This is a genomic window from Phocaeicola fibrisolvens, from assembly GCF_025567125.1.
In the GTDB taxonomy this organism is placed as follows: Bacteria; Bacteroidota; Bacteroidia; order Bacteroidales; family Bacteroidaceae; genus Phocaeicola; species Phocaeicola fibrisolvens.
Genome location: NZ_JAOQJI010000009.1, coordinates 1 through 84,086, shown reverse-complemented (window position 1 = coordinate 84,086; position 84,086 = coordinate 1). Strand labels below are relative to the sequence as shown.

Annotated in this window: 70 protein-coding genes and 1 pseudogene; 36 read left to right on the top strand and 35 right to left on the bottom strand. The window is 49.1% G+C overall.

Translation table 11 applies throughout. The annotated features are described in order from the left end of the window. The coding region (locus OCV81_RS05910) for an ATP-binding protein (RefSeq protein ID WP_148329227.1) at window positions 1-903 on the bottom strand (903 nt) is incomplete at its 3' end. A gap of 283 nt (window positions 904-1,186) precedes the next feature. Between OCV81_RS05910 and OCV81_RS05905 the strand changes: the two genes are divergently transcribed. Further along, complete coding sequence (locus OCV81_RS05905; RefSeq protein WP_148329194.1) at window positions 1,187-1,828, top strand: hypothetical protein; 642 nt, start codon at window positions 1,187-1,189, stop codon at window positions 1,826-1,828. 51 nt (window positions 1,829-1,879) lie between these two features. Then, window positions 1,880-2,977, top strand: coding sequence for a DUF4932 domain-containing protein (locus tag OCV81_RS05900; protein ID WP_148329192.1), 1,098 nt, complete (start codon window positions 1,880-1,882; stop codon window positions 2,975-2,977). 354 nt (window positions 2,978-3,331) lie between these two features. Here the strand turns inward: OCV81_RS05900 and OCV81_RS05895 are convergent, their stop codons facing one another. Together OCV81_RS05895 and OCV81_RS05890 are read right to left on the bottom strand one after the other, a co-directional pair. Next, a complete protein-coding gene (locus OCV81_RS05895; RefSeq protein WP_148329190.1) occupies window positions 3,332-4,969 on the bottom strand; it encodes a DUF3857 domain-containing protein in 1,638 nt (545 codons plus the stop codon). A gap of 36 nt (window positions 4,970-5,005) precedes the next feature. Continuing rightward, window positions 5,006-6,934: a DUF3857 domain-containing protein gene (locus OCV81_RS05890; protein WP_394802521.1), complete on the bottom strand. Its 1,929-nt coding sequence runs from the start codon at window positions 6,932-6,934 to the stop codon at window positions 5,006-5,008. A gap of 391 nt (window positions 6,935-7,325) precedes the next feature. Here OCV81_RS05890 and OCV81_RS05885 point away from each other — a divergent pair, with 391 nt between their 5' ends. Continuing rightward, window positions 7,326-7,835, top strand: coding sequence for a lipocalin family protein (locus OCV81_RS05885; RefSeq protein ID WP_148329186.1), 510 nt, complete (start codon window positions 7,326-7,328; stop codon window positions 7,833-7,835). 157 nt (window positions 7,836-7,992) lie between these two features. Here the strand turns inward: OCV81_RS05885 and OCV81_RS05880 are convergent, their stop codons facing one another. Beyond that, window positions 7,993-9,927 carry an AAA family ATPase gene (locus OCV81_RS05880; RefSeq protein WP_262640188.1) on the bottom strand — a complete coding sequence of 645 codons (1,935 nt, stop codon included), beginning with the start codon at window positions 9,925-9,927 and terminating at the stop codon, window positions 7,993-7,995. A gap of 534 nt (window positions 9,928-10,461) precedes the next feature. Here OCV81_RS05880 and OCV81_RS05875 point away from each other — a divergent pair. The 5 genes and pseudogenes from OCV81_RS05875 to OCV81_RS05860 all read left to right on the top strand — a co-directional run bounded on the left by OCV81_RS05875 (window position 10,462) and on the right by OCV81_RS05860 (window position 13,775). Beyond that, entirely contained in the window at window positions 10,462-10,857 is a 396-nt protein-coding gene (locus tag OCV81_RS05875) for a DUF1810 domain-containing protein (protein ID WP_148329184.1), read from the top strand. Between the two features lie 18 nt (window positions 10,858-10,875). Further along, complete coding sequence (locus OCV81_RS05870; RefSeq protein ID WP_148329182.1) at window positions 10,876-11,178, top strand: TIGR04076 family protein; 303 nt, start codon at window positions 10,876-10,878, stop codon at window positions 11,176-11,178. 11 nt (window positions 11,179-11,189) lie between these two features. Beyond that, a pseudogene (locus OCV81_RS05865) lies at window positions 11,190-12,224 on the top strand (alcohol dehydrogenase); the annotation flags it as partial. After that, on the top strand, window positions 12,198-13,178 hold the full coding sequence (locus tag OCV81_RS17815; protein ID WP_394802520.1) for a PGN_0703 family putative restriction endonuclease: 981 nt from the start codon (window positions 12,198-12,200) through the stop codon (window positions 13,176-13,178). The pseudogene OCV81_RS05865 and the gene OCV81_RS17815, both read left to right, overlap by 27 nt. 36 nt (window positions 13,179-13,214) lie before the next feature. After that, the gene (locus tag OCV81_RS05860) at window positions 13,215-13,775 is read left to right on the top strand and encodes a flavin reductase family protein (protein ID WP_148329180.1); all 561 of its coding nucleotides are present in this window, start codon (window positions 13,215-13,217) and stop codon (window positions 13,773-13,775) included. Window positions 13,776-13,864: 89 nt separating this feature from the next. On the opposite strand, the gene OCV81_RS05855 is transcribed toward OCV81_RS05860, so the two are convergent. Beyond that, window positions 13,865-15,328, bottom strand: a complete 1,464-nt coding sequence (locus OCV81_RS05855) for an AhpC/TSA family protein (RefSeq protein WP_148329178.1) — start codon at window positions 15,326-15,328, stop codon at window positions 13,865-13,867. Window positions 15,329-15,516: 188 nt separating this feature from the next. Between OCV81_RS05855 and OCV81_RS05850 the strand changes: the two genes are divergently transcribed. Next, window positions 15,517-17,064, top strand: coding sequence for an ATP-binding protein (locus tag OCV81_RS05850; RefSeq protein ID WP_148329176.1), 1,548 nt, complete (start codon window positions 15,517-15,519; stop codon window positions 17,062-17,064). A gap of 166 nt (window positions 17,065-17,230) precedes the next feature. Here the strand turns inward: OCV81_RS05850 and OCV81_RS05845 are convergent, their stop codons facing one another. Then, entirely contained in the window at window positions 17,231-17,869 is a 639-nt protein-coding gene (locus OCV81_RS05845; protein WP_148329174.1) for a DUF1847 domain-containing protein, read from the bottom strand. A 153-nt stretch (window positions 17,870-18,022) separates the two neighbouring features. Here OCV81_RS05845 and OCV81_RS05840 point away from each other — a divergent pair, with 153 nt between their 5' ends. From OCV81_RS05840 to OCV81_RS05830, 3 genes are all read left to right on the top strand, one after another. Next, window positions 18,023-18,628, top strand: coding sequence for a hypothetical protein (locus tag OCV81_RS05840; RefSeq protein ID WP_148329172.1), 606 nt, complete (start codon window positions 18,023-18,025; stop codon window positions 18,626-18,628). A 372-nt stretch (window positions 18,629-19,000) separates the two neighbouring features. Next, the gene (locus OCV81_RS05835; RefSeq protein WP_148329170.1) at window positions 19,001-19,573 is read left to right on the top strand and encodes a flavodoxin; all 573 of its coding nucleotides are present in this window, start codon (window positions 19,001-19,003) and stop codon (window positions 19,571-19,573) included. Window positions 19,574-19,661: 88 nt separating this feature from the next. Next, window positions 19,662-20,477, top strand: a complete 816-nt coding sequence (locus OCV81_RS05830; protein ID WP_148329168.1) for a TrmH family RNA methyltransferase — start codon at window positions 19,662-19,664, stop codon at window positions 20,475-20,477. A gap of 161 nt (window positions 20,478-20,638) precedes the next feature. Here OCV81_RS05830 and OCV81_RS05825 read toward each other — a convergent pair whose 3' ends face one another. The 12 genes from OCV81_RS05825 to OCV81_RS05770 all read right to left on the bottom strand — a co-directional run bounded on the left by OCV81_RS05825 (window position 20,639) and on the right by OCV81_RS05770 (window position 31,261). Next, complete coding sequence (locus OCV81_RS05825; RefSeq protein WP_148329166.1) at window positions 20,639-22,291, bottom strand: AMP-binding protein; 1,653 nt, start codon at window positions 22,289-22,291, stop codon at window positions 20,639-20,641. A gap of 147 nt (window positions 22,292-22,438) precedes the next feature. Further along, the gene (locus tag OCV81_RS05820; RefSeq protein WP_117748390.1) at window positions 22,439-23,446 is read right to left on the bottom strand and encodes an inorganic phosphate transporter; all 1,008 of its coding nucleotides are present in this window, start codon (window positions 23,444-23,446) and stop codon (window positions 22,439-22,441) included. A 14-nt stretch (window positions 23,447-23,460) separates the two neighbouring features. Beyond that, window positions 23,461-24,108 (bottom strand): DUF47 domain-containing protein, encoded by a 648-nt coding sequence (locus OCV81_RS05815; RefSeq protein WP_071150661.1) that lies wholly within the window; start codon window positions 24,106-24,108, stop codon window positions 23,461-23,463. After that, entirely contained in the window at window positions 24,105-24,749 is a 645-nt protein-coding gene (locus tag OCV81_RS05810) for a DedA family protein (protein WP_148329164.1), read from the bottom strand. The genes OCV81_RS05815 and OCV81_RS05810 overlap by 4 nt, the downstream gene beginning before the upstream one ends. Further along, window positions 24,733-25,254: a DUF2207 domain-containing protein gene (locus OCV81_RS05805; RefSeq protein WP_148329162.1), complete on the bottom strand. Its 522-nt coding sequence runs from the start codon at window positions 25,252-25,254 to the stop codon at window positions 24,733-24,735. Before OCV81_RS05805 ends, OCV81_RS05810 begins: the two co-directional genes overlap by 17 nt. Before the next feature lie 36 nt (window positions 25,255-25,290). Then, on the bottom strand, window positions 25,291-26,736 hold the full coding sequence (locus OCV81_RS05800; protein WP_022054406.1) for a tetratricopeptide repeat protein: 1,446 nt from the start codon (window positions 26,734-26,736) through the stop codon (window positions 25,291-25,293). Window positions 26,737-26,751: 15 nt separating this feature from the next. Beyond that, window positions 26,752-27,693 carry a PstS family phosphate ABC transporter substrate-binding protein gene (locus tag OCV81_RS05795; protein WP_022054407.1) on the bottom strand — a complete coding sequence of 314 codons (942 nt, stop codon included), beginning with the start codon at window positions 27,691-27,693 and terminating at the stop codon, window positions 26,752-26,754. A gap of 11 nt (window positions 27,694-27,704) precedes the next feature. Continuing rightward, window positions 27,705-28,523, bottom strand: a complete 819-nt coding sequence (locus OCV81_RS05790) for an energy transducer TonB (RefSeq protein WP_022054408.1) — start codon at window positions 28,521-28,523, stop codon at window positions 27,705-27,707. Between the two features lie 17 nt (window positions 28,524-28,540). Further along, complete coding sequence (locus OCV81_RS05785; protein WP_022054409.1) at window positions 28,541-29,200, bottom strand: ExbD/TolR family protein; 660 nt, start codon at window positions 29,198-29,200, stop codon at window positions 28,541-28,543. Between the two features lie 12 nt (window positions 29,201-29,212). Then, a complete protein-coding gene (locus OCV81_RS05780; protein WP_148329160.1) occupies window positions 29,213-29,818 on the bottom strand; it encodes an ExbD/TolR family protein in 606 nt (201 codons plus the stop codon). 63 nt (window positions 29,819-29,881) lie between these two features. Next, window positions 29,882-30,688 carry a MotA/TolQ/ExbB proton channel family protein gene (locus tag OCV81_RS05775; protein ID WP_022054411.1) on the bottom strand — a complete coding sequence of 269 codons (807 nt, stop codon included), beginning with the start codon at window positions 30,686-30,688 and terminating at the stop codon, window positions 29,882-29,884. A 153-nt stretch (window positions 30,689-30,841) separates the two neighbouring features. After that, the gene (locus OCV81_RS05770) at window positions 30,842-31,261 is read right to left on the bottom strand and encodes a hypothetical protein (RefSeq protein ID WP_148329158.1); all 420 of its coding nucleotides are present in this window, start codon (window positions 31,259-31,261) and stop codon (window positions 30,842-30,844) included. On the opposite strand from OCV81_RS05770, the gene OCV81_RS05765 reads away from it, so the two are divergent. From OCV81_RS05765 to OCV81_RS05745, 5 genes are read left to right on the top strand one after another with little or no spacing between them, the layout of a single operon-like run. Beyond that, a complete protein-coding gene (locus tag OCV81_RS05765) occupies window positions 31,218-32,792 on the top strand; it encodes a Na+/H+ antiporter NhaC family protein (RefSeq protein ID WP_394802519.1) in 1,575 nt (524 codons plus the stop codon). The genes OCV81_RS05770 and OCV81_RS05765 overlap by 44 nt on opposite strands. Window positions 32,793-32,849: 57 nt before the next feature. Next, window positions 32,850-33,155 carry a DUF4286 family protein gene (locus tag OCV81_RS05760; RefSeq protein WP_022054414.1) on the top strand — a complete coding sequence of 102 codons (306 nt, stop codon included), beginning with the start codon at window positions 32,850-32,852 and terminating at the stop codon, window positions 33,153-33,155. Continuing rightward, the gene (gene ruvC, locus OCV81_RS05755) at window positions 33,152-33,721 is read left to right on the top strand and encodes a crossover junction endodeoxyribonuclease RuvC (RefSeq protein ID WP_148329154.1); all 570 of its coding nucleotides are present in this window, start codon (window positions 33,152-33,154) and stop codon (window positions 33,719-33,721) included. The genes OCV81_RS05760 and ruvC overlap by 4 nt, the downstream gene beginning before the upstream one ends. A 12-nt stretch (window positions 33,722-33,733) precedes the next feature. Next, window positions 33,734-35,803, top strand: a complete 2,070-nt coding sequence (pulA, locus tag OCV81_RS05750; RefSeq protein ID WP_148329152.1) for a type I pullulanase — start codon at window positions 33,734-33,736, stop codon at window positions 35,801-35,803. A gap of 42 nt (window positions 35,804-35,845) precedes the next feature. Further along, complete coding sequence (locus OCV81_RS05745; protein ID WP_148329150.1) at window positions 35,846-37,297, top strand: ATP-binding cassette domain-containing protein; 1,452 nt, start codon at window positions 35,846-35,848, stop codon at window positions 37,295-37,297. Window positions 37,298-37,843: 546 nt separating this feature from the next. Here OCV81_RS05745 and OCV81_RS05740 read toward each other — a convergent pair. The 7 genes from OCV81_RS05740 to dnaN are packed head-to-tail and all read right to left on the bottom strand — an operon-like array spanning window position 37,844 to window position 46,120. Continuing rightward, a complete protein-coding gene (locus OCV81_RS05740; RefSeq protein ID WP_148329148.1) occupies window positions 37,844-38,794 on the bottom strand; it encodes an NAD(P)H-dependent flavin oxidoreductase in 951 nt (316 codons plus the stop codon). A gap of 7 nt (window positions 38,795-38,801) precedes the next feature. Beyond that, window positions 38,802-40,502, bottom strand: a complete 1,701-nt coding sequence (locus OCV81_RS05735; protein ID WP_148329224.1) for a tetratricopeptide repeat protein — start codon at window positions 40,500-40,502, stop codon at window positions 38,802-38,804. 28 nt (window positions 40,503-40,530) lie between these two features. Continuing rightward, complete coding sequence (gene rlmB, locus OCV81_RS05730) at window positions 40,531-41,280, bottom strand: 23S rRNA (guanosine(2251)-2'-O)-methyltransferase RlmB (protein WP_148329146.1); 750 nt, start codon at window positions 41,278-41,280, stop codon at window positions 40,531-40,533. Window positions 41,281-41,297: 17 nt separating this feature from the next. Beyond that, window positions 41,298-42,965 (bottom strand): DNA repair protein RecN, encoded by a 1,668-nt coding sequence (gene recN, locus OCV81_RS05725; protein ID WP_148329144.1) that lies wholly within the window; start codon window positions 42,963-42,965, stop codon window positions 41,298-41,300. 6 nt (window positions 42,966-42,971) lie between these two features. Continuing rightward, a complete protein-coding gene (gene coaBC / locus OCV81_RS05720; protein WP_148329142.1) occupies window positions 42,972-44,177 on the bottom strand; it encodes a bifunctional phosphopantothenoylcysteine decarboxylase/phosphopantothenate--cysteine ligase CoaBC in 1,206 nt (401 codons plus the stop codon). Between the two features lie 13 nt (window positions 44,178-44,190). Beyond that, window positions 44,191-44,967 carry a 3'-5' exonuclease gene (locus tag OCV81_RS05715; protein WP_022353648.1) on the bottom strand — a complete coding sequence of 259 codons (777 nt, stop codon included), beginning with the start codon at window positions 44,965-44,967 and terminating at the stop codon, window positions 44,191-44,193. 28 nt (window positions 44,968-44,995) lie between these two features. Then, window positions 44,996-46,120 (bottom strand): DNA polymerase III subunit beta, encoded by a 1,125-nt coding sequence (gene dnaN, locus OCV81_RS05710; protein WP_148329140.1) that lies wholly within the window; start codon window positions 46,118-46,120, stop codon window positions 44,996-44,998. 175 nt (window positions 46,121-46,295) lie between these two features. On the opposite strand from dnaN, the gene OCV81_RS05705 reads away from it, so the two are divergent. Next, window positions 46,296-46,670, top strand: a complete 375-nt coding sequence (locus tag OCV81_RS05705; protein ID WP_148329138.1) for a DUF3127 domain-containing protein — start codon at window positions 46,296-46,298, stop codon at window positions 46,668-46,670. Window positions 46,671-46,749: 79 nt separating this feature from the next. On the opposite strand, the gene rho is transcribed toward OCV81_RS05705, so the two are convergent. After that, the gene (gene rho / locus OCV81_RS05700) at window positions 46,750-48,744 is read right to left on the bottom strand and encodes a transcription termination factor Rho (RefSeq protein ID WP_148329136.1); all 1,995 of its coding nucleotides are present in this window, start codon (window positions 48,742-48,744) and stop codon (window positions 46,750-46,752) included. Window positions 48,745-49,046: 302 nt separating this feature from the next. On the opposite strand from rho, the gene OCV81_RS05695 reads away from it, so the two are divergent. The 6 genes from OCV81_RS05695 (at window position 49,047) to abc-f (ending at window position 54,601) form a co-directional block, all read left to right on the top strand. Then, window positions 49,047-49,424, top strand: a complete 378-nt coding sequence (locus OCV81_RS05695; RefSeq protein WP_148329134.1) for a RidA family protein — start codon at window positions 49,047-49,049, stop codon at window positions 49,422-49,424. Window positions 49,425-49,489: 65 nt separating this feature from the next. Then, entirely contained in the window at window positions 49,490-50,698 is a 1,209-nt protein-coding gene (locus OCV81_RS05690; protein WP_394802518.1) for a hypothetical protein, read from the top strand. A gap of 5 nt (window positions 50,699-50,703) precedes the next feature. Beyond that, window positions 50,704-51,429 carry an MBL fold metallo-hydrolase gene (locus OCV81_RS05685; protein ID WP_148329132.1) on the top strand — a complete coding sequence of 242 codons (726 nt, stop codon included), beginning with the start codon at window positions 50,704-50,706 and terminating at the stop codon, window positions 51,427-51,429. A 31-nt stretch (window positions 51,430-51,460) separates the two neighbouring features. Continuing rightward, the gene (locus OCV81_RS05680; RefSeq protein WP_022353655.1) at window positions 51,461-51,838 is read left to right on the top strand and encodes a VOC family protein; all 378 of its coding nucleotides are present in this window, start codon (window positions 51,461-51,463) and stop codon (window positions 51,836-51,838) included. 39 nt (window positions 51,839-51,877) lie between these two features. Continuing rightward, on the top strand, window positions 51,878-52,702 hold the full coding sequence (locus OCV81_RS05675; RefSeq protein ID WP_148329130.1) for a DUF3805 domain-containing protein: 825 nt from the start codon (window positions 51,878-51,880) through the stop codon (window positions 52,700-52,702). A gap of 33 nt (window positions 52,703-52,735) precedes the next feature. Further along, complete coding sequence (gene abc-f / locus OCV81_RS05670) at window positions 52,736-54,601, top strand: ribosomal protection-like ABC-F family protein (RefSeq protein ID WP_148329128.1); 1,866 nt, start codon at window positions 52,736-52,738, stop codon at window positions 54,599-54,601. Between the two features lie 384 nt (window positions 54,602-54,985). On the opposite strand, the gene OCV81_RS05665 is transcribed toward abc-f, so the two are convergent. The 4 genes from OCV81_RS05665 to OCV81_RS05650 form a co-directional block, all read right to left on the bottom strand. Continuing rightward, window positions 54,986-56,263 (bottom strand): DEAD/DEAH box helicase, encoded by a 1,278-nt coding sequence (locus OCV81_RS05665; protein ID WP_022353658.1) that lies wholly within the window; start codon window positions 56,261-56,263, stop codon window positions 54,986-54,988. 21 nt (window positions 56,264-56,284) lie between these two features. After that, window positions 56,285-57,517 (bottom strand): phosphoserine phosphatase SerB, encoded by a 1,233-nt coding sequence (gene serB, locus OCV81_RS05660; protein WP_148329126.1) that lies wholly within the window; start codon window positions 57,515-57,517, stop codon window positions 56,285-56,287. Window positions 57,518-57,642: 125 nt separating this feature from the next. After that, window positions 57,643-59,694, bottom strand: coding sequence for a molecular chaperone HtpG (gene htpG / locus OCV81_RS05655; RefSeq protein ID WP_148329124.1), 2,052 nt, complete (start codon window positions 59,692-59,694; stop codon window positions 57,643-57,645). Between the two features lie 123 nt (window positions 59,695-59,817). Then, window positions 59,818-62,361 (bottom strand): ATP-dependent Clp protease ATP-binding subunit, encoded by a 2,544-nt coding sequence (locus tag OCV81_RS05650; RefSeq protein ID WP_148329220.1) that lies wholly within the window; start codon window positions 62,359-62,361, stop codon window positions 59,818-59,820. A 244-nt stretch (window positions 62,362-62,605) separates the two neighbouring features. Between OCV81_RS05650 and gyrA the strand changes: the two genes are divergently transcribed. From gyrA to OCV81_RS05630, 4 genes are all read left to right on the top strand, one after another. Continuing rightward, window positions 62,606-65,170 (top strand): DNA gyrase subunit A, encoded by a 2,565-nt coding sequence (gene gyrA / locus OCV81_RS05645; RefSeq protein ID WP_148329122.1) that lies wholly within the window; start codon window positions 62,606-62,608, stop codon window positions 65,168-65,170. A gap of 33 nt (window positions 65,171-65,203) precedes the next feature. Then, window positions 65,204-66,421: a tetratricopeptide repeat protein gene (locus tag OCV81_RS05640; RefSeq protein WP_148329120.1), complete on the top strand. Its 1,218-nt coding sequence runs from the start codon at window positions 65,204-65,206 to the stop codon at window positions 66,419-66,421. A 245-nt stretch (window positions 66,422-66,666) separates the two neighbouring features. Beyond that, window positions 66,667-67,494: an AraC family transcriptional regulator gene (locus OCV81_RS05635; RefSeq protein WP_148329118.1), complete on the top strand. Its 828-nt coding sequence runs from the start codon at window positions 66,667-66,669 to the stop codon at window positions 67,492-67,494. Window positions 67,495-67,587: 93 nt separating this feature from the next. Further along, window positions 67,588-68,667, top strand: coding sequence for an alpha/beta hydrolase (locus tag OCV81_RS05630; protein ID WP_262640182.1), 1,080 nt, complete (start codon window positions 67,588-67,590; stop codon window positions 68,665-68,667). A 410-nt stretch (window positions 68,668-69,077) separates the two neighbouring features. Here OCV81_RS05630 and OCV81_RS05625 read toward each other — a convergent pair whose 3' ends face one another. From OCV81_RS05625 to lon, 3 genes are read right to left on the bottom strand one after another with little or no spacing between them, the layout of a single operon-like run. After that, a complete protein-coding gene (locus tag OCV81_RS05625) occupies window positions 69,078-70,205 on the bottom strand; it encodes an LptF/LptG family permease (RefSeq protein ID WP_148329216.1) in 1,128 nt (375 codons plus the stop codon). 60 nt (window positions 70,206-70,265) lie between these two features. Beyond that, complete coding sequence (tgt, locus tag OCV81_RS05620; protein ID WP_148329116.1) at window positions 70,266-71,396, bottom strand: tRNA guanosine(34) transglycosylase Tgt; 1,131 nt, start codon at window positions 71,394-71,396, stop codon at window positions 70,266-70,268. Then, window positions 71,393-73,882, bottom strand: coding sequence for an endopeptidase La (gene lon, locus OCV81_RS05615; RefSeq protein WP_022353669.1), 2,490 nt, complete (start codon window positions 73,880-73,882; stop codon window positions 71,393-71,395). Before lon ends, tgt begins: the two co-directional genes overlap by 4 nt. A 186-nt stretch (window positions 73,883-74,068) precedes the next feature. On the opposite strand from lon, the gene OCV81_RS05610 reads away from it, so the two are divergent. Continuing rightward, the gene (locus OCV81_RS05610; protein WP_148329114.1) at window positions 74,069-74,785 is read left to right on the top strand and encodes a tRNA1(Val) (adenine(37)-N6)-methyltransferase; all 717 of its coding nucleotides are present in this window, start codon (window positions 74,069-74,071) and stop codon (window positions 74,783-74,785) included. Between the two features lie 2 nt (window positions 74,786-74,787). On the opposite strand, the gene OCV81_RS05605 is transcribed toward OCV81_RS05610, so the two are convergent. After that, window positions 74,788-75,822, bottom strand: coding sequence for a diacylglycerol/lipid kinase family protein (locus tag OCV81_RS05605; protein ID WP_148329111.1), 1,035 nt, complete (start codon window positions 75,820-75,822; stop codon window positions 74,788-74,790). A 223-nt stretch (window positions 75,823-76,045) separates the two neighbouring features. Between OCV81_RS05605 and spt the strand changes: the two genes are divergently transcribed. Both spt and OCV81_RS05595 read left to right on the top strand, forming a co-directional pair. Then, on the top strand, window positions 76,046-77,233 hold the full coding sequence (spt, locus tag OCV81_RS05600) for a serine palmitoyltransferase (protein ID WP_148329109.1): 1,188 nt from the start codon (window positions 76,046-76,048) through the stop codon (window positions 77,231-77,233). Window positions 77,234-77,511: 278 nt separating this feature from the next. Further along, a complete protein-coding gene (locus OCV81_RS05595; RefSeq protein WP_148329107.1) occupies window positions 77,512-78,045 on the top strand; it encodes a ferredoxin domain-containing protein in 534 nt (177 codons plus the stop codon). On the opposite strand, the gene OCV81_RS05590 is transcribed toward OCV81_RS05595, so the two are convergent. Then, complete coding sequence (locus OCV81_RS05590; RefSeq protein WP_148329105.1) at window positions 78,032-78,841, bottom strand: Cof-type HAD-IIB family hydrolase; 810 nt, start codon at window positions 78,839-78,841, stop codon at window positions 78,032-78,034. The genes OCV81_RS05595 and OCV81_RS05590 overlap by 14 nt on opposite strands. A 464-nt stretch (window positions 78,842-79,305) precedes the next feature. Here OCV81_RS05590 and OCV81_RS05585 point away from each other — a divergent pair, with 464 nt between their 5' ends. The 5 genes from OCV81_RS05585 to OCV81_RS05565 are packed head-to-tail and all read left to right on the top strand — an operon-like array spanning window position 79,306 to window position 84,030. After that, window positions 79,306-79,866, top strand: coding sequence for a restriction endonuclease subunit S (locus tag OCV81_RS05585; protein WP_148329103.1), 561 nt, complete (start codon window positions 79,306-79,308; stop codon window positions 79,864-79,866). 7 nt (window positions 79,867-79,873) lie between these two features. Then, complete coding sequence (locus OCV81_RS05580; protein WP_148329101.1) at window positions 79,874-81,403, top strand: type I restriction-modification system subunit M; 1,530 nt, start codon at window positions 79,874-79,876, stop codon at window positions 81,401-81,403. Between the two features lie 12 nt (window positions 81,404-81,415). After that, window positions 81,416-82,726 (top strand): Fic family protein, encoded by a 1,311-nt coding sequence (locus OCV81_RS17810; RefSeq protein WP_148329099.1) that lies wholly within the window; start codon window positions 81,416-81,418, stop codon window positions 82,724-82,726. A 19-nt stretch (window positions 82,727-82,745) separates the two neighbouring features. Then, entirely contained in the window at window positions 82,746-82,937 is a 192-nt protein-coding gene (locus tag OCV81_RS05570; RefSeq protein ID WP_148329097.1) for a hypothetical protein, read from the top strand. After that, a complete protein-coding gene (locus OCV81_RS05565) occupies window positions 82,921-84,030 on the top strand; it encodes a restriction endonuclease subunit S (RefSeq protein ID WP_148329095.1) in 1,110 nt (369 codons plus the stop codon). Before OCV81_RS05570 ends, OCV81_RS05565 begins: the two co-directional genes overlap by 17 nt. The last annotated feature ends 56 nt before the right edge of the window (window positions 84,031-84,086 follow it).

Here is an 84,086-nt window from a genome sequence, read left to right as displayed (position 1 = left end):
CAGCTCGACGAGGTAGGTGGGCGTGCCTGTCTCAAACCAGTAGCTGCCGAACTTTTTCTTCGCAAAGGTATTCAGCAGGCTGAACGGATTGTACATGCCCACGGCATTTTCCGTGAAATGATAGCCGTCGTAATTGGCTTTCAGTTCCGCACACGCTTGCTCGTAACTCATCCCCGTAGCCGTAGCCAGTGCGTGAATATCCTCTTCAAAGTAGGCGTGCACTTCCTTCTCGCTGATGCCGCAGATTTCCACATAGCGGTCGTCCATGGAAATGTCCATCAGGTTGTTCAAATCGCTGAACACGCTGACCTTTCCGAACTTGGTCACTCCCGTCAGCAGGGCGAAGCGGATGCAGCCGTCCATGGACTTCAACGCCCCGTAGAACGCCTTCAGGGTGCTGCGGTACTCGTTCTGCAAGGCTTCGTTGCCGATGGCCTGCAGCATGGGCTTGTCGTATTCATCGATGAGAATCACCACCCGGCGGCCTGTCTGCTCGCATGCACGGCGAATCACTCCCTCAAAACGGGTCGCTACGGAATACTCGTCCGGGTTATAACCATATTCTCCCTCCCATTGTTTCAGGGTCAGTTCCAGCTTGTTTTCCAGACTTGCTTTCGTATCATACTTTTCTGTGTTCAAATCCATGTGCAGCACCGGATACACCGTCCAGTCCCGCTCCAGTTTTTCCAGCGCCAGTCCTTTGAAAAGTTCTTTCTTCCCCTGCGCGTAGGCTTCGAGAGTCGACAGCAGCAGACTCTTGCCGAAACGTCGCGGACGACTCAGGAAATAGTAACTTCCTGTGTTAAACAACTCATAAATCAAGGCAGTTTTATCGACATATTCATAACCGCCCAAAATCACTTTCTCAAAGTTCTGCACTCCTACCGGATATAGCTTGCTCATAACCACTGGATTTTGATTCTACTGCGAATGTAGTGATTTTAGATGAACATTCAAATAAACGGGAAACAGGAAATGGAAAATCTGGCCGGGAATTCTTCCTTTTTGAAGGTCTGCGATTCTCAATGATTCGTTTTTGATAAACGGATGGAACACTGTTCGTTTGAAATAGAAGGGCGACCGTCAGATAGGGGAGGTTTTTTAAAGGGAAAAAGAGGGTTTTTATTCTGAATATTCTATACATTTGTAGAAAAAGAAGAATCATTTTCTTATCACGGGATGCGCCATGAAGAAACAGATACATTCCGGCAAGATAAAGAAAACGGGGCTTTCGGCCATCCTCCAGTACAAGCTGGAGCATAATCCGGTGGTCCACGACTATTATGCAGAGGATACCTATCTCGTCAAGTCGTTCACCAACCGCGGGAACATCCACTATTATGGGGCGATACTGGCGGCCTCGCACACGTTCAACCGGGCGTTTAGTCTGTCGGGCGATATAAGATACAACTATACGTCTGTCCACTCCGTGTGCGAATCCGGTAGCCGTAACTTGACGGGTAACCTTAATGCCAATGTCTATCTGGGGGATTTCAGCCTTTCTCCCTATATCAATTTCAGAAACAAAATCGTCAATACTACTTCGCTGGGTATAGAAGAGACTCCCGTCAACTACGGACTGGAATGTACGTATAGCAAAGGGAATTTCTTTGCGGAAGTCAATCTCGTATCTCCCTTCACCGACCGGAAGTTCAGAAAGACGTTTCAGCATGCACTCTACGCGTACGATTCGGACGAAGATTTCAAGACAAACAGCCGGTACTGTCACATCAAACTGGCCTACACCCTCGACTTCGGCCGCCAGACGAAGAAGGTGAGACAGGAGGTGGACAGGACGGTAAACAGTTCACTGCTGAAGTCTTTTTAAGCAGGAACAGATGCTATTCCCAAGCTTTATGAATAATAAACCATTTACGATATGAAAAAATGTATGATTCTTTTTGCCTTGCTCATGGGCTGTCTTTGGGCAAAGGCGCAGTCGGTCGTTCCGCAGGTCAATGAAAACGTGGAACTGATGAGTATCTTGTCCCGCATGGCAGGATTTCAGGAATATCACATGGATATGGCAGGGCAGTACATAAAAGACATGGACAGCTATTTTAAGGATAATACTGCGCATCCGGCTGTAGGATATATGCAAGCACTTCGGAACAAGTATGGCATCTCTTTCGATGCGGTCATGTCCATGGCTATACATCTGGACAACCGGAACGGTACTCTTTCATTGATAGAGGAAGACGTCCCCACCTTGGACAAAAGATGGATGGAAGTGGATAAAGGTGAATTTCTGTCTCATCTCAACAACTTTTATAAAGAGACAAAATTCAATGCGTTTTTCAAAGCCCATAAAAGCCTTTATGAAAAGGGAATCAAGTCTTATCAAGACAATGTCGTCAACCATTTTGATATAGACTGGTATCCTCGTTTCTATGGTAATGAACCGCAGGAAGTTTTTTCGGTGATCATCGGTTTCTGCAACGGCGGAGGAAACTATGGAGTAAACCGGCAGGTAAAAGGGAAAAAGAAGGAAGTCTTTGCGGTGGTAGGCTATTACGTGGATAAGGAAGATAGGCCTATGTATAGCAAGGAATACCTGCCGACACTGATCCATGAATTTAACCATTCCTTCATCAATCATTATCTGGATGAAAACCAATATCCTGCATACGTAAAAGAACTTGAGCCTGCTGCCGTAGATTTGTTCAAGTCTTCACAATGGAGTATGTCGAGACAGGCATACAATAACTGGAAAACCATGGTCAATGAGTCGCTTGTCCGCGCGGCTGTAATCTGTTATATGCTGGATAAGGCATACAAACCGGAAGAAATAAGGAATGAACTGTTGGAACAGATGCAACGAAACTTCAGGTGGATGCCGGAATTGGTTAATGTGCTGAGAAAATACGAAAAGAAGCAAGCAAAATATAGCAACTTTGAGAATTTCTATCCGAATGTGATAAGTTTCTTTAAGGAATATGCTCAAAAGGAAAATGACAGATTTGAGGCGATAAGATAGAGTCAGCTTTGAGTGGATTATAAGGGGTGTGGCTATTCTTGGGTTCTAAATCAGCCATATCTTAAAGGCCGTATGGGGGTTTCTGAAGTGAAAAAAACAGTATATTTGCAATAGATGGAATAGTAGATGGTGGCTTGTTGTAGAGGAGGACAGCTTTATGGGAAAAATATATTGGAAAGGTGTCAAAAGGAAGATAGACAAACTGATTGAAAGAATCTTTGATTGCATCCTGATTTTTACCAATTGGTTAGGCTGAACATTCTTCGTCCTGACGCATGATGAGGTATCACAAAAAAGGGAGAACCCGGCGCAAAACCGAAGGCTCTCCCTTTTTTGTGAAGATTCTTTCTCAGGTCATTCTGCTGTCTTCTTGACCACCAGTGTGTGGTTGTTGGCATCCCGCCATTCTGCCAGCAGGGCATACAGCTCTTTGTAGTTGGACGGAGTCTGCAGCTGTCGGCTTATCCGGAGGCTGCGGGTCACTTTCACGCCGTCTTTCGTCGGCTGGTAGCTGAAGGTGACTTTTCCGCAGGCGTTGCTGACTTCCATGTCGGCACGCGGGGTGACTTTCATTCCTTCCGGCAGACAGACATGGGTCTCCAGTGTACAATTCATTGTTCTCGGCAGGAGGATGCTTTCAGGAATGGTCGTGTTGGGCGCATACGTATAAAGGGTACGTACGGGTGTCGGGTCGGGCAGGGTGACGATTCCCCAGCCTTCGGCGGGCTGTTGCAATTGGGTTTCGTCTACTTTCAGGGTGTCGGTTTGCTGCATATCTTTGGCACTCAGATAGGCTTCCATCGTCAGAGGTTTTCCTTCCAGGTTGGTCACTGTCAGGAAGGGTTGCAGGCAGGCTTCTTCCGTACCGGTCAGGGCGACCTTCTCGGGCATCAGCTTGCTTTGGGCTACTACCGATACGAGGCCGGACAGTCCCTGATTGTCTTTCGTGGACGGACGCAGGGCGCAGACGGCCACTTCTGCTTCCAGTCCGGCAGCCTGCTGCAAGGTGACATCCAGGTTCACCAGTTCCGCTTGGGTACCGTAGGCTGAGCGGATGACTTCCGAGGCCGGACGCAGGCGGTAGCCGGCTTCTTGCAGGGATACGCCGCAACGTCCCAGCTGATACAGTTCGGTCATGTAGCCGGCGATGGCATTGCGGATGGCCTGCGGATTGCCTTCTATTCCTCGGGTCAGTTCGGCCACCTTGGCTTCAATGACGGAACGGCTGCCGGGCTGGAATTGGGCTTTCAGGCTTTTCAGGGCTTCGTCGTAGCGCGCCCAGGTGGAGGCTATGAAGACGGGCATCATGCCGCTGCTCACTGCCTGTACCTGTCCCATGGCTCCTCTGGCAGAGGGATAGGCGTACGGACGGGGTTTCACATCTTTCAGTGTCCAGGTAAAAGTTTTCATGCCGCTTCCTTGGGTGATGACCGGTTTGGCGGAAGCGTTCAGCAGTTCGTAGTGTACCGCTTTTCCGGCCGGAACGTTCAGACGGAAGGTATATTCCTTGATGGGGGAAAGTTCTTTCACCGGGCAGCATACATCCAGTTCCGGCAGGTAACCGGCTTTACTCACGATGGAATAGTCCAGTACGATGGTGGCCCCCAGTTCAAGTCCGGTGTGCACCACGACCATCTCTTTCAGTCGGTTATAGGCCGGGGCATTGGCGGCTGCCGAGGGGAGTACCTCTACCAAGGCGTTGGCCGGAGTCTGGATGACGGTACCGTCCTTCTGACGGGTGTAGGATTCGTGGATTTCCAATTTCTGGAAGTCCGGGTCGTACACGATAAAGGTTTCTCCATACAAGCTGTTCATGGCGGCATGCGTGAACAGGGTCAGTTCCTTTTGTACCCGTACCTCCTGGCTGCCGTCGGCCCGCAGGGTATAGGTCTTCGAAAGTTTGCGGAACTCCGCTTCCGATGCGGCTTTGGCCGGCAGGACAGCCAGCAAAAGCATTCCTATGATTCCTATGTAAATCGATAATGTTTTCATTGCTTTTCGTTTCATGTTAAGCCCTCGCATAAGGGATTACTTTTTGATTACCATATATTCTCCATATCCTTTGGCGGTGTTCACTGCCTTGCGGAAGCTGTCCCAGTCGGCTGCTTCATAGACACGCTTCTTCAACCGCAGGGAGGTTTTCAACTGCAGCTGGTTACCGCTCTGTTTCAGGCTTCCGGTGAATCCGGCACCCGTACCGTCCATCTGGTCCTGTTTTTCCTTTCCTTGCCATTTGTATCCGGCCGGGAGTTTCAGGTTTTCTTCCATTTCAACCAGACGGGAGCAACCGTCCTTGAAGCCGTAGGCCCGTTTCTCCAGGCTGGTATCAATCCGCAGGTAGGAGAGGACTTGGGTGTAGAGGTTGTTCAGCACGAAGGGCTTGAAGATGAGTTCGCCTTCCTCGCCTTTCAGGGCATACCCTGGAATGGTATAGCGGAACGTAATCCGGATGGGGGCTTTCTGATAGTCTTTCGGCGCACGACCATAGTCCACGCTTTCCAGCCGGGCTTTCGGGGAGACGTTCAGCAGCTGGCGTTCCATAGAATGTTTCCATTCGCTCTGGAAGCCGGTGGTGAAAATGCGCCGGATGTTGCTGTCGCTCTGTCCCTCGGCTTCGATGGTGAAGGAGCCTTTCAGGGCGCCCTTCTCGTCGAGGGTGTTCTGTGCCTTGATGCGCACGTAATGGTTTTCCGGGTCGGAAATCGGAGTCAGGCACAGGTCGGTGCCTTCCGGGGTGCCCGGCAGGTAGTTCTGCTGCTGTTCGGCACTGCTCCACAGTTCCCGGCAGAAAGGTACCCAGGTCGGGTCGAGGGGCATCAGGGTACCGTCACTGAGCTTTACTACGGCCACACAGTGGTTGAAATGGTCGGCAGGGATGGTCTCCACGCGGCTGCCCGCCATGGTCATGGCCGGGAAGGCTTCGAATCCTGCCATCCGCAGGAAGGAAATCAGGGTACCGGCAATGTCCTTGCACACGCCGCAGCGGTCGGTGTAATCCATCTTCAGGTTGTGCAGGGTGAATCCTTCACCTTTCCCCATGGAGATTCCCGCATAACGGATGTTGTCGGCCACCCAGTGGGTCAGCACGGCGATTTTCTCCATCTCGGTCTTCTTGCCGCGAATCAGTTCGTCTACCTTCTTTTGGGCTTCCGGAATGGCAGTAAAGCTGCCGTAGTCTTCATTGACGCCATAGAACCAGCGCGACTTCTCTTTCCAGTCGGCAGTGGTAGACATCATCAGCTTCGGTGCGGCGTCATAGAAATCCACCATGTTCGGTTCGCGGCGGAAGGGCATGATTTCGTTTTTGGCGAAGGTGTAGACTTTCCGTCCGTCCTCGTAGCGCATGGAAGAGGCACAGTCGCCCTGGTAGAACTGGAACTGGATTTCTTTTTCGGCCGGAAGGCTGACGCGGTACACCTTCCGCAGGGTCGGCTCGGTGGCCCAGAAGGGCACGATGTCGTAGAACTGTCCGCGCATTGGGGGAATGAAACGGGAGTCGTTTCCTTCCTGCGGCAGGTCGGCCAGCAAGGCGTAGGTGAATCCTTTCTTGTCGATTTCATAGTCGACGATGTCGCCCGGTTTCAGGGCACCCAGCTCCAGCATAATCTGGCGGGCTCCCCAGTAAATGGCTCTGGCCGGAGCGGCATAATCGCAGGTCTTGCTCACGTCGACCATCGTATATGTTCCGTCGGTATGATAGATGGTCACCCGCTTGAAGGTGGCGGCGGCTGTCAGCGGGTCGTAATCGTATTTCAATACCCGTTGCTGCAAGGCTCCGGCAGGTGTCTGTACCCGCACGGCCCGGCAGACCGCAAACGAACCTTGTCCGGTGGGTTCCACCGTCACACTCGTACTGTCCAATAAGTTCACACAAGGATAGCTGGCATACTGTTTGTCCAGCGTATAGGCCCTGCCGTTTCTCCACGACTGGGCATGCACGACCGTTCCTCCCAACATCAGGATGAAGGTGCCTACAAAAAATAGTTTTGTCTTTCTCATATTCCTTTTAAATAGGTTTCCTGGTTATAAAAACGGTATAAATTTATACATTCTTTGTGTGATGGCCTAATGCTTGTGTGCTTTTATTTTTAAATAGGCTGAATATGTGTCAGAATGACAACTGCTCGGATTCTCCGGAAGAAGGATGATTCGCTGCGGAAAAGACGGTGTGCCTTCGGGATTGTTTGTTTCAGGGACAGATGGAGGTTGGTATTGACTGGCTGGAAACTGGGACTATGGAAAGCGGGTTTTGTCATTCATCGTGAATCGTATTATTTTTCTTGGATTCCTTCAGAATTAAGTTAGTTTTGGTATATTTGTGAGAGATGAACCTTAAAACAATGCAGACATGAAACAGATTCTGATTCTTTTGTGTGCCCTGCTGGGATTGGGCAGCTGCCAGGGCGGGAATTCCACCCAGATAGACAACCGGACGGTGGCGCAGTTCGACGTGTCCCGCTTCATGGGAAAATGGTATGAGATAGCCCGCTACGACCATCGTTTTGAAAAAGGAATGAGCCGTGTGACGGCCACTTACACCTTGCTTCCGAATGGGCGTATCGAGGTGCTGAACGCGGGATACAAGGACGGGAAATACAAGGAAATCACCGGTAAGGCGAAACAGCCCGACCCGAATGACCCCGGCAAACTGAAGGTATCGTTCTTCCTGTGGTTCTATGCCGATTATTACGTGCTCGACATCGACCCGGACTACCGCTATGTGCTGATTGGCAGCAGCAGCGACAAGTATCTCTGGATTATGAGTCGGGAAGAGAAACTGCCCGACGACGTGCTTCAGCAACTTCTTGATGAGCTGCGGAAACGCGGATATGACACAGATAGGTTGGTGTTTAATTGATAGAAGGGTTTCGAGAGCGGAAAGCGCTTGTCACATAAAAAATCTCCTGCTTCGTTTTGGTGAATAGAACGAAAGCAGGAGTTTTTTTGTGGGGTTCAATCGATGAGATTGTCACTTTCATAACCCGGTATTGAGTTATCCTGTTGCGGTTGCTGTCTCAGGCCCGGAAACCGATGCGGCGAGTAGGTTGCGGTTCCAGTTTCAGCATCCGGTTGCCGCAGAAGCGACGGCTGGCAGCTTGTACATCTTCCACTTCGATGGTGCGGAACAGGAGGGTATCATCGGGCAGGGTAGGCAGCGACATGATGCGCCGGGCCATGCTCTTGATGAGACCCTGCTCTATCAGGTTGTGCACCCAGCGCCCGTTGCCGAAATGGGCGTCGTGGTGGTCGGTGGCTCCCACGATGAGGCGGTACAGGGCCTCGTCTGCGGCAGGCGTCAACTGGAAGCTCCGTTTCTCCAGGTAGCGGTGCGCCATCTCCCGTAACTCGTCTGCCGTGTAGTCGTCAAAGTGGAACTGGAGCGGGAAGCGGTCCTGCAAGCCCGGGTTGGTGCGCATCAGCAACTGCATCTTGTCCTCGTAGCCGGCCAGGATGACAATCAGGTCGGGATTGGGTTCCGAGAGCACGGGGAGCAGGGCATGGATGACCTCCTTGCCGAAGTCCTTTGTTTCCTCCCGGGTGGTCACTAGCGTGTGGGCCTCATCGATGAAGAGCACGCCGCCCCGTGCCTCCTGGATGGCTTCTCTGGTCTTCTTTTCCGTCTCTCCGATGAATTCGCCCACGAGGTTCGTGCGGCAGGTCTCCACGGTATGCCCCACGGAAAGCAGTCCCATCTGATGATACATTTGTCCGATGAGCTTAGCCACCGTGGTCTTTCCCGTACCCGGATTACCGAGGAACAGCATGTGGTGACGGTTCTCCGGCGACGTATCAAGTCCCAGTTCCTGCCGTTTCTTCGTGAAGCGGGCCAGCAGCCGTGCTTCCTCCAGGTCCTCTTTCAGGCGCGTCAGTCCCACCATCTCCTGCAAGGCCTGTTCGGCATCCGGTTCCTTGGCGGCAGTATCCTTCGCTGGCAGGTCGTCAGAATTTCCTAACTTGAAGGCTTCGATTCCTTCCGTCGCAAGATTATCGGTTTTCAGCAGTATGTCTTCCTCATCAAACGGCAGGGCAAGCAGGTCGGATGGATTTTCTTCATCCGGGTCGGCATCGGCGGGACGGTCGGGAGTATAAATCGTGTTCTGCTCGGTGAAGAGCCGTTCCATTTCCTCGCTGTAAGTTCGCAGTTGGCAGGTGGCCCCTAGCAGTCCGTAGAAGATGAAGCGGGGACCAGACGAGGCGTTCTGTTCCAGCCACTGTCCCAGCAGGTCGACCAGGAGAGTGTCCTGGTCGGAGTAGGTCAGGTAGGGTACTTCCACCACTACCACCTTTTTTTGGCTGATTTTCTGCTGAAGCTGTGGCCATTTCAGAGAACCGTTCAGCAGTTCCCGTAAAGAGAAACGATAGCAGGATGACGCCCGCTTCTCACAGAAATGGAAGGCCAGCAGACGGATGGCACAGGCATGGGCCTGGTCGCCCGTCACGAGCAAGTGGGGCACGGGAAGCTGACGGCTGTCGAGGGCATGGAACAGCTCGATGAACTGCCGGATGAAGTTGCCGTCGTTTCCTTCCCGTAGCAGTCGGTCGAACAAGGGCAGGAAACAGAATTTCTCGGCAAAGTATCTTTCTTCGGGTCGTCTCTGGAAATCCTCCACCTCGGCCTTGTCCCAGCGTTCGTAGCTGGCATAGAGTTCCAGAAGGGCCCATCCCATCGGACGCCCGTTGCGGTAGACATAGATGCGGTAGAGGCCGACACCCCATACCTCATCAGAACAGATATCGAAGCGGACTTTGCGGAGATTTTTTCTCGGCAGTTCGCGGGCATCGCAACCTAAGAAACGGTATTCGTCGGAGTATACGCGGATGGAAAGTTCCTGCGCATTGGTAAAGCCATCGGGATGAGAGAGTTCCACAGCGAGGTGGTTCTGAGCATATTCAGGTGCATAAAGTTCTTCAGAAAAAGTGCGGGAAACACGTAACATAAGATTTTTCATATACAACAAATGGATTTTAAAGTGAAAAAAATAGATGAATAGAGTTGAAACCTGCAGGCACGAACGGTCTGCGGGAGTAGGTAGAGTCCCTCTCGTTTCCCCATTGAAAGAGAGGTACGCGCTAGTACGTCAAAGAGCACAACCATCCCGGCCTCCTTGTCGGAAGCAATGATTCATTCGATTCCTAAGCTGAGAAAAATCCAATCAGGACCTCAGCGGAACGTAACGAAAACTTGGTGTGACATCTTTAACGATCATTTGTTGTATATAAAATCAAAGTGCGATGCAATCTCCTTTAGGCGGAGATTCGGGACAAAGATAAGCATAACTCTTGAATTAAAGAAGAATAAATGAATAATTAATAATGTATAATGAATAACGGAGTGGAGTGCACACAAAAAATATGTTCTTTTGTTCTTCTGTCCGAAAAAAGAAAACATCCACGGATATAACGGGAAAAAGAATGCAGAAAAAGCGCTTGTGGGATTGGAAGATTATCTCTAATTTTGAGTGACGATAAAAACGAGGAAATATATGGGTCACACGAATTTTAATCTGCAACGGTTTCTAGATGCCCAGGAAGACATATATCCCGTGGCTTTGAAGGAAATCCGCAAGGGCGGCAAGCAGAGCCATTGGATTTGGTATATCTTCCCTCAGGAGAAGGGACTGGGATACAGTTACAATTCACAATTCTACGGATTGGATGGCGAGGAGGAGGCCCGGGCCTATCTGGCGCATCCGGTACTGGGGACGCGTCTGCGGGAAATCACCCGTGCCTTGCTGGCGCATCGCGTGCATTGTACAGTACGGCAACTGATGGGCTCGGAGGTGGACGTGCTGAAACTGCACAGTTCGATGCAGCTGTTCGACAAGGTCTCCCCGGACGATGTGTTTGCCGAGGTGCTGAAAGCGTATTTTTCTAAATAAGATAAGAAGGAGGAAGCCATGAAAGATATCCGAATAACCGTGATGCGCAAGGCGTGCTACCGCGACCTGATGGCGCAGTACGAGAATCCCCTCGAACATCCCTGCGAAATGGAAGAAGGGCAGGTGTTCATCGCCCACGGCTGGGAGAAGCCCGAGGGACTGTGTGAGAGTGCGTGGCAGAGTATGTCGCCTTTCGTGATGGCACTGGCGCATGGGGGAAGCAATTTCTACGACGGCTGGATGAAGAACGAGCGCTCGGCCATGATTTCGTGCAACGACGGTTTCCGTCCGGTAAGTTTCCTGATTGAAGTAATCGATTAATACCGAAGAATATGTTAGCTTATACTTATATGAAACAGGGGCAGTTCGCTTTGCGGGAGAAGCCGAAGCCCGTGCTGAACGGCCCGAAGGATGCCTTGGTGCGCGTCACTTTGGGAAGTATCTGCACTAGCGATTTGCACATCAAGCACGGCTGTGTGCCGCGCGCCGTACCGGGCATTACGGTGGGCCATGAGATGGTGGGCATCGTGGAGCAGGTGGGAGCGGAAGTCACGACCGTGAAGCCGGGCGACCGGGTGACGGTCAATGTGGAGACCTTCTGCGGAGAGTGTTTCTTCTGCCGCCACGGGTATGTGAACAACTGCGAGGACCCCGATGGGGGTTGGGCACTGGGTTGCCGTATCGACGGTGGTCAGGCGGAATACGTGCGGGTACCGCATGCCGACCAGGGACTGAACCGTATTCCCGACGGGGTGACGGACGAGCAGGCGCTTTTCGTGGGCGACATCCTGGCCACTGGTTTCTGGGCCGCGCGCATCTCGGAAATCACGCCCGACGATACGGTGCTGCTGATTGGGGCCGGACCCACGGGAATCTGCACGCTGCTCTGTGCCCGGCTGAAGCATCCGCGCCGCCTCATCGTGTGTGAGAAGTCGGAAGAGCGTATCCGTTTCGTGCAGACGCATTATCCCGAGGTACTGGTCACTACCCCGGAGCAGTGTCAGGCATTCGTGAAAGCCCACAGTGCGCACGGAGGAGCCGACGTGGTTATCGAGGTGGCCGGAGCCGATGACACCTTCCGTCTGGCTTGGGAATGTGCCCGTCCGAATGCCATCGTGACCGTCGTCGCCTTGTACGACCGTCCGCAGGTGCTTCCCTTGCCCGACATGTACGGCAAGAACCTCACCTTCAAGACGGGCGGGGTAGACGGCTGCGACTGTGCCGAAATCCTCCGGCTGATTGCGGAAGGCAAGATTGATACCACACCGCTCATCACGCACCGCTTCCCCCTCAACGAAATAGAAGAGGCCTACCGCATCTTCGAAAACCGTCTGGACGGGGTGATTAAGGTGGCGGTAACTGAAAAAGTCGAGCCTTATGCAGGAGATACGGACTGGCAGCGTATTGCTCGGACTAAACAATCTGATTTCCGTCGGAACTGTTTGCGGGTGGGATGTGAGGCCAATTCATTGAATAGGCAGGATGGTACGAAGAACTATTATGGAAATGTGCTTCAGGAAAAGGATGCCCGGAAAGGGTTGAATTTCTACGAAGGTTTCCGGAAAGAAATTTTGTCTGCCATAGGGGCGTACAGACAGCCGTTATGGGCCAACCTGCTCCGTAGTGAACATATTCCATGGAACCTGTTTTTCCCGATGGGACTTACTTTCCGCGCAAAAGAGGCCTGTGGTGGACTCTTGCGGGAGCTGACGGGACTGGATGTGAAGGAGGTGACCTGTATCCGGATTGAGTATGCTCCTTCTCCGGCAGATGCGACTGATGGGTGGCGCTATTTGAATGACGGTACCTCGTTTGACTGTTACATTGGGTACAAGGATAATTCGGATGCTTTTTGTGGAATCGGCATAGAAGTGAAATACACGGAGATGGCCTATAAGTTGCAGCCGGGTTCGTCTGAATATAAGCATACCCGGGAGAAACTGAGTGAAGAGTATCTGCATGTCACCCTTCAGAGTGGATGCTATCACACGTTTTCTGCTGCCACAGACGAGGAAGCCTTTCCAAAAGTTCTGATAGAAGATGATTACCGTCAGTTGTGGCGCAATCATATACTTGGAATGTCGATGGTACAGCATCATGATATCCGCCGTTTCTTGTCGGTTCATTTATATCCTTCGGGGAACAGGCACTATGAGAAGGTACTTCCTGAATATGAGTGCCTGTTGACAGAGAAAGGCCGGAGCACCTTCCTTCCTCTTACTTATGAGCAGTTGTTTGAAGCAATGGGGCATTATGTGTTTTTCTCTTGCGAGGAAGACAGAAAATGGAAAGAATATTTGCAGGACAGGTATTTGTATTGAGAATCTGAAAGATGTTGTTTTTAAAATATACAGACTATGCGAAAGAATTTTGGAGTAAACACATGGTTGTACCCGATGCCCGTCTTTATCGTGGCTGCGTACGACGAGAATGGAAAACCCAACGCCATGAATGCCGCGTGGGGAGGAGTTTATACGGATGATATGGTGGGCATCTGTCTGGCTGAAGGCCATAAGACGACACAGAACATTCTGGTTACGAAGGCTTTCACCGTGAGCATGGCGACAGCCGGTCAGGTGGTGGCTTGCGACTATGTAGGTCTTGTTTCCGGGAAGAGAGAACCGGACAAGTTTGCCAAGGCGGGCTTTCATGCCGTGAAGTCGGAGTTCGTCAATGCCCCGATTATCGAGGAATTGCCGATGACTTTGGAATGTGAACTGGTTTCATACGACAAAGAGAGCAACCACCTGGTAGGCCGTATTGTCAATGTGTCGGCAGCCGAGGAGATTCTGGACGAGAACGGAAAGATTGACCCAGCCCGTCTGAAACCGATTACTTTTGACCCGATTCATCACCAGTATCTGGTCGTCGGTGAGAAAGTAGGCAATGCCTTCTCCGACGGAAAAGCATTGAAGTAAAATCAGTGAAGTTAAAAAAGGCCGCCACGTGTCTTCAGCAGGATGGTGGCGGCCATTTTATGGACTGGAATCTCAGTAGCAATAGGTTGTTATGCTTCTGCTTGCGATGCCTCTTTCAATTGAACTTTCAGTTTTTCCATATCCTCCGGAGAAGCTGCCGATTTGAACTTGATTTCTCCATCCTTCCCGATAATCACGCAATGAGGAATGGAAAGTGCCCTCTGTTCGTTGCCGAAGGTTGTGTATATTTCATCCTTAAACGCTTCCTGCACGCGTACATGCTCACCCATCAGGTCATAATGTGCCGCCATCTTGCGCCATTTGGCATCCTCTTCCGGGCGGTCGATAGAAAGATACAGCAGTATGATGTCGTTCGCTTTGGCATATTCCTGTAAGGGTTTTACATGGGCGAAAGAGGCACGACAGGGACCACACCAGGTTGCCCATATATCCATGAAGATAACCTTTCCTTTATATAAGTCGATAATGCCTTTGAATGTCTTGGCGTTGTCTATATTAGGGAAGTGGATGTAGTCAGGAATTTTGGCCTGATTGAACGCCTTATTTTGGGCGACAGCCTCATCTATCAGCGGCTGCCATTTGCTTTGTGGATATAATTGCTTGAATCGTTCTTCCAGCGGAAGTATCTCTGGGTCGTATTTTTCCTCGTTTGCGTCCTTCAGGAAGAGTAATGCCATGGCTGATTCCTGTGTCTGCCCCGTAAGACTCTTTTCGATATAATGGAAAATCAACTTATTGGGATTTTTCTTCAAGTTTTCGTCTACCGGTTCTTCTTTGGTGTAGTAGGTAATGCCGGCATTGTTATAGACTACTTCATCGAAAGCGGGCGAGAAAGTGCTGGCTGGGTGATTTACCCGACAGAATTCCATCATCTTTTCCCATTCCTTGAGCCAGCTTTGCTTGGTGGCTTCGGAACAGCTGTAGGTAATGCCGAACAGTTGGTTCTGGAAGGCCCACATTGTCTGTATGCGTGTATTCTGGCAGGCTTTTTCATATAAATCTTTATCTACACCTTTCATCTTTTCATCTAATGCTAAAACCGCATCCTGCAACTTTTGGCTGACTGAAGCAGCTAGGGTGTCTTGGGTAATGCCCCACTTGTCACCTTTTCTTGAAAGTACATCAAACACGTCCTGCCCCAGTTCGTCCATTAGTCTTGACACCTCCATGTTCTTCTCATTCTTTCCCTCCAGAATGGAGATGGGATGTGTGGCTGCGGCATCAATTTGCAGGCGATAGTTTCCGCCGTCGGCAATGAAAGAACCTAAGTAACGCTTTCCCCACAAGAACAGGCGTATCTGTTCGTACCCGTTACTGGGGAGTGTGAGACTGAACGTACTGTCTGCATTCAGCCGTAAAGTATCTTTCGCTTGTGAATTAAACATGCCGTCGACAGATTTCTGATAGATGATTGTACCCCCTTCTAAATTTTTTACGGAACCTGTAATCTTTATTTCGTGTGAGCCGCTACAGGAGTCAAATGTTCCTGCAAGCACACAGAGTGTAATGAATGCGATATTTTGGGTTTTCATATAATATATAGAGTTAAAAGTTTTTATTATCTGTTATATTGTTGGGACCCAAAGGTAAGGACTTTTTTTGTTCGGGCTTATATATTCATTTGGAATTTGCCACCTTCTTGATTTTAGGTTGCCAGATTAGGAATTGCAGCAGATAAATCGTACCTTTGTGTGTACGAAAGGATTAAAACGAAACGGCCATGAACAGACTTTATCCGGTAGGCATACAGAATTTCGAGAAAATCAGAAGAGAAGGATACAGCTATGTCGACAAGACGGCGTTACTCTATCAGTTGGTGAAAACGGGACAGTATTATTTCTTGAGTCGTCCCCGTCGGTTCGGAAAGAGCCTGATGATTTCCACATTGGAGGCTTACTTCCAAGGGAAGCGTGAACTATTTAATGGGCTTGCTATGGAAAGTCTGGAGAAGGATTGGACGGTACATCCGGTGCTGCACATGGATTTGAATACACGGAACTATCATGATTATGAATCTTTGCTGGGTATCCTGAATCAGAACCTGGAGGGATGGGAGAAACTGTATGGCGATGAGAAAAAAGATCGTGTGCCGGAAGAGCGTTTTATGTATGTCATCCAGCGGGCATACGAGCAGACGGGACATCATGTGGTGATTCTGATTGATGAGTACGATAAGCCGATGCTTCAGGCCATTACAAAGCCTGAATTACAGACTGAATTCCGCAATACGCTCAAGGCGTTCTACGGGGCGCTCAAGTCGTGCGACGCTTATATCCGCTTCGCTATGCTGACGGGCGTGACAAAGTTCAGCAAGGTGAGCGTGTTCAGCGACTTGAACAACCTGCGCGACATTTCCATGGTGAATCAGTATGCCGAGATTTGTGGTATCAGTGAGGAGGAGCTTCATCAGTACTTTGAGGAGGATATTCAGACGTTGGCCGATAAAATCGGTTTGGGATTTGAAGAGACCTGCAAGCAGTTGCAGGTGAACTATGACGGCTATCACTTTTGTTACAAGTCAGCTGGCATGTACAATCCTTTCAGTCTGTTGAGTACCTTTGCCAATATGCAGATAGGGAGCTACTGGTTCGAGACGGGCACGCCGACTTACCTGGTGGAACTGATGAAGCTTCACCATTACCGGGTGGACGAAATCGAGCACATCGTGACCAGCGGTCCGGTGCTGGACTCCATCGATGCGGCTTCCACGGACCCGGTGCCGGTCATCTACCAGAGCGGGTACCTGACCATCAAGGATTACAATGCAGAGTTTGAGAACTATACGCTGGGGTTTCCGAACCGGGAGGTGGAGCAGGGCTTCTTCCGCTTCCTGCTGCCTCACTATGCGTCGGTGAGCACCAGCAAGTCGCCTTACGAGATTCAGTGCTTTGTGGGTGAGGTGCGCAAGGGGGATGTGGACGGTTTTCTGAGCCGGTTGCAGACGTTCTTCGACGATACGCCCTACGAGCTGGCCCGCGACCGGGAGGTGCATTACCAGAACATCCTCTATATTGTCTTTAAACTGATGGGTTTCCATACGGAGGTGGAATACCGGACTTCGCGCGGCCGGGTGGACCTGGTGCTGAAGACTTCCGATTACATTTACGTGATGGAGTTCAAGTTGAACGGAACCGCCGAGGAGGCCCTGCAGCAGATAGAGGAGAAAGGCTATTCCTCCGCTTTCGCGGCGGATGGCCGGAAAGTGGTCAAGGTTTGGGTGAACTTCAGTGACGAGACCCGGAGCATCGAGCGGTGGATTGTGGCGTGAATGTGATAAAAGGATACAAGAAATCCTCCTGTCTTTAGTAATGTGTTCGTTAAGGACAGGAGGATTTTATTGGTAAGTGTCCACCTTAAGATTTGTCCGTTTTCCTGCTAGTGGTCACTTGTGAGATTTCTACTTTGAACAGAGAGCTTAAAAGAAGGAAGCTTATTTATTTCCCTCCAAAAAACTTCTTCTTGTAATACGATTCGGCGGTATAGAGTGCCGCCGCCGGATTGTTACCCGTCACACGGTCCTTGGTGACGAGGGTAGTGACATACGCATCCGAGTATTTGTAGAACAGGCTGTCGTGTCCCACGCAGAGACCGATGACCACGTTCAGGTCGGTGTGTGCCTCGTTCAGCAGGCGGGCTTGCAGAATCGGGTTGCACATGGCGGCCCCGATACGCTCACACTGGGCGGGGATGCCCACTGACGTCTTGGGCTGTCCGGCCACCTTGCAGATGACGGAATACGCCTCGAAACCGTTGGCACGGAGGATACGGGCGAAGATGCGTGCCTCGCGGATGAGGCCGATGCAGTTGGCAATGCCGATGCGGTGCGCACCGATTTTCCGGGCAAACTCCATGATTTCCTGTATGCGGGTCCACTGGCAGTAGCCTTCGTATTCCACCTCCGCACTGGCCACCATGATGTCGTGGTTGCGGCCTTCTTCGTAACGCTCCAGCGCCCATTGGCGGTCTTCTTCCTTCAGGTGGGTCGTCAGACAGAAATCAGGATAAGTGCGGTCTTTGAATTTGCAGTTCTGTGTGCCGCAGTCCACACAGGTAGGTGTCGTTTCTTTTTCCATGTGATGGGTGTGATTGGTTTAACTGGGGGCAAATATACGAGATTTCTTTCCAATTGGTAGACAGAAAACCGCATTTGGTGGATTCTATTTTCAGAAATGGGAACAGATGCCTACATTCGCTTCCGATTAGTTTTCATTAAAATTGTGTGTAAGATGAAGAAAATGACGTGGATAGCTTGTGGATTGGTTCTGCTGTGTGCTCCGATGGGCGCCAATGCCACCACCCGCTTTGACACGCCGCAGGAGAAGGTGCAGAAGAAAGAAGTGCCTAATCCGGAAAAGGCGGCACAACGGCGGACCGATGAGATGGACAAGATGCTGGACCTCACGGAGAAGCAGTACAAGAAGATTTACAAGCTCTTTCTGAAGGAAGAGAAGGAAAAAGTGGAAGCTCTGATGGAGCATCAACCCGGAGGAATGAACGGACAGCCTCCCATGGGAGGAAGACCGCCGAGAGGGGAAGGACGCCTTCCCATGGGGGGAGGTATGCCCCCGCAAGGTGGAGGATTCCCTGGAATGGGAGGAGATACGGACGACATGACGCCCGAAGAACGGATGAAGGCGCATGCCGAGGAGATGCAGGAGGAGCAGGAAAAGCGGGAGAAAAAGATCCGCAAGATTCTCACCGACGAACAGTATGAAATCTGGCAGACTCGGAAACCGCAGGTTCTGCCGCCGATGCCGAAGGGCGATCGGCCGGGACCGGGTCCTCGCGAACAGGAAGAAGAGACTCCGTTGCAGGAGGCTCGTGCGGTCTGAACTGACTGTTTTATTGGACGGGAGAGCAAAAGGGGAATAGTCTCTCCCGTCTGTTTTTGTAAGAAATGATAAGAGAGAGTAGGCTATGAAAAGATTGAAGTTGCTTGATTTTTCGAACTAGTTTTTGGTAAGTTAGTTCATCGACGACCGCCAGTGTGTGTATCCCGAGCGCGGGCATACGTTGATTTCTCTCTGTGTGGGCGAGTCGGGACTTAGCGTTCGGTGGTGCTGAAGTTCTCGCGGAGCAGCAGAAGCAGGGGGAATCCTGAGTCGGAAACCGTAAACGGGGTAATTTCCGCAGGAAAAAGGGTTGCGGGGATGTGAGGAAAACAGACTATCTTTGCCTCATCACCGATTAAACGAGGAGGAACTATGAAACAGATTTTTATGGCACTGGCTTTACTTTGCGGCGTGAACCTGACGGCTTGCGCACAGAAACAAAAAACTCAACCAATGACACATGATGTGAAAATCCTGGTGGCGTATTTTTCGGCCACAGGCACTACTGCCGAGGCAGCAGCGAAACTGGCCCGCGTGACGGGCGGGGAATTGTTTGCCGTGACTCCCCGACAGGCTTACACGGCAGCCGACCTGGACTGGCACGACAAGCAGTCGCGGAGTTCGGTAGAGATGAACGACGAGAAGGCGCGTCCGGCCTTGAAGACGAAGAAGACGGATATGGCGGCCTACGACGTGGTGTTCATCGGTTATCCCATCTGGTGGGGCGTGGCACCGAGAATCATCAATACCTTTATCGAGAGTCACGACCTGAAGGGAAAGACGCTCGTGCCTTTTGCTACTTCGGGCGGCAGCGGTATCGGTCCGAGCGTGAAGGCGCTCAAGGCGGCGTATCCGTCACTGCAATGGACGGAAGGGCGCTTGCTCAACCGGGCCAGCGAGGGTGACATCCGCACGTGGGTGGAGAAACTCGGCTGCCTCCGCTGACAGGCGGCACGTGATTTTCCGGCGGGGAGATTCGCGGAATGTGCGGCAGATGTCGTAACTTTGCCGCACATTGAAAACAGACTGTGTTATGCCCGTTATTGAAATTACCTCGCTGACGCATCCCGGAGTGGACGTGTTCAGCACCCTGACCGAAGCCCAGCTGCGCAACCGTCTTGACCCACAGCGGGGCATTTTTATTGCCGAGAGTCCGAAAGTCATCCGGGTGGCCTTGGAGGCCGGATATGAACCTGTGTCGCTGCTCTGCGAGCGGAAGCACCTCACGGGCGATGCGGAGGACCTTGTGCGGCGGATGGCCGACCTGCCTGTCTATACGGGCGACCGGGACTTGCTGGCCCGGCTTACGGGCTATACGTTGACGCGTGGGGTGCTGTGTGCCATGCGGCGTCCGGCTTTTCGCCCGGTGGAGGAGGTCTGCCGCGGGGCCCGCAGGGTGGTGGTTATCCACGGGGTGGTCGATACCACCAACATCGGAGCCATTTTCCGTTCGGCAGCTGCACTGGGCATCGATGCCGTGTTGCTCACACCCGATTCGTGTGACCCGCTGAACCGTCGGGCGGTGCGGGTGTCGATGGGTTCGGTGTTTCTAGTGCCCTGGACGTGGGTCGACCGTCCGTTGGAGCAGTTGAAGGCACTGGGTTTCCGCACGGCAGCCATGGCGCTGACCGACCGTTCCGTGCCGCTGGACTATCCGCCGTTGAAGGAGGAATCGCGCCTGGCTCTGGTGATGGGTACCGAGGGCGACGGACTGCCGGAAGCGGCCATCGAGGGGGCCGACTACGTGGTGCGTATTCCCATGGCCCACGGGGTGGATTCGCTTAATGTGGCGGCGGCTTCGGCGGTAGCTTTTTGGGAGTTAAGAGGAGGAGATAAGAGGAGATTTTAAGCTTTTAGAGGTTTGTGAAAAAACGTCCTTACGTTTACAACAAAACGCTTAGACGTTTCAGGCCGAACGTCGAAGCGTTTTATCTGAAACACCGAAGCGTTTTATCTGAAACGTCTAAGCGTTTTTCATCGAACGCAAAGGCGTTTTTAAGTAAGGTATTTTTATTGGTATAAGAAGCGCTTGATGCTCTTCTTGGCCGTCTTTTCAAATTCTTCCGGATAGAGCTTCACCTGCGTAATCTGCGAGTAAGCCGGAAGCACCTTGTTCAGTTCGATTCGGTTCAACTCCAGCGCTTCCTCCAGCTGTTTCTTGTTCATTCCATGCGAGAATGCGTCTTCATTGTCCGGATAAACCAGTGCCACAAGCTTGTTCTCTTTCAGAATCACCAGCGACTCGTTTACGTAAGGCATGTTGTTCAGGCGGGCCTCAATTTCTTCCGGATAGATGTTCTGTCCGGAAGCGGTAAGCAGCATGTTCTTGCAACGGCCCTTGATGAAGATGTTTCCCTCCGCATCCTTGATGGCCATGTCGCCGGTATGCAGCCAGCCGTCCTTGTCGATGGTCTGTGCGGTGGCATTCTCATTCTTGTAGTATCCCAGCATGACGTTCATACCCCGGCACACCAGTTCCCCCGGAATCCGTTCAGGGTCTTCCGAAATCACCCTGGTCTCCATGTTGGCCACGGTCTTTCCGCATGAAGTGTACAGAATCTCATCCCAGCGGCTGTGGCAGATAAGCGGCGCACATTCCGTCATACCGTATGCGATGGTGTAGGGGAAGTTGATTTTACGCAGGAAGGCTTCCACCTCGGGGTTGAACGGTGCCCCTCCGATTACGATTTCAATGAAGTTTCCGCCGAATACCTCCATGGCCTGCTGACGGATTTGTTCCTTTATTTTATCGCTGATAATCGGCAGTTTCAGCAGCAGTTTTCCGAGTTTGTTGTCCACTTTCGGGAGAATGTTCTTCTTGAAAATCTTTTCCACGATGAGCGGTACGCAGGCAATGACGCGCGGGCGGATGATGGCAAACGATTCCGCAATGATTTTCGGGCTCGGCATACGGGTAAGGAACCACAGATGCGCTCCTCTGGTGATGCCGTAAAGAAAATCGAACACCAGTCCGAAGATATGTCCCAGCGGAAGCATGGAAACGATGCTGTCGCCTGGTTTCAGTCCCACTTTCCGGTCAATGTGCACGATGTTTGAAATGATGCTCCGGTAAGGAAGCATTACTCCTTTTGAATAGCCGGTAGTTCCTGAAGTATAGTTGATGACGGCCAGTTCTTCCGGTTCTTCCCGGCGGTAGGAAACCTGCTCGGCACGGAAGCGGCAGGGATATTTCTTCCCGAATTCCTCGTTCAGGTGTTCGCGTGCATACGTCAGCCTTTCCGAACGTGACACTACCAGGTCGAAGTTCTTCAGTTCGATGATTCCCTCCAGATTGGGCATGGCCGCCTCGTTGAACATCTCCCACACCTGGTCGCCTACAAAAAGCATACGTGCCTCCGAATGGTTGACGATGTGGTGCACGTTGTCGGCCTTGAACTCGTGAAGGATAGGAACGGCTACTGCCCCGTAAGTTACGATGCTCAGGAAAGTGGCTGTCCAGTTGGCACTGTTGCGCCCGCACAGCGCGATTTTGTCCCCTTTCCGGATTCCTGCATGTTCGAACAGGATATGCATTTTCTCTATCTTTCTGGCCACGTCCTTATATTGCAGCGTAGCTCCTTTGTAGTCTGTCAGTGCATCACGGTCCCAGTTGGCGCGGATGCTTTCTTCAACAAGTTGTATAAAACTGTCTTGTATTTCCATTTTCAAATTGCACAATGTTTGACACAATGTGTGCAAAAGTAATAAAAGTTAATAGAATTATCTCTATGAAAGTCCTTTTTTTGCTGGAATCTGATGTTTGTGCTATTTTTTCTTCCTTATTTGTTATTCCTTGAAAAAAGAGATTGGTTACCCGATCAGTGCATAGATGGCTGCTGCCAATGCCGCACTTACCGGGATGGTAAGCACCCAGGCTGTCATCAGGCTTCGGGTAACTCCCCAGCGCACTGCGGACAGGCGACGGGTGGCGCCCACTCCGATGATGGCTCCTGATATGGTGTGGGTGGTGCTGACCGGAATTTTCAGATATTCCGTAAAATAAAGCGTAAATGCACCGGCTGTTTCGGCTATGACACCTTCCAGCGGAGTAACTCTGGTAATCCGGTTTCCCATGGTGCGCACTATTTTCCATCCTCCCGACATGGTTCCCAGTGAGATTGCGGTAAAGCAGGAAAAAGCGACCCAGTCGGGTAAATCGCCTACGTTGTTTACCCCCATGCCAATGCCTTGCGAATGGGCTGCTATCAGGGCAGCTGCAATGATACCCATTACCTTTTGCGAGTCGTTAAGTCCATGCCCGATGCTGAACAGGGCGGATGAGAGCAACTGTAGTCTTTTAAACCATTTCTCTGCGGTGTGGGGATGGGCCTTACGGCACAGATTCAGCACTATCAGAGTGAAGAGGAAGGCTACAAGCATACCTATGACTGGAGCCAGAAAAATGAAAAGCACGATTTTCAGGATAACCGAACTTTGAATGGCACCAAATCCATAAGCAGCAATGGCGGCTCCCGCAAACCCGCCGATAAGTGTATGGGATGAAGAAGAAGGAATTCCTCTCCACCAGGTCCACAGGTTCCAGATGATGGCTGCAATCACTCCAGACAAGATGACTGGCAAAGTAATGTATTGCTCATAGACTGTTTTTGACACAGTGTTGGCAATGCCGAAATCACCGATAAGGTATTTAGCGATGAAAAACGCCAGAAAATTGAAAAAGGCAGCCCAGATTACAGCCTGGAGCGGAGTCAGCACCTTGGTAGAAACAATGGTAGCTATTGCGTTGGCTGCATCATGAAAACCGTTGATATAGTCAAAAATCAGGGCCAGTACAATGATGGTGATGAGTAATTCCATGTGCAATTCTTTTTTCAGGCATATTTTACGATAATGTTTCTCAGGAGCTTTCCTACATGGTCGGCGGCATCTGTCGTCTTTTCCAGTTCCTGCATGATTTCTTTTGTCTTGATCAGTTCAATGCAGTCGGTTTCTTCATTAAACAGTTGCATGATGAAAAGGTCATAGACTTCATCCGCATGGTTTTCTATCTCATGGAGCTTCTGACAGTAATCTTTCAGTCTGGACGGATTTTTGCTGAAGGTTTCCAGCTCATCCATGGCCTTGCAGATGATGGAGGCTCCTTGTTGTATGAGGACAGCCAGCTCTTTTCCGCTGTCTGAAATGGCGTGCGGCTTGTAGATGGCAATCCGCTTCGAGGCACTGTGAATGCGGTCGGTCACGTCATCGATGGAAAAGGCCAGGTCATGTATGTCTTCCCGGTCAAAGGGGGTGATAAAGGTCTGGCCTAGCTCCATGAAAATCTGCTGGGTTATCTGGTCGCCTTTTCTTTCAGCCTCCTTCACTTTGTGATAATACTCCTGCCATGTCTCTGGTGTGTCATGGTTCATGCTGTCAATCAGAAGTTCAGAAGCATTGAGTACGGTTTGTGACAATTGGTTTAATAAAGGAAAGAATTTGCTTTCTTTGGGTACAAATCGGTTTAACAGGGAATTTTTCATACTGTTGTTCGTTTATTTTTTATTCGTATATATTCAATGAGGGCAGGGCAGAGTGAAACCAGTACGATGCCCATCAAAAGTATTTTGAGGTTTTGCTGCACAAAAGGGATGTTTCCAAAGAAATAGCCTGTCATGCAAAAAAGTAAGACCCAGACAGCTGCCCCGACAAGGTTGTAAATCATAAACAAGTAATAATTCATGTGTCCCATTCCGGCGACAAACGGTGCAAAAGTGCGGACAATGGGGACAAAACGGGCAATGATTATGGTTTTTCCGCCATATTTCTGGAAGAAATGATGGGTTTTCTCCAAATGACTTTGCTTGAAGATCTTTGAGTCTGGTTTGGAGAACAGTTTTTTCCCGAAATAATGTCCAATCAGGTAGTTGCAGGAATCACCAAGCGCGGCTGCGATGAAAATAACCATCATCAGCAGGCTTATTTCCAGTGGCATCCCCGGAAGGGATGCCACTGCACCGGAGACAAACAGAAGGGAGTCTCCGGGCAGAAAGGGGGTGACTACAAGTCCGGTTTCACAGAAAATGATTAAAAACAACAAGGCATATGTCCATTCATGGTATTCCTGCACGAGTGTAATCAGATGCTGGTCTATATGTAGGAAAATATCAATGAAGAAATCCATGTGACGTATGCAGGTTTTTCATGAATGTACTGGCTTTTTCTCCTTTCAGGCAGCACAGTTCTGTGACTGGTTTATACAAGAAAGAACTATAGGTCAGCAGTTGAAATGCGGCATATTGGTTGTCTTTTGAGTGAACAATCAGCAAATACAGCTGCGGCTCTTCTCTTGACATGGCAGGCAGGTCACAATAATCTGCCAGGTATTTTTTCAAGCCTTGGAACTGTTCTTTGCTGAATGTCAGGCTTTTTTTGCATACCATGCTGCCTGTTCCTGCATAGGCCTGATAGCGGGCACGGAAAATCAGAAAATAGAATGAAATGACTGCCAGCAAGCTTCCGGCAGCGATTTTCAGGGCATTAATATTGGATTCTGAGGTGCTTTCCGGTAAGAAAAACAGACTGATACCGGCAGCCAGCAAACAAATTGAAAGGCCTATGGTGAGGAAACTGGTGCGTTTCCGTATATCCTGTGTGGGATATGACTGTGATAGATTAAATGTTTCCATGAATTTCTTGTTTTTGTAGTTGAATATTAAAGAGAACTATTGGGTAGCCTGAAGCCCTTGCAGGGCCTGTCTGGCCGTAGCGTTTTCCGGATCAAGTTCCAGAATTTTGTTCCAGTATGCTTTAGACTTTTCATAGTCCTTTTGCAGGAAATAATAGTATCCCAGGTAACTTTCACATTCGATGAGGAGTGATTTGGACGCGTCTGCTTTCTTTTCCAGCAAGGCCAGAGCCGATTCGTAATAAGGCTTGGCCAGTCCTTCCGTACTTTCAGGGTCGGCCATGGCATTGGTGCGGGCTCTCCAGAAATAGCCCAGGTAATTGTCGGGTACACGTTGAGATACTTCTGCAAAGATTTCGTCGGCTTTCTTCAAATAAGCTTCTTTTTCGGTTTCATTGGCGGTACTGCTTCCGGCCGCTATGTAATACAGTCTTCCCATCAAGAACATGTCGCTCACCTCGGCCTTTCCTTTCAGCCCGTCCAGATACACTTGGTACAGGCGGATGGCTTCAGGGTAATTTTGCAATTTTTCGTGGGCGGCAGACGCTTCCTTGGCTATTTCCGGATGCTCATGTGCCGCATCCGCTTCGAGGGCTTTTTCAAACCATTGCATTGCCTCGTCGTTCCTCTGGTCTGCCAATGACAGACGTCCACGGTATAGAAAGTCCAGGTAGACGTAGTCGCTTCCGTCCGGACGGTCAAAAAAAGCGTCAGCAGCTTCAAGCCCTTCTTTATAGGCGGCAATTTCATACAAATCGTACATACGCAGACGTTTCAGGAGATGGTTGTCCTTGTCTGTAGCAAGCCCTTTCTCTACGGCCTTCAGTGATTGCGCATAGTCTTTGTTCAAATATAGCAGCATGGCGTAATACCCGTAGTCTTGCGCATCAGGAGTTCCTTGTTGCATGAATTCGTCGTAAGCAGATTTTGCTTTGCCATAGTACCCTGCCTGATAGTACGCATTGGCTAATTCACGGTTTACTTCCAGCAGTTCAGGATGGTTTGCCTTCAATTTTGTCAGCATGTCAATAGAGAGCTGAGGGTTCACCCCGATGTAGGCACGTGCGTATTTGTAATAGGCATCGTAGCAATCTGCATCGAACAAAATGGCCTGTTCGTAATATCCGCATGCCGTGCCTACATTTTTCTGTGCCAGGGCAATGTCACCTGCCAGCATATATACCGGAGCCGATTTGGAGTCTGTTTTCATGGCACGGTCAGCATAAACTTGTGCTTCAGCCGGGCGGTTATGATCCAGATAGGCGTTGCCTATGGCAACCAGCAAGGAGATGTTTTTCTTGTTTTTCCCCTTTAGTAACTCGCTGAATTCTTTGGCGGCTGTTTCCGGTGTTTCATTGATACCGGAAGCTATCTGTGTAATTAGCCTGTGGGTTTCAGCTGTAAGAGTTTCCTGGGCATAGCAGTATGAGGCAGAAAATATCATTCCGCTGCATACAAAGCATAAAATTTTATTTTTCATCATAAATTGCTCATTAAATTAGAAATCATCTTTTACGTTTACAATCCGGACTGGCTGTGTAGCCGGTATCAGTCCTGACTTGAGGATAATCCGTTGTCCGCGCTCTCCTGTCAGAAACGTCATCAGTCCGGTAGGGAGTGCTCCTTTGGGGTCATTGATAAGGATGTACACCTCATTCGTCAGCGGATATTGTTTTAACGCCAGATAAGCCTGATAAGGTCTGTAACTGTTTTCTGGAGTAGCTTCACTGCTTTCCGAAACCGACATGACCCTGACTCTTTGGTTGAAGGAGAGCCGTGTCGTATCTGCCTTGTTGCCTATCCAGTTGGCACCGATAATGCCAATGGCATCCGGTGTGGCAGCTACATAATCAATTACTTCTTCATTGCTTTTCCGTGCCTTTAATGAGGAAGAAAGAGGTTTCCCTTGGCAGATGGAGTCGATGACATAATGTACGGTTCCTGAGTTCGGATTGTCGAACACTACTTGCATGCGTCCCAGCCTTGACTTTGGGTTTAACTCTTTCCATTCCGTGATTTCTCCGGTGGCGATGCGCCGGAAGTCTTCCACTGTAATGAGTGAGTCGGGATTGCAATGGTGGGTAATCAGTGCGATTCCGCTGGAAGCCATTTGAATGGATTCCGGAAAGAATTTGCGTGTATGAAAAGAAATTAATTCCTTTTCTGTCAGCCGGCGGTTGGTGATTGCCAGACGTACGCTGTCTTTCAGCAACAGGTTGACAGCTTCTACCTCACTGCAATAAACCGGGGTGATTGAAGCCTCGGGAGTCAGTGCCTGATATACTTGCAGCTCTTCTTCCATGATAGGCTTGAACGATTCGTCTACGGCAATGCGGATTTCTCCCGAATACAAGGTTTCCTCTTTACCGTTTTTCCCGGAGGAATTACAAGCCGAGAACGTGAGCATGCACAACAGATATAGCATTAATTTCTTTTTCATACACTTGGTGATTACTGTAATTTAAAAACAATAGGGCAGGTATAATAAACCGGTACGTTACGCCCGTTCTGTTTCCCGGGAATCCATTGTGGCAGCGATTTTACCACGCGTATCGCTTCTTTGTCGCAATAAGGATCCAGTGAACGGAGCACCTTGACATTTTCCACATGGCCTTGTGCATTGACAACAAAACGCAGAATGACTTTTCCTTGTATGCCATTCTCTTGTGCAATGACCGGATACTTCAGGTTTTTGGCTATGTATTTAAGAAGCTCTGCAGGCCCTCCCGGAAATTGTGGCATCTGTTCTACCATCATGTAAGGCTCTTCTTCTTGAGCTTCTGGTGCCTGGGTAATGACTTCCTGCAAGTCGGCAATGTCTTTTCCGTTCAGTTCGTCATTGCCTTTCACGTCGGCGATGGATATTTGTACCTTGGTCTCTGTCAGCTCATCCTGGCTCTTGAGCTCATCGTCATCGTGCACTTCCTCGTCTTTCTTGATGACCGGTGCCGTGAATTTGATGGTACTCTTGAGAGCCGGAGGGGGTGGGGCAATGGGTTCTACCTTTTTCAATGTTTCTTCTTTCACTTCCGGCTCCTCCAGGGCAGAAAGCTGTGTCACTTCCACCATTTCTTCTTTCTGTTCCGGCATAGCCATTTTGACAAGACGGGGTAAGGTGAATCCGGCAAATGCCACAACTGTGACAATAACCAGAGAGGCCGTCTGCCGTCTTCCCAGGTCACGGCGCATTTTATAGGCACCGTAATTTTTATTTCTGTCTTTGAAAATGAGTTCGCACCATTCCAAAGAAGTTAAATCAACCTTTGACATTTTTCCCTTTTTTGAAGTTATACATTCCTATCTGTCGCTTTTTGACTTAACTCACCATGAGAGAGGTAGTTGTCTATCAGGAAACGGTCGCCGTCCGTAATGTCGACAATTACGTATTTCCCTATGCTGCAAATCTGCATTTCGTCCAGCGCATCTATCAGATTCTTATAAGTCGACTTGTCCATTGCCTTAATGATGACGGTAGGAGTGTTTTTTCCCGATTTCACGCTGGCAATTTCCTTCTTACATTCCTCTTCGGTGATTTCAAGCCTTGCTTTCTTATCCTTAAGCTCACGTACTTTCTTGACTGCTTCGTAGTTTTTGCTGAGCAATAGTTTACGCAATCCGCTGGCTTCGTAGGTGGTTTCTTTTAGTGAAGCATAGTTCTTGTAGTCCGGTTCGCCTTCGTAATAATAGAGTTTTCCGTCCTCGCCCAGCAATAAAGTCAGTGCCTGAGAGGCCTTGACTTTATTCTGTTGCTCTTCGGTGATGTTTTTATCATTGGATGGCATGCTGATTTCCATTGTTTGCGGCTTGCTCAATGAAGTACACAGCATGAAAAAAGTAATCAGCAGCATATTCATGTCGACCATGGGAGTGAAATCCACGCGGATATTCATTTTTTTCTGCTTGTTACCTTTCTTTTCTTTATTGTTGTTTTCTTGAATTTCAGCCATATTTCTTTTTCTTTATTCTTCCGGACCCGATTTTAAGGAGGTAATCAGATTGTATCTGTTTTCCTTGAGGTCTTGAAGAGAGTTCATCACTTTTTTTATGACCGCGTAGGGTGTTTGCTGGTCGGCCTTGATGGCAATGCGCAAGTCATGGTTCGTGGCACGTGCATTGCGCACCCATGCTTTGAACTGGTTGTCGATACTGTCACAAGGGATTCCCTGGTTTTTTAAGGTGCGGTCCTGCTGTTCTGTGCTAAGGGCCAGGAAAGATTTCATGTGGCTTATTGGTACTCCGAAAGTCTGGCACAAAGAAAATTTCTTTATTTCTTGCGGGGTAAATGAAAGCCCGTATTCCTTTCCCATTGCTTCTAATGTGGCTGCCATGTCACTTTGCTTGTCAAGACTCATAAAGATTTTTCCATCAGGGCCTACCAGGATGGACATGATGTTTGTTTCGGGTATCTTTATTTCAGAAACTGATGCGGGAGTGACAACCTGCACAGGCTCTTTTTTCACAAAACTGGCTGTCAGCATGAAAAAAGTAAGCAGCAGTACGGTTACATCGCTCATGGCTGTCATGTCGATGAACATGCTTTTCTTCTGAATTTTAGCTCTACTCATAATTGAAAATTTTAAATCAAACTTCTGTTTCTGTCTGCATGAGGAAAACCTCGGCTGGCAGAATTAATGAGTAGCTGCGAAAGTCTGTACAATGGAGAAGCCCACTTCGTCAAGGCTGTACGTCAGCTTGTCTATCTTGTTGGTGTAATAGTTATAGGAAATAACGGCCAGTGCACCGGTCAAGATACCAAATGCGGTGTTAATCAAGGCTTCAGAGATACCTGTAGACAATGCAACTGAGTCAGTACCTCCTCCGGCAGAAAGCGCGGCAAATGAACGGATCATACCGATTACGGTTCCCAGCAATCCCATCAAGGTGCCTAAGGTAGTGATGGTAGCGATGATAGGCAAGTTCTGCTGCATCATGGGAAGCTCAAGTGCGGTGGCTTCTTCCAGCTCTTTTTGTATGGCAAGAATTTTCTGGTCTTTCGCCAGTTCATTGTTCTGCTCCATTTCGCGGTATTTACGGAGAGTGGAGCTCACTACATTGGCCACTGAGCCGCGCTGCTTGTCACATAATTCTTGTGCTTTCTCCATGTCTCCTTTATTCAAGGCATCTTTAATCTGCGCCACGAATTTGGAGAGCTTGCTTCTTCCGAAAGAGGCGCGAAGGGTAAAATAACGTTCTACGCTTAAGGTGAGCACAGTCAACAAAAGAGTTTGGATAACAGGCACAATGATACCTCCTTTATAGATAGTTCCCAACATGTTTCCTGGAAGCGGATGATTGTTAGGGTCATTGTTCATGAAGTTGGCCGGGTTTCCAAACACAAAATGATAAATGCAAATGGCTACGATGAAACATGCGATGATGATTAAACCTGCGGCTTCTATTCCTTTGAAAGATTGTTTTGAGTTATTCGTTTTCATAATTTAATCGTTTTTATAGAGTTTTGTTTTTTTTGAAAAGTTTAGACAATAAGTAACTGGCTTGCGTCAAGCATGTGAAGCAAGAAATCCATATCCACTCCGACACTTTGCAAGGGTGCCGGAGCAGTGAAAAACAACTAACCTATAAAACGGCTAAATAATGATTTTCCTCATGGCAAATACATAGTATTCGCATGAAGGAATCACACAATGAATGTTTGTTGAAGGGTAAAGGCTCTCCTTGTCCTTCAATAAACCTACCTCACGTAGGGAATGATAGAATAATAATAAACGTAAGGAAAACTTGATGTTTTGTTCATCATTGCGCATCACACGTTCATCTAGCAATTTGTTGAATGAATGGTTGTGGGTAAGCGTGCTGAACAAATCATGCGTTTTATCCAGAGTCGCATGGATAAAATGGAAGGTTTCGTCTGCATCCGTCTGGTTTGATACCGCAGATGAGGTCTGGGCATCATGGAACGCATGGTTACATGAAACAGCCCCTGCCATCTCTACTCTCATAAAGATGACCGCCAGTAACAGCATTATTTTAAATATGGTCTGTTTCATATATTCAATTTCTATTTTTACTAAAACTCCGGCAAATATAGATAATATTCTTAATCTGGGCAAAATATTGCTGGAATATTTCCTTTTAGTTTCAAGATTGAGAAGCTTGAATACCTCATGCTTTGCTATAATGACATTTCTTTTTGCTGAAATGTTCGCTGGAATGGAAACTTTCTCGCAAAAAATACTGAAAAATGCGTACCTTTGCAAAAAATACAAGAAAAGAATGAATTTTCAGAAACTGACTCCTATCGTAAACAAACCAAACGCCTGGGCCTTAAGCCCGCTGGTGGTCTTTTTATGTATTTATCTGTTAACTTCTCTTCTCATCAATGATTTCTACAAGATTCCTATCACAGTGGCATTTATGTTTTCTTCGATTTATGCCGTGGCCATTACGAAAGGGCTGAGCCTGAACGACCGTTTGCTACAGTATTCTACAGGGGCGGCCAACAAGAACATCATGCTGATGATTTGGATTTTCATTCTGGCTGGTGCCTTTGCACAGTCGGCACAGGCGATGGGGGCTATTGATGCGACGGTAAATCTGACTTTACAGCTGCTTCCGGGCAATCTGCTGTTGGCTGGAATCTTTCTGGCATCATGTTTCATATCCCTGTCCATCGGTACCTCGGTCGGCACGATTGTAGCACTGACCCCTGTGGCTGTGGGTATTGCGGCCAAGACGGATGTCAGTGTGGTCTTCATGACGGCGATAGTCGTGGGAGGTGCCTTTTTCGGTGATAACTTGTCTTTTATTTCCGATACGACCATTGCAGCGACCCGTACGCAAGGATGTGTGATGCGCGACAAGTTCCGGGTGAATTCATTGATTGCCCTTCCGGCTGCCTTGCTGGTATTCGTGTATTATGTTATATATGGAAGCCATATTGAGGTGGTGCAGGATATTCCCCATGTAGAATGGATGAAAGTCATACCTTATATAATTGTGCTTGGAACGGCAGTGGCTGGTGTCAACGTATTGCTGGTACTGTTGCTGGGTCTGGTTTCTACGGGTATTGTGGGCATGGCATACGGTACATTCGATGTGTTCGGATGGTTTGGGGCTTTGGGTAAAGGGATGACGGGAATGGGTGAACTTATCATCATAACCCTGATGGCCGGAGGAATGCTGGAGCTGATACGTTTTAACGGAGGTGTGGATTATGTGCTGCACCGTCTGACTCAGCATGTAAGAGGAAAACGAGGAGCCGAACTAAGTATCGCCGCACTGGTGAGCCTGGCCAATATCTGTACGGCCAATAATACGATTGCCATTATCACTGTGGGCCCATTGGCAAATGACATTGCCGAACAGTTCCGGGTAGACAAACGGAAGAGTGCCAGTATTCTCGATACCTTTTCGTGTGTGATTCAGGGTATTATCCCTTATGGTGCGCAACTCTTGATTGCGGCCGAGCTTTCGGGTTTATCTCCTATCCACATCATAGGATACCTTTATTATCCCATGGCACTGGGAGTGGCGGCTGTGCTGAGCATTCTGTTGCGTTATCCTCGCCGGTATTCCTGATCAGGTTGTTTTCATCGTATTGTATAATTTTGTAATCGGATTAAAATAAGAAGATATATGCTGATTTATAATACTACTTTTCATGTAGAGATGGGTGATGCCCGTAATTTTGTGATATGGTTGAATGAATTCTACATTCCGGAAGTGGAAAAATCGGGTGAACTGAAAAATCCCCGTATCCTGCGTATCTTGAGCCATAAGGAGCAGGACAGTGAATGCTTTTCACTCCAGTGGGAAGTGGAAGACAGCGCGACGTTGCATCGTTGGCATGTAAAGCAGGGGGCTGCCTTGAATACGGAGATGATGAAAGTGTTCAAGGATAAGGTCATCGGTTTCCCCACATTAATGGAGGTAATAAGGTGATACAGCCGGTTAAGGAAAAAATCATTCTCGGTATCGACCCGGGTACGAACATCATGGGATACGGGGTACTGAAGGTGACGGGTGTCAAACCGGAAGTGATGACACTCGGCGTCATCGACCTGCGTAAATGCGGCGACTCGTATCTGAAGCTGAAACACATTTATGAGCGCGTGCAGGGTATCATTTCTTCGTACCTGCCCGATGAACTGGCCATCGAGGCGCCGTTTTTCGGAAAGAACGTACAGTCCATGCTGAAGCTGGGACGGGCGCAGGGGGTGGCCATCGTGGCAGCCCTGATGCGCGATATTCCGGTGACGGAGTATGCACCGCTGAAAATCAAGATGGCCATCACCGGCAACGGGCAGGCCAGCAAGGAGCAGGTGGCCGACATGCTGAAACGGATGTTGCACATTCCCGATTCGGAGATGGGACCTTTCATGGATGCCACCGATGCTTTGGGAGCAGCTTACTGCCATTACCTGCAGATGGGACGTCCGGAAATGCCGAAAGCGTATTCCAGTTGGAAGGATTTTATTGCCAAGAATCCGGAACGCATAAAAAAATAGGAGAAAAGAAATATGAAACTGAAGCATCTTGTCGTAATGTCAATGATGACAGTGGTAGCAGGATGTACATCCTCGCACCAGGATGCACAGACGACGTTCGACAAATATCCGGTGTACGACGGTGAATGGGAGGAAATGGTGTATGCCCCTTCCGTCACGAAGTTTTCGCTTTGGGCACCTACGGCACAGGAGGTGCGGGTGTTGCTCTATGAGAAAGGGCAGGGAGGCTCGGCCTACCGAATGGTGAAGATGGAGCCGGCATCCGACGGGATGTGGCGGGCCCGGGTGGACGAAGACCTGAAAGGGAAGTTCTATACGTTCAACGTGAAGATTGACGACGTATGGCAGGGAGATACTCCCGGGCTGCTGGCCAAGGCGGTGGGAGTGAACGGCGACCGGGCAGCCATCATCGACTGGGGTGCGACGAACCCGAAGGGGTGGAACGAAGACAAGCGTCCGCCGTTGAAGCGTTTTTCGGATATCATCATTTATGAGCTACATCACCGGGATTTTTCCATCGATACAGTCTCGGGCATTCATAACCGGGGTAAGTTTCTGGCACTCACGGAAGAGGGTACAAAGACTTATCTGGGGGAGAAGACGGGGCTCGACCATCTGAAGGAACTGGGGGTGACTCACGTACAGCTGTTGCCGTCGTTCGACTTTTCGTCGGTGGACGAAACGAAGCTCGATAAGCCGCAGTACAACTGGGGTTATGACCCGAAAAACTATAACGTGCCGGAAGGTTCGTATGCCACCGATCCTTATAAGCCGGATGTGCGTATCCGGGAATTCAAGCAGATGGTGATGGCCCTTCACCGGGCGGGTATCCGGGTGGTGATGGATGTGGTGTACAACCATACCGCGATTATAAAAGGAAGTAACTTCGAACGCACGGTACCTGGGTATTTTTATCGGACGGATGACGAAGGGAAATGGGCGAATGCCTCGGGGTGTGGAAATGAAACGGCTAGCGAACGTCCGATGATGCGGCGTTTCATGATTGAGTCGGTCTGCTATTGGGCCAGGGAATACCATATCGACGGTTTCCGCTTCGACCTGATGGGCATCCATGACATCGAAACGATGAACGAAATTCGCCGGGCACTCGACCGGATTGATCCTACGATTTATATTTATGGAGAAGGCTGGGCAGCCAATCGTCCGCAATTGCCAGACAGCCTGCTGGCCATGAAGAAGAACGCGCCGCAGCTTCCGCATATCGGTATGTTTTGTGACGAGATGCGCGATGCATTGCGTGGTCCTTGGAACGATGAATCCAAAGGTGCGTTTGTCATCGGCCGTATGGGGCATGCGGCGGGTGTGAAGTTCGGATTGGTAGGAGGCACTGCCCATCCGCAGCTGTCGGTAAAGCATGCAGCTGCATCTGTGCAGAGTACAACCCTTGCGGATAGTCTGACGGAAGATTCACTGGCCACGGTAAAGGCGGAGAGGGAGCTTCATTTTTGGGCTACGCAGCCCGACCAGCTCATCAGTTACGTGAGCTGTCACGACGACCTCTGCCTGGCTGATCGATTGAAAACGACCTTGCCGGGACTTTCGGAGCAGGAGATGAATGCACTGGCCAAGCTGGCGGCTACGGCGGTATTCACGTCGCAGGGCATTCCGTTCTGGTATGCAGGGGATGAGATTCTGCGTGACAAGCAGGGAGTGGCCAATTCTTACAAGAGCCCGGATGCCGTCAATGCCATCGACTGGCGGAGAAAGACTTCACATCATGATTTCTTTGATTACGTGCGCGGATTGATTGCCATGCGTAAGGCGCATCCTTCATTCCGTATGGGTGATGCTTCACTGATAGCCAAGCACTTGGAGTTCTTGCCGACACCAGCCAGCAATGTAGTGGCTTTTCGTATTAAGGGAAGTCCGGCGGGTGATTCGTGGCTGAATACGGTGGTGGTGCTTAACGCACGTACGGAACCAGTGCAGGTCAATGTGCCCGAAGGACGTTATTGGATAGCCTGTCGCGACGGACGTGTGGACAATGTGCTGGGACTGGGTACGTTGACGGGCAATGTGCTCACGGTGGCTCCCCGCACGGCCATGATTGTGCATCAATAAACAAAACAACGACATAGGAACAATTAAAAGCTAAAAGAGACAATGCAGAATGTAATTACAATTGAGAACGGAGTGACACGTCATCCGCTCTATCGGATGAAGGAACCTATTAACTTGCAGATTGCTGCGGGAGAGCATGTGGCCATTGTGGGACCGAACGGGGCGGGAAAGAGCCTGTTGGTAGATACCATCACGGGCCGTTATCCGTTGCTGATGAACGAGGTGAAGTATGATTTCTCTCCTTCAGAATCCAAAATGGCTTGTGACAACATCAAATACATCACTTTCCGCGACTCGTATGGGGATGCCGATGGAAATTATTATTACCAGCAGCGATGGAACTCACACGACTTGGACGATACGCCCATCGTGGCCGATTTGCTGCCGGAGTGCAAAGACGAGCAGCTCCGAAAGGCACTCTACGACTTGTTTGGGATAGAGGAGATGCTCAGCAAGCACATTATCCTGCTTTCCAGTGGAGAACTCCGCAAGTTCCAGCTGACTAAGACGTTGCTGAGCGGTCCGCGGGTGTTGATTATGGACAATCCTTTCATCGGTCTGGATGCACGGACACGCGGACTGTTGCATACGTTGCTGGGCAAGCTGACGGAGATGACAGATTTGCAGGTGATTCTGGTCTTGTCGAAGACGGACGATATTCCGACGTTTATTACGCACGTGATACCGGTGGAAGACCGTCACTGTGGACCGAAAATCACGTTGCAGGAATACCTGGCTCACCGGGAACCGGCTCCGGCACATGTGCTGTCTGATGAGAAGCGGCAGCGGATACTGGATTTGCCGTATGCCGAGAACCTGTATCATACGGAGCATATCGTAGACTTGAATAAGGTAAGCATCCGATATGGGGAACGGGTCATCCTGAAAGACCTCGACTGGACGGTGAAGTGCGGAGAGAAATGGGCACTCAGCGGAGAGAACGGGGCCGGAAAGTCTACGTTGCTGAGTTTGATTTGTGCCGATAATCCGCAGAGTTATGCGTGCGACATTGCGTTGTTTGGACGCAAACGGGGCAGTGGCGAGAGTATTTGGGAAATCAAGAAGCATATCGGTTATGTGAGTCCGGAAATGCACCGTGCTTATTTGAAGAACCTTCCGGCCATTGACATCGTGGCCAGCGGTTTGCACGATTCCATCGGTTTGTATCGCAAGACGCAGGAAAAGGATGTGGAGACGTGCGTGTGGTGGATGGACATCTTTGGTATTGCCGATTTGAAAGACCGCAGCTTCCTTCAGCTCTCCAGTGGGGAACAGCGTATGGTGCTTTTGGCTCGTGCGTTTGTCAAAGACCCTGAACTGCTGATTCTGGACGAGCCTTTGCACGGTTTGGATATGCGCAACCGCCGGTTGGTGAAGGATGTCATCGAGGCTTTCTGTGACCGGAAGGATAAGACCTTGATCATGGTGACGCACTATCAGGAGGAACTTCCGTCTACCATTACCAATTCGTTGTTTCTGAAGCGGAATAAGTAGGAAGTGAAATTTTTTTCTGAAGGAGGCTGAGGGTTTCTGCTTCGCGGAAAGCTGAAAGGTTGTACAACGGTGGGATGATTCTTCGAAGTCTCCTAAAGTTTGTTGCGAGGATATCCTTTTTGAAGCCAGCCCGCGAGAAACTTCTTGAATCTCTTCAATAAGGCGTTCTGGCAGGGATTGACCGTGAGGAACCAATGGTAGTTTCCACATAGGGTCTCTCCGAAGGAACGGTCCGGTAGTTAGTCTATAAGTGAGATAATATAAGAATCCCCTTATTTTTCTACTTTTCTTCTTATGAGGGAGAAAGCGAAAAATAAGGGGATTCCTTTGTAAATACATCCTCAAATTCGGAGGCCCTTGAGACCTCTTATGGTTAAGTTATGATGTGTACGTGTTCCCAAGGTATTGCTGTTCCAAGACTTTGATACTTTTTATGGCCGCGTCTTGCGGATTGTATTTCCTTACTATTGGGGGATGGAAACTTTGCATCTATCGGGACAATGGATTTAGGTATGGAGTAAACTCTTTACATTAAAGCATTCCCGTTTACCAGCCCTGCTTGTCCTGTAGTTGACGGAGGGCCTTGCGATAATCTTCCACTAGTTCCGTCATCACTTCATCTACCGTCTGCAACTGGTGAATCTGTGAGGCGGCTTGTCCGATTTCCAGCTCTCCTTCATAGATATCTCCTTCAAAAATACCTTTCTTGGCCCGGCCTTTGCCTAATAAAGCCCTCATTTCATCGACGGAAGCACCCTTTTGTTCGGCTTCTTCCACCTGCTTGTAGAAGTCGTTTTTGACCAGTCGGGTAGGAGAAAGCTGCTTGAGGGTCAGTTGCGTGTCTCCTTCGTTCAGTCGCAGGCACCGGTCCTTGAAGGTGAAGTGGGCCGAACTTTCTTCCGTCAGGGCGAAGCGGGTACCCATTTGTACACCTTCTGCGCCCAAGGCTTCCGCAGCCAGGATGCTTTCTCCCGACACGATGCCTCCTGCAGCAATGAGGGGGACGGTACATACTTTCTTCACTGCCGGAATCAAGCAGAAGGTGGTGGTTTCTTCCCGTCCGTTGTGGCCGCCGGCCTCGAATCCTTCGGCTACAATGGCATCCACTCCGGCTTCTTCACATTTCATGGCGAAACGGCTGGAAGATACCACATGGGCTACCTTGATGCCAGCCTGTTGAAGCTTGGAAGTCCATGTCTTCGGGTTACCCGCAGAGGTAAACACAATTTTCACTTCTTCTTCCTGAATAATGTCCATAAGGGTATCAATCTCAGGATACATCAACGGTACATTGACGCCGAACGGTTTGTCGGTAGCCGCCTTGCACTTGCGGATGTGTTCGCGCAAGGTTTCCGGATGCATGGAGCCAGCTCCCAACAATCCTAGTCCACCTGCGTTGCTGACGGCTGAAGCCAGTCGCCAGCCGCTGCACCACACCATTCCTCCTTGAATGATGGGGTAGCGGATACCGAAAAGGTGACAGACTCTGTTGTTCATAAAATGATTATTTATATTTTTCTATCAGGTTCTTGGCGACGGTGTCTCCCAGTTCCACGGCTTTCTCCAAGTTGGCCAACCCTTCTTTCTTCTTGTTTTGTTGTATCTGGCAATAGCCTAGCATGCGGTAAGCAGCCGCATTCTTTGCATCCAATTCAATGGCTTTATTCAATGCTTCAATAGCTTCTTTCGGCTGGTTGACTCGAAGATGTACACTTCCTTTTTCTACCCAGTAGTCTACGTTTTTGGGTTCCATTTCAATTGCCTGATTGATGTCGTTGATGGCCTGCTGATACATACGACATTGCATTTCAGCCTGTTCACGGATAAAATAGAAATCGGCAGCTACTTGTCCCATCATGGCATCATAGAAGAGGTTGTAGTCGCCTACAGCTTCGCGGAATTGTTTGTCCTCGTCTTTCATGCGAGCACGCTCATAGAGATAGGGAGCTGCATCTTTTCCATAAGGGGGATTGTATTTCGCCACGGCACTGTCCATCAATGCAATGGCTTCTTTCTTGGAAGCACCCTCGATCAGTTCTTTCGTTTTGGCTGCTGCATAGAAAGTGGCAGCCGAAGCCAGCGGGGAGCGGTTCACCTCTTCGTAGCTGGTAAAGGCTTCCGGATATTTCTGCATGGCAAAATAAATATCTCCCTGCAACTGATAGTATAATCCCTGTTTGTCGTTCTCAAGAGCTGTATTGATTTCTTTCAGTGCGCGTTCCAGCGTCCAGTCGCCGTAAGGTTTGGCACCTTGTAACCCCAGTACGTAATTATATAATAGCTTAGAGAGGTTATAATAGGCATCTCCTTTGTTGTCGTTGACTTCCACCATGGTCTGCAAATCCTTTTCAGCCAATGCATAGTGGGCGTCATCACCATATCCGATGTAGCAGGTAGCCCGGCGAGAGTAACCTTCACTGTTTTTAGGATATTGCTGAATGAATTCGTTCAGCAGATTCAAGTATTCATCCCGGGTCAGGTTGGACGAAGCCATGTACACATATACCAGAGCCTGTGACTCATCTTCCGGCAATCCTTTGCGGATACCGATGGCATTCAGGGCGAAGTCGTTGGCCGACAGGGCGCTGATGGAAAGACTCTTGGCATATCCGATGCCGATAGCATAGCTCGAAGTACTTTCTTTGTCACTGTTCTTCTGCACCAATCCCATGACTTCTCCTTCTGCGTTCATCACTGGGCAGCTGACCGTTTTGTCACCTGTTTTCATGTTCAGAGTGTAATAGAAGGAGTTGTGACTGATAGTATCAATTTTGGCAATAGTACCGTGTGTACCAGTTGGTGCTTTCTGTGTAGAATAGGGCAGTACGTATACGGTCTCGTTCACTGTTCCCGGACGGGAAGTGGGCTGTAATGCTTCAATTTTCTTGTCGTAAGCCGTTTTGAACTTTACCACATCGTACATATCATTGGCTCCTAGAATGTATTCTACTGGAAGTTCCTTTCCTTCGGCAGTGACTACGACGGCACGTTCGGCCCCTTTGAATAAGGTATAGTCCGAAACAGCTGTTCCATTTTCGTCGATAAAGAATCCGTTGCCGGTATTGAGAATCTGGTTGTCTTTGTCATACGTGACGACGGAAAATACCGCTTTCCGGGCTTTGTTTGCCCATTTTGGAAGTTCCTGGGCAAACCCCATCTGGAAAGCCATTCCGTAACACGTCAGAATAAGGGTAAATTTTCTCATTTTCATGGTAGTTGTATGTTTTATTGTTTTATTCTTCTCCGAATCCCCTTTGTTTCACGGCTTCATAAATCAGGATACCCGCTGCTACGGATACGTTCAGTGATTCGATGTTTCCGAACAAAGGAATCTTGATCCATTCGTCACAAAGAGCCAAGTGGTCGTAAGGCACACCTGTATCTTCCGCTCCCATGATGATGCAGGTCGGACTCTTGTAGTCGGCCTTGGTATAGTCATAATCACCTTTTTCTGTGGCCGCTACAATCTTGAATCCGCTGTCCTTCAGAAATTTGATAGTGTTTGTCACGTTGCTTTCGCGGCAAACGGGAATCGTGTGCAAGGCTCCTGCCGAAGTCTTGATGGCATCCGCATTCACACTGACACTGTTCTTGGAAGGGATGATAATGGCATCCACTCCGGCACATTCACACGTGCGGGCAATGGCTCCGAAGTTGCGTACATCTGTCAGTCCGTCCAGCAGGATGAGCAGCGGGTTCTTTCCCTGTTCGAACAGGAAGGGCACGATGTCCTCCGTGCGCTGGTAAGTGATGGGCGAGATGAAGGCCACCACGCCTTGGTGGTTCTTCTTGGTGATACGGTTGATGCGTTCCACCGGCACCCGTTGTACGGGAATAAAAGTATCTTTCAATACTGCAAAGAGTTCCTTCGACAAGTCACTCTGGATGTCTTTTTTGATTAACACTTTGTCAATCTCTTTTCCGGCCTGGATAGCCTCGATGACGGCGCGTACGCCGAAAATCATTTCGTTCTTTTCTATCATGGTCTTGTAGTTTCTTGTTATGAGTTAAAGCCTAGCAGGGCACGTGCATTTTGTACGGCAGCCTCAGTAAGTGTACTGCCGCTGAGCATGTGGGCGATTTCCTGCACCCGTTCCTCGTCCGACAACCGTCGGATGTGGCTGTTTGTTCCGGTCTCGGTATCTTCCTTGTACACCTTGTAGTGTGCGATGCCGCGGGCTGCAATTTGAGGAAGATGCGTGATGCTGATGACCTGCCGGTTCTGTCGTCCCATGTCCTGCATGATGAGGGCCATCTTTTCTGCGATGGAGCCCGAAACCCCCGTGTCAATCTCATCGAAGATAATGGTAGGAAGTTTTACGGCCCCTGCAATCATGGCCTTGAGCGAGAGCATCACGCGGGCAATCTCACCTCCCGACGCGATGGAAGCTACATTCTGCAGCGTACCGTTCTTGTTGGCCGAGAAGAGGAAAGTCACGCTGTCCATCCCCTTGCTGTCCGGTTCCTTGCGGGCCGTCAGTTCCACGGCAAACCGTACGTTGGGCATTCCCAGCGGGATAAGCAGAGATTCCATCTGTGATTCGATGTGGCGGGCCGACTGCGTACGGAGTTGGGTCAGCACACCGGCCTGTTTCAGCACTTCTGCGTAGAGCTTTTTCTTTTCTCCTTCCAATTCTGCAATCCGGTCGTCGAAAGAAGTGATGGCATTCAACTGGTTACGGTAGTTTTCCGTCAGTTCCAACAGCTCCTCTACCGTTTGTACGTGATGTTTCTGCTGCAAGGAATAAATCAGGTTCAACCGTTCGTTGACGAAATCCAGTCGCGAAGGATTGAATTCCACTTCTTCTTCCGCATTGTCAATCTCGCGGGCGAGGTCTTTCAGTTCGATGTAGCAGCTGTTCAGTCGTTCCATCCATTCCCGTGCCGGAGCATATACCTGAGTCAGTCCCTGAAGCGTCTGCATACATTCCTTGGTGAGCGATACCGTACCGCCTTCCTCACCGTTAATCAGTTGGCTGGCCTTGTAGAGTCCGGCCTTGATGTCTTCGGCATGGCTCAGCGTTTCCGCCTCCTGTTCCAAGTCCGTCTGTTCGTTTTCTTTCAGTCCGGCCTCCTCTAGTTGCTCCAGTTGGAAACGGATATAGTCTTCATCCTGTCGGCTCTTTTCAGCCTGTGCGATAAAATCCTCCAGTTCCTTTGCTATCTTCTTATACGACTGATAGACGGCCTGATAAGCAGAAAACTGTGTCTCGTCCTGCGCCAGAATGTCCAAGATGTTCAGCTGGAACCCTTCTTTGTTCAGCAACAGGTTCTGATGCTGGCTGTGTACGTCAATCAGTTTTTCGCCCAACACCTTCATCTGTGCAAGCGAGGCAGGAGTATCATTGATGAATGCCCGGCTTTTCCCGTTGGCCGACACTTCACGGCGCAGGATACATTCGTCCGGCTCGTATTCGATGTTGTTTTCTTGGAAAAATGCTTCCATGCCATAGTTGGCAATCCGGAAAGTCGCTTCCACAATGCACTTCGAAGCCCCTTTCTTGATGGCTTTCACATCGGCCCGCTGTCCCAGCAGAAGTCCGATGGCCCCCAAGATGATGGACTTTCCCGCTCCGGTTTCCCCGGTGATGACCGAAAACCCGGAAGTGAAGCTGATGTCCAGTTTGTCAATCAGCGCATAGTTTTGTATGAAAATAGACTGTAGCATGGTGATTTAAGAATGAAACAGACTCGAAAGTTTGTCTACAATGTATTCGGCCACTTCCTTCTTGCTTTTCAGCGGATAGGAAACAGCTTCCGAACGGTCGATAATCGTGATTTTGTTGGTGTCGCAGCGGAATCCGGCCCCTTTGTCGTTCAACGAGTTCAGTACGATGAAATCGAAGTTTTTCCGGGCCAGCTTGTCCTGGGCATGATTTACTTCGTCGCAGGTCTCCAAGGCAAATCCCACCAGCACCTGTCCCGGTCGTTTCTCTTTCCCGAGCGAGGCGGCGATGTCGCATGTTGGCTTCAACCGCAACACGAGGTCGTCTTTTTCCCGCTTGATTTTCTGTGAGGCTACCTGTTCCGGGGTAAAATCGGCCACGGCGGCACAGAGGATTCCGGCATCGGCCTCCTTGAAGGCTTCGGCTGCAGCCTGATGCATTTCCGCCGCACTTTCCACGTCTATGCGGTGAATGTGCGGATGGACGGTATGCAGGGTGACAGGGCCACTTACCAAGGTGACTTCAGCCCCTCGTGTGGCGCAGGCTTCGGCCAGGGCATATCCCATTTTCCCGGAAGAATAATTACCGATAAAGCGTACCGGATCAATCTTCTCGTACGTAGGGCCCGCCGTGATGACAATCTTCCGTCCGGCCAGGTCCTGCTGGCGGGCGAAAAACTCTTCCAATACTTCCACAATCTTCTCCGGTTCTTCCATGCGTCCTTTTCCTACCAAGTGGCTGGCCAGTTCGCCTGAAGCCGGTTCGATGATATGGTTGCCGTAGCTGCGTAGAATGTCCAGATTATGCTGGGTGGAAGGATGGGCAAACATGTCCAGGTCCATGGCCGGCGCCACGAATACCGGTGCTTTCATCGACAGGTAGGTGGTGACCAGCATGTTGTCGGCTATTCCGTGTGCCATCTTGCCGATGGTGGAAGCCGTAGCCGGAGCAATAATCATGGCATCGGCCCACAATCCCAGATCCACGTGACTGTGCCACGTGCCGTCGCGCTGTGAGAAAAACTCGCTGATGACCGGCTTGCTGGTCAGGGCCGAGAGGGTGATAGGCGTGATGAACTCCTTTCCTGCCGGAGTGATGACAATCTGCACCTCCGCCCCCTTCTTGATCAGTGCCCGTGTCAGTACCGCTGCCTTGTAAGCCGCGATGCTGCCCGTGATACCCAGTACGATTTTCTTGCCTTGTAGTGTATTCATGCACAATTTCCTTTTACTTGACCAGTCCTGTTTCGCGCAGGCGAATCTTGGTCAGTACGTTTTTCGTATTCAGTGTGAAATCTCCGTTCATAATCCAGCCGTAGTAGCCCATGTCTTTCTTGAGTACTTCGGCCACGGGAATTCCTTTGTATTTTCCGAAGTTGAAAACCTCCACTCCCTTGTCGTCATAGATGATTCTTCCGGCAAAGTCCACGTTCTTGCTGTAGCTGGAATATTCCGACAGGAAATTGATGTCGTTTTCCAACACATCCGGATAGTGGTCGAGCTGTGCCTTCAGCACTTCATACGTAGCCCGTGTGTCGGCTTCGGCCGTATGCGCATCTTCCAGGTTCTTGCCGCAATAGAACTTATAGGCAGCCGAAAGTGTGCGTTGTTCCAGCTTGTGGTAAATAACCTGCACGTCGATGAACTTCCGTTTGGTCAGGTCGATGTCGATGCCGGCACGCAGAAATTCTTCTACTAGTACGGGCACATCGAAACGGTTGGAATTGAATCCGGCAATGTCGGCCCCTTCAATGTCTTTGGCAATGTCCTTGGCAACCTCCTTGAAGGTAGGGCAGTCGGCCACGTCCTCGTCGTGAATACCGTGGATGGCAGTCGATGCCTCCGGAATGTGCATTTCCGGATTGATACGGAGCGTTTTGGCCTCCTCATTTCCGTTGGGATATACTTTTAGGTAACAGATTTCAACGATACGGTCTGTATTGATATTGGTGCCCGTGGTCTCCAGGTCGAAGAACACGAGCGGATTTTTCAAGTTCAGTTTCATGAGTAAGTTATGTGTACAAATGAATATATTAGTCATTCAGCATCATTGGCATCAGCAACATCAGCAAGTCTTCGTTTTCTTCCTGTTCTTCCGGCACGATGACTCCCGCACGTGACGGGTCAGCCAGTTCGATGATGATGTTTTGTGCGGAAATGTTGTTCAGGATATCAATCAGGAAAGACGATTTGAAGCCGATGCTCATCGGGTTTCCTCCATACTGGCATACAATGGTTTCTTCGGCTGAGGTAGAAAAGTCAATGTCTTGTGCAGAAATCTTCATCTGGTTCTCTGATAGGCTCAACTTGATCAAGCTGCTGGACTGGGAAGAGAACACAGATACACGGCGCAGGGCACTGATGAACATACCACGATCGATGATGGCACGGTGCGGGTTGTTCTGCGGAATTACCGAGTTATAGTTCGGGTAACGTCCCTCAATCAGGCGGCATACCATCTGGTAGTTCTCCAAGGTGAACATCGCGTTGCGGTCATCAAATCCGATTTGTACGTCTCCCTGCTCCTTCGGCAGCAAGCCTTTCAGCAGGTTAGCCGGTTTCTTCGGCAAGATGAAGGCTGCTTTTTCAGCTCCATGAGCCGCATACGTCTTGCAACGCACCAGCTTGTGTCCGTCGCTGGCCACCAGCGTGATGTCTTCCGTACTGATGTCAAAATAAATACCGTTCATCACCGGACGAAGTTCATCGTCGGCTGTGGCAAACAAGCTGCGGTTTACCCCGTTCATCAAGATATCTGCTCCCATGGTTACTTGTACAGCGTTGTTTCCCAGTTCCTGTGCCTGCGGATATTCGTCGGCATTCTGGCCCATCAGGCTGTACTTGCCGTTCTGATATTCCACGGTAATTTCCATGTTACTGGTTTCTATGTGAAAATTCAACGGCTGTTCCGGGATTTCTTTCAATGCTTCCAGCAAAGTCTTGGAAGAAACGGCAAACCGTCCGTCGCTGTCTGATTCATTCACTTCGATGGAAGTCGACAAGGTAGTGTCGTTGTCCGAAGCCGTCATGAAGAGCGTACCGTCTCTCAGTTCAAAAAGGAAACAGTCCAGAATCGGTAGGGAATTTCTTGAGTTAATTACTCGGCTGATAGCCTGCAAGTGGCTGAATAAAGCAGTACTTGAAACGATAAACTTCATAGTTTTTTATATTTATTTTTTGTTTTGTTTTTGTTCTGAAAAAGCATCTTAGGGTGCCTTAAACCAATTGCCAAAGTTACGAAAAGATTACATACAGCCCATAAAAAAGGCCTTAAAAATTAGTTTTCTTCTGTGGAAAGTCGTAATTTCGTCACCGAATTTAAAAATAAGATTTATGGAATTAGCAGGAAGAGTGATTGCAGTTTTGGAGCCGAAAGGCGGTACTTCTCGTAATGGAAATGAATGGAAAGTTCAAGAATATGTCATCGAGACGCACGATCAGTATCCGCGTCGTATGTGCTTTGATGTGTTTGGAGACGACAAGATCAAGCAGTTTAATATTCAGATTGGAGAAGAACTGAATGTGTCTTTTGATATTGATGCCCGTGAATGGCAGGGACGCTGGTTCAACAGTATTCGTGCCTGGAAAGTAGAACGTGTGGGGGCTACTCCTCCTCAGGTGCCTCCAACGGAAGCTCCTTTTCCTCCGGTGAATGCGGCTCCGGCCGATTTCTCAATGACAGATGAGAAAGATGATTTGCCATTCTGAGAAAAAAGAAAAGCAAAAGAAAAACTCCTTTGTACAGCAAACGTGCAAAGGAGTTTTTCTTTTTTTATTTTGTGGAACATCAGGAATTCATGCTCATCAGGAATTCGTCGTTGTCTTTTGTTTTTTCCAATCGTTCTTTCACGAAGTCCATAGCTTCGATAGGATTCATATCCGACAGGTATTTGCGGAGAATCCACATGCGGTCGAGCGTGGTCTTGTCCAACAGCAAATCGTCGCGGCGAGTGCTGGATGCGACAATGTTGACTGCCGGGAAAATACGTTTGTTGCTCAGGTTGCGGTCCAGCTGCAATTCCATATTACCTGTACCCTTGAATTCCTCGAAGATGACTTCATCCATCTTGGAACCCGTATCAATCAAGGCAGTGGCGATGATGGTTAATGAACCTCCACCTTCGATGTTACGTGCAGCACCGAAGAAACGTTTGGGTTTGTGCAGTGCGTTGGCATCCACACCTCCGGAAAGCACCTTGCCGGATGCCGGAGAAACCGTGTTGTAGGCGCGTGCCAGACGGGTAATTGAGTCGAGGAAGATGACTACATCGTGTCCACATTCTACCATTCGTTTGGCTTTCTCCAATACGATGCCTGCAATTTTTACGTGACGTTCAGCCGGCTCGTCGAAAGTAGAAGCAATCACTTCTGCATTGACGCTCCGTGCCATGTCGGTTACTTCCTCCGGACGTTCGTCGATGAGCAGCATAATCATGTACACTTCCGGATGGTTGGCTGCGATGGCATTGGCAATGTCTTTCATCAGGATAGTCTTACCTGTCTTAGGCTGCGCCACAATCAGGGCGCGCTGTCCTTTTCCGATAGGAGCGAACAAATCGACTACACGGGCCGATAAGTTGTCGTTGTAACCTTTGCAGAGTTTGAACTTCTCGTCCGGGAAGAGCGGGGTAAGATGGTCGAATGGAATGCGGTCGCGTACCAGAGTCGGATCGAGTCCGTTGATTTTGGATACCTTGACCAAAGGAAAATATTTTTCACCCTCCTTGGGTGGGCGGATTGTGCCTTCTACCACGTCACCGGTTTTCAGGCCGAGCAATTTGATTTGTGACTGTGATACGTAAATGTCGTCGGGTGAAGAAAGATAATTGTAATCGGAAGAACGGAGGAATCCGTAGCCGTCGGGCATGATTTCCAGTACCCCTGTACCTTGAAGAATATCATCGAAATCGTAGGCTTTTTCTACCGGTTTGGCAGGTGTGGCTGCGTTGGATGCAGTTTCTGTAGAAGTGGCGCCTTGCTGTTCCGCATTCTGTCCGTTGTTTTGCAAGCTATTGTCTTTGCTTGGGTTGCCGGGGCGGTTGTTCCGGTTGTTCTGGCGGGTTTGCCGTTGCTGGAATCTTTGCTTGGGTTCCTTGGCCGGAGCTGTAGGAGCAGGAGTCTCCATTTTGGTCGCTTCAAATTTGCCAAGCAGTTCCGAGGGTATTTCGAATTTTTCTGATGGCAAGTCTTCTATAGGAATAAAATCGTTGTTGTTCAAGTCAAGCGGCGGAAGTTCCATGTCGTCATCAAAAGGAAGTGGAGCCGGTTTGGTCGCTTCAGCAGCTTGTTTCTTTTCAGCTTCTTCAGCTTCTCTTGCCAGTGTTGATTTGTTTTTGGAACCTGGTTTCCGTCCTCGTTTGGATTTTGGCTTTTCTTCTGTTGTGGCGGCAGCCTCTGTGACAGCTGGTTTTTCTTCCGCGGGTGCGCTGAGGGCTGCTTTTTCAGCCGGAGCGTCAATTTCTTTAAATAAAGGAGCGGGGGCTGGCAGGGCAGGTGTGTTGGCTTCTAATTTCTGCGCTTTGTCTTTGGTGGCTGTATACACCTTGTCTCCCTCTTTTTTCACGCTGATACGTGAACGTTTGCGCGGTTGCCCTTCCTTGCGTTCTTCATTGTTCTGCTGGGCCGCTACCTTTTTCGTCGCGCCGACAATGGCCTGTTCGTCCAGAATACGGTACACCAATTCTTCTTTTTTCAGCGAATCGGTTTTTTTCAGACCCAACTCTTTGGCAATCTGTTGCAATTCGGACAAATCCTTGTCGTTTAATTGAATGATATTGTACATAAATAGGTTAAATGATTTATTAATATTGTGTGAAGCATACGTAATCGTTCAGAAGATTTTTTTCTCCTTCACACGTTTGAATTATCAATGTTCTTGATTGTTTTCGCTTGTTGTTTTGACACAGGGCTTGGATACGAATCCGTTTCCCGATACCCTTTTGCTTGTTTGCGAGGACAAAAGTAAGAGTTTTTTGTTACAATCACGAATAAATACCGACTTTTTTTGTGTATTCTGCCCCATGATTAAAAGAAATGTGCTAATTTAGCCGTTGAAAAGACAGTTTAATTGATACATTAAATTTTATGAAGAAAGTAATTTTTACAGAAAAGGCACCCGCTGCTATCGGTCCTTACAGCCAGGCTGTGGAAGTAAACGGAATGTTTTTCTTGTCCGGACAGATTCCGGTAGATCCAGCTACGGGCGAAGTAGTGGAAGGTGGAATCACCGAACAGACTACACGTGTGTTTGAAAACATCAAAAATGTACTTGCAGAAGCCGGACTGACTACTGCGAACGTAGTGAAAACAACTGTTTTCCTGGCCGACATGGCATTGTTTGGTGAAATGAACGCGGTGTATGCCCGTTATTTCGAAGGTGATTTCCCGGCTCGTTCTGCTGTGGCTGTAAAGGCCCTGCCGAAAGGAGTGCTGGTGGAAATTGAAAGTATTGCGGTGAGATAATCGCCCGTCGGATGCAGGCTGTCTAAGAACCTGCATCCGATATAATTAAACAGAAAATTGGAACGATGACACTACTGGATAAATTTGCAATCAGGGGAGAGAATAAATGGAAACTGGCCACATTCGTATTGGCATTCCTTACGATTGTGGCTTCGGCTTTTTATATTTACAGGTATGAACCCTTTTCTTCGAGGCTGGAAATCACGGATGAACTGGGAGGTAATATTTTTCCAGTCACGATTCTTTCAACGGCGACGACCGATGCTCAGTTGATTGTGCCGGCCGACAGTGATTATTTGGGGAATCCCAAATCGTGTATCGCCATCCGGATACGCAGCCCTCATACCAACAGCAAACTGCATATTGAATTGGCGGAGACGCCGTTTTTTGCGCGTTCCATTTCGGAATTCATCCTGCCTGAGTCGGGAAAGGAATACTTGGTTTTTCCGGATGTGATATGGAATTATCAGGCGCTGCTGGAGAATACGCAGGCTATGCCGGTCACGGTTTCTATTCAGGCGAAGATAAACAACCGGGTATATTCGGCAGTGCATACTTATTCGGTGCGCAGCATCAACGAATGTCTGTTGGGATATATTGACAGCAAGATGAAGTTTCACGACACGGGTGATTTCTTTGCCGCGTATGTGAACGAGGACAACCCGAACATCAGTCAGGTGTTGCGGGAAGCGCTTGATTCGCGCATCGTCAACCGCTTCTGGGGGTATCAGAGCAAGGACCCCGATGTGGTCGACAAGCAGGTGTATGCCTTGTGGTATGTGTTGCAGAAAAGGGGCTTCAAATATAGTTCCATCAGCAACAGCAGCCTTTCTTCGAATGTGGTGTTCACCCAGCGGGTGCGGACGTTCGACGATGCCTTGAAATCGGCCCAGATTAACTGTGTGGACGGAAGTGTGCTGTTTGCTTCTTTACTGAAGGCTGTGAACATCAATCCGATTCTGGTACGGGTACCGGGCCACATGTTCGTGGGATATTATACGGACCGTCTGCACCGGAACGTTCATTTCCTGGAAACCTCCATGATTGGTGATGTGAACCTGGACGACTTTTTCCCGGAAGAGAAACTGGACTCTACGATGATGGGCAAGTCGCAGGAGAGTGTGTCGAAGTTCATGTTCGAGAAATCCAAGGAATATGCCACCCGCATCTACAACGAACATAAAGACCTGATTCATTCGGGAAAGGTGAACTACATGTTCCTTGAAATCGACAAGGCCACGCGGGCATACGTACAACCTATAGCAGGAAAATAAAACTCATGAAACTGGTATATTTGTATCATAGTGGCTTTGCCCTGTTGGGCGAGGGCTATACCATCGTATTTGATTATTTTGAAGACTCCCGGTCGACCGACAAGGGGATTCTGCACGACGAAATCCTTTCACGGGAAGGACGGCTGTATGTGCTGGCCAGCCATTCCCATTACGACCATTTCAACCGGGAGGTGTTGTCGTGGAGCGCACGCCGGCCGGATATCGTCTATGTGTTTTCGCGCGACATTCAGCTTTCTGCCGGAGAAACTCGGTCGCGGACGATACACTGGATGGAGAAAGGCGATGTGTTTCAGGATGATTTTCTGGAAATCCGTGCTTTCGGCTCGACCGACATCGGCGTTTCGTTCTTGGTGAAGGTGGAGGGAAAAACGGTGTTTCATGCCGGCGACCTGAACAACTGGCACTGGATGGACGAGAGTCCGGAAGCGGAATGGAAGCATGATGAAGCTTTCTTTCTGAGAGAATTGGAAGACATTGCTATTTATACTGACCGGATGGATGTGGTGCTGTTTCCGGTCGACCCCCGGCTGGGACGGGAATACATGCGCGGCCCTGTGCAGTTTGTGAAACGGATAAAAACCGCTATCTTTGTACCGATGCATTTTGACGAAGCCTATGCAAAGGCCGAGGCTTTCGTCCCGTTGGCCGCACAGGAAGGCACGCGGGTGTGGGTACCTGCACATCGGGGCCAGCAGACAGATTTGGATTGATATATTGTAGACAACTAAAATAGAAAAGGACATGGAAATAAAAGGAAGATTTGACCATTTCAATATCAACGTGACCAACCTCGAAAAAAGTATCCAATTTTATGAGAAGGCGCTGGGCCTGCACGAGTCTCACCGCAAGGAAGCAGCCGACGGTTCGTTCATTCTGGTGTATCTCACCGACGGCAGTTCGAATTTCCTGTTGGAACTGACTTGGTTGCGCGACCATACCGAAGCGTATGAGCTGGGTGAGAACGAAAGCCATCTGTGTCTGCGTGTGGCAGGCGACTACGACGAGGTTCGCAAGTTCCACAAGGAAATGGGATGCGTCTGCTTCGAAAACGAACAGATGGGACTGTATTTCATCAACGACCCGGATGATTATTGGATTGAGATTCTCCCGCTGAAGTAAGTCAGCCCGATGGGCATACGAACATAAAACAAACGTGTTATGAAAAAATATATCTCTCCGGGGGCGTGGTTTTCACTGGAGTACCCCGACAACTGGTGTGAATTTGAGGATACGGAAGACAGCTTCCTGTTTTATAATCCGGACAAGTGGAGCGGCAATTTCCGCATTTCTGCCTATCGGGGCGAAGGAGCGGATTATGCCGCAGCGTGTATGGAGGATGAGCTGCGCGAAGTGCGTGGAGCCAAGAAAGTGAAGCTGGGAAACTGGGACTGCGTCTATTCGGCCGAGAGCTTTCAGGAAAACAATGTGTGGTACACCACGCACATCTGGGTGACCGGAAGGGGCGAGATTTCGGTGGAATGTTCGTTTACCGTGGTCAAGGGAGACAGCCCGAAAGCCGGAGAAGCGATTGTGGCTTCGTTGAAGGTGCGTGGCGCTTCCGACAAGCCGGTGAAAGCCGTCATTCCGGTGCGTGTGCTGGAAATCAACCAGATAAACGAAGACTACGACTGGGCCGTTTCCACGGTCAAGAAGCAGCTGACCAAGGACTTCACGGGTACGGAAGCCGATTTGGCAAACCTGCAGAAGGTGATGGACAGCGGGCGTTTCAACCCCAAGCAGCGTCAGGCGTGGGAAGGATTCGGCACGGCTTTCGGCGTGATACTGGTCAATGAGATGGACGGCATGGAATGGGTGACGGTCATCGACGGACCGAAAGAATATCCGGCCTTGCAGTTCGGCGGTTCGAAGGTGAGGGTGAATCCGGTGGCCCTGATTTGGGACAAGGTGCGCAACGGACAACCGTGCAACCTGAAAGCGGAATTCGAACGGATTAAGAACGAGGTGGAAGCGGCCATGGGTTGAGCCTTCTGCTGGTGACTTTAGAAGCAATCAATTATGACTCCTTATTTACAAGTAGAAAACCTGACCAAGTCGTTTGGCGACTTGGTGCTTTTTAATGAAATATCTTTTGGCATTGCGGAAGGGCAGCGCATCGGACTGATTGCCAAGAACGGTTCGGGCAAGACCACCTTGCTGAACATCCTGGCGGGAAAGGAAGGTTATGACGAAGGGAAAATCACTTTCCGTCGTGACCTGCGCGTGGGGTATCTAGAACAGAGCCCGAAGTATCCCGAAGAACTGACCGTGCTCGAGGCATGTTTCTATCATGGCAATTCCACGGTGGAACTCATCAAGGAATACGAACGGTGCATGGAAACCCCCGGCAATCCCGGATTGGATGATCTGCTGGCACGGATGGAGCACGAGAAGGCGTGGGATTACGAACGCCGGGCCAAGCAGATTCTCTCGCAGCTGAAAATCCGCGACTTTTCCCAGAAAATCGGACACTTGTCCGGCGGACAGCTGAAGCGGGTGGCCCTGGCCAATGTGCTGATTACGGAACCGGACCTGCTGATTCTGGACGAGCCGACCAACCACCTCGACCTGGACATGACCGAGTGGCTGGAGGAATACCTGAACCGTGGAAGCCTGAGTCTGCTCATGGTGACGCACGACCGTTATTTCCTGGACCGGGTATGTTCGGAAATCATAGAGATAGACAACCGCCAGCTGTATTCTTATAAAGGAAATTACAGTTATTACCTGGAAAAACGTCAGGAGCGCATCGAGGCGACCAATGCGGAAATTGCCCGTGCCAACAACCTGTATCGCACGGAGCTGGAGTGGATGCGACGGATGCCGCAGGCCCGCGGCCATAAAGCCCGCTATCGGGAGGAAGCGTTCTATGAGCTGGAGAAAGTGGCCAAGCAGCGAAGTTATGACTCGAACGTGAAACTGGATGTCAAGGCGTCGTACATCGGTTCGAAGATTTTCGAGGCCGACCATCTCTGCAAGCGTTTCGGCGACCTGGTGATACTGGATGATTTTTCGTACGTCTTTGCCCGTTATGAGAAGATGGGTATCGTGGGCAACAACGGCACCGGCAAGTCCACGTTCATCAAGATTCTGATGGGACTGGAGAAGGCGGACAGCGGGACACTGGACATCGGCGAGACCGTCCGTTTCGGTTATTACTCGCAGGAGGGACTGAAGTTCAACGAGCAGATGAAGGTGATTGACGTGATTACCGACATTGCCGAGGTGATTGAACTGGGCAACGGCAAGCGGCTCACGGCTTCGCAGTTCCTGCAGCATTTTCTGTTCACTCCCGAAACACAGCACAGCTATGTGTACAAGTTGAGCGGGGGAGAACGCCGCCGTCTGTATCTTTGTACGGTGCTGATGCGGAACCCGAACTTTTTGGTACTCGATGAGCCGACCAACGACCTGGACATCGTGACCTTACAGGTGCTGGAGGAGTATTTGCAGAACTTCAAGGGATGCGTCATCGTGGTGAGCCACGACCGCTATTTCATGGATAAGGTGGTCGACCATTTGCTGGTGTTCAAAGGTCAGGGTGACATCCGTGATTTCCCGGGCAATTATTCCGACTACCGCGACTGGAAGCTGGCCAAGGCGGAACACGACAAGGAGGCCGCCAAGCCGAAGGAGGAGAAAACCCAGCGTGTTCGGTTGAATGAAAAACGCCGCCTGACGTTCAAGGAGCGGAAAGAGCTGGAACAGTTGGAGAAAGACATTGCTGCCTTGGAGGAGGAAAAGAAGCAGTTGGAAGCCGACTTGTGCAGTGGCACGTTGAGCGTAGACGAACTGACCGAGAAGTCGAAGCGCCTGCCAGCCCTGAACGACGAGCTTGACGAGAAGACCATGCGCTGGCTGGAATTGAGTGAAATTGAAGGGTGAAAAAACGCTTCGACGTTTGAAAGAAAACGCTTCGGCGTTTCATGCCAAACGCTTCGGCGTTTTGATCAAAACTCTTCGACGTTTTAGATAAAACGCAAGTACGTTTAAGAGCAAACGCACTTGCGTTTTTTTCATGGTATTTCCGTGGTGAAAGTAATACTTTATGAAGTGTATAGTAATTTGTTGTAATACAGTTTGTTATATCTTACTATAAGAATCTTGGAAGAACGGTTGTATGATGAACCTCGTTTTCGTGAACAGAAAAATCGGATGAGGGTTCTTTCCCCCGAAGCCTGGTTTGACCGACAGAAAAAGCCCGGACAAGTGCTGACCTTTACGTGGCACTTGTCCGGGCTTTTTGTAGAGGGGTAGAAACAGATGGGTTTAATTTTTCACCGTTCGTTCGCCTTGTTTTTTCGGCTGGTTGCCTCCCTTCTTCTTCCATCCGCCTTTTTTGTTGCGGGAGAAATTCTTGACCTGCCTGTTGCCTCCGCCTTTCTTGGAGGTACGGGGAGCATAGGCCGGTCCTTCGCCCAGTTCTTCGGGTACGGGGAGCTTGTAAATATCTTTTCCCAGGAAATTCTCAATCTGTTTGAAGCGAGTCTGTTCCGTTTCGCTCACAAACGTGATGGCGCATCCGTCGTTGTTGGCACGTGCCGTACGTCCGATGCGGTGTACATAATCTTCGCTGTCGTGCGGTACGTCGTAGTTGATGACCAAGCGGATGTCGTCGATGTCGATACCGCGGGCCACGATGTCGGTGGCTACCAGGATGTCAATGCGACGGTTGCGGAACTCGTGCATGATTTCTTCCCGCTGGCTCTGTTCCAGGTCGGAGTGCATTTCGCCCACGTTCAGTTTCATCCGTTTCAAGGCCTTGGTCACTTCCTTCACTTTCAGCTTGGAAGAAGCAAAGATAATCACCCGTTCCGGTTCCTGCGACTGGAAGAGTGACTGGATGATGCCCAACTTCTGTGCCTCGTAACAGATGTAGGCCGCCTGGATAATCTTGTCCGCCGGTTTGGATACCGCCAGTTTCACTTCCACCGGGTCGTGAAGGATGGTCTTGGCCAGCTGTTGGATTTTGGCCGGCATGGTAGCCGAGAACATGATGGTCTGCCGTTCCTTGGGCAGGTATTTCACAATCTGCATGATATCTTCCGCAAATCCCATGTCGAGCATGCGGTCGGCTTCGTCGAGGATGAAGAACGATACCTTCGACAAGTCCACGTATCCCAGACTCAGGTGACTGATGAGTCGGCCGGGAGTGGCGATGACCACATCGGCCCCCAGGGTCAGTCCCTTCTTTTCCTGTTCAAAACGGATGCCGTCGTTTCCTCCGTACACCGCCACGCTCGAAACGGGCATGAAATACGAGAAACCCTCCATCTGCTGGTCAATCTGCATGGCCAGCTCACGGGTAGGCGACATGATGATACAGTTGATGGCATCTTCCGGATAGCCTCCCTTGCTCAACTGGTTCAACACCGGGAGCAGATAGGCTGCTGTTTTCCCCGTACCTGTCTGGGCCACGCCAATCAGGTCTTTTCCTTCCAGGATGACCGGAATGGTGTGCTCCTGCACGGGCGTACATTCCTGGAAATTCATGGCGTCCAATGCATCGAGGACGCTATCTTCTAAGTTCAGTTCTGAAAACTTCATATATTGGTTTTATGCTTGTCGTTATAGTTTACCCCGTTCGTCGAGGTAAGAATCCTTGAATCCCAGGAAGTAGAGTACTCCGTCGATTCCGATGGTGTTGATGGATTGCTGGGCATTGGCCACTACTTTCGGTTTGGCGTGGAAGGCGATTCCCAGTCCCGCCACGGAGAGCATCGGCAGGTCGTTGGCTCCGTCGCCCACAGCAATGGTCTGTGCGATATCCACCTTCTCCACCTGTGCCAGCAGTTGCAGGAGTTCGGCCTTCCGCTTCCCGTCCACGATGTCGCCCAAGTAGCGTCCGGTCAGTTTCCCGTCCACGATTTCCAATTGGTTGGCATACACGTAGTCGATGCCGAACTTGTCTTTCAGGTAGTTGCCGAAGTAGGTGAATCCTCCCGACAGGATGGCAATCTTGTAGCCGTAGCGTTTGAGTACGAACATCAGGCGTTCCACACCTTCAGTAATGGGCAGATGCTCGGCGATGTCGCGCATCACGCTTTCATCCAATCCTTTGAGCAGGGCTACCCGTTCCTTGAAACTTTCGCAGAAGTCGATTTCTCCCCGCATGGCTCTTTCCGTGATGGCCTTTACCTGGTCGCCCACGCCGGCCCGCATGGCCAGTTCGTCGATGACCTCCGTTTCAATCAGGGTAGAATCCATATCGAAACAGATGAGTCGGCGCATGCGGCGGTACATGTTGTCCTGCTGGAAGGAGAAGTCCATACCCAATGACGCACTTAGCTGCATCAGCTGGCTCTGCAGGGCCTCGCGGTCTTTCGGAGTGCCTCTGACCGAGAATTCGATGCAGGCCCGCACGTTGGCTTTTTTCTCATCGAGCGGAATACGTCCTGTCAAACGGCGGATACCGTCGATGTTCAGTTGTTGCTCTGCCAGAATCCGGGTGGCACCGGCAATCTGTTCGGCAGTCAGCTTCCGGCCCAGCAGGGTCAGGATGTAACGGTTCTTGCCTTGCAGACTGACCCATGTTTCATATTCCTCCGCACTGATGGGGTAGAAGCGGATGTTGATGCCCAAATCCGATGCCTTGAAAAGCAACTCCTTCATGATATTTCCGGAATCTTTGTCGGAGCATTTGAAAAGAATGCCCAGCGACAGGGTGCTGTGGATGTCGGCCTGTCCGATGTCCATAATGTCTACCTGGTATTTCGATAAGATTGCGGTCACCGATGCGGTCAGCCCCGGCCTGTCCACTCCGCTGATACGGATTAATATCAATTCAGTTTTGTTTTCCATGGTTGTTTGTTTGCGTGATATCTTCGCAAATGTACAAATTATCTTCTATCCGATGGCATAAAAGGCACAAAAAAAGCCATCCCTGCGGGCTTGCAGGAATGGCTTTCCCTATTTTGAGGGGTAAATTAAATCATTTCCACGCTTCGTTTCACAAAGTTGGTCAGGGCTTCTCCTTTCAACATGTTGTTCTGCAACAGAGCCAGGTCGATGAGCTGGTGAACCACTTTGTTGTCGGCGGCATAGCCGTTGAGGATGTTTTCCTTTTCAGCCTTCTGGGCGTCGATTTTCTTCTCCACGTCTTTCAGTTCGTCTTTCTCTGTGGTCGGAATTTCCTCGTCCTTCTTGCCTTCCTGTGCCTTGTGCAACTCGTTGCGGCGCAAAGTCAGCATGGCAAGTTCAGACTCTACCGGCACCAGTTTCTCAGCACAAGCGCTTTCTGCTTCGCTCAATACTTGCTTAATCAGACGATGGTCGGTGTTCAGTACCAGGTTGAACATGTCCGGCATCTCGCCATAGAAACTCATGCCCGGCTGGATGCTGGCCATATCCTTCATACGACGCATGTATTCGGCCTGTGTGATGACAATCGGAGCAGCGCTTTCGCCCAAGGCGTGTGCCTCTACGTGGAACTCGGTCTTCTTCACTTTCGGCATCTGGCCTTTGAATAAGGTGCTGAGCACTTCCTGCTTGTCGGCTGGCAATTCTTCGCCCTTCTGCTCTTCCTTCACAATCAGGCGGTCGATGATGTCACTGTCCACACGGGTGAAGTGGCTCTTCTCGAACTTCTGTTCCAGCATGTTAATCATCGGCACATCCAGCTGGCCGTCGAGCAACAACACGTTGTAACCCTTGTTCTTGGCAGCGTCAATGTAAGTGTACTGCTCGTCGGCGTTGTTGGCATACAGATAAATCAGGTTGCCGTCTTTGTCGGTCTGGCTGTCCTTGATGAGGGTCTGGTATTCCTCGAACGTATAGTATTTGTTGTCTGTATCCTTGAACAGGGCAAACTTGGAAGCCTTTTCGTAGAAGTCTTCCTGCGTCAGCATACCGTAGTTGATGAAGATTTTCAGGTCGTCCCATTTCTCTTCAAACTCTTTCCGGTCGTTCTTGAAGATAGATTGCAGACGGTCGGCCACCTTCTTGGTGATGTAAGTCGAAATCTTCTTCACGTTCGAATCGCTCTGCAGGTAAGAACGGGAAACGTTCAACGGAATATCCGGTGAGTCGATGACACCGTGAAGCAGGGTCAGGAAGTCCGGCACGATGCCTTCTACGGAGTCGGTCACATATACCTGGTTGCAATACAACTGAATCTTATTACGTTGCAGGTCGATGTTGCTCTTGATTTTCGGGAAGTAGAGCACACCCGTCAGGTTGAACGGATAGTCCACGTTCAGGTGAATCCAGAACAGTGGTTCGTCGGCCATCGGATACAAGTCGCGATAGAACTTCTTGTAGTCCTCTTCCTTCAGTTCCGACGGTTTCTTGGTCCAGATAGGACAAGTGTCGTTAATCAGGTTGTCTTCTTCCGTCTCTACCTGCTTGCCGTCTTTCCATTCTTTCTTCTTGCCGAAAGCTACCGGTACCGGAAGGAAGTGGCAATACTTAGTCAGCAAGCCCTGCAGACGAGAATCTTCCAGGAATTCCTTGCAATCGTCGTCCACATACAGGATGATGTCGGTACCCCGGTCGTTACGCTCTGTTTCTTCGAGGGTGAACTCAGGACTACCGTCGCAGCTCCATTTCATGGCTTTGGCGTCATCCTTATAAGAACGGGTGATGATTTCCACTTTCTTGGCCACCATGAAGGCAGAGTAGAATCCCAGACCGAAGTGACCGATGATGGCGTTGGCATCGTCCTTGTATTTCTCCAGGAAGTCGTTGGCACCGGAGAAAGCAATCTGGTTGATGTATTTGTCGATTTCCTCGGCTGTCATACCCAGACCACGGTCGCTGATGGTGATGGTACCGTTGTCCTTGTCGGCTTTTACGCGGACGGTCAAATCGCCCAGTTCCCCTTTGAACTCACCGGTAGAAGCCAGTGTCTTCAACTTTTGAGTGGCATCTACGGCATTTGAAACCAGTTCGCGGAGGAATATTTCATGATCGCTGTACAAAAACTTCTTGATGATGGGGAAGATGTTCTCTGTTGTAACCCCGATATTACCTTTTTGCATATCTCTTTATTTTTTATGATTGTCGAATAAAAATTTTTCTCCAGTCTTTTCACAAAAAAAATGCCAGATACCTTCGTACCTGACATTTTGTCTGTATTCCGAAATTCTGACAGAGAATTCCGTTTATTCCTTCGTGGCTTTTTCCACTTTCATCTCCAGTCCGTCGCCCTGTGCATTGAGCGATACGTGCAAGGTGTCGCCCGCTTCCGGCTCTTCGTTGAGGATAAGTTCCGCCAAGCCGTCCTCCAGGTGGTTCTGGATGGCACGCTTCAGGGGGCGGGCACCGAACTGTACGTCGTAGCCCTTCTCGGCCACAAAGCGTTTGGCTTCCGGGTCGAGCAGGAGCCGGTAGCCGCAACCTTCGATGCGGTCGTAGAGTCCTTTCAATTCAATATTGATAATCTTCTCCAGTGAGTCGATGTCCAGTTGGTCGAAGGTGACAATTTCATCCAAACGGTTGATAAATTCCGGTGCAAACGATTTGTTCAGAGCCTTGCGAATCACGCTATTGGCATGTTCCTTTTCGTTCTCGGCGGTTTGTGCCGTGAAACCGATGCCCTTGCCGAATTCCTTCAACTGGCGGGTACCGATGTTGGACGTCATGATGATGACCGTATTCTTGAAGTCGACGGTACGTCCCAGACTATCCGTCAACCGGCCTTCGTCCATCACTTGCAGGAGCATGTTGAACACATCGGGATGTGCTTTTTCGATTTCATCCAGCAGGACGATGGAGTAGGGACGACGACGTACTTTCTCCGTCAGTTGTCCGCCTTCCTCGTAACCTACGTATCCCGGAGGAGCTCCCACCAGGCGTGACACGGTGAACTTTTCCATGTATTCACTCATATCGATACGGATAATGGCATCCGTAGAACCAAACATGTTCTTGGCCAGTTCCTTGGCCAGGTGCGTCTTGCCCACGCCTGTCGGCCCCAGGAAGAGGAACGTGCCAATCGGCTTGTTCGGGTCTTTCAGTCCCACACGGCTTCGCTGGATACTTCTCACCAAGGTGTCAATCGCCTTGTCTTGTCCGATGACCTTCGACAACAAAGCTTGTCGCATCCCTTTGAGGCGGATTCCTTCCGACTGGGCCATACGTTGTACCGGCACACCGGAAATCATAGATACCACATCTTCGATCTGAGGGGCATCCACCGTCTCACGGTTATTCTTTTGTTTCTCCAGCCATTCGTTTTTCAGGCATTCCAGTTGTTGGAGGTATTGTCTTTCCCGGTCACGGAAACTGGCGGCCAGTTCAAAATTCTGTAAGCGGATGGCTTCATTCTTATGTTGTCGCGTGTCGGCAAGCAGTTTTTCCTGTTCTTCGATTTCCTTCGGTACGGAAATGTGAGTCAGGTGAATACGTGAACCAGCTTCATCCATTGCATCAATCGCTTTGTCTGGAAAGTATCGGTCGGTCACGTAACGGTCGGTCAGCCGGACACAGGCTTCCAGTGCTTCCTCTGTATACACCACGTTGTGGTGCTCTTCATACTTGTCCTTGATATTCCGTAGAATCTGAAGCGTTTCCTCGGGAGAGGTCGGTTCTATCAGCACTTTTTGGAAACGCCGTTCCAATGCGCCGTCTTTTTCGATATTCTTCCGGTATTCATCGAGCGTAGTGGCACCAATGCATTGGATTTCACCACGTGCCAATGCGGGTTTCAGCATATTAGCGGCATCCATGGAACCGGCCGCCGAGCCTGCTCCCACGATGGTGTGTATTTCATCGATGAAAAGAATGACATTCGGGTTCTTCTTAACTTCTGACAAAATGGCACGAATACGTTCCTCAAACTCTCCGCGGTATTTGGTTCCGGCCACTACCGCTGTCATGTCGAGTGATACAATCCGCTTGTCGAACAAGGCACGCGACACCTTCTTCTCGATGATACGGAGTGCCAAACCTTCGGCAATGGCCGATTTTCCTACTCCCGGTTCACCAATCAGAATCGGGTTGTTCTTTTTCCGTCGGCTCAGAATCTGGGCAATGCGTTCGATTTCCTTCTCACGTCCTACCACTGGGTCCAGTTTTCCGGCTTGGGCAGCTTGCGTCAGGTCGGTGCTGAATTTATTCAGGTAGGGAGTGTCTCCGTCGGGATGCTTTGAAGCGGTCTGTGCCGTTCTCCACTGCGGGAAGCCGAGCGGGTCTTTGTCTTTCTCGCTATTTTCGCGTCGGCCGATTCCCTCCTCTTCATCTTCTTCGTTAAGATCCAGCCCGTCGACTACCATGTCGTCTTGTTTCATCCGTTCTGCGATCCGGTCGTACGTTACATTGTTTTCTTCCAATATCTTAGATGCGTTGTTTTCTTTTTCTCTCATCATTGCTAATAAAATATGTGGAGTGTCCACTTTCTCATCGTTTGCTAGTTTTGCTTCCAGTACGCTCAGCATCAATATTTTTGAGGCCTTTTCACTGAACGAAATGTCCTGCGAATAGTTCTCGGTAATAGATACCTTCCGTAATTGCGTTTCCAGTTCTCCCTTGATGGCTTTCAGGTCTAGGAAGAACGATTTCAGAATCTCTGCCGCCTTGCACTCTCCATCGCGTATGATACCCAGTAGCAGATGCTCTGGTTCGATGTGATCGTTCATCAGGCGGTTGGCTTCTTCTTTTCCATAGACGACGATATCAGACACTTGTTGTGTAAACTCGTTGCTCATCAAATTCATGTTTCCTCAAAATTTAAATAAAATAGATAAGTTACAAAGATACATTATTACAAATATATTGTATCAAGTCTTTTCTCTATTTAACAAAATGTGTGCCACACGGGCTGTATGCCCTCCCAAAAGAGGTGCCACGCGTATTTTTTAGGGGAAAAGTTTTTGTATATCGGCTAAAAGTCGTACTTTAGCATGGTTTTTCACAAGCCTTGAAAAGGAAGTATAATTAATAATGTGTTAAATGCAAGAACAAGACAGAATTATAAAAATCAACATCGAAGAGGAAATGAAGTCGTCGTACATCGACTACTCTATGTCGGTAATCGTGGCACGCGCCCTCCCGGATGTAAGAGACGGATTCAAACCGGTACACCGCCGTATCTTGTACGGAATGATGGAACTGGGAAATACCTCCGACAAACCGTATAAAAAAGCCGCGAGAATCGTGGGTGAAGTGTTGGGTAAATACCATCCCCACGGTGACTCGTCTGTATATGGAGCCCTCGTCAGAATGGCTCAAGACTGGTCGATGCGTTATCCGCTGGTCGACGGTCAGGGTAACTTCGGTTCAATCGACGGGGATAGTGCCGCCGCCATGCGATACACCGAAGCCCGCCTGAAGAAAATCGGCGAGGAAATGATGCAGGACCTTTACAAGGAAACCGTAGACTTCACCAACAACTTCGATGACACGTTGCAGGAACCGACGGTCATGCCGACCCGTATCCCGAACCTGCTGGTGAACGGAGCATCGGGTATCGCCGTAGGTATGGCTACCAACATGCCGACCCACAACTTGCGAGAAGTGATTGATGCCTGTGTGGCTTACATTGACAACAACGATATTGATGTGGACGGCCTGATGCAATACATCAAGGCGCCCGACTTCCCGACGGGAGGATATATATATGGTATAAGTGGGGTGCGCGATGCCTACGAAACCGGACGCGGACGTATCGTGATGCGGGCAAAGGCCGAAATCGAATCGCATCCTACGCACGACAAGATTGTGGTGACGGAAATCCCGTACGGCGTGAACAAGGCCGAACTCATCAAGAGCATCGCCGACTTGTCGAACGAAAAGAAGATTGAGGGCATTTCGAACGTGAACGATGAAACCGACCGCGAAGGTATGCGTATCGTCATCGACATCAAGCGGGATGCCAACGCCAGCGTGGTGCTCAATAAGCTCTATAAGATGACCATGCTTCAGACTTCATTCGGTGTGAACAACGTGGCGCTGGTTCATGGCCGTCCGCGTCTGCTCAACCTGAAGGACCTGATTAAATATTTTGTGGAACACCGTCACGAGGTGGTAATCCGCCGTACACGCTACGACTTGCGCAAGGCCAAGGAACGTGCCCACATCCTCGAAGGTCTGATTATCGCTTCCGACAATATCGACGAGGTAATCCGCATCATCCGTGCGGCCAAGACCCCGAACGAGGCGATTACCAACCTGATGGCCCGCTTCAACCTGAGTGAGGTACAGGCCCGCGCCATCGTGGAAATGCGTTTGCGCCAGCTCACCGGTCTGATGCAAGACCAGCTCCATGCCGAATATGAGGACTTGATGAAGCAGATTGCTTACTTCGAGGAAATACTGAGCAACGAGGAGCTTTGCAAGAAGGTCATCAAGGACGAACTGATTGAAGTGAAAGAGAAATACGGTGACGACCGCCGTTCGGAAATCGTGTATGCTTCGGAAGAATTCAATCCGGAAGATTTCTATGCCGACGATGAAATGGTCATCACCATCTCCCACATGGGATACATCAAGCGTACGCCGCTTTCTGAATTCCATGCACAAAACCGTGGCGGGGTAGGCTCGAAGGGAAGTGAAACCCGTAACGAGGACTTTATCGAACATATTTATCCGGCTACGATGCACAACACTCTTCTGTTCTTTACTCAGAAAGGTAAGTGCTACTGGCTGAAAGTATATGAAATTCCGGAAGGTAACAAAACTTCCAAGGGGCGTGCTATCCAGAATTTGCTGAACATCGAGGCTGATGATGTGGTGACGGCTTACCTGCGTGTAAAGAACTTGAACGATACAGCCTTCATCAACAGCCACTACGTACTTTTCTGCACGAAGAACGGCGTCATCAAGAAGACCTTGCTGGAACAGTACTCACGTCCGCGTCAGAACGGTGTGAATGCCATTACGATTCGTGAGGACGACCGCGTGATTGAAGTGCGCATGACCAACGGCAACAACGAAATCGTGATTGCCAACCGCAACGGTCGTGCCATCCGCTTCCATGAAAGTGCTGTCCGCGAAATGGGCCGTACGGCTACGGGTGTACGTGGTATTACACTTGATGAGGATGGGGCTGATGAAGTAATCGGAATGATTTGCATCAAGGATCCGGAAACGGAAACCATCATGGTGGTATCTGAGAATGGCTACGGAAAACGTTCGGACATTGAGGACTACCGCAAGACCAACCGTGGCGGAAAGGGTGTGAAGACCTTGAACATCACGGAAAAGACTGGACACCTGGTAGCCATCAAGTCGGTAACCGACGAAAACGACCTGATGATTATCAACAAGTCGGGTATCACCATCCGTTTGAAGGTGGCCGATGTGCGTATCATGGGACGTGCTACACAGGGTGTACGCCTGATTGATTTGGAAAAACGGAATGACCAGATTGGTTCTGTCTGCAAGGTAGCTTCTGAAACGGAAGAGGAAGAACCCGAAGACATAGAAACCATCCAGCCATCGGACATCCAGCCGGTTGACGGGGAAGCCATCCAGCCAGTGGAGGATGACGGTGAGGAAAATCCGGACAAAAACTAACTTGAATATTTGTATTACTAAATTCAAACCTTTATGAAAAAAGTTTTATTTACAGCTGCATTATTCTTCACAGCATGTGCTGTTTCCGCTCAGGAGAGCGTAGTGAAGGAAGCAAAATCTGCCAAGAGCGATCCCGCAAAGGCAGCGCAAATCATTGAACCGGCATTGACGGATCCTTCAACCGCCAATGATCCTGAAACTTGGAAACTGGCTGGTGATTTCCAGAAGTCTATCTATGACGATGAAAACATGAAACTGTATTTGCCGGGTGCCAAAGCTGATACAGCTAAGTTGTACAACAGCTTGGCGAAGATGTTCGAATACTACACGAAATGTGATGAAGTAGAACAGGCTAAGGTAAAGAGCGGCGAACTGAAGAAGCCGAAACTGAGAAAGAAACTGGCTAAGACATTGGCTACTGTTCGTCCTCAGCTGACTAACGCTGGTTCTGACGCTTACAACTCAGGCAACTATGCGAATGCTTTGAAGTTCTTCGGTTTGTATGTAGATGCTCCGCAGAACCCGTTGTTCGAAAGCGAAAAAGCCGTAAAGAACGATACGCTGACTCCGTTGATTGCCAACTATGCTGCTCTTGCTGCAAACTCTCTGAAAGACAATGCAGCCGTAATTAAATATGCCACTATCGGTAAGGAACACAAAGAAGAAGGTTACCGTTCATTGATGTGTTTGGCTGAAACTTACGGAAAGGGTGAAACTCCCGACTCAACTAAATGGTTGGCTGCTATCCAGGAAGGTGTAGAAAAATTCCCGGCTCAGGAATACTTCATCGGTAACTTGATGGATTATTACATCCAGAAGGGTAAGATTGACGAAGGTCTGGCTCAGATGGATGCTGTATTGGCTAAGAACTCTACTCCTTACTTCTTGTATGTAAAGGGTGTGCTTCAGTATGAAAAGAAGGATTACGATGGAGCTATCGCTACTTTCAATCAGATTATTTCAGAAGGTAAGGATTTCGTAGCTGAATCTTATTCTAAGATTGGTGACTGCTACTTCTTCCCTGCACAGGAAATTGTAGAAGAAAACTCTAAGCTTTCTATGGACGATCCGAAGTATGCAACCAATGAAGCTAAAATCAAGGAAATGTACGAAAAGGCTCAGCCTTTCTATGAAAAAGCAAAGGAAGTGAAGCCAGACAACCGCCAGTTGTGGGGTCAGTACTTGCTGAACATCTACTGGAAGCTTGACAAGGAAAAATACAATACTCTTGAAAAAGAATTAGGTTACTAATAAATAAAGGTGTACGGCCACAATAAGTGGTTGGTATGTCTGATTTTGGAGAAGCTCCTTTGTGCAAAAAGGCACGAAGGAGCTTTTTTGTATCTTTAAAGAAAATAGGATCTGTCTCGGCATAACTGAAATCAGAAAACTGTGTCTTCTATTTGGCCCTGCACTTGGCTTTCCGTATCTTTGCAGATACATTGAAAATATTGTAAACCATGATTCCCGACACTCAACCGCTTTCCCATGACCCTATGAAAATCATTTTTAACTACCAGAACGTGTTTTTCAGCTTCTTCTATGACGATGCCGATGCCTGTGTGCATCGTTCCAGAGAATATGCCATGAATTATGTGCTTTCCGGTGAGATGGTGCTTGACGACGGAAACCGTCAGGTGCATGTGGGAAAAGGGGAGTGTGTGTTCATTCCGCGCGACCACCGGGTGACGATGTACAAGAAGGCTTGTTGCGGGGAACAGTATTGTGGTATCTACTTGTGCTTTACTCGGCCGTTTTTGCGGGAAATGTACGGGAAATATGTCCTGCATAAGGGTTCGTTGGGAAACGTGGAGAAATTCTCTCCTGGCGTGATGAAACTTCCGCCTTCGGCAGAGATTGAGAGCCTTTTCGCTTCGATGACTCCTTATTTCAATCCGGAGGTGAAGCCGCAGGATGACGTGATGCGGTTGAAACTGGAGGAGGGATTATTGGCCTTGCTCCATACGGACAAGCGGTTCATGATCGTACTGTTTGATTTCAGTATGCCTTGGAAGATGGATATTTTGGACTTCATGAACCGGAACTATATGTACGAGTTTACTTTGGAGGAATTGGCGCATTACACAGGACGCAGCTTGGCCACTTTCAAGCGCGATTTCAAGAAGGTGAGCGACCTGACACCGGAAAAATGGCTGATTCGCAAGCGGCTGGAAGTGGCTTACCGCTTGATAAAGGAAGAACACAAGAAAGTGGTGGAGGTGTATGCGGAAGTCGGATTCAAGAACCCTTCCCATTTTTCCACGGCCTTCAAGAAGCAATATGGTATTCCGCCTACGGCACTGGTACCTCCACTTTCGATTTGAGCTTTTCAGAAATGAAGTTTGAGCCTCACAGAAATGCCTCTGTGGGGCTTTTGCGTTATTTTTGCCTCCGTAGAAACATAGAAACTTGTAGAAATGGATAATAAAATGTGGAAGACGTTGTGTGCGGCATCGGCGGCTTGGTTTCTGGCTACGGGCAGCCTTTCCGCCGCAACGCCGGATGTAAAAACGGAGGTGAAAATGGAAAGACAGAGTTTGAATCTCACGCAGGAATGGGATAAGGTGTTCCCCTTGAGTTCGAAAGTGAACCACCGGAAGGTGACTTTCATAAACCGCTATGGAATTACGCTGGCAGCGGATATGTATGTGCCCAAACAGGCAGAAGGTAAATTACCGGCCATCGCCGTAAGCGGACCGTTCGGGGCCGTGAAGGAACAGTCGTCCGGGTTATATGCTATGGTGCTGGCTGAACGGGGCTTTCTCACCATTGCCTTCGACCCCTCGTACACGGGTGAGAGTGGGGGCGAACCGCGTTACGTAGCTTCGCCCGACATCAATACGGAAGATTTCTGTGCGGCGGTGGATTTTCTGTCCACCTGCGACCAGGTGGATGCCGACCGTATCGGTATTTTGGGTATTTGCGGATGGGGAGGCATGGCTCTCAATGCGGCAGCCATTGATACCCGTATCAAAGCCACGGTGACTTCCACGATGTATGATATGAGCCGGGTAACAGCCAACGGTTATTTTGATGTCATGGATGCGGATGCCCGCTATGAAATGCGTAAGCAACTTAATGCACAGCGTACGGAAGACTACCGTCACGGTACGTATGCGCAGGCCGGGGGCGTGGTCAATCCGCTGCCTGCCGATGCGCCCCAGTTTGTGAAGGATTATCATGCGTATTACAAGACGCCGCGCGGCTACCACAAACGTTCGCTCAACTCCAACAACGGGTGGAACAAGACCTCAGCCCTTTCATTCATGAACATGCCCATCCTGTCGTATAGCGATGAGATACGCAGTGCCGTGCTGATGATTCACGGCGAGAAGGCCCATTCACGTTACTTCAGCGAAGATGCTTTCAAGAAGCTCAAGGGCGACAACAAGGAACTGCTCATTATCCCCGGTGCCAGTCATGTGGACCTGTACGACCGGATGGACGTGATTCCCTTCGACAAAATCGAACAGTTCTTTCGCACGTACTTGAAATAAAGTTCCGTTCTTCAGTGATTCCCGAGAACTTTGTTCGGTAAAATGGAGTGACGAGAATCTGGACGTAGAATAAAAAGATGTGAGGCGTTCGCTGATAGAAAAATGGGTTAGATTTACTTGCAATCTATCGGTTACCCCAAAGAATCTCCTGCTTTTAGCCATACAATTCAGATAGGCGAAATAAAGCAGGAGATTTTTACTTTTAAGACTCAACCTGTAAGACTTTCCCCTTAATATTTCTGTGTCGAAACAGTCTCGTCTTTCTGTGTTGAAATGGTCTTATCTTTTTGTGATGATTGTCCTTCACAGGCTCGGACTTTCCAAATAAAAAATGCATCCTGAAAGTGAAAAACGACTTTGGGATGCATTTTTGTTATAATAAAGGAATTGGGTTTCTGTAGCGTTTTATTTTATTTTGGCGCCTTCCGATAGAGGTAAATCGCAATGAACAGATAGAGGATGTTCGGAATCCATACTGCCAGATTCGGCGACGCGTTTCCGTTGATGGCGAAGGTCGACGAAATGGTCTGGAACAGGATGTAGGAGAAGCTCAGGGCGATACCGATACCCAAGTGAAGTCCCATACCTCCTTTTCGTTTCTGCGACGAAAGCGAGAGCCCAATGACCGTCAGAATGAAGGCCGCGAACGAGGTAGCGATGCGTCGGTAGTATTCCACTTCGAACACTTTGATGTTGGCGAACCCTCGTTGCTTCTGCTTGTCGATGTATTCCCGAAGTTGCGGACTGGTCATGGTTTCCTGCTGTCCGCGGGTAATCAGGAAGTCCTGCGGCTCCATGTTGATGATGGAGTCCATACGGTCACCACGGGTGATGGTTTCGCGCATGCCCTTCATCTCGCGGATCATGTAGTCCTTGATAATCCACCGGTGTACGGCGGTCGTGTCGTAGGTGATACGGCGGGCCGTGAGATGTGACACCAGTTTATGGTCTTCAAACTTATCGAGCGAGAAACGGTAGGCCGTCTTGTTGTAGTCCTCGTAGCGTTCCATGTAGGCAATTACCCCCGTGTCCACCTCCAACTGGATGTTGCGCACGTAGTCCGTCCGTTTCTTGTTCTTGTACACCTGTTCGAACTTCAGTCGAGTCACACTTCCCGTGGGGATGACTTCCGTGCTCAGCACGTAGGTGACCAGGGCGATGATGGCCGCCGAAATCATATAAGGCACCATGAGCCGCTTGAAACTCATGCCCGTGGAGAACATGGCGATGATTTCGGAGTTCTCCGCCAGTTTCGATGTGAAGAAAATCACGGCGATGAACACGAACAGCGGACTGAACAGGTTGGTGTAGTAAGGGATGAAGTTCAGGTAATAGTCGAAGATGATGGCACTGATGGGCGCCTTGTTGTTGATGAAGTCGTCAATGTTTTCATTGATGTCGAACACCACGGCAATGGAGATAATCAGTGCGATGGCAAAGAAATAGGTGCCCAGGAACTTCACGATGATGTACCTGTCGAGCCGTTTCAGCCATTTCTTCTTGAACGGGTTTCCTTTTAATTTTTTCAGCTGTTCCATTCCTGTCTTCAGGTAGAAACGGAACAGCTGGAACACATTGTGCTTCATATCAAACTACAATTACAATCGGGTAGATAAACGTTTCACCATCATCGGCTTCCAGGTAGAGAAGTCGCCGGCGATGATGTGCTTGCGGGCCTCGCCCACGAGCCAGAGGTAGAAGGCCAGGTTGTGGATGGAGGCAATCTGGAGGGCAAGCAGCTCCTGGGCATGGAACAGGTGGCGCAGGTAGGCACGGCTGTACATCGTGTCCACGTAGGAAGCACCGTCGGCTTCGATGGGGGAGTAATCGTTCTCCCATTTCTTGTTGCGCATGTTCATGATGCCGTCTTTGGTGAAGAGCATGCCGTTTCGGCCGTTGCGGGTCGGCATCACGCAGTCGAACATGTCCACTCCTCGTTCGATGCCTTCCAGAATATTGACCGGAGTTCCCACGCCCATCAGGTAGCGGGGCTTGTCGGTAGGCAATATTTCGTTGACCACTTCAATCATCTCATACATTTTCTCCGTCGGTTCCCCTACGGCCAGTCCGCCGATGGCGTTTCCGTCGGCATTCTTCGAAGCGATGTACTCTGCCGAGCGCCGGCGCAGGTCGGGATACACACATCCCTGCACGATGGGGAAGAGCGACTGGCTGTAGCCGTACTTGGGCTCCGTTTCGTTGAAACGGGCGCAGCAGCGGTCGAGCCAGCGATGCGTCAGCTCCATCGACTTCTTGGCATAGTCATAGTCGGAGGTGCCGGGCGCACATTCATCGAAAGCCATGATGATGTCGGCCCCGATGGTGCGTTCGATGTCCATCACCCGTTCCGGAGTGAACAGGTGCTTCGACCCGTCGATGTGCGAGCGGAACTCCACGCCCTCTTCCCGCAGTTTCCGGATATCGGAGAGGGAGAACACCTGGAAGCCCCCGCTATCGGTCAGCATCGGGCGGTCGAAGCCGTTGAACTTATGCAGTCCTCCGGCCCCCTCAATGATGTCGAGTCCCGGGCGCAGATAGAGGTGATACGTGTTTCCCAGGATAATCTGGGCCTTGATGTCGTTCTTCAGTTCGTGAAGATGCACCCCCTTTACTGTACCGAGTGTGCCGACCGGCATAAAGATAGGGGTCTCAATCTGCCCGTGGTCGGTCGTAATCAGACCGGCGCGGGCATTCGATTTGGGATCCGTATATTGTAACTCAAACTTCATTGTGCTGGGTTTTCTTGGTTTTTGTCTTTGTCTTCTTTCACGGTGAAATCAATGGCATCGGCCACCTTCTCGTCGGTCAGGGCCAGACGGAGCACCTCCTTGATGTCCTTCACGTAGTGGAAGGTCATGCCCGTGAGGTACATCGGCTGGATTTCGTTGATGTCCTTGCGGTTTTCTTCACACAAGATGATGTCCTTGATACCGGCACGTTTGGCGGCCAGAATCTTTTCGCGGATACCGCCTACCGGCAATACTCGTCCGCGCAGAGTGATTTCGCCCGTCATGGCCAGGTTGGCTTTCACCTTCCGCTGGGTCAGTGCAGAAGCCAGTGAGGTGACCATCGTGATTCCGGCAGAAGGACCGTCTTTCGGAATGGCTCCTTCCGGCACGTGGATATGGATATTCCAGTTGTCGAAGATACCTTCTGGCAAGTCGAGCAGATGGCTGTGTGCTTTCAGGTATTCCAGTGCCAGCATGGCCGATTCCTTCATTACGGAACCCAGGTTTCCGGTCAGGGTCAACTGTCCCTTTCCGCGGCTCAGACTGGTTTCCACGAACAGGATTTCGCCGCCTACCGCCGTCCAGGCCAGTCCGGTCACCACGCCGGCATATTCGTTGCCTTGGTACTTGTCGCGGGAGTATTCCTGCGGGCCGAGGAACTTCTCGATGTCCTTCGGTTTCAGCTCATGTGTTTCGGTAAATTCCCCGCTGGCGATTTCCAGGGCGATTTTCCGCATCACCTTACTGATTTTCTTCTCCAGCTCACGCACGCCGCTTTCACGGGTATAGTTCTCGATGATGTATTCGATGGCCGGCTTGGTGAACTTCACGTGTTCCTTCTGCAAGCCGTTCTTTTCCATTTCCTTCGGAATCAGGTGGCGGCGGGCAATCTCGATTTTCTCTTCGGTGATGTAACCGCTCACCTCAATCAGTTCCATACGGTCGAGCAACGGAGTAGGGATGGTGCCCAGGTTGTTGGCCGTGGCAATGAACATGACGTTCGACAAGTCGTAGTCGATGTCCACATAGTTGTCGTGGAACGTGTTGTTCTGTTCCGGATCGAGCACCTCCAGCATGGCCGAACTCGGGTCGCCGTGGTTGTCGTTGCTCAGCTTGTCAATTTCATCCAGAATGATGACCGGGTTGGAGGTCTCCGCCTTGATCAGGCTCTTGATGATACGTCCCGGCATGGCACCGATGTATGTCTTGCGGTGTCCGCGGATTTCCGCCTCGTCGTGTACGCCACCCAGTGACATGCGGACATATTTCCGCTTCAGGGCCGTAGCGATGGAACGTCCCAGTGAGGTCTTTCCTACACCCGGAGGGCCATAAAGACAGATAATCGGCGATTTCAGGTCGCCTTTCAGCTTCAGTACGGCCAGGTATTCCAGAATACGTTCTTTCACCTTCTCCAGTCCGTAGTGTTCCTTGTCCAGAATCTTCTTGGCATTCGGAATGTCAATCACATCCTTGGTATAGACTCCCCACGGCAGGGAAAGCAACGTCTGCAGATACGTCAGCTGCACATTATAGTCGGGCGATTGCGGGTTGATGCGTTCCAGTTTGGCCAGTTCGCGGTCGAAAATCTCCTTCACCTCCGGTTTCCAGAGCTTTTTCTCGCCCTTTTTCTGGAGTTCCTCGATTTCGCCGTCCTGTCCGTTGCCCAGTTCGTCTTGAATGTTCTTGATTTGTTGTTGCAAGAAATACTCCTTTTGCTGGCGGTCCAGGTCTTCGCGGGTACGCATCTGGATGTTCTGCTTCAGCGTAGCCAGCTGGATAGTTTTGTTGAGCAGCTGAATTAGACGGTACAGTCTGGATTTCAGGTCGTTCATCTGCAACAACTCATACTTCTCGTCGATTGGGAAAGGGAAGTTGCCCGAGATGAAATTCACCAGCACCTCGTTGTCGTCCAGGTTTTTCAGGGCGAAGGCCGTGTCGGGAGAAATGTCGTCCGAAAGGTCGATTATTTTTTTGCTCAGCTCCTTGCACGTATCTATCAGCGTCTTGAACTCATCCGTCTTTTCTTCCTCCATATTCTCCTCAATCAAGGATACTTTTCCTTTCAGGAAGGGACGAGTGCTTGTAATCTCCTCCAGTTTGACTTTGGGTCCGGTGGCCTGAAGTATGGCCGTAATATTGCCTCCGGGCATTTCGAATACACGGAGCACCTTCCCGACAACCCCGATGGGGAACAAGTCTTTCTGCTTGGGAGATTCTATTTCACCTACTTTTTGCGTAGTGATTACAATTGATTCTTTGGTACGGAATGCCTGGTTGACCAGTTTCAGGGTCGGTTGTCGTCCTACGCTGATAGGCATTACGATGGAGGGAAATATCATCAGGTTGCGTAGGGGCATGACGGGAAATTCCTTGGAAAGATCCTTAGGAGCATCTTCTGCCGAAACGGTTTCGAATTCGGCCATCATCGGAATGTCATCGCCTTCTGCGTCGATCAGAAAATCGTTATTTTTTTTCTTCTTTGCCATATTGGTTTCTCTCTTCTAAATTTAAGAAGCATTTTTTATTGTTCAAACGGCACAAAGGTAATCATTCCGTGTCGAATTTGGAAACTATTTGCTTCAAATACCTGCTTAAAGTATAAAAATAATGTGGGATTTGTCTGCTTTCTGCCTGCATTTACGTATTTTTGGCGCAAATTTTAAGAAGAATATATGCCAAATCCTTTTTTTCAGTTCAAGCAATTTGTGGTGTATCATGATAAATGTGCCATGAAAGTAGGAACAGACGGTGTGCTGGCTGGAGCCTGGACACGGGTGGAGAATGCCCGCCGCATGTTGGACATCGGCACCGGAAGCGGTTTGATTGCCTTGATGCTGGCTCAACGCAATGCCACGGCTTCTGTCGTTGCAGTAGATATTGACGAGGGGGCTGTGGTGCAGGCGCGTGAGAACGTGGAACGGTCACCTTGGAAACACCGGATTGAGGTGTGCAGGGAAGACATCCGCCACGTGCCGGAAGACTGGGGAACTTTCGATGTGATTGTTTCGAATCCACCGTATTTTGTGGAGGACGTGAAATGTCCGCAACGGCAACGGAACACGGCGCGGCATACCGACGACCTGGACTTCGAAGCTTTGTTGTCGGCCGTAGCGAGGCTTTTGTCCGATTGTGGAACCTTTTCGGTTATTCTTCCGGCAGCGGCAGCCGCGGATTTCATTGCATTGGCATTGGGGAAAGGGCTGTTTCTTTCCCGTCAGACCTGGGTGCATCCTCGTGAGGAACTGGCAGCCAAGCGTGTACTGATGGAGTTTGCCAGACATCCTCTTCCGGAGACAGAGGTCACCCGTCTCGTGATTGAGTCGTCGGTCCGTCACGTCTATACCCCAGAATTTGAGAATCTGGCCCGCCCTTTCTATCTGGCGTTATAATGTCATTTCTTTGAGAGTCTTCTCAGAATGTGCTGGTTAAGTAACAACAGTTGCTTGTGCTTCTGGGCAATGGTCGATGTGAGAGGACGCCGTCCGATGAAATCGGTGAAGTGCTGGAGGATGTTCAGCGGGGGAGACGGCATGCGCTTGGGGCGTATCGGGGCAATGACATGAAGTCCCTGATGGATAATCTGGACTTCCAGGTCTTTTCCTCCCATCATCGGGTCGCCGTCGAAATGGAACACTCCCTCCTGAGCTCGGTGGATGACAATCCGTTTGTCCTTCATGGTCTTGATACGGCTGTTCTGGTCGAGGGTACGGTTGAACAACTGAAAGGACAAGGAAGGTACATCCAGCACCGTGAAAGGTTCTAGAATGGTGATGTCCATCATGCCGTCGGTCAGGGAAGCCTGAGGAGCGATATAAGCATTGTTCCCGTACTGGGACGCATTGGCACAGGCTATTAGAAAAGCCTTGTAGCGCACGGTACCTTCCGAATTCTCAATTTCGTAAGTCTCCGGCTGGTAGGTCAGGCTTTCGTGTAGGGTGTTTTCCAGATAGGTGAGCAGCCCTCTCTTGCCCGAATCGGCGAATTTCAGGCTCACGAACGCATCGAACCCCACTCCGCATGTACAGAAAAAAGGATGCTTGTCGATGATGCCATAATCAATGGTCTTGACAAGTCCGGCGTTCAGCACGTTGATAGCAGCTCTGGGTTCCATGGGGATATGCAGGTGGCGTGCCAGCCCGTTGCCCGAACCGCAGGGAATGATGCCCATGGCCGTATCCGTATGGATCAGTGCCCTTCCTATTTCATTGATGGTTCCGTCTCCGCCGATGGCTACCACGATGTCTGTACCTTCGGCGGCGGCCTGTGCGGCTATTTCCGAAGCATGTCCGGCATATTCAGTTTTCCGGATGGAATAGTCGTATTTGGATGCGTCCAGTTCTTGGCCAATCAGCTTTAGTATGAATTCTTTTCCGTGTGTTCCGGATATGGGGTTGACTACAAAAATGATTCGCTTTTTCGTGTCCATAAACCTGTTTCCTTAAATTTTGGGAGTACAAAAATAACATTATCTTTATAATCAGCGCCCTTTTTTGTGGATAATTAAACAAGAAACCATTTTTTTTAGTGGATTTGCGTCGGGTTTTGGAGTTTTTATTATCTTTGCACGTTCTTAGTGAAAAGGATGTAACGACAGGTTGCATAAGTATAAAGTTTAACGTAAGCTGGGATGCTTACCAGATACTTAGAATATGGGATTATTACAGGAAAAATTTAGTAAATTCAGATTGCCTCAGATGTATATGGAAAGAGGCGTTTATCCTTATTTCCGGGAAATAGACAGTGCCCAGGACACAGAGGTGATGATGGACGGAAAGAAGGTGCTGATGTTTGGTTCAAACTCTTACATGGGCTTGACTCACGACCAAAGAATTATTGACGCGGCCATTGCAGCGACTCGCAAATACGGTACGGGATGTGCCGGTTCCCGTCTGTTGAACGGAACACTTGATATCCACGTGCAGCTGGAAAAAGAGCTGGCTGAATTCGTTGGAAAAGATGAAGCGCTCTGTTTCTCTACGGGTTTTACGGTGAATGAAGGAGTGATTCCTCAGTTGGCCGGACGTGGTGACTACATCATTTGCGACGACCGCGACCACGCATCTATCGTAGACGGACGCCGTCTTTCTTTTGCCACTCAGCTGAAATACAAGCATAATGACATGGAGGCTTTGGAGAAAGAACTCCAGAAATGCGAACCGGACGCTGTGAAACTGATTGTAGTGGACAGCGTGTTCTCCATGGAAGGCGACTTGGCTAACCTGCCGGAAATTGTCCGTCTGAAGAAAAAATACAATGCCAGCATTTATGTAGACGAAGCTCACGGTTTGGGTGTCTTCGGTCGCGAAGGCCGCGGTGTATGCGACCATTTCGGCGTAACGGACGATGTCGACCTGATTATGGGTACGTTCAGCAAGTCACTGGCATCTATCGGTGGTTTCGTAGCCGGTGACAAGGACGTCATCAACTGGTTGCGCCACAATGCCCGTTCTTATATCTTCCAGGCCAGCAACACACCGGCTGCTACGGCTGCCGCCAGAGAGGCTATTCATATTTTCAAGACTGAACCGGAACGTCAGAAGAAATTATGGGAAATTACTAATTATGCGTTGAAGAGTTTCCGTGACGCTGGATTTGAAATCGGTGATACAGAAAGTCCGATTATTCCGTTGTACGTGCGCGATACGGACAAGACCTTCGAAGTGACCAAGCTGGCCTTTGACGAAGGTGTCTTCATCAATCCGGTAATCCCGCCTGCCTGTGCACCGCAGGACACACTGGTGCGCTTTGCACTGATGGCTACTCACACCAAGGAACAGGTGGACTTCGCCATTGAAAAATTAATCAAGTGCTTCAAACAACTGGATTTATTGAAATAATAAATTATATCGTTTGACTTTTTAAAGGACTTTGAAAGGAGGTTTTTACTATGGGAGCTGCAGGTAATAAAAAACCGAAAGGTATGCATAAAAAACATGCGCCGGCTTATCAAGTAGAAGAGGCCATTCATGAAAATGACCTGAAAAAAGGAAAAAAGAAATAAATCATTTGGCGATTTATTTTGAAAAGGGTTATATTTAGAGTATCCGAAGCTCAGGCAGAGGAACTCGGATATAACCCTTTTTTTTATTGTATATTGTTTTAACTTGAAGGAGATATGATACTGAATGAAAGAGACAGCCGCCATGAACAAGTGTTGCAGGTGGCACAGCAGATGATGACAGCCGCCCGCACGGCCCCCAAGGGGAAGGGTGTGGACATCATAGAGGTGGCCATGGTGACGGAAAGCAACATCCGTATCCTGTCGGACACGATGAAGCAGATGTATGAAGACAATGGGTTTAAATTCTTCTTGCGGGACGCCGACAATATCCTGCAGGCAGAGTGTATTGTGCTGATAGGCACTCATTCACATCCGCAGGGATTGGATTGCGGACATTGTGGGTATGAGACCTGCGCCAGCCGCAAGGAAGGAGTGCCTTGCGCCATCAACAGTGTGGATGTAGGCATCGCCATCGGGTCGGCCTGCTCCGTAGCTGCCGACCATCGGGTGGATACGCGGGTCATGTTCTCAGCCGGACTGGCGGCCCAGCAACTCGACTGGCTGGACGGATGCACCCAGGTGTATGCCATCCCCGTGAGCGCATCCTCCAAGAATCCGTTCTTCGACCGGAAGCCTAAGACAGAATGAATTTTTCTGCCGCATACGCCACGCCGTCTTCTTCATTCGATAGAGTGATGAAGTCGGCGTTTTCTTTTACCACGTCCTGCGCGTTGGCCATGGCAATCCCTAGTCCGGCGTATTTAATCATGGACAGGTCATTGAATCCGTCGCCGATGGCAATCATTTCTTCGCGCGACACCCCAATCTTTTCCAGCATACCCGCCAGTGAAAGGGCCTTGTCGATACCCTTCGGCACCAGTTCCAGGAAATAAGGCTCGGAGCGGAACACGCCCATGCGGTCTTTCAGGTGGTCGTACATCTCTTTCTCCAGTACCGCCAGACGGGTAGGGTCGCCCACAATCAGACATTTGGCAATGGGGTGCTTCACAGCCTCCAGGAAGTTGTCCACCTTCTTGATTTTCATCACGTTGAGCAGCGCCTCTTTCAGCACGTATTCATCGTCGGGCTTTTCGGTCAGCACATATTCCCCGTCGTAGGTCACGATGGCGAAATCGTTCTTCTTGGCACATTCATACAGGTAGGGAAGCACCTCCGGGTCGAGAAGGTTCTTGCATATCACTTCTTTGGTTTTCCAGTCGGTGATTTCTCCTCCGTTATAGGCCAGGATGTATCCTTCGTATTTCTGAAGCTCCAGCTGTTCGGCCAGAGGCACGATGCCGTAGGTGGGCCGTCCGGAAGCCAGTATGATTTTTACTCCTTTTTCCTGCGCTTTAAGAAGCGTTTCCCGGGTGTGAGGGGTGATTACTTTTTTCGAGTTGGTAAGCGTACCGTCGAGGTCTAATGCTAATAGTTTGTATTTCATAAAATAGTACTGTGAATCGGGTGCAAAAATACGGAAAAAAGTGCAATTGCGAAAATGCGGGAGCGGAAACGTGGCGCAGAAGGTGAGGTAGAGGGGATGCTGGGTGGAAAGGAGGCTTTGTGGTCTTGAAAAGACAAGGGCACAGACGGAGAGACGCTTCCTGTTTTTCTACGTTTCGCGGGGCGGAAACGTAGGTTTTCCAGTCGGGAAATGTATGTCTCCGCAGGCAGAAACGTACGGTTTCCGGATGCGGAATGTAGAAAATGAGAGGGCGGATGGGGGTATGGATAGGGGAGTTTTAAGATTAGATCTATGGATAATTATAGATTGTTGCTGTTAGATGATAATATACACTATTAAGTCTGTAATATAAATATAGTAATCTGATTACTTAGAAAAATAATGAGAATTAATTTGGAAAGTAAAAGATAAGATGTATATTTGCAGTATCAATATGGAGTAAAATGATTACTAAGAAAAAAATATTACTAAAAGAGTTTGCTGAGATTCTGTCTGGTGTATATGAAAAAACAGACCCAGATGGAGAAATAGCCTACTTGCAGACCAAAGATTGTACTGATATTGTAATCACGAAGTATGCTTCACGGGTATTGCAGACACCTAAAATGCAGAAATATTTGTTGCAAGACGGCGATATCCTTTTTGCTTCTAAAGGAGTGAACTATTTAAGTGTAGTGTTTCATGGTCAGGAAAAAGCAGTGGCTTCCACTTCCTTTTTTGTGATTCGGTTGAAATCACCGATAGTTACACCTGAGTATCTTTGCTGGTTTCTGCGTCAACCTTCTGTAAGGGCATATTTCAAGAGTAACCAGGCTGGTAGTGCGACACCGCTTATTCATAAACCTGCTGTAGAAAATTTAGAGATACCTGTTCCTTCGTTAGAAGAACAGAAAACGATTGTAGCCATAGCCCGTCTGTCAAAAAGAGAAATGGAGCTACAGCAAGCAATCATTGAAAAGAAACAGGCCATTGTACAACAATTATTAATGAATAAAATAAAGTAATCGATATATGGAAATTCAACAAAAAACAGACCAGTCACAAATCAATCGTGTAGTTTGGAAGGCTTGTGACACTTTCCGTGGAGTGATAGACCCTAGTCAATATAAAGATTATATCCTGACTATGCTATTTTTGAAATATGTCAGTGATGTCTACAAAGCCAAATATTCAGAATATTTGAACAGATACGAAGGAGACAAGGAGCGAGCAGCCCGCTCCATGCGGCACGAGCGGTTTGTCATTCCTGAAACAAGTTCGTTTGATTATTTATATCAACACCGCACAGCGGATAATATAGGAGAATTGATTGACATGGCATTGGCTGACATAGAAGATGCCAACCGGGAAAAAATGAGCAGTGAAGACGGTAGCAGTATTTTTCGGAATATTAGTTTTAATTCTGCCAATTTAGGAGAGCCGAAAGAAAAAAATGCCCGGCTGAAGAATCTGTTGGTTGATTTCAGCGAACTGGAATTGGATGAATCTCATTTGGAAAATAATGATATCATTGGAGATTCATATATGTATCTTGTATCCACTTTTGCCAGTGAGTCTGGCAAGAAAGCTGGAGAGTTTTTTACGCCAGCCGAAGTCTCTACGTTGTTGGCAAAGCTGACAAAAAGTAAACCAGGGGCGCGTATTTGCGATCCGACTTGCGGTTCTGGTTCTCTGCTGATTAAAGCCGGTAAGGAGGTGGGCAATAATAACTTCTCGCTTTATGGACAGGAAGTGAATGGCAGTACTTGGGCGCTGGCCATGATGAACATGTTTCTTCACGGCTTCGACAATGCGGTGATTCGTTGGGGAGATACGTTGCGTAATCCAAAGCTGAAAGAGGATGACAAATTGATGAAGTTCGACACAGTGATTGCCAATCCCCCGTTTTCATTGGATAAATGGGGCGCTGAAGAGGCAGCTCATGACCCCTATAATCGTTTTTGGAGAGGTATTCCCCCAAAAAGTAAAGGTGATTGGGCTTTTATTTCCCACATGATAGAAGTTGCTCAGGAAGGTAGTGGTAAAGTTGGTGTGGTAATTCCCCACGGCGTACTGTTCCGCGGAGCAAGCGAAGGCAAAATCCGCAAACAGGTGATTGATGAGAATTTGTTGGAAGCTGTTATCGGATTGCCGGCTAATCTGTTTTTCGGAACAGGTATTCCGGCAGCTATTGCTATTTTCAACAAAGGGAAAAAAACAGACAATGTGTTGTTTATCGATGCCAGCAGAGAGTATGAAAACGGAAAGAATCAGAACAAACTACGTCCGGAAGACATCGATCATATTGTTTCTGTCTATCAACGGTTCACGGCAGGGCAGCTTGAACCTGGTGTCGCAGAAGAAAAATATGCTTTTGTGGCCACTCCAGCCGATATCCAGGATAATGACTATAACCTGAACATTCCTCGCTATGTGGACACTTTTGAGGAAGAAGCAGAAGTGGATATTCCGGCCGTGCAGAAAGAGATTGATGCGCTCGAAGCCGAATTGGCGGAGGTTCAAGCTAAAATGAGAGATTATCTAAAGGAATTGGGATATTAAGATTTAGAAAGTATGGCTCACATTGATCAATTATATAATGAGTGGTTGGCTTTACAGCCGTTAAAGCCGGAAGATAAGAACAGACTGGACCGTAAATTCATGTTGGAGTTCAATTACAACTCCAACCATATAGAAGGAAACACTTTGACCTATGGGCAGACCGAACTGTTGTTACTGTTCGGAAAGGTTGTAGACGAGGCTAACATGAAGGATCTAGAAGAGATGAAAGCCCATAATGTCTGTCTGAGAATGATACAAGAAGAGGCAGACGATAAAAGCCATCCTTTGACGGAGACTTTTATCCGTCAGTTGCATCATACCTTGCTTCGTGAAGATTATACCCTATACCGTCAGTTACCGGATGGAACCACCACTTCCTATGTCATTCATGCAGGCGTGTACAAAACCCGCCCCAATTCGGTGATAACGGTGACTGGCGAACGCTTTGAATATGCTTCACCCGAAGAAACGCCGGCTCTTATGAATGACCTCGTAAATTGGTATAACGAGGCTGAACAGAACAATAATATGTCTCCGATTGAACTTGCGTCGGTGTTTCACTACCGTTACATTCGTATCCATCCTTTTGAGGATGGCAATGGGAGCATTTCACGTCTACTTGTGAACTACATTCTCACACGTCATGGCTATCCCATGCTTGTTGTTAAGAGTAAGGACAAATCAAATTATCTTACGGCGTTAAACCGATGCGATGTTGTCGTAGGGTCAACTCCATCTGTTGGTGCTCATGCCGAGGTAAAGCAACTTGAACCGTTTATTGGGTATATGTCAAAATGTTTGGAACGTGCGTTGATTATAAGTATAAAAGCTGCACATGGTGAAAGTATAGATGAAGCTGACGACTGGAGGAAGAGTCTAAAACTGAAATATCGTGATAAGTTGAACAAACCGGCACTTACAGATGAGTTCTTAGATAATGTCCTCAACAAGGTATATCAGCCTTTACTTAATCGCATCGACTCTGAACTTTCAGAGTTTTATTCAATATTCTCGTCTTTTATATGGGAACCAGGTGTTGCGGAATTTGTATTTGACACAAGCAACAATACTTACACGTCAAGAATGACAGTAACTAAACCTACTGCGGTTACTACGGCTACAAGAATAATTGTAGTCAGACTGATTATACAACAGTTCGTTTACAAGATTGATATTTCCTTGACAAATGGTTATTATTACGATAGTCTATATAATAAAGAATTTTCTTATCTTGAATCTTTATCAAAACAAGATGAAGCAGATATTATAAACGTAATAGGTCGTTTCTTAACGACTTTCATAGAAAGCAACAATCCTGTTTGATTTAACTATTACACAAAAAATGAATGACAAGTTAGATAATTACAGTAAATTAGTTGACCTTATTGGTGACATTATTAAAGCGACAAGCGATCCAAATGACCAAAAAGATCTTGACAAGGCATTAGACATAGCACATACCGTTGGTAATACGCTAAAAGTCATTGTTAATAAAAATGATGATACGGTTTCACAACATGAAAACGAACAATAATATACCACAAGGATATAAGAATTCACCACTTGGGATTATTCCCCAAGAATGGGAGGTAAAGAAATTAGGAGACGTGGCTGAAAGTTTTAGTGGCGGAACACCTAAAGCAGGTAATAATGAATATTATGGTGGCAATATACCTTTTATCCGTTCTGGTGAGATACATCAAAAAAATACAGCATTATTCCTTTCTGAGTTGGGATTAGCTGAGTCATCTGCTAAAATAGTAGAAAAAGGTGATTTATTGATAGCCTTGTATGGTGCAAATAGCGGAGATTCTGCAATATCTCAAATAAATGGAGCTATCAATCAAGCTATCTTATGTATTCGTCCTTATAATTTGCTTACATCTTTTTTATGTTCGTTTTTAGAATTGAAAAAGAATATGTATGTTGCTAAATATTTGCAAGGAGGACAAGGTAACTTATCTGGAGATATTGTCAATAATTATATTATTCCCATCCCTCCACTTCCAGAGCAACAAAAGATAGCGGAAGTTTTAGGTACATGGGACAAAGCCATTGAAAAGCAAACGCAGCTCATTGAGAAACTTGAATTGCGCAAAAAAGGATTGATGAAACAATTACTCACAGAAAAGAAACGTTTGCCGGGGTTTAGTGGAGAGTGGAAGAGGGTAAAGGCTGGTTTACTTTTTGGAAGTTCTTCTATTCGTTCTAATAAGTTAGAGCCTCTTTTATCTGTTACCCAAGATAAAGGAGTCGTTCCAAGAGATATGTTGGAAACAAGAGTCACTATGCCAGATGGTGATCTTTCATCTTTTAAACTTGTTGATGTAGGAGACTTCGTAATTAGTTTAAGATCATTTGAAGGTGGACTTGAATATTCAAAATATCGCGGTATTGTCAGTCCGGCATATACAGTCTTAAAAAAGAAGACAGACATAAGTGATGTTTTTTATAAAGTTTACTTTAAGAGTAATGATTTCATTCAACGCTTGGCTGTTGCAGTAATTGGTATAAGAGACGGTAAACAAATCAGTTATTCAGATTTTTGTTATATAAAAATACCATATCCTTCCTTACAAGAACAAAATGCAATCATTGCTGTCCGGAGAAATTTTACCACAGCGTAAGCTGTCTAGGACCGTTACCCTCCGGAACATTAGCAGTGAGGTCGGTTTGATTAAAT

Bases quoted from the DNA above. Each gene is read 5' to 3' on its own strand.
- OCV81_RS05765 (WP_394802519.1), top strand. From the start codon at position 31,218: ATGACCGCCAGTAACAGCATTATTTTAAATATGGTCTGTTTCATATAT.
- OCV81_RS05850 (WP_148329176.1), top strand. From the start codon at position 15,517: ATGAACAGACTTTATCCGGTAGGCATACAGAATTTCGAGAAAATCAGA.
- OCV81_RS05870 (WP_148329182.1), top strand. From the start codon at position 10,876: ATGAAAGATATCCGAATAACCGTGATGCGCAAGGCGTGCTACCGCGAC.
- OCV81_RS05810 (WP_148329164.1), bottom strand. From the start codon at position 24,749: ATGGATTTCTTCATTGATATTTTCCTACATATAGACCAGCATCTGATT.
- OCV81_RS05590 (WP_148329105.1), bottom strand. From the start codon at position 78,841: ATGAAATACAAACTATTAGCATTAGACCTCGACGGTACGCTTACCAAC.
- OCV81_RS05675 (WP_148329130.1), top strand. From the start codon at position 51,878: ATGAAAAAATATATCTCTCCGGGGGCGTGGTTTTCACTGGAGTACCCC.
- OCV81_RS05785 (WP_022054409.1), bottom strand. From the start codon at position 29,200: ATGGCTGAAATTCAAGAAAACAACAATAAAGAAAAGAAAGGTAACAAG.
- OCV81_RS05705 (WP_148329138.1), top strand. From the start codon at position 46,296: ATGGAATTAGCAGGAAGAGTGATTGCAGTTTTGGAGCCGAAAGGCGGT.
- OCV81_RS05740 (WP_148329148.1), bottom strand. From the start codon at position 38,794: ATGAACAACAGAGTCTGTCACCTTTTCGGTATCCGCTACCCCATCATT.
- OCV81_RS05570 (WP_148329097.1), top strand. From the start codon at position 82,746: ATGAATGACAAGTTAGATAATTACAGTAAATTAGTTGACCTTATTGGT.
- OCV81_RS05890 (WP_394802521.1), bottom strand. From the start codon at position 6,934: ATGTTGGGAGGAACGGTCGTGCATGCCCAGTCGTGGAGAAACGGCAGG.
- OCV81_RS05880 (WP_262640188.1), bottom strand. From the start codon at position 9,927: ATGAAAAATCTTATGTTACGTGTTTCCCGCACTTTTTCTGAAGAACTT.
- serB (WP_148329126.1), bottom strand. From the start codon at position 57,517: ATGGAAAACAAAACTGAATTGATATTAATCCGTATCAGCGGAGTGGAC.
- pulA (WP_148329152.1), top strand. From the start codon at position 33,734: ATGAAACTGAAGCATCTTGTCGTAATGTCAATGATGACAGTGGTAGCA.
- OCV81_RS05780 (WP_148329160.1), bottom strand. From the start codon at position 29,818: ATGAGTAGAGCTAAAATTCAGAAGAAAAGCATGTTCATCGACATGACA.
- OCV81_RS05695 (WP_148329134.1), top strand. From the start codon at position 49,047: ATGAAGAAAGTAATTTTTACAGAAAAGGCACCCGCTGCTATCGGTCCT.
- OCV81_RS05885 (WP_148329186.1), top strand. From the start codon at position 7,326: ATGAAACAGATTCTGATTCTTTTGTGTGCCCTGCTGGGATTGGGCAGC.
- OCV81_RS05770 (WP_148329158.1), bottom strand. From the start codon at position 31,261: ATGAAACAGACCATATTTAAAATAATGCTGTTACTGGCGGTCATCTTT.
- OCV81_RS05805 (WP_148329162.1), bottom strand. From the start codon at position 25,254: ATGGAAACATTTAATCTATCACAGTCATATCCCACACAGGATATACGG.
- OCV81_RS05625 (WP_148329216.1), bottom strand. From the start codon at position 70,205: ATGGAACAGCTGAAAAAATTAAAAGGAAACCCGTTCAAGAAGAAATGG.
- OCV81_RS05905 (WP_148329194.1), top strand. From the start codon at position 1,187: ATGAAGAAACAGATACATTCCGGCAAGATAAAGAAAACGGGGCTTTCG.
- OCV81_RS05840 (WP_148329172.1), top strand. From the start codon at position 18,023: ATGAAGAAAATGACGTGGATAGCTTGTGGATTGGTTCTGCTGTGTGCT.
- OCV81_RS05815 (WP_071150661.1), bottom strand. From the start codon at position 24,108: ATGAAAAATTCCCTGTTAAACCGATTTGTACCCAAAGAAAGCAAATTC.
- OCV81_RS05610 (WP_148329114.1), top strand. From the start codon at position 74,069: ATGCCAAATCCTTTTTTTCAGTTCAAGCAATTTGTGGTGTATCATGAT.
- htpG (WP_148329124.1), bottom strand. From the start codon at position 59,694: ATGCAAAAAGGTAATATCGGGGTTACAACAGAGAACATCTTCCCCATC.
- OCV81_RS05650 (WP_148329220.1), bottom strand. From the start codon at position 62,361: ATGAGCAACGAGTTTACACAACAAGTGTCTGATATCGTCGTCTATGGA.
- gyrA (WP_148329122.1), top strand. From the start codon at position 62,606: ATGCAAGAACAAGACAGAATTATAAAAATCAACATCGAAGAGGAAATG.
- OCV81_RS05585 (WP_148329103.1), top strand. From the start codon at position 79,306: ATGATTACTAAGAAAAAAATATTACTAAAAGAGTTTGCTGAGATTCTG.
- OCV81_RS05690 (WP_394802518.1), top strand. From the start codon at position 49,490: ATGACACTACTGGATAAATTTGCAATCAGGGGAGAGAATAAATGGAAA.
- recN (WP_148329144.1), bottom strand. From the start codon at position 42,965: ATGCTACAGTCTATTTTCATACAAAACTATGCGCTGATTGACAAACTG.
- OCV81_RS05835 (WP_148329170.1), top strand. From the start codon at position 19,001: ATGAAACAGATTTTTATGGCACTGGCTTTACTTTGCGGCGTGAACCTG.
- coaBC (WP_148329142.1), bottom strand. From the start codon at position 44,177: ATGAATACACTACAAGGCAAGAAAATCGTACTGGGTATCACGGGCAGC.
- OCV81_RS05825 (WP_148329166.1), bottom strand. From the start codon at position 22,291: ATGGAAATACAAGACAGTTTTATACAACTTGTTGAAGAAAGCATCCGC.
- OCV81_RS05860 (WP_148329180.1), top strand. From the start codon at position 13,215: ATGCGAAAGAATTTTGGAGTAAACACATGGTTGTACCCGATGCCCGTC.
- tgt (WP_148329116.1), bottom strand. From the start codon at position 71,396: ATGAAGTTTGAGTTACAATATACGGATCCCAAATCGAATGCCCGCGCC.
- OCV81_RS05685 (WP_148329132.1), top strand. From the start codon at position 50,704: ATGAAACTGGTATATTTGTATCATAGTGGCTTTGCCCTGTTGGGCGAG.
- OCV81_RS05790 (WP_022054408.1), bottom strand. From the start codon at position 28,523: ATGTCAAAGGTTGATTTAACTTCTTTGGAATGGTGCGAACTCATTTTC.
- OCV81_RS05855 (WP_148329178.1), bottom strand. From the start codon at position 15,328: ATGAAAACCCAAAATATCGCATTCATTACACTCTGTGTGCTTGCAGGA.
- OCV81_RS05635 (WP_148329118.1), top strand. From the start codon at position 66,667: ATGAAAATCATTTTTAACTACCAGAACGTGTTTTTCAGCTTCTTCTAT.
- OCV81_RS05795 (WP_022054407.1), bottom strand. From the start codon at position 27,693: ATGAAAAAGAAATTAATGCTATATCTGTTGTGCATGCTCACGTTCTCG.
- OCV81_RS05565 (WP_148329095.1), top strand. From the start codon at position 82,921: ATGAAAACGAACAATAATATACCACAAGGATATAAGAATTCACCACTT.
- OCV81_RS05640 (WP_148329120.1), top strand. From the start codon at position 65,204: ATGAAAAAAGTTTTATTTACAGCTGCATTATTCTTCACAGCATGTGCT.
- OCV81_RS05745 (WP_148329150.1), top strand. From the start codon at position 35,846: ATGCAGAATGTAATTACAATTGAGAACGGAGTGACACGTCATCCGCTC.
- lon (WP_022353669.1), bottom strand. From the start codon at position 73,882: ATGGCAAAGAAGAAAAAAAATAACGATTTTCTGATCGACGCAGAAGGC.
- OCV81_RS05775 (WP_022054411.1), bottom strand. From the start codon at position 30,688: ATGAAAACGAATAACTCAAAACAATCTTTCAAAGGAATAGAAGCCGCA.
- OCV81_RS17810 (WP_148329099.1), top strand. From the start codon at position 81,416: ATGGCTCACATTGATCAATTATATAATGAGTGGTTGGCTTTACAGCCG.
- OCV81_RS05760 (WP_022054414.1), top strand. From the start codon at position 32,850: ATGCTGATTTATAATACTACTTTTCATGTAGAGATGGGTGATGCCCGT.
- OCV81_RS05665 (WP_022353658.1), bottom strand. From the start codon at position 56,263: ATGAAGTTTTCAGAACTGAACTTAGAAGATAGCGTCCTCGATGCATTG.
- OCV81_RS05800 (WP_022054406.1), bottom strand. From the start codon at position 26,736: ATGATGAAAAATAAAATTTTATGCTTTGTATGCAGCGGAATGATATTT.
- OCV81_RS05820 (WP_117748390.1), bottom strand. From the start codon at position 23,446: ATGGAATTACTCATCACCATCATTGTACTGGCCCTGATTTTTGACTAT.
- spt (WP_148329109.1), top strand. From the start codon at position 76,046: ATGGGATTATTACAGGAAAAATTTAGTAAATTCAGATTGCCTCAGATG.
- OCV81_RS05895 (WP_148329190.1), bottom strand. From the start codon at position 4,969: ATGAAAACATTATCGATTTACATAGGAATCATAGGAATGCTTTTGCTG.
- OCV81_RS05875 (WP_148329184.1), top strand. From the start codon at position 10,462: ATGGGTCACACGAATTTTAATCTGCAACGGTTTCTAGATGCCCAGGAA.
- OCV81_RS05735 (WP_148329224.1), bottom strand. From the start codon at position 40,502: ATGAGAAAATTTACCCTTATTCTGACGTGTTACGGAATGGCTTTCCAG.
- OCV81_RS05680 (WP_022353655.1), top strand. From the start codon at position 51,461: ATGGAAATAAAAGGAAGATTTGACCATTTCAATATCAACGTGACCAAC.
- OCV81_RS05630 (WP_262640182.1), top strand. From the start codon at position 67,588: ATGGATAATAAAATGTGGAAGACGTTGTGTGCGGCATCGGCGGCTTGG.
- OCV81_RS05830 (WP_148329168.1), top strand. From the start codon at position 19,662: ATGCCCGTTATTGAAATTACCTCGCTGACGCATCCCGGAGTGGACGTG.
- OCV81_RS05595 (WP_148329107.1), top strand. From the start codon at position 77,512: ATGATACTGAATGAAAGAGACAGCCGCCATGAACAAGTGTTGCAGGTG.
- OCV81_RS05605 (WP_148329111.1), bottom strand. From the start codon at position 75,822: ATGGACACGAAAAAGCGAATCATTTTTGTAGTCAACCCCATATCCGGA.
- OCV81_RS05845 (WP_148329174.1), bottom strand. From the start codon at position 17,869: ATGGAAAAAGAAACGACACCTACCTGTGTGGACTGCGGCACACAGAAC.
- abc-f (WP_148329128.1), top strand. From the start codon at position 52,736: ATGACTCCTTATTTACAAGTAGAAAACCTGACCAAGTCGTTTGGCGAC.
- rlmB (WP_148329146.1), bottom strand. From the start codon at position 41,280: ATGATAGAAAAGAACGAAATGATTTTCGGCGTACGCGCCGTCATCGAG.
- OCV81_RS05580 (WP_148329101.1), top strand. From the start codon at position 79,874: ATGGAAATTCAACAAAAAACAGACCAGTCACAAATCAATCGTGTAGTT.
- OCV81_RS05715 (WP_022353648.1), bottom strand. From the start codon at position 44,967: ATGAAACTGAACTTGAAAAATCCGCTCGTGTTCTTCGACCTGGAGACC.
- dnaN (WP_148329140.1), bottom strand. From the start codon at position 46,120: ATGAAGTTTATCGTTTCAAGTACTGCTTTATTCAGCCACTTGCAGGCT.
- OCV81_RS05900 (WP_148329192.1), top strand. From the start codon at position 1,880: ATGAAAAAATGTATGATTCTTTTTGCCTTGCTCATGGGCTGTCTTTGG.
- rho (WP_148329136.1), bottom strand. From the start codon at position 48,744: ATGTACAATATCATTCAATTAAACGACAAGGATTTGTCCGAATTGCAA.